This window comes from Nocardioides sp. NPDC057767 (assembly GCF_042798275.1).
Classification (GTDB): Bacteria; Actinomycetota; Actinomycetes; order Propionibacteriales; family Nocardioidaceae; genus Nocardioides.
This window is the reverse complement of record NZ_JBHVKJ010000022.1, coordinates 1-90,332: the sequence shown is the minus strand read 5'-3', so window position 1 is coordinate 90,332 and position 90,332 is coordinate 1. Positions and strand designations below refer to the sequence as shown.

79 protein-coding genes and 1 tRNA gene are annotated in these 90,332 nt (G+C 70.2%); 24 read left to right on the top strand and 56 right to left on the bottom strand.

Annotation, left to right across the window (positions count from 1 at the left end; genetic code table 11):
• From cydD to ACFVDI_RS13500, 3 genes are all read right to left on the bottom strand, one after another.
• Positions 1 to 1,748, bottom strand: a 1,748-nt coding sequence (gene cydD, locus ACFVDI_RS13510; protein ID WP_378905687.1) for a thiol reductant ABC exporter subunit CydD, incomplete at its 3' end; no start/stop codon positions are given.
• 1 nt (position 1,749) lies between these two features.
• Positions 1,750 to 2,751: a cytochrome d ubiquinol oxidase subunit II gene (gene cydB / locus ACFVDI_RS13505; protein WP_378905684.1), complete on the bottom strand. Its 1,002-nt coding sequence runs from the start codon at positions 2,749 to 2,751 to the stop codon at positions 1,750 to 1,752.
• A gap of 10 nt (positions 2,752 to 2,761) precedes the next feature.
• A complete protein-coding gene (locus tag ACFVDI_RS13500; RefSeq protein ID WP_378905681.1) occupies positions 2,762 to 4,231 on the bottom strand; it encodes a cytochrome ubiquinol oxidase subunit I in 1,470 nt (489 codons plus the stop codon).
• 656 nt (positions 4,232 to 4,887) lie between these two features.
• Here ACFVDI_RS13500 and ACFVDI_RS13495 point away from each other — a divergent pair.
• Positions 4,888 to 7,452, top strand: coding sequence for a LuxR C-terminal-related transcriptional regulator (locus ACFVDI_RS13495; protein WP_378905678.1), 2,565 nt, complete (start codon positions 4,888 to 4,890; stop codon positions 7,450 to 7,452).
• Here ACFVDI_RS13495 and ACFVDI_RS13490 read toward each other — a convergent pair.
• Together ACFVDI_RS13490 and ACFVDI_RS13485 are read right to left on the bottom strand one after the other, a co-directional pair.
• Positions 7,413 to 7,769 carry a hypothetical protein gene (locus ACFVDI_RS13490; protein WP_378905675.1) on the bottom strand — a complete coding sequence of 119 codons (357 nt, stop codon included), beginning with the start codon at positions 7,767 to 7,769 and terminating at the stop codon, positions 7,413 to 7,415. The genes ACFVDI_RS13495 and ACFVDI_RS13490 overlap by 40 nt on opposite strands.
• 69 nt (positions 7,770 to 7,838) lie before the next feature.
• On the bottom strand, positions 7,839 to 9,239 hold the full coding sequence (locus ACFVDI_RS13485) for a cystathionine beta-synthase (protein WP_378905672.1): 1,401 nt from the start codon (positions 9,237 to 9,239) through the stop codon (positions 7,839 to 7,841).
• A gap of 86 nt (positions 9,240 to 9,325) precedes the next feature.
• Here ACFVDI_RS13485 and ACFVDI_RS13480 point away from each other — a divergent pair, with 86 nt between their 5' ends.
• Entirely contained in the window at positions 9,326 to 10,345 is a 1,020-nt protein-coding gene (locus tag ACFVDI_RS13480) for an SGNH/GDSL hydrolase family protein (RefSeq protein WP_378905669.1), read from the top strand.
• 224 nt (positions 10,346 to 10,569) lie between these two features.
• Here ACFVDI_RS13480 and ACFVDI_RS13475 read toward each other — a convergent pair whose 3' ends face one another.
• From ACFVDI_RS13475 to ACFVDI_RS13455, 5 genes are all read right to left on the bottom strand, one after another.
• Positions 10,570 to 11,418: a Bax inhibitor-1/YccA family protein gene (locus ACFVDI_RS13475; protein ID WP_328532237.1), complete on the bottom strand. Its 849-nt coding sequence runs from the start codon at positions 11,416 to 11,418 to the stop codon at positions 10,570 to 10,572.
• Positions 11,419 to 11,545: 127 nt separating this feature from the next.
• A tRNA-Leu gene (locus ACFVDI_RS13470) sits at positions 11,546 to 11,620 on the bottom strand.
• Positions 11,621 to 11,638: 18 nt separating this feature from the next.
• Positions 11,639 to 12,199 (bottom strand): peptide deformylase, encoded by a 561-nt coding sequence (def, locus tag ACFVDI_RS13465; RefSeq protein WP_378905665.1) that lies wholly within the window; start codon positions 12,197 to 12,199, stop codon positions 11,639 to 11,641.
• Positions 12,196 to 12,714, bottom strand: a complete 519-nt coding sequence (locus tag ACFVDI_RS13460; protein ID WP_378905662.1) for a glycine cleavage system protein R — start codon at positions 12,712 to 12,714, stop codon at positions 12,196 to 12,198. Before ACFVDI_RS13460 ends, def begins: the two co-directional genes overlap by 4 nt.
• A gap of 117 nt (positions 12,715 to 12,831) precedes the next feature.
• On the bottom strand, positions 12,832 to 13,227 hold the full coding sequence (locus tag ACFVDI_RS13455; protein ID WP_378905659.1) for a winged helix-turn-helix transcriptional regulator: 396 nt from the start codon (positions 13,225 to 13,227) through the stop codon (positions 12,832 to 12,834).
• Positions 13,228 to 13,349: 122 nt separating this feature from the next.
• On the opposite strand from ACFVDI_RS13455, the gene ACFVDI_RS13450 reads away from it, so the two are divergent.
• Positions 13,350 to 13,880 (top strand): SRPBCC domain-containing protein, encoded by a 531-nt coding sequence (locus ACFVDI_RS13450; RefSeq protein ID WP_378905655.1) that lies wholly within the window; start codon positions 13,350 to 13,352, stop codon positions 13,878 to 13,880.
• 194 nt (positions 13,881 to 14,074) lie between these two features.
• Here ACFVDI_RS13450 and ACFVDI_RS13445 read toward each other — a convergent pair whose 3' ends face one another.
• From ACFVDI_RS13445 to ACFVDI_RS13420, 6 genes are all read right to left on the bottom strand, one after another.
• Entirely contained in the window at positions 14,075 to 14,713 is a 639-nt protein-coding gene (locus ACFVDI_RS13445; RefSeq protein ID WP_378905652.1) for a hypothetical protein, read from the bottom strand.
• A 99-nt stretch (positions 14,714 to 14,812) separates the two neighbouring features.
• Positions 14,813 to 15,733, bottom strand: coding sequence for an exopolyphosphatase (locus tag ACFVDI_RS13440; RefSeq protein ID WP_378905649.1), 921 nt, complete (start codon positions 15,731 to 15,733; stop codon positions 14,813 to 14,815).
• Positions 15,734 to 15,737: 4 nt separating this feature from the next.
• On the bottom strand, positions 15,738 to 16,247 hold the full coding sequence (locus ACFVDI_RS13435; protein ID WP_378905646.1) for a DUF501 domain-containing protein: 510 nt from the start codon (positions 16,245 to 16,247) through the stop codon (positions 15,738 to 15,740).
• A 3-nt stretch (positions 16,248 to 16,250) separates the two neighbouring features.
• Positions 16,251 to 16,850 carry a septum formation initiator family protein gene (locus tag ACFVDI_RS13430; protein ID WP_378905643.1) on the bottom strand — a complete coding sequence of 200 codons (600 nt, stop codon included), beginning with the start codon at positions 16,848 to 16,850 and terminating at the stop codon, positions 16,251 to 16,253.
• Positions 16,851 to 17,069: 219 nt separating this feature from the next.
• Positions 17,070 to 18,347 (bottom strand): phosphopyruvate hydratase, encoded by a 1,278-nt coding sequence (gene eno / locus ACFVDI_RS13425; protein WP_378905640.1) that lies wholly within the window; start codon positions 18,345 to 18,347, stop codon positions 17,070 to 17,072.
• A gap of 247 nt (positions 18,348 to 18,594) precedes the next feature.
• Complete coding sequence (locus tag ACFVDI_RS13420) at positions 18,595 to 18,948, bottom strand: winged helix-turn-helix transcriptional regulator (RefSeq protein WP_378905638.1); 354 nt, start codon at positions 18,946 to 18,948, stop codon at positions 18,595 to 18,597.
• A 93-nt stretch (positions 18,949 to 19,041) separates the two neighbouring features.
• On the opposite strand from ACFVDI_RS13420, the gene ACFVDI_RS13415 reads away from it, so the two are divergent.
• Together ACFVDI_RS13415 and ACFVDI_RS13410 are read left to right on the top strand one after the other, a co-directional pair.
• On the top strand, positions 19,042 to 19,665 hold the full coding sequence (locus ACFVDI_RS13415; RefSeq protein ID WP_378905636.1) for a malonic semialdehyde reductase: 624 nt from the start codon (positions 19,042 to 19,044) through the stop codon (positions 19,663 to 19,665).
• Between the two features lie 138 nt (positions 19,666 to 19,803).
• Positions 19,804 to 21,273: an MFS transporter gene (locus tag ACFVDI_RS13410; protein ID WP_378905633.1), complete on the top strand. Its 1,470-nt coding sequence runs from the start codon at positions 19,804 to 19,806 to the stop codon at positions 21,271 to 21,273.
• Between the two features lie 67 nt (positions 21,274 to 21,340).
• Here the strand turns inward: ACFVDI_RS13410 and ACFVDI_RS13405 are convergent, their stop codons facing one another.
• The 7 genes from ACFVDI_RS13405 to mfd all read right to left on the bottom strand — a co-directional run bounded on the left by ACFVDI_RS13405 (position 21,341) and on the right by mfd (position 28,397).
• Positions 21,341 to 21,769 carry a MazG nucleotide pyrophosphohydrolase domain-containing protein gene (locus tag ACFVDI_RS13405; RefSeq protein WP_378905630.1) on the bottom strand — a complete coding sequence of 143 codons (429 nt, stop codon included), beginning with the start codon at positions 21,767 to 21,769 and terminating at the stop codon, positions 21,341 to 21,343.
• Positions 21,766 to 22,347, bottom strand: coding sequence for an NUDIX hydrolase family protein (locus ACFVDI_RS13400; RefSeq protein ID WP_378905627.1), 582 nt, complete (start codon positions 22,345 to 22,347; stop codon positions 21,766 to 21,768). The genes ACFVDI_RS13405 and ACFVDI_RS13400 overlap by 4 nt, the downstream gene beginning before the upstream one ends.
• 60 nt (positions 22,348 to 22,407) lie before the next feature.
• The gene (locus ACFVDI_RS13395; RefSeq protein ID WP_378905624.1) at positions 22,408 to 22,653 is read right to left on the bottom strand and encodes a hypothetical protein; all 246 of its coding nucleotides are present in this window, start codon (positions 22,651 to 22,653) and stop codon (positions 22,408 to 22,410) included.
• A 71-nt stretch (positions 22,654 to 22,724) separates the two neighbouring features.
• Positions 22,725 to 23,765 (bottom strand): alpha/beta fold hydrolase, encoded by a 1,041-nt coding sequence (locus tag ACFVDI_RS13390; RefSeq protein WP_378905621.1) that lies wholly within the window; start codon positions 23,763 to 23,765, stop codon positions 22,725 to 22,727.
• A gap of 29 nt (positions 23,766 to 23,794) precedes the next feature.
• Positions 23,795 to 24,247 (bottom strand): hypothetical protein, encoded by a 453-nt coding sequence (locus ACFVDI_RS13385; protein WP_378905619.1) that lies wholly within the window; start codon positions 24,245 to 24,247, stop codon positions 23,795 to 23,797.
• Entirely contained in the window at positions 24,207 to 24,824 is a 618-nt protein-coding gene (locus tag ACFVDI_RS13380; protein ID WP_378905616.1) for a MarR family transcriptional regulator, read from the bottom strand. The genes ACFVDI_RS13385 and ACFVDI_RS13380 overlap by 41 nt, the downstream gene beginning before the upstream one ends.
• Positions 24,825 to 24,863: 39 nt before the next feature.
• Entirely contained in the window at positions 24,864 to 28,397 is a 3,534-nt protein-coding gene (gene mfd, locus ACFVDI_RS13375; protein WP_378905693.1) for a transcription-repair coupling factor, read from the bottom strand.
• Between the two features lie 189 nt (positions 28,398 to 28,586).
• On the opposite strand from mfd, the gene ACFVDI_RS13370 reads away from it, so the two are divergent.
• Positions 28,587 to 29,597: an aldo/keto reductase gene (locus ACFVDI_RS13370; protein ID WP_378905613.1), complete on the top strand. Its 1,011-nt coding sequence runs from the start codon at positions 28,587 to 28,589 to the stop codon at positions 29,595 to 29,597.
• Here ACFVDI_RS13370 and ACFVDI_RS13365 read toward each other — a convergent pair.
• A complete protein-coding gene (locus tag ACFVDI_RS13365) occupies positions 29,554 to 29,997 on the bottom strand; it encodes a MerR family transcriptional regulator (RefSeq protein WP_378905610.1) in 444 nt (147 codons plus the stop codon). The genes ACFVDI_RS13370 and ACFVDI_RS13365 overlap by 44 nt on opposite strands.
• 220 nt (positions 29,998 to 30,217) lie before the next feature.
• Here ACFVDI_RS13365 and ACFVDI_RS13360 point away from each other — a divergent pair, with 220 nt between their 5' ends.
• A complete protein-coding gene (locus ACFVDI_RS13360; RefSeq protein WP_378905690.1) occupies positions 30,218 to 30,520 on the top strand; it encodes a M15 family metallopeptidase in 303 nt (100 codons plus the stop codon).
• Positions 30,521 to 30,743: 223 nt separating this feature from the next.
• Here the strand turns inward: ACFVDI_RS13360 and ACFVDI_RS13355 are convergent, their stop codons facing one another.
• Both ACFVDI_RS13355 and ACFVDI_RS13350 read right to left on the bottom strand, forming a co-directional pair.
• On the bottom strand, positions 30,744 to 31,526 hold the full coding sequence (locus ACFVDI_RS13355; RefSeq protein ID WP_378905607.1) for a siderophore-interacting protein: 783 nt from the start codon (positions 31,524 to 31,526) through the stop codon (positions 30,744 to 30,746).
• A gap of 47 nt (positions 31,527 to 31,573) precedes the next feature.
• The gene (locus ACFVDI_RS13350; RefSeq protein ID WP_378905604.1) at positions 31,574 to 32,278 is read right to left on the bottom strand and encodes a hypothetical protein; all 705 of its coding nucleotides are present in this window, start codon (positions 32,276 to 32,278) and stop codon (positions 31,574 to 31,576) included.
• Positions 32,279 to 32,552: 274 nt separating this feature from the next.
• Between ACFVDI_RS13350 and ACFVDI_RS13345 the strand changes: the two genes are divergently transcribed.
• Genes ACFVDI_RS13345 through ACFVDI_RS13335 form a run of 3 tightly spaced genes read left to right on the top strand, consistent with a single transcriptional unit; the run spans position 32,553 to position 36,362 of the window.
• On the top strand, positions 32,553 to 33,974 hold the full coding sequence (locus ACFVDI_RS13345; protein ID WP_378905601.1) for a polysaccharide biosynthesis tyrosine autokinase: 1,422 nt from the start codon (positions 32,553 to 32,555) through the stop codon (positions 33,972 to 33,974).
• A 2-nt stretch (positions 33,975 to 33,976) separates the two neighbouring features.
• Positions 33,977 to 35,341, top strand: a complete 1,365-nt coding sequence (locus tag ACFVDI_RS13340) for a hypothetical protein (protein WP_378905598.1) — start codon at positions 33,977 to 33,979, stop codon at positions 35,339 to 35,341.
• On the top strand, positions 35,334 to 36,362 hold the full coding sequence (locus ACFVDI_RS13335; RefSeq protein ID WP_378905595.1) for an acyltransferase family protein: 1,029 nt from the start codon (positions 35,334 to 35,336) through the stop codon (positions 36,360 to 36,362). Before ACFVDI_RS13340 ends, ACFVDI_RS13335 begins: the two co-directional genes overlap by 8 nt.
• Here ACFVDI_RS13335 and ACFVDI_RS13330 read toward each other — a convergent pair.
• The 4 genes from ACFVDI_RS13330 to ACFVDI_RS13315 form a co-directional block, all read right to left on the bottom strand.
• Positions 36,359 to 37,270, bottom strand: coding sequence for a glycosyltransferase family 2 protein (locus tag ACFVDI_RS13330; protein ID WP_378905592.1), 912 nt, complete (start codon positions 37,268 to 37,270; stop codon positions 36,359 to 36,361). The two genes, ACFVDI_RS13335 and ACFVDI_RS13330, sit on opposite strands and share 4 nt — an antisense overlap.
• 10 nt (positions 37,271 to 37,280) lie before the next feature.
• Positions 37,281 to 38,912: a hypothetical protein gene (locus ACFVDI_RS13325; protein ID WP_378905589.1), complete on the bottom strand. Its 1,632-nt coding sequence runs from the start codon at positions 38,910 to 38,912 to the stop codon at positions 37,281 to 37,283.
• Positions 38,913 to 38,934: 22 nt separating this feature from the next.
• Complete coding sequence (locus ACFVDI_RS13320; protein ID WP_378905586.1) at positions 38,935 to 39,561, bottom strand: hypothetical protein; 627 nt, start codon at positions 39,559 to 39,561, stop codon at positions 38,935 to 38,937.
• A 129-nt stretch (positions 39,562 to 39,690) separates the two neighbouring features.
• The gene (locus ACFVDI_RS13315; protein ID WP_378905583.1) at positions 39,691 to 41,985 is read right to left on the bottom strand and encodes a hypothetical protein; all 2,295 of its coding nucleotides are present in this window, start codon (positions 41,983 to 41,985) and stop codon (positions 39,691 to 39,693) included.
• Positions 41,986 to 42,186: 201 nt separating this feature from the next.
• Here ACFVDI_RS13315 and ACFVDI_RS13310 point away from each other — a divergent pair, with 201 nt between their 5' ends.
• Positions 42,187 to 43,317, top strand: a complete 1,131-nt coding sequence (locus tag ACFVDI_RS13310) for a right-handed parallel beta-helix repeat-containing protein (protein WP_378905580.1) — start codon at positions 42,187 to 42,189, stop codon at positions 43,315 to 43,317.
• Here ACFVDI_RS13310 and ACFVDI_RS13305 read toward each other — a convergent pair.
• Positions 43,304 to 44,782 (bottom strand): lipopolysaccharide biosynthesis protein, encoded by a 1,479-nt coding sequence (locus ACFVDI_RS13305; protein ID WP_378905577.1) that lies wholly within the window; start codon positions 44,780 to 44,782, stop codon positions 43,304 to 43,306. The two genes, ACFVDI_RS13310 and ACFVDI_RS13305, sit on opposite strands and share 14 nt — an antisense overlap.
• Before the next feature lie 5 nt (positions 44,783 to 44,787).
• A complete protein-coding gene (locus tag ACFVDI_RS13300) occupies positions 44,788 to 45,909 on the bottom strand; it encodes a glycosyltransferase family 4 protein (protein WP_378905574.1) in 1,122 nt (373 codons plus the stop codon).
• Positions 45,910 to 46,067: 158 nt separating this feature from the next.
• Between ACFVDI_RS13300 and ACFVDI_RS13295 the strand changes: the two genes are divergently transcribed.
• From ACFVDI_RS13295 to ACFVDI_RS13285, 3 genes are all read left to right on the top strand, one after another.
• Positions 46,068 to 46,808 (top strand): CDP-alcohol phosphatidyltransferase family protein, encoded by a 741-nt coding sequence (locus ACFVDI_RS13295; RefSeq protein WP_378905571.1) that lies wholly within the window; start codon positions 46,068 to 46,070, stop codon positions 46,806 to 46,808.
• Entirely contained in the window at positions 46,808 to 48,709 is a 1,902-nt protein-coding gene (locus tag ACFVDI_RS13290; RefSeq protein WP_378905568.1) for a glycosyltransferase, read from the top strand. Before ACFVDI_RS13295 ends, ACFVDI_RS13290 begins: the two co-directional genes overlap by 1 nt.
• 394 nt (positions 48,710 to 49,103) lie before the next feature.
• Positions 49,104 to 50,300 (top strand): MFS transporter, encoded by a 1,197-nt coding sequence (locus ACFVDI_RS13285; protein WP_378905565.1) that lies wholly within the window; start codon positions 49,104 to 49,106, stop codon positions 50,298 to 50,300.
• Between the two features lie 6 nt (positions 50,301 to 50,306).
• On the opposite strand, the gene ACFVDI_RS13280 is transcribed toward ACFVDI_RS13285, so the two are convergent.
• Together ACFVDI_RS13280 and ACFVDI_RS13275 are read right to left on the bottom strand one after the other, a co-directional pair.
• On the bottom strand, positions 50,307 to 51,422 hold the full coding sequence (locus ACFVDI_RS13280; RefSeq protein WP_378905562.1) for a DUF1972 domain-containing protein: 1,116 nt from the start codon (positions 51,420 to 51,422) through the stop codon (positions 50,307 to 50,309).
• A gap of 119 nt (positions 51,423 to 51,541) precedes the next feature.
• Positions 51,542 to 52,855 (bottom strand): glycosyltransferase family 4 protein, encoded by a 1,314-nt coding sequence (locus ACFVDI_RS13275; RefSeq protein ID WP_378905559.1) that lies wholly within the window; start codon positions 52,853 to 52,855, stop codon positions 51,542 to 51,544.
• Between the two features lie 122 nt (positions 52,856 to 52,977).
• Here ACFVDI_RS13275 and ACFVDI_RS13270 point away from each other — a divergent pair, with 122 nt between their 5' ends.
• Positions 52,978 to 54,396, top strand: a complete 1,419-nt coding sequence (locus tag ACFVDI_RS13270; protein ID WP_378905556.1) for an AMP-binding protein — start codon at positions 52,978 to 52,980, stop codon at positions 54,394 to 54,396.
• Between the two features lie 65 nt (positions 54,397 to 54,461).
• Here the strand turns inward: ACFVDI_RS13270 and ACFVDI_RS13265 are convergent, their stop codons facing one another.
• From ACFVDI_RS13265 to ACFVDI_RS13250, 4 genes are read right to left on the bottom strand one after another with little or no spacing between them, the layout of a single operon-like run.
• Positions 54,462 to 54,728 carry an acyl carrier protein gene (locus ACFVDI_RS13265; protein ID WP_378905553.1) on the bottom strand — a complete coding sequence of 89 codons (267 nt, stop codon included), beginning with the start codon at positions 54,726 to 54,728 and terminating at the stop codon, positions 54,462 to 54,464.
• 33 nt (positions 54,729 to 54,761) lie between these two features.
• Positions 54,762 to 55,970, bottom strand: coding sequence for a pyridoxal-dependent decarboxylase, exosortase A system-associated (locus tag ACFVDI_RS13260; RefSeq protein WP_378905550.1), 1,209 nt, complete (start codon positions 55,968 to 55,970; stop codon positions 54,762 to 54,764).
• A 1-nt stretch (position 55,971) separates the two neighbouring features.
• A complete protein-coding gene (locus ACFVDI_RS13255; protein ID WP_378905547.1) occupies positions 55,972 to 56,823 on the bottom strand; it encodes a GNAT family N-acetyltransferase in 852 nt (283 codons plus the stop codon).
• On the bottom strand, positions 56,820 to 57,776 hold the full coding sequence (locus ACFVDI_RS13250) for a glycosyltransferase family 2 protein (protein WP_378905544.1): 957 nt from the start codon (positions 57,774 to 57,776) through the stop codon (positions 56,820 to 56,822). The genes ACFVDI_RS13255 and ACFVDI_RS13250 overlap by 4 nt, the downstream gene beginning before the upstream one ends.
• A 123-nt stretch (positions 57,777 to 57,899) precedes the next feature.
• On the opposite strand from ACFVDI_RS13250, the gene ACFVDI_RS13245 reads away from it, so the two are divergent.
• The gene (locus tag ACFVDI_RS13245; RefSeq protein ID WP_378905541.1) at positions 57,900 to 58,565 is read left to right on the top strand and encodes a polysaccharide deacetylase family protein; all 666 of its coding nucleotides are present in this window, start codon (positions 57,900 to 57,902) and stop codon (positions 58,563 to 58,565) included.
• 3 nt (positions 58,566 to 58,568) lie between these two features.
• Here ACFVDI_RS13245 and ACFVDI_RS13240 read toward each other — a convergent pair whose 3' ends face one another.
• Positions 58,569 to 60,140 (bottom strand): acyl-CoA ligase (AMP-forming), exosortase A system-associated, encoded by a 1,572-nt coding sequence (locus ACFVDI_RS13240; RefSeq protein WP_378905538.1) that lies wholly within the window; start codon positions 60,138 to 60,140, stop codon positions 58,569 to 58,571.
• On the bottom strand, positions 60,137 to 60,802 hold the full coding sequence (locus tag ACFVDI_RS13235; RefSeq protein WP_378905535.1) for a hypothetical protein: 666 nt from the start codon (positions 60,800 to 60,802) through the stop codon (positions 60,137 to 60,139). The genes ACFVDI_RS13240 and ACFVDI_RS13235 overlap by 4 nt, the downstream gene beginning before the upstream one ends.
• 209 nt (positions 60,803 to 61,011) lie before the next feature.
• On the opposite strand from ACFVDI_RS13235, the gene ACFVDI_RS13230 reads away from it, so the two are divergent.
• A complete protein-coding gene (locus ACFVDI_RS13230; protein WP_378905532.1) occupies positions 61,012 to 62,598 on the top strand; it encodes a DUF4082 domain-containing protein in 1,587 nt (528 codons plus the stop codon).
• On the opposite strand, the gene ACFVDI_RS13225 is transcribed toward ACFVDI_RS13230, so the two are convergent.
• Together ACFVDI_RS13225 and ACFVDI_RS13220 are read right to left on the bottom strand one after the other, a co-directional pair.
• On the bottom strand, positions 62,533 to 63,915 hold the full coding sequence (locus ACFVDI_RS13225; RefSeq protein WP_378905529.1) for an O-antigen ligase family protein: 1,383 nt from the start codon (positions 63,913 to 63,915) through the stop codon (positions 62,533 to 62,535). The two genes, ACFVDI_RS13230 and ACFVDI_RS13225, sit on opposite strands and share 66 nt — an antisense overlap.
• 6 nt (positions 63,916 to 63,921) lie before the next feature.
• Entirely contained in the window at positions 63,922 to 64,665 is a 744-nt protein-coding gene (locus ACFVDI_RS13220) for a hypothetical protein (protein ID WP_378905526.1), read from the bottom strand.
• A 219-nt stretch (positions 64,666 to 64,884) separates the two neighbouring features.
• On the opposite strand from ACFVDI_RS13220, the gene ACFVDI_RS13215 reads away from it, so the two are divergent.
• The gene (locus ACFVDI_RS13215; protein WP_378905523.1) at positions 64,885 to 65,595 is read left to right on the top strand and encodes a hypothetical protein; all 711 of its coding nucleotides are present in this window, start codon (positions 64,885 to 64,887) and stop codon (positions 65,593 to 65,595) included.
• Here the strand turns inward: ACFVDI_RS13215 and ACFVDI_RS13210 are convergent.
• The 13 genes from ACFVDI_RS13210 to ACFVDI_RS13150 all read right to left on the bottom strand — a co-directional run bounded on the left by ACFVDI_RS13210 (position 65,579) and on the right by ACFVDI_RS13150 (position 82,762).
• Positions 65,579 to 67,351 (bottom strand): hypothetical protein, encoded by a 1,773-nt coding sequence (locus tag ACFVDI_RS13210; RefSeq protein ID WP_378905520.1) that lies wholly within the window; start codon positions 67,349 to 67,351, stop codon positions 65,579 to 65,581. The genes ACFVDI_RS13215 and ACFVDI_RS13210 overlap by 17 nt on opposite strands.
• 9 nt (positions 67,352 to 67,360) lie before the next feature.
• The gene (locus ACFVDI_RS13205) at positions 67,361 to 68,617 is read right to left on the bottom strand and encodes a glycosyltransferase family 1 protein (RefSeq protein ID WP_378905517.1); all 1,257 of its coding nucleotides are present in this window, start codon (positions 68,615 to 68,617) and stop codon (positions 67,361 to 67,363) included.
• A complete protein-coding gene (locus ACFVDI_RS13200) occupies positions 68,614 to 69,732 on the bottom strand; it encodes a DegT/DnrJ/EryC1/StrS family aminotransferase (protein WP_378905515.1) in 1,119 nt (372 codons plus the stop codon). The genes ACFVDI_RS13205 and ACFVDI_RS13200 overlap by 4 nt, the downstream gene beginning before the upstream one ends.
• Positions 69,729 to 71,195 (bottom strand): oligosaccharide flippase family protein, encoded by a 1,467-nt coding sequence (locus ACFVDI_RS13195; RefSeq protein WP_378905512.1) that lies wholly within the window; start codon positions 71,193 to 71,195, stop codon positions 69,729 to 69,731. Before ACFVDI_RS13195 ends, ACFVDI_RS13200 begins: the two co-directional genes overlap by 4 nt.
• The gene (locus ACFVDI_RS13190; RefSeq protein WP_378905509.1) at positions 71,192 to 72,241 is read right to left on the bottom strand and encodes a glycosyltransferase; all 1,050 of its coding nucleotides are present in this window, start codon (positions 72,239 to 72,241) and stop codon (positions 71,192 to 71,194) included. The genes ACFVDI_RS13195 and ACFVDI_RS13190 overlap by 4 nt, the downstream gene beginning before the upstream one ends.
• Positions 72,241 to 72,867: a NeuD/PglB/VioB family sugar acetyltransferase gene (locus ACFVDI_RS13185; protein WP_378905506.1), complete on the bottom strand. Its 627-nt coding sequence runs from the start codon at positions 72,865 to 72,867 to the stop codon at positions 72,241 to 72,243. Before ACFVDI_RS13185 ends, ACFVDI_RS13190 begins: the two co-directional genes overlap by 1 nt.
• Entirely contained in the window at positions 72,864 to 73,991 is a 1,128-nt protein-coding gene (locus ACFVDI_RS13180; RefSeq protein WP_378905503.1) for a DegT/DnrJ/EryC1/StrS family aminotransferase, read from the bottom strand. The genes ACFVDI_RS13185 and ACFVDI_RS13180 overlap by 4 nt, the downstream gene beginning before the upstream one ends.
• Positions 73,988 to 74,992 (bottom strand): NAD-dependent epimerase/dehydratase family protein, encoded by a 1,005-nt coding sequence (locus tag ACFVDI_RS13175; protein ID WP_378905500.1) that lies wholly within the window; start codon positions 74,990 to 74,992, stop codon positions 73,988 to 73,990. Before ACFVDI_RS13175 ends, ACFVDI_RS13180 begins: the two co-directional genes overlap by 4 nt.
• Positions 74,989 to 76,068, bottom strand: coding sequence for a Gfo/Idh/MocA family protein (locus ACFVDI_RS13170; protein WP_378905497.1), 1,080 nt, complete (start codon positions 76,066 to 76,068; stop codon positions 74,989 to 74,991). Before ACFVDI_RS13170 ends, ACFVDI_RS13175 begins: the two co-directional genes overlap by 4 nt.
• Before the next feature lie 88 nt (positions 76,069 to 76,156).
• On the bottom strand, positions 76,157 to 80,878 hold the full coding sequence (locus tag ACFVDI_RS13165) for a DUF4082 domain-containing protein (protein WP_378905494.1): 4,722 nt from the start codon (positions 80,876 to 80,878) through the stop codon (positions 76,157 to 76,159).
• A 56-nt stretch (positions 80,879 to 80,934) separates the two neighbouring features.
• On the bottom strand, positions 80,935 to 81,780 hold the full coding sequence (locus ACFVDI_RS13160; protein ID WP_378905491.1) for a glycosyltransferase: 846 nt from the start codon (positions 81,778 to 81,780) through the stop codon (positions 80,935 to 80,937).
• A 45-nt stretch (positions 81,781 to 81,825) separates the two neighbouring features.
• The gene (locus ACFVDI_RS13155; protein ID WP_378905488.1) at positions 81,826 to 82,506 is read right to left on the bottom strand and encodes a serine O-acetyltransferase; all 681 of its coding nucleotides are present in this window, start codon (positions 82,504 to 82,506) and stop codon (positions 81,826 to 81,828) included.
• On the bottom strand, positions 82,496 to 82,762 hold the full coding sequence (locus ACFVDI_RS13150) for an acyl carrier protein (RefSeq protein ID WP_378684124.1): 267 nt from the start codon (positions 82,760 to 82,762) through the stop codon (positions 82,496 to 82,498). Before ACFVDI_RS13150 ends, ACFVDI_RS13155 begins: the two co-directional genes overlap by 11 nt.
• Before the next feature lie 212 nt (positions 82,763 to 82,974).
• Between ACFVDI_RS13150 and asnB the strand changes: the two genes are divergently transcribed.
• The 6 genes from asnB (at position 82,975) to ACFVDI_RS13120 (ending at position 88,254) form a co-directional block, all read left to right on the top strand.
• The gene (asnB, locus tag ACFVDI_RS13145) at positions 82,975 to 84,984 is read left to right on the top strand and encodes an asparagine synthase (glutamine-hydrolyzing) (protein WP_378905485.1); all 2,010 of its coding nucleotides are present in this window, start codon (positions 82,975 to 82,977) and stop codon (positions 84,982 to 84,984) included.
• A complete protein-coding gene (gene nadE / locus ACFVDI_RS13140; protein WP_378905482.1) occupies positions 84,981 to 85,988 on the top strand; it encodes an NAD(+) synthase in 1,008 nt (335 codons plus the stop codon). Before asnB ends, nadE begins: the two co-directional genes overlap by 4 nt.
• Before the next feature lie 83 nt (positions 85,989 to 86,071).
• Complete coding sequence (locus tag ACFVDI_RS13135; protein WP_378905479.1) at positions 86,072 to 86,299, top strand: hypothetical protein; 228 nt, start codon at positions 86,072 to 86,074, stop codon at positions 86,297 to 86,299.
• On the top strand, positions 86,292 to 87,230 hold the full coding sequence (locus ACFVDI_RS13130; protein WP_378905476.1) for a hypothetical protein: 939 nt from the start codon (positions 86,292 to 86,294) through the stop codon (positions 87,228 to 87,230). Before ACFVDI_RS13135 ends, ACFVDI_RS13130 begins: the two co-directional genes overlap by 8 nt.
• Positions 87,231 to 87,272: 42 nt before the next feature.
• A complete protein-coding gene (locus tag ACFVDI_RS13125) occupies positions 87,273 to 87,914 on the top strand; it encodes an SRPBCC family protein (RefSeq protein WP_378905473.1) in 642 nt (213 codons plus the stop codon).
• 4 nt (positions 87,915 to 87,918) lie between these two features.
• Positions 87,919 to 88,254, top strand: a complete 336-nt coding sequence (locus tag ACFVDI_RS13120) for an ArsR/SmtB family transcription factor (RefSeq protein ID WP_378905470.1) — start codon at positions 87,919 to 87,921, stop codon at positions 88,252 to 88,254.
• A 568-nt stretch (positions 88,255 to 88,822) separates the two neighbouring features.
• On the opposite strand, the gene ACFVDI_RS13115 is transcribed toward ACFVDI_RS13120, so the two are convergent.
• Positions 88,823 to 90,097 carry a DUF222 domain-containing protein gene (locus ACFVDI_RS13115; RefSeq protein ID WP_378905467.1) on the bottom strand — a complete coding sequence of 425 codons (1,275 nt, stop codon included), beginning with the start codon at positions 90,095 to 90,097 and terminating at the stop codon, positions 88,823 to 88,825.
• Positions 90,098 to 90,332 lie beyond the last annotated feature (235 nt).

Sequence of the window (90,332 nt, the reverse complement as noted above, 5' to 3'; positions counted from 1 at the left end):
GGCCGAACGTCTGGACGCACTGAGGCGTCGCTCTCGTCGGCCGAAGCGTCAACCGTTGCCGTCTCGGCCGACGCGCGCGACGTCTCGGCCGACCGGAGCGACGTCTCGGCCGACGCCGGCGACGCCTCGACAGGGAGGGTGATGACCTGGTCGGCGATGTCGATGAGCGCCTCGCGGTGGGCGACGAGGACGACGGCGCGGTCGCGGGCGAGGTCGGTGACGGTGTCGGCGATGATCCGCTCGGTGTCGGGGTCGAGGTGGGCGGTCGGTTCGTCGAGGAGAACCCAGGGGCGCTCGGAGAGTACGACGCGGGCCAGCGCCAGCCGGGCCCGCTCCCCTGCCGAGAGCGAGCGGCCGTCCTCGGCGAGGTCGGCACCGAGCCCGCCGGGGAGCTCGGCGATCCGGTCGGCGAGCGCGACCCGCTTCAACACCTGCCACAGGTCACCGTCGGTCGCCCCCGGCGACCCGAGGCGCAGGTTGTCCGCGATCGTCCCGCTGACGAACACCGGTCGCTGGGGTAGATAGGCGAACTGCCGTCGCCATGCGTCGCTCTCGGCCGGGGTCTGTCCGTCGAGCTCGACGGCACCTGCGTACGTCTCCTGGAGCCCGGCGACGATCGCCAGCAACGTCGACTTCCCGCAGCCGCTCGGGCCGACGATCGCGGTGATCCCGCGCTCCGGGACCGTCGCGGAGACCGGTGCGAGCGCCGGCCGATCGCGGTCCGGATAGGTCAGTCCCACCCCGTCGAGAGACATGCCGAGACGTCGCTCCCGCGAGCCGAGATGGCAGTCGCTGACGACTCGGTCGACCGCACCGACCTCTCGGGCGGAGAGGTCTGCGGTGGCCTCGAGCGTGGCCGTACCCTCGGCGGCGGCGTGGAACTCGGTGCCGACGCGGCGCAGCGGCCAGTAGGCCTCAGGGGCGAGCAGCAGGACGACGAGCGCCGTCTGCAGATCGACGGAGCCCGCTGCGAGCCGGACACCGATGATGACCGCGACCAGGGCGACCGAGATGGTCGCGACGAGCTCGAGCACCGCCGAGGAGGCGAAGGCGATCTTCAGGGTCTCCAGGGTGCGGCGGCGGTAGCGGTCGGTGATGGTGGCGATGACCCCCGACTGCGCACGAGCTCGACCGAAAGCGACCAGAGTAGGCAGGCCCTTCATCACGTCGAGGAAGTGGCCGGCCAGCGCCGACATCGCCCGCCACTGGCCGGCCGCCTGGTCACGCGTGGCGAGCCCGACGAGCACTCCGAAGATCGGGATCAACGGCAGCGTGAGCCCCACGATGAGGCCGCTGAGCGGGTCGGTCCAGGCGATCACCGCGAGCACCATGACGGGCAGTACGCACGCCAGCACCAGCGCCGGGACGTACCGCGTCAGATACGGCTCCGCGGCCGAGACCCCACGCGTGGCCAGGGCCGACAACGACCCCGAGCGACCCGCCTGCCCACGCAGGATCGCGCCGACCACCCGGCGCCGCAGGTCCGCGCCGACGACACCGGCCGCCCGGGCGCCGGCCACGTCGGAGACCACCCCGACGACCGCGCGCCCGGCGAAGACGGCCACGACCGCCAGTGCCCAGCCGCTCACCGAACCGGTGCCGCGGATCGCGGAGATGAGCAGCCCGGTGACGGCGTACGTCTGGATGATCAGCAGCACCGCCCCCAGCACCCCGGCCGCCACCACGACCGCGAGCGGCCGCCGGGCCACCGTCAGCTGAGCTCGCAGTCGCGGGTCGTTCGGGCGCATCTCAATGAGCGGCGGGGATGTGGTGGATGGAGATCCGCTTGCGGAAGATCCAGTACGTCCAGGCCTGGTAGCCCACCACGATCGGCGTGAACACCGCCGCGACGATCGTCATCAGCTTCAGCGTGTAGGGCGTCGCCGCCGCGTTCGTCGTGGTCAGCGAGTTCGCGACGTCGGTGGTCGAGGGCATCACGTCGGGGAAGAGCCCCACGAAGAGCCCGGCCACGGCCAGCCCGATCGCGAGGAAGGTGCCCGCGAAGGCGAGCCCCTCACGACCGACGTACGCAGCCCCCAGCCCGCCCACGAGCGCGAGCGCCGCCACGACGAAGATCACCGCGGTCGCCAGGTTGCCGGTGAGCGCCTGGGTCCAGACCAGGAACACGACGGCGAGCACGGCCGCGACAACCCCGGTCTTGAGCGCCAGCGCGCGGGCCCGGCCGCGGATCTCGCCGTCGGTCTTCAGCGCGATGAACACCGCACCGTGGGTCACGAACAGCGAGAGCGTGACCAGGCCGCCGAGGAGACCGTAGGGGTTGAGCAGGGTCAGGACGGTGCCGGTGAACTCGAAGTCGGCGTCGATCGGCACCCCGCGCACGATGTTGGCGAACGCCACACCCCACAGGAACGCCGGGACGTACGACCCGAAGATCACCGCGCGGTCCCACCAGCCGGCCCAGGTCACCGAGGGCCGCTGGTGGCGGTACTCGAACGCGACCCCACGCACGATCAGCGCGATCAGGATGAGGAACAGCGGCAGGTAGAAGCCGGAGAACAGCGTCGCGTACCACTCCGGGAACGCCGCGAAGGTCGCTCCACCCGCGGTCAGCAGCCAGACCTCGTTGCCGTCCCAGACCGGACCGATGGTGTTGATCATGACGCGCCGCTCGCGGTCGTCGCGGGCCAGCACCGGAAGCAGCATGCCGACGCCGAAGTCGAAGCCCTCGAGGACGAAGTAGCCGATCCACAGCACGGCGATGAGGCAGAACCAGATTGTCGTGAGTTCCATCGCAGGCTCCTCAGTACGCGAAGTTCATCGGCTCGTCGGCATCCGACTCGGAGCCGCGCAGGGACGGTGAAGGTGGCTCGACGAACGGGTCCGGAGCCTTCTTCACATACTTGATCAGCAGGCCCACCTCGATGACGGCGAGGACCGCGTAGAGCGCCGTGAATCCCAGCAGCGACATCCACACCTCCCACGGCTCGACGCCCGGCGAGACGCCGTTGGCGGTGGTCAGCACCCCGAAGACGACCCACGGCTGGCGTCCCATCTCGGTGAAGATCCAGCCCATCGAGTTGCCCAGCAGCACCATCACCGGCGCGGAGATCGCCAGCGCGGGAAGCACCCGTCCGACGAACCCTGTCGGCGTACGTCCCCGACGAGTCAGCCACAGCACCGCCAGGCCGACGAGACCGCCGACGACACCGAGGCCCATCATCCAGCGGAACGTCCAGTAGGTGACCGGGATGTTGGGGGTGTAGTCACCGGGTGAGTAGTAGGTCGCGCCCGGCGTCGCCCCGTAGGTCTCGCGGTACTTCTCCTGCAGGTCGTAGATGCCCTCGACCTTGCCGTCGAAGGTGCCGGTGCCGAGGAAGGAGAGCACGCACGGCACCTCGAGCGCCCACTTCTCGTGCTTCCCGTCGCGGGTGCCGATGGTGAGGATCGAGAACGGCGCGCAGGAGTCGGAGGTCTCCCACAACGCCTCCGCGGCCGCCATCTTCATCGGCTGCACCTCGGTCATGATCTTGCCCTGGATGTCACCAGAGACCGCGACGCCTACGCCGGAGAAGACCATCACCCAGGCCGCCAGCACCATCCCGCGCCGGTACATCGGGCGCTCGACGTTGTTCTCCCCCGGCCGGCGCATGTAGAGCCAGCCCAGGATGCCGAGCATGAAGGCGGCCGCGGTCAGGTACGCCGCGAGGATGACGTGCGGGAACGTGCCCAGCTGCACCTTGTTGAACATCACCGCCCAGAAGTCGGTGAGTTCGGCGCGGCCGGTGACCTCGTTGAACTTGTAGCCGACCGGGTGCTGCATCCAGGAGTTGGCCGCCAGGATGAACCACGACGACGCGAGCGTGCCGAGGTGGACGATCCACATGCACGCGTTGTGCAGCGCCCGCGGCAGCTTGTCCCAGCCGAAGATCCACAGCCCGAGGAAGGTCGACTCCAGGAAGAAGGCCAGCAGCGCCTCGATCGCCAGCGGGGCCCCGAAGACGTCCCCCACGAAGCGGGAGTAGTCCGACCAGGTCATCCCGAACTGGAACTCCTGCACGATCCCGGTGACCACACCGAGTGCGAAGTTGATCAGGAAGAGCTTCGCGAAGAACTTGGTCAGCCGAAGCCACTCAGGATTCTTCGTACGCAGCCAGATCGTCTCCAGCACGGCGACGAGCATGGTGAGTCCCACCGTGAGCGGGACGAACAGGAAGTGGTAGACGGTCACGATGCCGAACTGCCACCTGGCTAACTCCAGGACGCTGTCCACGTCAGTCACTATGACACTGCCGTCTCACCGGCCACACCACCCCCTCCCCTAGGCATACGTCCCATGTGTCGTGGCTTACGTCCCTTGTGAACTGCTTCACAAGCGACGCCCCAGCGCTGAAGCGCTCCGCGAATTGCGAAGCAATCACAAACAACTCAGCGCCGAAGCGCTCCTCGTCTGGACGCAGCGCAGTGAGGAGCGAAGCGACGAACGGAGCGGAGGAAGACGAGGATCAAGCGAAGGCGCTGCGCGAATTGCGAAGCAATCGCAAACAACCCAGCGCTCGCGGATTGCGAAGCAATCGCAAATAACCCAGCCCGGCCGCCCTGGGCTCGAGGTCACGACCGCGGGGGGATGATCGCGACCTCGAGTCCGGGACGGCCGGGCTCTGTAGGTCTTCGTGCCACCAGGGCCGCAATCAGATGGGGGAGCTGATGCGGCAACCTGGTGGTCACTCAGTGGTGCAGGCCGAGGTGAACCTCAGCCCGTGAGATCACTATCTCATCATCCAGGGCCAGAGGTTGCGGTCGCGGACGGACTGTTTACGTACTGTAAACAGGTAACCTGCGTATCAGTAGACCTAATACGCGGGCGATACAGCGCTCCCACAGAAAATCCGGTATGCATTTGGATGTACCTTGAGGTGGGGGGTGACCATGTCTGATCGCGAAGGTGTCCTCGCGCGGGTGGTCGACGAGGTCGCCGACTACGTCGGTGCAGGCCTGAGCGTGCATCTGGTCGGCCCCCGAGGCTCCGGACGCAGCGAGCTCTGCGGGCTGATCGCCGACCGCCTCGAGGACGACGGCCTGTCCGTCTTCCAGCTCAGTGGCCACCGCGCCTGGCAGAACGAACCGTTCGCGGCACTCCTCGCCGCCGGCATCGGCGGAGCGACACCGCCCGGCCCCCGCAGGACCATCGGCGAGATGACCGCCGCGCTGAGCAAACAGCTCGGCAGCGGCACGGTGATGGTGATCGACGACGCCGACGCGCTCGACACCTACTCGGTCGGCGCCCTGCGCAACGTCCACCGCCAGCGTCGCCTCCTGGCGGTGACGAGCAGCCGCCACCAGCACCCGGTCGCCGAGGACACGCTGATGCTCGGCATCGCCCCTTCGGTGCAGGTGCGCTCCCCCACGCTCGAGGTCAACGAGGTGCACGAAGTGTGCCGGGCGATCCTGGGCGGCCCGGTGGAGGCCGGGTCGCTGGCCCGGATCTCGATGACCACCGGCGGTCTGCTCGGCCTGGTCCGGGCGATCGCCACCGTCGGGCCCCGGGCGGGGGTGCTGGAGCAGCTCGACGGGCTGTGGCGGCTGCCGCGGCGTACGGGCTGGGCACCTGCGCTGGCCTCGGCCGTCGAGCCACTGGTCGCCGGGCTCGACCAGGCTGCCTGGGACGGTGCGACCGCGCTCGCGGTGACAGGGCCGGTGCCGCTCGACGAGGCCGAGAAGCTGCTCGAGCGCCATGTGCTCGACGCGCTCTTCGCCCACGGGCTGGCGCGCCACAGCGAGGACGGACCGGGCAGCGGCGTCGTGGGCCTCTACCCGCCCCTCATCGGCGACTACCTGATCACCGAGGGCTCGGCGTTCGGGCTGGTGATCGCGCGCAACCACCTGGCCGCGGAGCAGCGGCTCCTCGACTACGCCACCCATCGGCCCCGCGGTGCCGACGCCGCCCTCCTCCACCAGCGCTCTCTGCGTCAGATGGCCGACGAGGTCGCCCGCGCACGCCGCTCCTGGACCGAGATGCCCTCGCCCGAGACCGCGCTGCCGCTGCTCGTCGCGCTCCGCAACACGGCCGCGCCTCGTGACCAGATCGACGAGGTCGAGCGGCGCACCCCGCTGACCGACACCCAGGAGTCGGCCTGGATGCTGGCCTGGTTCGCCACCTGGAAGGCGGTCGGGCTCGGTGACCTGCAGGCGGCCAAGGACGTCCTCGACGACGGACTGAAGCGGCTGCCGGCCTTCGCCGCGACGCTCGAGGCCGCCAGCGCCCACCTGCAGTTCCAGACCGAGTACGTCCCCGAGCTCCCGACGGTCGAGCCCGACCCGCGCGACACGACCGGCCCGGAGATGCTCGCCGTGGTGGCCGCCGAGCGCCTCCTCGCCGCCGGGATGGTCGAGCAGGCGCGCAACCTGCTGGAGAGCCAGCAGCCTCAGCACCAGTTCTCCGCTGGACTGCTTGCCTTCCTCACCGGACTGGCCGACGTTCTCGGCGGCGACCTGGACCGCGGCATCGACTTCGCCCGGGAGCAGCTCGAGGAGGCCAACCGGAGTGGGGATGCGATGCTGATCCAGGCCCACGCCTACCTCTGCGTCCTCGGCCTGAGCATCGCGGGTCGGCTGACCGAGGCGAGCCAGGCCGCGTTCCAGAGCCTCTCCTCCTCGAGCGTCGCGGCCTATCGCGACGTCGCCCACACCGGCATCCTGACGCTCGGCGCGGAGATCGCGATGGCGCAGGGCCGCCCGGAGTACGCCCGCAGCCTCGCCTCCCAGATCGGTGGCGCAAAGGTGGCCCTCGGCCCGTGGCCGGGGATGGTGGCCAGCATCATGGCGCCGGCCAGCGGACGGATGCCCAGCCTCAAGGAGCTGTGCGAGCTCGTCGGTCAGCGGCTGGACGCCGGCTACGTCACCGGCGGCATCTTCCTCGCCGTGGAGGCCATCGAACGCGGCGCCAACGAGAACAAGCACATCACCCGGGCCGCCGGCCTCGCCGCAGGCACCGAGAGCCCGCTGCTGCAGGGCATGGGGGCGTACGCAGCCGCCACCGCCGCCGGCGACGTCGACGCACTCCGCGAGGCGATCGTCATCCTGGCCGATGCCGGCGCCCTCGTGTTCGTGACCAGGGCCGCCATCTCACTGGCGATCCTGCAGCGTGAGGCCGGCGACCTCGCCGAGGCCGCCGAGACGCTCGACCTCGCGTGGGAACGCTCCGAGATCTCCGGAAGCCGGGCCGGGCTGTTCCGTCGCGCGGCGGTCCACATCGGGCTCTCCGGACGGGAGAGCGAGGTGCTCCAACTACTGCCCGACGGCCCCACCACGGCCTCGCTCGCCGCAGACCTGGAGATGAGCACCCGCACCGTCGAGACCCACCTGCACAACATCAGCCGCAAGACCGGGGTGTCCGGTCGCGAGGACCTCGCCCGGGTGGCGAACACCTGGCTGCGGCCGGCGCCGAACGGCGACTACTCAGCGGGCGTCAGGCACTTCACCAACGGGTCGTAGAGCGCCTTGCTGGCCTTCTGGTCCGCCTCAGAGAGATCCTCCGGGCTGATCTTCGAGACGTCCTCGGCCTCGACCAGCAGGCGTACCGCCTCATCGGAGAGGTCCGACTCGTAGTAGGTCTTCGCCAAGCACACGGCCTGCTCGTCGGTCACCTGGTCGCCGCTGCTCTGGGTGATCTGGCCCTTGATGTCCGCGACGCTGGGACGATCGCCGCCGCCACCGCTGCCGTCGCCGCCGCCACAGGCGGACAGCGAGAGGAGCGTGGTCAGAATGGCCGCGGCGAAGGCCGACCGGCGCGTGTGGGGGTACGCGATCATGACCACGCATCATGGCGTACGCCACCCTCCCCCGCTAGGGGGGAGGGTATGCGGCGCCTCAGGATCTGGTCAGGCGCTGGTCAGGAAGAAGAGCAGGTCCTGGCGGGTGAGGACACCGACCGGCTTGCCGTCCTCGTGCACCAGCAGCGCGTCGGAGTCACCCAGGGTGTGGGCGGCATCGTGGGCGTCGGCGTTGGAGCCGATCGAGGGCAGCGGCGGCGACATGTGCTCCTCGACGGAGTCGGTGAGCTTGGCCTTGCCGGTGAACAGCGCCTCCAGCAGGGTCCGCTCCGAGACCGAGCCCGCGACCTCGGCGGCCACGATCGGCGGCTCGGCACGGACGACGGGCATCTGCGAGACGCCGTACTCCTGCAGGATGTGCACCGCCTCGGCGATCGTCTCGCCCGGGTGGGTGTGCACCAGGTCGGGCAGCCGGCCGGACTTGCCGCGCAGCACGTCACCGACGGTCTGCTTGGCGTCCTCGCCGGTCGCGAAGCCGTACTGCGCCAGCCACTCGTCGTTGAACACCTTGGTCAGGTAGCCGCGCCCGGAGTCGGGCAGCAGCACGACGATCACGGCGTTCTCGCCCTCCGGCGTGCCGGCCAGCTCCGCGGCGAGCTGCTTGGCGGCGTACGCAGCCATGCCGGCGCTGCCGCCGACGAGCAGCTGCTCCTCGCGGGCGAGCCGGCGGGTGTAGGCGAACGAGTCGGCGTCGGAGACCTCGATGATCCGGTCGGCGATGTCGCGGTCGTAGGTGTCCGGCCAGAAGTCCTCGCCGACGCCCTCGACCAGGTAGGGCCGACCGCTGCCGCCGGAGTAGACGCTGCCCGCGGGGTCGGCGCCGATGATCTGGACGTCCGGGTTCTGCTCCTTGAGGTAGCGGCCGATCCCGGAGATCGTGCCGCCGGTGCCGACACCGGCCACGAAGTGGGTGATCCTGCCTTCGGTCTGGCGCCAGATCTCCGGGCCGGTCTCCTCGTAGTGGGAGCGCGGGTTGTTGGGGTTGGCGTACTGGTTCGGCTTCCAGGCACCGGGCTGCGAGGCGAGCCGGTCGGAGACGTTGTAGTAGGAGTCGGGGTGCTCCGGCGGCACGGCCGTGGGCGCGACGACGACCTCGGCACCGTAGGCCTTCAGCACGTTGCGCTTGTCTTCGCTGACCTTGTCGGGGCAGACGAAGATGCACTTGTAACCGCGTCGCTGGGCGACCATCGCCAGACCGACACCGGTGTTGCCGGAGGTGGGCTCGACGATCGTCCCGCCGGGCTGCAGCTCACCGGAGGCCTCGGCCGCCTCGATCATCCGGGTGGCGATGCGGTCCTTCACCGAACCGCCCGGGTTGAGGTATTCCACCTTGGCCAGAACCAGCGGTCCCTTGCCCGGTTCGGACGCCCCGGCGCCGTCCAACGCACGCTCCAGCCGCACGAGCGGAGTGTTGCCGATAAGGTCGAGAAGCGAGTCCACGTACTCCATGGCCACAGCGTATGTCCACTAGGTGAGATCCCCTATATCCCGATACTGAGTGCCCGGTAATGGGCCGAAGACTTTAGAGTGTCCCCGTGGCGAAGAAGAGTCTGGCACGCAAGACCGCGTACGCCGGCGGGGGTGTTCTGGCCGCGACGGCCGCGTTCGCCGGGGTCCTCGTCGCGGAAGCAGCGCTCGCCGTCCGGGCGACGCATCAGGTCAAGATGCCGGTGGCCCCCTCCCCGACCGGGTGGTACGGAGCACGGCAACCGGGCCGACCGATCAGCATCGCGCTGCTCGGCGACTCGAGCGCCGCGGGCTACGGGATGACCGAGGTCGAGGACACGCCGGGCGCCGTCCTCGCCTCCGGTGTCTCCGAGAAGGCACACCGGCCGGTGCGCCTGCACGACCTCTCCGAGATCGGCGCCAAGTCCTCCGACCTGCACCCGCAGGTCGAGAAGGCGATCGCCGCCGATGCCGACATCGCGGTCATCCTGGTCGGCTCCAACGACGTGATCCGGCGGGTGCGTCCGCGGGTCGCGGTGAGCCACCTCGCCCAGGCCGTCATCCGGCTCCAGGAAGCCGGGGTGCCGGTGCTCGTCGGCACCGTTCCTGACCTCAGCACCGCCACCCCGATCCTGCCGCCGCTGCGGTCGATCATGCGGGCCTGGTCGATCCGTATCGCCGCCGGCCAGATCTTCCACGTCATCCGCGCCGGTGGCCACACCGTGTCGCTGGGTGACGTCCTCGGCCCGGCCTTCAAGGCGACCCCGGCGTTCTGGTTCGGCGCCGACCAGTTCCACCCCTCCGCCGCCGGCTACCACGCCCTCGGCGAGGTTCTGGTGCCGCCGACGCTCACCGTGCTCGGCCTCGTCGGCGACGAGAACGCCATCCTGGAGACCTACAACGGCAAGCACGTGATGCCGCTCGCCGCCGCCTCCCTGCGCGCCGTCATCCGGCCAGGAACCGAGATCGACCCGGCGCCGCGCCCCCGCGGACGCTTCGGCCGCAACTGGGCCCGTGCCCGGTCCTTCGAGAACGAGCACCGCGAGCCCCGCCGCGGCGAGCGCCCCGCCGAGACTCCCCCGCTCGCGGAGATCAACCGGGCTCGTTAGCCCCGCTGGTCGAGCCGCCGGAGCCGCTAGCCGACGGCGTGTCGAGACCAACACTGTTGGCATGCGAAACGAACCGCCCCGCGCCTTCAAGGCACGGGGCGGTTGTCACTTCACGCGACTGGGTCTCGACCCGCTTCGCGGGTTCGCAGGCTCACCCGCTGCGCTCGCTCGACCTGATCGCCGTCGCAGGTCTTCACTCCTTCGTCGTGAAGACCTGCGGGCGATCAGTCCTGCTGGAAGATCGCCAGGAGACGGAGCAGGTTGGTGTAGATCCAGACGAGGCTGACGGTCAGGCCGAAGACGGCGCGCCACGACTCACGCTCAGGAAGCTGGGCACGGATGCCCTGCTCGATCTGGTCGAAGTCGAGGATCAGCATGAAGACACCGAGCGCGAGGCCGGCGATGGCGGTGATCATGCCGAGCGTGCCGAGGCCGAAGAGGCCGAAGCTGGCGCCGAACATGCCGAGCACGAGCTCCATCAGGCTCAGACCCACCATGCCGAACATGGCCGCGATCACGAAGGTGCGGAACTTGTTGCCGACCTTGATGTTGAAGAACTTGTAGGCAGCCAGGGTGCCCGCGAACGCGGCGAAGGTGCCGATCACGGCCTGGACGACGATGCCGCCACCGATCATGGCGTCGAAGACCTTGCTCAGCGCGCCCAGGGCGATGCCCTCGGCAACGGCGAAGGCCAGGACCAGCGCCGGGCTGATCACCCGCTTGAACGAGTTGACCAGGGACAGGATGAAGGCCGCACCGGCACCGAGCGTCGCGGCCATGTAGAGCGGCCCGAGGCTGGCGGTGGAGTTGATGTCGGGGGTCATGACCCACGTCGCGATGGCGGCGAGGAAGACGACGCCGAGCGTGATCGCGCCCTTCTGCACCACCGAGTCGATCGTCATGGGGGCGCCCGTGGTCGGCGCCTGGGGGGCGCCGGTCGACCACTGGCTCGGGTCCTGCCCGTAGCCGGCGTACGGAGCGCCGTTGCCACCGTAGGTCGCGTTGCCGTAGGCGTTCTGCGACGGCTGCCCGAAGCCCTCTGCCCTACGGAACACCGGGTTGTTGCTCTGCATCTGGGGGTCACTCCTCGAAAGCGACGTGAAAGGTGCCGCCACGGTGGCGGCTCCCTACGGCCAGCGTACCGGCCCTGTGTCTCACTCAACGTCCGGGACAACCCTGAGGTTCCAGGAACGCCAAGAGTGCCCCGGGTGGGACTCGAACCCACACTGAAGCGTTTTTAAGACGCCGTCCTCTGACCGATTGGGATACCGGGGCGCTCGGCCGACCTTAGCGTCATAAGTACGTCTGGCGCTGGTGGAGCGCGTGGGCGCCCGCGACGCGGTCGATGAAGAGCAGACCGTTGGTGTGGTCGATCTCGTGCTGCAGGCAGCGGGCCTCGAAGGCATCGGTGACGATCTCGACGGTCTCGCCGGTGACCGGGAGCTGGCCGCGTACCTTCAGCCGGGAGGCGCGCTTCACGTCGCCGGTCAGGTCGGGGACGGACATGCAGCCCTCGCGCGCCTTCTCGTTACGGCTGGCCTCGACGACCTCCGCGTTGCACAGGACGTACGTCCCGTGGTGGGTCCTGGTCTTGACGTGGGTGGAGACGTCGACGCAGAAGACCCGGGCCGAGACCCCGACCTGGTCGGCGGCCAGGCCGACGCAGCCGGGCGAGACCCGCATCGTGGCGATCAGGTCGGCGGCGAGCTGGACGGTCTCGGGGGCCGCGGGGTCGACATCCTTGCCGGGCACGGAGAGGACGTGGGCGGGGGCCCGTACGACGTCGAGCACCTTGCCCTCGACACCCAGCTCCGCCTCGGTCCAGGCCAGCACCCGCTCGTTGATCTCGCTCACAGGTCGTCGGCCTCGATCGGCCGCAGGGTGGCGTCGACGCCGAGCTCCTGGGTGACCCGCTTGATCGACGCCTCCAGCACGGCGACGTCGGCGTCCGCCGGCAGCTCGAGCTCGGCGACGACGACATAGAGGTCGCCGGAGAGACGGGTGGTGAGGTCGGTGATGTTGCCGCCGACGGCAGCGATCTCGGCGGTCACGGTGGAGACGATGCCGGGCCGGTCGCCGCCGTGGACGGAGAGGACGAAGAGCTGTCCGGCACCGGCCGGTGCCTGCTCCTCGGGGAGCTCGTAGACCGTGACCGTCAGCGTGCCGTCGGAGGCGATCGGCTCGAGGTCGGCCTGGATGGCCTCCGTGGTCGCCTCTCCCGCGCACAGCAGCGTCATCGCGAAGTGACCTCGCAGCCGGGTCATCGTCGAGTCCTCGAGGTTGAGTCCGAGTCCGGCGAGACGGGAGGTCGTGTCGGCGATGATCCCCGGGCGGTCGTGTCCCAGGACGGTGATGGCGTGGATGGTCACCGAACCATTGTCACCCGCGGCCCGCCCACGTTGCCCACCGGCCGGGCCCTGCGCGAGCCGACGCCTTCGGCGCGACTGCGATGGCCAGGCTCGCGCGATCTTCGTTCGCGCGGGTCCCTAGCCCAAGGCGTCGTGATGAGTCCGGTTGCGGACGATCTCGTCCTGATGCTGTTTCACCCACCCGACGAGGTGATCGACGGCGGACGCCAGTGAGCGGCCGAGATCGGTGAGTTCGTATTCAACGCGGGGCGGCACCTCCGCGTATGCGGTGCGAGTGGCGAGCCCGTCGCGGGTCAGGGCGCGGAGAGTGTGGCCGAGCATCCGCTGGGAGATGCCGGGCACATTCTCGTGCAGCGCTGTGAAGCGCATCGGCCCACTGTCCAGCGCGGCGACGATGAGCATCGTCCACTTGTCACCGACGCGGGCAAGCACGTCTCGGACCACCAGGATCGTGTCCAGGCAGTCCGGCGCGATCCCTCGCCCAGCCAGCTCGCTGCGAAGTCCAGTGGTCACGATTGCGTCCTTCCGAGTGCGTTGCTGACGTCAAAGTGCGGGTGGTAGCGACGGAAGCATCGCCGTCCACCCCACGTTTCCTACTGACAGTAACCATTGGTGACGCACAAACTGGAGACGCCATGTCAGCCCACCCCTCGACCGACGACAACGCCGGGGCACTGCCCACGCATCCCGCCCTCGACATCCGCTACCACACATTCACTGTCGAGCGCCGCTTCGACGCAGCACCCGCATCGGTGTTCGCAGCGTTCGCGGACGACCAGGCCCGACGGCGCTGGTTCCGGCTGCCCGGTTCGGGGGCGACCTACCGCCACGAGTTCCGCATCGGTGCCGGCGAGGACGCCCACAGCACCTTCACGGTCCCGGATGCCACACCGGAGCGGCTGGCGTACCACTCCCACTACCTCGACATCGTCACCGACCGGCGGCTCGTGTTCGCCTACGTGTCGATCGTGGACGATCTGCCGCGGTGGACGTCACTGGTGACGGTACTCCTCGCCGACGCCGGGGACGGGTGCCAGCTGTCCTGGACCGAGCAGGTGGCGTTCCTGGCTCGCACCGGCGACGGCAGCACCGACCTACCCCACCTTCGCGGCGCTACGACGCTGCGTCTCAACGGACTCGCCGCCACCCTCCACACCGACCACTGACCAGAACCCTGACCCCTGACCCCTGACCCCTGACCCCTGACCCCGCCACGAGGAAACCCCATGACCCGAATCGCCATCATCCTCGGCAGCAGCCGCCCCGGACGCCCGGCCGCGCCCGAAACGGCCCAAATGTCACCCGCGGCCCGCCTTCGGCGGACCGCGGGTGACTCAGATGGACTTCTGCTGGCCGCAGCTCAGCCGCGGAACCACTTGTCCTTCTCCTCCTGGGGAGAGTCGATCGGCTCGGGAGCGAACTCGGGCGCGCCCTCCGAGGGTGGCTTGACCGCGGTGTCGCCACCGCCCAGGTCGTCGTAGGACGCCTGGTCGGGGTCGGCCGGCGGGGGCGGCGGGACCTCGGCGGCGTACGGGTCGGCCGGGGCGATCGGGTCGGTGAGCGGGTCACCGGTGAGCCCGGCCTGCGGGGCCGACGGCGCCGGCGGAACCGGCGGAACCGGCGGAGCCGGCGGGTAGCCGCCGTACTCGCTGCTCGCGGACGAGCCGGTGGTCGGCTCCGGGGTGGAGCCGTTGCGGTGCAGCTTCTCGGAGGCGACCTCGGCCGCCGCCGAGACCTTCTCCTTGGCCTGCTCCGCGTAGGGACCGGCCTTCTCCTTGACGGTGGCCGCGTAGGGCCCCGCCTTCTCCTTCACGACCTCGGCATAAGGAGCAGCCTTCTCCTTCAGGGGCGCCGCCTTCTCCGAGGCGGTCGCAAGGGCCGACTGGACGCGCGGGTCATGGGTGACCTTGTTCGCGCCGGCCTTCAGCTGCTCAGACTTGTTCTTGACCAGCACGCCGACACCAGCGGCAGCGATGGCAAGCAGGATGAGCTTTTTCACTTCTTGACCTTCCGAGAGACAGCTTTGCTTCTGTTTGATGGGTACGCCGGTGAACCCAAACCTAGGCGTCAAACACAAAGATCAAGTCCCCCGACATGCCTAGTCTCTAACGGACCAGGCGATTCCGTCGAGGATGTCGGACTCGGAGACGAGAAGAGTGTCGACACGCGAGCGCCTCAGGATCCGGCTGAGGATCACCCCACCGGCAGCGATCACGTCGGCCCGGCCGGGATGCATCCAGGGCAGCGCGAGTCGCTCGTCGACGGTCATCGCGAGCAGCCGGTCGACGAGTCGGTAGACGTCCTCGGGAGATACCTCGGCATGGTCGGTGGCGGTGCGGTCGTACGCAACCAGCTCGAGCAGTCCCATGGTCAGCTGGATCATGGTGCCGCCGACAGCGACCACGGTGTTGGCATCTGCCGGGTCCACCGGGCAGGCATCGAGGTGGGCGTCGATGTCGCGTACGCAGGCCTCGATCTCCTCCCGCGTGGGCGGATCGGAGCGCAGGTGACGCTCGTGGAGCCGCACCGACCCGATGTCCATACTCATTGCCGCGCTGACGCCCGTCGTGGAGTCGTCGCCGAGGATGAGCTCGGTCGAGCCACCGCCGATGTCGATCACCAGCACCGGCGGTTCGGGGCTGCCGCGCAGGTTGCGGGCCGCACCACCGAAGGAGAGCGCCGCCTCCTCCGCGCCGGTGACTACCTCGGGCGTGACCCCGAGGCGGTCGCGTACGCCGTCGGTGAAGGTGGCCGCGTTGGCGGCGTCGCGGGTGGCCGAGGTGGCCACGAAGCGCACCCTCTCGACACCGTGCTCGCGGATCATCGCGGCGTACTCGTCGATGGCGCCGAAAGCCCGCTCCAGGGCCTCCTCGGCGAGCACACCGGTGCGGTCGACACCCTGGCCCAGACGGACCATGCGGGCCTCGCGTACGTCCTCGGTCAGGCCGTCGGCGGTGACCGTGGCGATCAGCAGCTTGATCGTGTTGGTGCCGCAGTCGATCGCAGCAACCTTCGTCACCGTGTCACTGCTCCTCGTCCTCCAGGTCGAGGTCGACGCAGGGGCCGGACTTCCACCACTCACCGAGGCGCTCGAGCACCTCGTCGCCGAGCGGGTTGACGCCCGGGCCCTGGGCGAGCGCCTGACCGGCGAGGACGTGCAGGCACTTGACCCGATCGGGCATCCCACCTGCGGAGATACCGTGGATCTCGGGCGGGTCACCGAGCTTGTAACGAGCTTCGAGGTAGGCCTCGTGAGCCCTCGCGTAGGCAGCCGCGAGCTCCTCGTCCTCGGCCAGGCGGGCCTCCATGTCCTTCATCACGTGGGTGCCCTCGAGGGTGCCGATCTTCGAGGCGGCACGCGGGCAGGTGAGGTAGAACGTCGTGGGAAACGGCGTGCCGTTGGGCAGCCGCGGCTCGGTGGTCACCACATCGGGCAGCGAGCACGGGCAGCGGTGCCCGACCTCGTGGATCCCCCGTGGCTCGCGTCCCAGCTGTGCCGCGATCGCGGCCACGTCCTTGGGATCGATGGCCATGTCTCAGTCTTTCTTCTGCTTGGGCGGGTCGATCTCCGACTCCGGCCCTTCTCCAGTCTGCTCCGGCGGGTCACCGGCCAGCAGCACGGAACCCCACGCATCGTCCCACCACGCCTTCGGCTGCTCGGCACTGCCCACCGACTTGGGGTCGGTGAGCTCCGGCTCGGTCTGGATGCGCTCGCCGTTCTCGTCGAGGGCGACGTACGCCGTCTCCCCCGGCATCACGAACCCGAACCGCTCCCGGGCCTGCTGCTGGACGTAGGCGGGGTCCTCCCAGCGACGGGTCTGCTCCTCGAGCTGCTTGATGTGCTCCTTGCGCTGGGCGATCTCCGTCTGGAGCGCATTGATGTCGTGGCGCTGCTGCAGGTAGGCGCGCAGCGAGGAGGCGTAGGAGATCACCAGCACGGCGGCGACCACGATGATCATCATCGCCCGGCCGGTCAGCTTCGGCCGACGCAGCCGCTTGCGCAGGGCCTCGATGCCGCTGCCCGCCGGCGGGCGGGCCGGGAGCGGGGCACGCGACCGTCGTCCCGGACCCTGTGGGCCTCGGGATCGTTGAACGCGCTTGCTCTGACTCTGCTGTCCCGGTCCCTGCGTTGCCACGTCGCTCATCCTCCCATCCGAGCCCAACGAGTCGGCGCATCTGTCCCGCCGAGCCGTGCCGAGTCGGCCCGTCTTGACCAAAACCCCGCCGAGTCGGCCCCTCTTGACCAAAACCCCGCCGAGTCGGCCCGTCTTGACCAAAACCCCGCCGAGTCGGCCCGTCAAGACGGGCCGACTCGGCATGAGATCGTGTCAAGATGCGCCGACTCGGCGCACGGGTCAGGCCTGGTAGCGCGGGAAGGCGGAGGCGCCGGCGTAGCGGGCGGCCTCACCGAGCTCGTCCTCGATGCGGAGGAGCTGGTTGTACTTCGCGACGCGCTCGGAGCGGGCCGGGGCACCGGTCTTGATCTGACCGGAGCCGACGGCGACGGCGAGGTCGGCGATGGTGGTGTCCTCGGTCTCGCCGGAGCGGTGGGACATCATCGTCTTGAAGCCGGCCCGGTGGGCCATGTCGACCGCGTCGAGGGTCTCGGTGAGGGTGCCGATCTGGTTGACCTTGACCAGCAGCGCGTTGCCCTGGCCGCCCTCGATGCCTCGGGCGAGGCGCTCGACGTTGGTGACGAACAGGTCGTCGCCGACGAGCTGGGTCTTCTCGCCGATCGCGGAGGTGATCGCCTTCCAGCCGTCCCAGTCCTCCTCGTCGAGGGGGTCCTCGATGGAGACGATCGGGTAGGCGGCGACGAGCTCCTCGTAGTAGGCGGTCATCTCCTCCGCGGTCTTCTTCGCACCCTCGAACAGGTAGGCGCCGTCCTCGTAGAACTCGCTCGCCGCCACGTCCAGGGCCAGCACGACGTCCTTGCCGAGCTCGTAGCCGGCCTTGCCGATCGCTTCGGCGATCAGGTCGAGGGCGGCGCGGTTGGACTCGAGGTTGGGCGCGAAGCCGCCCTCGTCGCCGAGGCCGGTGGCCAGGCCCTTCGCCTTCAGCACGGACTTGAGCGCGTGGTAGACCTCGGCGCCCATGCGCAGCGCCTCGGCGAAGGTCGGCGCGCCGATCGGCGCGATCATGAACTCCTGGATGTCGACGTTGGAGTCCGCGTGGGAGCCACCGTTGAGGATGTTGAGCATCGGGACCGGGAGCACGTGGGCGTTGGGGCCACCGACGTAGCGGAACAGCGAGAGGCCGGCCGAGTCGGCGGCGGCCTTCGCGACGGCGAGCGAGACGCCGAGGATCGCGTTGGCGCCGGCCTTGGCCTTGTTGGGGGTCGCGTCGGCCTCGATCATCGCCTGGTCGATGGCGCGCTGGTCGTCGGCGTCGAAGCCTTCGATCGCCGGGGCGAGGGTCTCCACGACCGCGGTGACGGCGTTCTGCACGCCCTTGCCGCCGTAGCGCTCGCCGCCGTCGCGCAGCTCGACGGCCTCGAAGGCTCCGGTCGAGGCGCCACTGGGCACCTGGGCGCGGGCGAAGGTGCCGTCGTCGAGGACGACCTCAACTTCCACAGTCGGGTTGCCTCGCGAATCGAGGATCTCGCGGGCGCCTACGGCGTCGATCGATGCCACTGAACTACTCCTGGGTCAGGACTGGATTGATGGAGACGGGGGTGATGGCCGTCAGCCTATTACTCGGCCGGATGGGCCTGGCGATTGGAACGTTAACCGGACAGTAGGGGTCTGACCGAGGCTGCCCACCTGGTGTTCACCAGGGAGACGGCCGGTCGAAACGTACGTGACGCCTCGGCGCGGAGTGCCGCCGAGGATCTCCGGTCCGTCACCGTTCGGTGGCGGACCGGCGTCGTTCGTGGACCGGTCAGTCCTCGGAGCAGTCGCCGGCCGGCAGGTGGGTGCCCGCCCACTCGGTGAGTGCGCCGAGGGTCGGCGCGAGCGCGGCACCGGATCCGGTGAGCGCGTAGCGGACCGCGACCGGCGGGCCGGGGTCGACCTCGCGGCCGAGCAGGCCGAGGCCGGCCAGCTCGCTGAGGCGCTCGGAGAGCATCGAGTCGCTGATCCCGGCGACCGCTCGCTTCAGCTCGGCGAAGCCGAGCGGGCCCTGGGTCAGGCTGCCGAGGATCACGCCGTTCCAGCGCTTGCCGAGAAAGTCGAAGGCCCGCACGAGCGCTGCGCTGCACACCTGTGGATCGTGTGCGGGCTTCGTCGCGGGCATGTCACCCAGCGTACAGGAGTTGCCCGAACACGGAGGAACTACTATTTTCGAAGTAACCGGAATATCCCTAGTAACCACGGAGTTCAGAGCAACATGACCGAGACCACTGCACTCGAGACCATTGCCCTCGAGAAGCTGGACACCCGCGGCCGCGAGATCGTCTTCACCGGCGCCCGGACGTCCAACACCTTTGCCGACACGCCCGTCACCGACGACGAGCTCGCCGACATCTGGGAGCTCACCCGCTGGACTCCGACGATGGCCAACACCCAGCCGCTGCGGGTCGTGTTCGTGCGGACGGCCGAGGGCAAGGAGCGTCTCCTCCCGCACATCGCCGAGGGCAACGCCGAGAAGACGAAGGCCGCCCCGGCGACCGCGATCGTCGCCTACGACAACAACTGGCACGAAGAGATCCCCAACGTCTTCCCGATCCGCCCGGAGATGAAGGACTACTTCGAGGCCGACGAGACCGCTCGACACGGAGCGGGCGGCTGGTCCGCCGGCCTGCAAGCCGGCGCCTTCATCCTCGCCGTCCGCGCGGCCGGCCTCGCCGCCGGCCCGATCGCGGGCTATGACACCGCAGGCGTGGACAAGGAGTTCTTCCCCGAGGGCGACTGGACCACGAAGATGATCGTCAACATCGGCCACCCCGGCGAGAACCCCTGGTTCGACCGGCTCCCCCGCGTGGAGACCGAGTCCGCCGTCAAGTGGGCCTGACCCCCTGACCTGGTTCGTACGAAGCGCTCGCCTGCCGTCGCGGCAGGCGAGCGTTTCGGTTTGCGGAGGCTCGAGTGCCGTCCATCGCCAGGGAAATGATTTCCGCGAATACAGTTAGCCAAGCTAAACTTTGCCTCGATGCCGACGACCCACACCAGCCCCCGCCTCACCTTCGCCATCGTCGCCATCGGCGTCTGCTCCTACTCCCTGCTGCAGTCGGTCTCGGTGCCGACGATGCCGCTGATCCAGACCGAGCTGAAGACCGACCAGGCAACCGGGTCCTGGATCCTGACCGCCTTCCTGCTCTCCGCCTCGGTCGCGACCCCGATCATCGGCCGGATGGGCGACTCCTTCGGCAAGCGCAGGATGTACGTGTGGAGTCTGGCCGCGCTGACCGCCGGCGCCCTCCTCGCCGCCGCGGCCCCGAGCATCGAGGTCATGATCGCTGCGCGGGTCCTGCAGGGCCTGGGTGGCGGCACCCTGCCGTTGGCCTTCGCGATCCTGCGTGACGAGCTGCCCAGGGAACGCGTCGCCGGAGCGATCGCGGTCACCTCGTCGCTGCTCTCGATGGGCTTCGCCGCCGGGATCGTGCTGGCGGGCCCGGTCGCCGAGACGCTCGGCTTCCGAGGGCTGTTCCTGCTGCCGGCTCTGGTCGCGGCCGGAGCCGCGGTCGGCACGCTGTGGATGGTGCCCGAGTCGCCGGTGATCACCCGCGAGTCGATCCCGCTGCTCCCCGCCCTCCTCCTCGCCGGCTGGCTGGTCGCGCTCCTCCTCGGCGTCAGCCGGGCGCCCTCGTGGGGCTGGACCGCACCGGCCACCATCGGCCTGCTCGGTGCCGCCGCCGTGCTCCTGACCACCTGGATCCGGGTCGAGTGGACCGTACGTCAGCCGCTGGTCGACCTGCGCCTGATGGGCCGCCGCGGGGTCTGGACCGCCAACCTGGTCGCCCTGCTGATCGGCATCGCGATGTACGCCTCCTTCGGCTTCATCCCGCAGCTGACCCAGACCCCGGAGTCGGCCGGCTACGGCTTCGGCGCGTCGGTCACCGTCGCCGGCTACCTGATGCTTCCGACGGCTGTCACCTCGTTCCTGTGCGGACTGGTCAGCGCCCGGCTCGCCGAGCTCATCGGGATGCGCCGCATCCTGGTCATCGGCGGGCTGCTCACCGCGGTCTCCCTCGCCATGGTCGCCTTCGTCCACGACGAGCCGTGGCAGATGTGTGTCGCCGCCGGGCTCTCCGGCTTCGGCACCGGCCTGGTCTTCGCGAACCTCGCCAACGCGGTCGTGGCCGCGGTGCCACCCGAGCACACCGGCGTGGCCACCGGGATGAACGCCAACATCCGCACCGTCGGCGGCACCATCGGCACCGCCGTCATGACCTCCGTGGTCACCGCCGAGACCCTGCCTTCGGGCTACCCGGTCGAGCAGGGCTACGTCAACGGCTTCGGCTTCCTCACCGTCGTCGCCCTGGGCGCGGCCCTCGCGGCCATGCTCATCCCCCTGGCGCCGCGAAAGGTCGCCCCGGCCAGCCGAAAGGTCACGTACGCAGGCCGAGACGTCGCTCCGGTCGGGCGAGAGGGCACCGAGATGCCCTGTCGGCCGACGTAGGTGACGCCTCGGCCGACGTAGGTGACGCCTCGGCCGACGCGGGTGACGCCTCGGCCGACGTAGGCGCCTACTCGGCGGGGCGGGCGCGCTCGGCGGCCTTGGCCGCCGACCAGAGCTGCTCGACCTCGTCGAGGGTGAAGCGGCGGCCCGACTCGGCCTCGGGACCGAAGACGTGGGGGTTGCGGCGCTTCATCTTCTCGGTGAGGCCGGCGATGACGTCGTCCATCGTGAACTCGCCGGCCTCCTCGGCGATGGCGGCGTGGAAGTAGACCTGGAGCAGCAGGTCACCGAGCTCCTCCTTGAGGTGCTCGGGGTCCTCCTCGGAGATCGCCTCGAGGACCTCGTCGGACTCCTCGCGCAGATACTGCGCCAACGACACGTGGGTCTGCGACGACTTCCACACGCAGCGCTCACGCATCATCCGCATCAGGTCGAGGAACTCGACGAGCCCCTCCCCCGATGCGTACGTCCTGCCCTCGTCATCGGCTGGGCTCAATCCAGCGCTCCGAACGCGCTCAGGCACTGCCGCAGCAGGGCACCGCGACCGCCCTCCATGTCGCCGACGACCTCGTCGGAGGCCGCCTCGGCGGGCGTCATCCAGGACAGCTCCAGAGCGTCCTGGCGGGGCTCGCACTCGCCGGTGACGGGGACGACGTAGACCAGCGAGACCGCGTGCTGGCGAGGGTCCTGGTAGCGCTCTCCGGGCCACGGGAAGTATTCGGCGACGGTCACCGGCACCGTGGTCAGCGGCAGGGTCGGGAAGGCGACCGGGCCGAGGTCCTTCTCCAGGTTGCGCATCAGCGCGTCCCGGATCCGCTCGCCGTGCAGCACCCGGCCCGAGACCAGCGACCGGGTGATCGTCCCGGTCGTGGGCGACCCGCGCAGCAGCAGCCCGACCTCGGTGACCCGGCCGTCGGGATCGACACGAACAGGGACCGCCTCCACGTAGAGGATGGGCACCCGCCCGCGGGTCTCGCCCAGCTCCTCCTCGGAGAGCCATCCCGGCTCGGTGTCCCACTCGTTGCCGAAGGGCTCCTCAGGGAAGGACTGCTCGCCGAACGCCTCCATGGTCATGCGTCGATCCTGCCAGACACAGGCGTACGTCACGGAGCAACAGCGCCGGAGTGTGGACTGTCACCGACGCAGAGCCAGGAAGCTGTCGGCCTTGAAGACCTTCTCGACCATCCACCAGGAGAAGCCGTCGTAGTACGGGCGCGCCTCCGCGCGGCCGAGGATCCGCGGCTCGGTGGCGGCGTGGTCGCGATGGTGCACCACGGCCCAGAACGGGAACAGGCGGCGCCCGGCCAGGGTCCGCACCATCGGGGCGGTCGCCTTCGCCATCCGCCAGGAGTCGTTGCTCGGGGTGATCGTCGTCGTCATGCCTCCACTGTCCCGGGACACGTGGGGTCAACGCTTCCCGGAAGGTGCGCAGCGGAACTGACGGGTTCCCGTCAGTCGGCCCCGTTGCGGATGGCCCAGGCGGTGGCCTCGGCCCGGCTGCGTACGCCGAGCTTGCGGTAGAGGTTGGCCGCGTGCCGCTCGACGGTGTGCTCGGTGATGCCGAGGTCGCGGGCGATGCCGGCGTTCGTACGTCCCGTCGCGATCAGCCGCAGCACCTCCTGCTCGCGCGTGGTCAGTGCCGTCGCCGCACCCGAGCTGGGCGCGGACCCGCGGTGCACCTCGCCGGTCAGGAACCAGCGGCTCACCATCGCGAGGTCGCGGGCGCCGCCCTCGACGAAGAGCGTCGGGGTGCTGCCCTCGAGCTCGACCAGCCGTCCGTCACGGACACCGTCAGCCAGGCTCCGGGACACCTCGACGGGGATCTGGCTCGCGGCCTGGCGGTGGAGCACCAGCGTCGGCGCCACCACTCGCTCGAGCAGGTCGCTGACGTCCAGCCGGGCCGCCTCCGCGAACCAGTCGCGGGCGACCGCAGGGGTCGTCGCGGTGCGGAACGCCTCGGCCACCCGGCCGGCGTTCTCGCCCGATCCCCAGCCGAGCCAGGCGGTCGCGGCGGCGTCGGCGAAGAGGTCCCAGTCCTGCTCGACCAGCGAGAGCAGCGCCTGCGTCTGCGCCGGGCTCATCGCGTCCCGCATCCGTGCCGCTCCACCGAACAGGAGCATCCGGTCGACTCGCTGCGGGTCGGTGGCGGCGTACGCCACGGCGGTCGCGACCGCGTGGTAGTAGCCGAGCAGGTTGACCCGGTCGGCGCCGACCGCCTCGATGACCGCCTCCAGGTCACGCAGGTGTGCCTCGAGCCCGAGGTCGCCGGCCCGGCGGTCGGAGGAGCCGGTCCCGCGCCCGTCGTAGAGCACGAGGGTCAGATCCTGGCTCAGCCGCTCGTAGGCCATCCGCAGCGCCGGCACCCGCCACTGCGCCCTGATGTTGCTGAGCGAGGGCATCCAGATCGTCACCGGCCCGCTCCCCACCACCTGATAGGCGATCGCGATGTCGTCGCTGGTCTGCGCGTAGCGCACCTCTGGCTCGCCGGTCACGCACTCATTCTTCCGGGCCGGTCCACGACTCAGCTCGCGAACCGCTTCACCGCGGCGTCGTAGAGCGTCTGCGCGGCCTCGGCGGCCGCGTCGGCGGCGGCGACGGTGACCGGCTTGCCGAGGTAGTTGTTGGCGTTGCGGTCCAGGCGCATCACGTCGTAGTGGATGGCCGCGTCGCGCGGCGGCGGGGTGTCGAAGATCGCGGCGAGGAACTTGCCCACTTTCACGTGTCCGCCGGCGCCGCCGGTCGTCCTGTAGCCGTAGGCGGCGAGCAGCGCCTCGCCGACGTCGTGGGCCGCCTTGTAGGCGAGGTTGTAGCGGTTCTCGGTGCGGGTGACGTTGGGTACGTCGGCGAGGGCCGACTCCGCGCCGCCGAGGAAGGCACGGGCCTTCTTCTCGTCGGGCCTCACGGCGCGCAGCGCGCCGGAGCGTACGAGTGCGTCAACCGTCTTCTGCTGCGCCGGCGTCAACGGCAGGGGCATCCGGTCCTCCTCCGTGGATCTCGATCACCGGGTTGGCCCGGACCTCCTCGAGGAACCCGGTCTGCTCCTCGGCCTCCTCGGGACTCATGATCGTCGGGTTGACGGTGCGCCCGACGCTGGCGGAGACCTCTCGGCAGACCTCGTAGACCGCGCGTACGTCAGGAGTGCCGATCACCATCAGGTCGATGTCGTTCGGCGGCGGCCCCGGCTCCCCCTTCGCCCTGGCCGCGAACGACCCGAAGATGAAGGCCCGCTCGATCCCGTCGAGCCCCTCGAGGGCCTCCCGGATCAGCACGGCCGGGCCGGTCACGGTCAGCAGGATCTCCCGCGTCGGCGCGAGCAGCGGGCTCTGCTCGTTGCCCCTCACCAGCCGCGTGCGGCCCACACGGCGGTCGACGAGCAGCCCGGCGTCGAGCAGGCGCGCGACCTCCCGGTGGACCGTCGGATAGGGCAACCCGGCCCGCTCGGCGAGGTCGGTCATGCTCATCTCCTCCCCCGGGAGCAGCAGCTCCGAGAGCAGCAGCGCCTGCGCCTCCGACCGGAACAGAGGCGCGAGCACCGGAGCCGGACTTCTCACAAAATGGATAATAACCTCCATTTTGTGGATATGTAAGCCCTAGGTGAGCGGATCGACGATCGCGTCGATGACCACGCGGGCCCAGTCGAGCAGGTCAGGTCCGTCGAGGGGCTTGGCGGGGAACCCGGAGGAGACCGGCCGCGGCACCATGATGGTCTCCAGCTGCGGCTTCACCAGGGACTTCGGGTACATCCGGTTGAGTCGGACGACGCGGGAGTCGGGCAGCGTGACCGGGTGGAAGCGTACGTTCTTGCCGGCCAGGGTGACCTCGGAGACGCCGGCCTGGCGGGCGCGGGCACGGAAGCGGGCGACCTGAAGCAGGGAGGAGACCTCCGTGGGCGGCTTGCCGTAGCGGTCGAGGAGCTCGGCAGCGACCGACTCGACGTCCTCGTCGGAGCGCACCTCGGCGAGACGCTTGTAGATCTCCAGGCGGAGCCGCTCGGAGGGGATGTAGTCGTGCGGAAGATGCGCATCCACCGGGAGCTCGATGCGCACCTCGTTGAGCTCCTCGGCCGCACCGTCGGGGCCGGCCTTGAACTCGGCGACGGCCTCGCCCACCAGGCGTACGTAGAGGTCGAAGCCGACGTCGGCGATGTGGCCGGACTGCTCGCCGCCGAGCAGGTTGCCGGCGCCGCGGATCTCGAGGTCCTTCATCGCGATCGCCATGCCGCCACCGAGGTCGGAGTGCTGCGCGAGGGTGGCCAGACGCTCGTGGGCGGTCTCGGTCAGCGGCTTCTCGCCCGGGTAGAGGAAGTAGGCGTAGGCGCGCTCGCGGGAGCGGCCGACGCGGCCACGCAGCTGGTGGAGCTGGGAGAGGCCGAGGGTGTCGGCGCGCTCGATGATCATCGTGTTGGCGTTGGAGACGTCGAGGCCGGACTCGACCAGCGTGGTGCACACCAGCACGTCGAACTCCTTCTCCCAGAAGTCGACCATCACCTGCTCGAGCTGCTTCTCGTTCATCTGGCCGTGGGCGACCGCGACCCGGGCCTCGGGCACCAGCTCGCGGATCCGGGCGGCCGCCTTCTCGATCGAGTTGACCCGGTTGTGGATGTAGAAGACCTGACCCTCGCGGAGCAGCTCACGCCGCACCGCGGCGACGATCTGGCGGTCCTCGTAGGCCCCGACGTACGTCAGGACCGGGTGTCGCTCCTCGGGGGGCGTGGTGATCGTGGACATCTCCCGGATGCCGGTGATCGACATCTCCAGGGTGCGCGGGATCGGGGTCGCGGACATCGACAGGAAGTCGACGCTCGTGCGGAGGCGTTTCATCGCCTCCTTGTGCTCGACGCCGAAGCGCTGCTCCTCGTCGATGATGATGAGGCCGAGGTCCTTGAAACGTACGTCCTTGTTGAGCAGCCGATGGGTGCCGACGACGATGTCGACGGTGCCGTCGGCCAGGCCCGCCATGACCTCGGCGGCCTCCTTGTCGCTCTGGAACCTCGACAGCCCGCGAAGGTTGACCGGGAAGCCCGACATCCGCTCCACGAAGGTCGACATGTGCTGGGTGACCAGCAGGGTCGTCGGCACCAGGACGGCGACCTGCTTGCCGTCCTGGACCGCCTTGAACGCGGCCCGCACCGCGATCTCGGTCTTGCCGTAGCCGACGTCACCGCAGACCAGCCGGTCCATCGGGGTGGGCCGCATCATGTCGGCCTTCACCTCGTCGATGACGGCGAGCTGGTCGGCGGTCTCCTGGAACGGGAAGGCGTCCTCGAGCTCGCGCTGCCAGGGGTTGTCGGGGCCGTACTGGAACCCCTTGGTGGCCTGCCGGGCGGCGTAGAGCTTGATCAGCTCGGCCGCGATCTCTCTGACCGCCTTGCGGGCTCGCGCCTTGCGCTTCTGCCAGTCGGCACCGCCGAGGCGGTCGAGGCTGGGCTGCTCACCGCCGACGTAGCGGGTCACCTGGTCGAGGGCGTCGGCCGGGACGTAGAGGCGGTCGGGCGGGGCGCCGCGCTTGGAGGCCCCGTATTCGAGGACGAGGTATTCGCGGGTCGCGCCCTGCACCTCGCGCTGCTTCATCTCGATGAACTGGCCGACGCCGTGCTGCTCGTGGACGACGTAGTCGCCGGGCTTGAGCTCGAGCGGGTCGATCTGCTTCTTGCGCCGTGCCGGCATCTTGACCATGTCGCGCGTCGACGACTTCTGGCCGGAGATGTCCTCGCCGGTGAGCACCATCAGCTGGTTGGCCTCGTCGAGGAAGCCGTGGGTGAGGCGGGCGTGGATCACGGTGACGGTCTTGTGGACCGGCTTCGCGGACTCCACATCGGTGGTCGAGCCTGTCGAGACCTCCGCCAGCCGGGCCGGGACGTCACGCTCCCCCAGCGCCTCGACCGTACGCTGCGCCGTGCCGTGCGCGGGCTGGACGACGACCACGCGGTAGCTGTCGTCGCGCCAGCGCTCGATGTCGGCCATCGCCGCCGCGGTGTCGCCGCGGTAGGCCTTCGCGGGCTGCCAGTCGATCTTGCGGACCGGGACCCCGACGACATCGGGGTCGGCGAGGTCGGCGTCTGCGTCGTCGAGGCCGAACGGGCTGACCGACCACCACGGCTTGCCCTGCGCGATGGCGTGGGCGCGTACGTCGGCGAGGTCGCGGTAGGAGGCTGCGGAGAGGTCGATCGGGGCGACTCCCCCGCTGGCCGCGGCGGCCCAGGAAGCACCGAGGAACTCTTCGGCGGTGGCGACCAGGTCGTGGGCGCGGCTGCGGATCCGCTCGGGGTCGAGCAGCAGGACGTGGCTGTCCTCGGGGATCAGGTCGAGCAGTAGCTCCATGTCGTCGACGAGCGCCGGTGCGAGCGACTCCATGCCCTCGACCGCGATCCCGGCGGCGATCTTGTCGGTGAGCTCGATCAGCGTGGGGTGGTCCTCGCCCAGCTTTCGGGCACGGTCGCGGACCTCCGGGGTCAGCAGGAGCTCGCGGCACGGCGGCGCCCAGAGGCGATCAGTGGCCCCGCCGTGCTCTTCGGCGATCGCACGTTGGTCGGCGACCGCGAAGTGGCGGATCGAGTCGACCTCGTCGCCCCAGAACTCGACGCGGACCGGGTGCTCCTCGGTCGGCGGGAACACGTCGACGATGCCACCTCGGACCGCGAACTCGCCGCGCTTCTCGACCAGGTCGACGCGGGAGTAGGCGGCGTCGGCGAGCTTCACGACGACGTCGTCGAGGCTCGCCTCCTGGCCCTTGACCAGCTCCACCGGCTCGAGGTCGCCGAGGCCCTTCACCTGCGGCTGCAGCACGCTGCGGACCGGGGCGACGACCACCTTCAGCGGGCCGTGGGCACCGTCGGCGTCCGGGTGCCGGAGTCGGCGGAGCACCGCGAGCCGGCGCCCGACGGTGTCCGAGCGCGGGGAGAGCCGCTCATGGGGCAGCGTCTCCCAGCTCGGGTAGTAGGCGACCGAGTCGGGCGGGAGCAGGTCGGTCAGGTCATTGACCAGATCCTCGGCCTCACGCGAGGTCGCGGTGACCGCGAGGACGGTGCGCTCCTGGCGTACGAGACCGGTGACCACGAACGGGCGCAGCGCCTCCGGGCCGGTGACGTCGAGCGCCAGCATCCGGCCGCCCTTGGCCTCGGCCATCACCTCACTCAGGGCGGCATCGCGCAGGACGAGATCGGCGAGCGGGGCGAGGATCACGGGTGACTCCAAAGAGATGCGGCATGCACGAGAGCCCCCGGCCGGGAAGAACAGGGGGTGCGGACACCAGTCTAGGAGACGTCCGTAAAGACGTTTGACTTCGAGCGCGCGCGAAGCCGGAGCGTGGACGCCATGCGATACACGACCATCGGATCAGGCGCCGGCTCCCGGCGCGTCAGCAAGCTCGCGCTCGGCGTGATGCGGTTCGGGACGGACACGGACGTCTCGACCTCCTACGACATCCTCGACCGCTTCGTCGAGGCCGGCGGCACCTTCGTCGACACCTCGAACAACTACGCCTACTGGGCCAACGGCACCCAGGGCGGCGAGAGCGAGACCGTGCTCGGTCAGTGGCGCCGCGACCGCGGCGTCGGTGACGAGCTCGTCATCGGCACCAAGGTCGGCGCGCGACCGACGGATGTCGTCGAGCGGGTCGAGAACGGCTGGGAGAACCAGCGCGACCGGCGTTGGGAGGGCTTGGCCCCGGATAACGTACGCGAGCAGGCCGACCGCTCCCGCGAACGCCTCGGCGTCGAGCGGCTCGACCTCTACTACGCGCACGTGCCGGACATGAACGGCGTGCCGCTGGAGGAGTACGCCGCCGGATTCGCCGCTCTGGTGAAGGACGGTGTCATCGGCCAGTTCGGGCTGAGCAACCACTGGTCCTGGCAGGTCGAGCGGGCGCGGGCGGTGAACCCGGAGGCCGCGCGCCCGAGCGTGCTGCAGTATCACCACACCTACCTGCGTCCGCGGACGGACATCCCCGATCCGCGGCTCTCTGTCGACGGCGAGATCGGCGTGGCCGACGCCTCGCTGCTGGCCTACCTGCGGGCGACGCCGGGACTCACGCTGGTGGCGTACACGCCGCTGCTCAGCGGCGCCTACACGAACCCGTCGAAGCCCCTCGACCCCGCCTACGACCACCCCGGGACGACCGCACGGCTCGCGGTGCTCGACCAGGTTGCCGCCGAGACCGGCGCGACCCGCAACCAGGTCGTGCTGGCCTGGATGCTCGGCGACTCGCTGTCGGTCATCCCGCTGGTCGGGGCGTCCTCGGTGGCCCAGCTCGACGAGAGCCTGGCGGCGGTCGACCTGGAGCTCAGCGAGGAGCAGCGGGCTCGGCTCGACGCTGCTGGGCGATGAGCTCCGCGTCGGGGTCACAGCCGCCGACCGTCGCCTCGTAGTAGTCGACCTTGAACTCGATCGCCTCCAGGTGGCGGGCGGTCTCGGCAAGCTGCGCGCGCACCCGATCACGGTGGGCACGCAGCAGGGCCAGCCGGTCGGCCTCGTTGCCCACGCCGGACCGGACCAGCTCGGCGTAGCGTCGGATCTCCCGGATCGGCATCCCGGTCGAGCGCAGCCGGGTGATCAGGGTGATCCAGCCGAGATCGTCCTCGGTGTAGGCGCGGTGGCCCGAGCCGTTGCGGCCGACGCCGAGCATCAGCCCGTCACGCTCGTAGTAGCGCAGCGTGTGAGCGGTCAGGCCGGTCCGCTCGGCCACCTCGGCGATGCTGAGTCCGTTGCTGTGCCCCTGCGACGTCATGACTTCAGTGTCCAGGTTGGAGCGCACTCGAAGTCAAGAGGATTCAGGGCGCCGGAGCCGTGATGCAGACGATGTCGGTGCAGGCGATCGACGGCGCCACCCGCGCCGATCTGTGCGCTCTCGCCACGGTCGTGACGAACGCCTGGACCGCTGCGGGTTGAATGGCGGGTGAGAACCCGGACGTACGCCGCCGCGCTGGCGGTCCTCGCGCTCGCGCTCGCTGCCTGCGGCGTGGCCTCGGAGGTCGACCCCGCGCCCGCGCCGAGCCCGAGGGCGGACGCATCGAGATCGGTGTGCCTACGGCCTGGCGATCGACATCAACACCTTCCAGAACCCGTACGTCAAGGGCGGCCGCGTCATCCCCGAGCTCGCCCGCTGGTATCTGAACGGGTCCCGGAAGGCGCCCGGGATGATCCACGCCGACGACGTGGTCGTCAGGGCCTTCGCCGACATCGGCTGGGAGCGGGGCGGCGACTGGAACTCGCTGAAGGACTACCAGCACTTCTCCGAGAACGGCACCTGAGACCCCGCCGACTCGGCGCAACTGTCCCAAGATCAACGGCCGACTCGGCACGTCTGCCCCGCAATTCAGCGCCGAGTCGGCGCAACTGTCCCAGACCTACGCCGGGACAGACGCGCCGACTCGACCGCTTCCGGCGGGACAGACGCGCCGGGTCGACCGCTTCCGGCGGGGCAGACGCGCCGGGTCGACCGCTTTCGGTGGGGCAGATGCGCCGAGTCGGCGGTCAGACGGACTCGGCTGCGGCGAGCTCGCGCTTCCACTCGCGGAAGGTCTCCTCGGTGCGACCCCGGCGCCAGTAACCGGAGATGGAGAGGTCGGCCTTCGGGACGCCGCGCTCCTCGAGGAGGTAGGGGCGGATGCCGTGCATCGTGACCGCGGCCTCGCCGTGGACGAAGGCGTGGACACGGCCGTCGAGCCACTTCAGACCGCGGAGGGCGGTGACGAGCGGCTGCTCGTGGCCCTCGGCGTCCTCGGCGGCGTGGTGGGCGTGGCCGCCGGTGACGAGCCAGGTCACCTCGACGCCGTCCGGGTGGTCGAGAGGCTGCTCGTGGCCGGTCGCGGGGACGTCGATGACCGCGTAGCCACGCGCGTCGGCCGGCAGGGCGGCCAGCGCCGCACGGATGGCGGGCAGGGCGGTCTCGTCGCCGGCGATCAGGTGCCAGTCGGCCGTGGGGTCGGGCGCGTAGGCCCCGCCGGGTCCGCGCGCCGAGAGGGTGTCGCCGGGCTGGGCCGCAGCGGCCCAGGGGCCGGCATAGCCCTCGGTGCCGTGGACGACGAAGTCGATGTCGAGGGTGCCGTCGGCGACCGAGGGGTTGAGCGCGGTATAGGTGCGCACCACCTCGCCGTGCTCGTGCGGGAAGACCAGCTTCACATAGCGGTCGGTGAACACGCTCGACGAGAAGGCGCCGAGGTCCTCGGAGCGGAAGCTGACCCGGATCATCGTCGGACTCAGCCGCGCGGTGGCGGTGACGACGAGGATGGTCTCTGGCTTCGCGGGACGGTTCATATAGGCAACCCTAACTTCGCCGGAAAAGTGAACGCGGCAAACCGCGGTCAACCCGCCGACCGGGTGGAGTGCACCGATCGCGGCTGGGTCGTCTCGACCGGGGCGGCGGGCGAGGGGATCGCCGGGGCAGGCCGTTGCGGCTTGCTGACCAGCGAGATGCTCGGCTCGAGCACCTTCAGCAGTGTCTCGACGTGACCGCGAGCCTCGGTGACCAGCCGTCGCGCCTCGCGCGGCGACCGCTTCCGCAGGTCGAGGAGGTCGTCGTCGGCCGGACGGCGGACCCGCCGCCGGGCCCGCTGCAGCGGGGCGAGCTGGACCAACGTACGCAACCGGGTGGCCGCATCCGCGTCCGAGCCGGCGGGGCCTCCGAGAGCGGTGCGGCCGAGGAGGTCGCCGAGGGCGGCGATCTCGACGAGCGTGAAGGTGCGCTTGACCGCCGACGGCACGAGGCGCGCGACCTCGCTGCGGTGTGAGCGTTCGGCGGTGATGATCAGGTCGGCGCTCTCGATGTCGTCGACGTCGAGCGGGTAGGCCTGGTGCCGGGCCAGCCGGGTGCCGGCGAGAGCCACCTCTGAGGCGATCATCGGATCCATCTCATAGCCCTCGAGCGCCTCGCTGCCGGCCGAGATCACATTGATGCCGTGGCGCGCGAGCCCGCCGATCTGGCCGACACCCTCACGGAGCATCGCCTCGATCGCCGGCGATCGGCGTACGTTCCCGGTGCAGACGACCAGGATCGTCGCGGTGTCCATGCCTGCCTACCTTCGAGTCGTCTGACGATTCTGGAGCGTGGAACCGCACATCCACGCGGCCAACCCCCGAACGTGACGGACAGACATTACGCAGTCGGCGTACGGCTCCGAGAACCGACGGCGGATCAATCCCCCATTTGGGGGAACGGACGGAACACCCGGCCCTGTCATCCCCCGTTCCGGGTCAGGATGTGCGATGGCCCCGTGGGACCTGCCTGACGGCGGACGAGTCGCGGATGAGCAGCCTGGCAAAGACATCGGACGGAGTGACCTGTTGGACCTGCGCGACTATGTCGCTGCCCTGCGAAAGCGCTGGTACATCGTCGCCGTGCTGGCGATCCTCGGCGCCAGCGCGGCCTTCGCACAGGCGCACGCGAGCCCGCCGCAGTACCGGGCGCAGAGCACCGTCTTCGTCTCGATCGCCCGCGGCGCGACGACCCAGGAGCTGGTCCAGGGCTCGACCTTCATCCAGGACATCGTCCAGTCCTACGCCAAGCTGGCCACGATGCCGGTGGTGCTCGACCAGGTCATCTACGACCTCGACCTCGACACCACACCCAAAGCACTGGCCGAGCAGATCACCGCGGAGAACCCGCTCGACACCGTGATCATCGAGATCGACGCGGTCGCGACCACGAGCACCGGCGCCTCCGACCTCGCCAACTCGGTCGCCGACGAGCTCACCACCACGATCACCAACCTCTCCCCCAGCTCCAACAAGAAGGCCGCGGTCGAGGTGACCGTGGTCGCCCGCGCCGACCCGCCGGAGGAGGCGTTCGCCCCGCGTACGCGGCTGGCCGCTCTGGTCGGTTTCACCGCCGGCTTCGGGCTCGGCGTCGCGATCGCGGTGGTGCGCGCGCTGCTCGACACCCGGGTCAGGACCGCGGCCGAGATCGAGCAGCTCACCGACGTCGGGCTTCTCGGGGCGATCCCCCGGCGCCGGGGTCAGCGGCCCTCGCGCGGCGCGGTGACCGCCATCGACCCCCACAACGTCGCTGCCGAGGCCTACCGGAGGCTGCAGACCAACCTGCAATACCTGGACGCCTCCTCCCCGGTCCGCTCGATGGTCGTGACCTCCTCGATCGGCGGTGAGGGCAAATCCACCACCTCCATCAACCTGGCGCTGGCGATCGCGGAGCAGGGCCAGCGCGTGCTGCTCGTCGACGCCGACATGCGCCGACCGGCGGTCGCCGACTACTGCGGGCTGGAGGGTGCGGCCGGGCTGACCACGGTGCTGATCGGCAAGGCGGAGCTCGACGAGGTCGTCCAGGTCTGGGGCGACGCCAACCTGCACGTGCTCACCATGGGCGAGATCCCGCCCAACCCCGCACAGCTCATCGGCTCGCCGCGGATGGCCGACCTGCTGGAGGAGGCGCGCGCGAGCTACGACGTGGTCATCCTCGACTCCCCGCCGCTGCTCCCGGTCGCCGACGGCGCGATCCTGTCCCGCCTGACCGACGGTGCCCTGGTCGTCGCCAACTGCCGCACCATCCACCGTCCCCAGGTCCTGGAGGCCATCGACAGCCTCGAGAACGTCGACGCACGCTGCCTCGGCATCGTCGCCAACCAGGTCCGCGACACGGCTGCGCACACCTACTACGGACAGCCCGAGCAGGGCTGGCTCGCGCGCCTCCTCTCCGGTTTCGTACGTCCCCGGGAACCGCGCCAGCAGGGCTACCCCGCAGCCGGGAGCTGAGCGTGACCGTCGCGACGGCCGTCCGGGTCCGCCACGGGCAGAGCGCGCGAGCCGAGGCCTCCGGGTGGGAGGTGCTGACCGCGCTGCTGGCCGGGGCCGCGGCGGTCCTGGCCGGGACCAACTACACCCTGGTCAGCGGGCTGACCGTCGGCGGGCTGATCGGCGCGACCCTGGCACCGATCTGGATCCGGGAGGCCCGCCGCTATCGCGGCGTGATCCTGGGTGGCGTACTTCTTCTTGCCTGTCTCGTCTCCACGCTGGCGCTGTCGACGTGGCGCTCGGTGACGCATCCGCCGACCGAGGCCGGGTTGCTGACCGAGCTGCTGCCGGTGATCTCGGCGGTGCTGTGCATAGGTGCGTTGTTGTGGGCGCAGCGGGTGCTGTCGCCGGGGGCCGTGGTGTGCCTCTACGCCGTCGGCTCGTTCTTGACCGTGACGTTGAGGCCACAGTTCGCCGAGGAACCGTGGCGGTTCGGGTTCTCGATCCCGGCGACGATGCTGCTCCTGGGGGCGTGCCAGCTGATCAAGCGGCGGCCCCGGAAACAACTCTTGGCCGAGCTGGTCGTGATCGCGGCGCTCAGCGTGGTCGGCGCGCTGTCCGGGGCCCGGTCGATGAGCGCGTTCCTGCTCATGACCGCGGTGCTGCTGGTGTGGCAGCACCGGCCGAGGACGGCGAAGCGGACCACCTCCGCGCTGCTCTCCCTGGTGCTGGTCGGCGCTCTCGGGCTGGGCATCTACAAGTCGCTCGAGGAGGCCGCCCTGGACGGCTACCTCGGCGCCTCGGCCCAGGAACGCACCATCGAGCAGACCCAGACCGCCGGCTCACTCATCCTCGGCGGCCGGCCCGAGATCGGGGCCACCGTGGCCCTGATGATCCACGAGCCGTTCGGCTACGGCGCCGGCACCATGGCCACGCCGAGCGACATGCAGGCGGCCAAACAGGGCATGTCCCGCCTGGGGTACGACCCCGACAACGGCTACGTCGAGCACTACATGTTCGGCACCCGGATCGAGGTCCACTCGCTCATCGGCGACCTGTGGATCTGGTTCGGACTCGCCGGGCTGGCCCTCGCTGGTTGGCTGCTCTGGCTCGCCACCAGTTATCTGGGCCGCAGCATGGCCCACCGCACCGGCGCCGCCCTCGGCATCTTCCTCGCCCTGCAGCTGGGCTGGAACCTTTTCTTCGGTCCGATCATCAGCTCGCTGCCGCCGCTCGCGCTCGCGCTGGGCGTGTTCCTGCTGCAGCGCAAGGAGGCCGACCCGGCCCCACCCGTGACGACACCGCGGCCGCAGCTTCCCCGGCGTCGGGGCCGTCACGGCCAGCGCGCCCGCCGTCGCTATCTCGCCGGAGGTCCGCAGCGTGCGTGAGGACTGGATCGACTCCGCGCGCGGCCTGGCGATCGTCCTGGTGGTGCTCTTCCATGCCGTGATCAACCTCGACCTGGTCGGCCTCGCCGGGCCGTGGTCGCGGCTGGCCTACACCCTCGACACCTTCCGGATGCCGCTGTTCTTCTTCCTCTCCGGTCTCCTCGCTCCCGCGCTGCTCGCCCGACCGCTGCGGACGGTGCTGCGCACCCGGTGCCTGAACCTGATCTACCTCTACCTGCTGTGGTGTCTCCTGCTCGGCGCCTTCCGCGCCCTCCTGCCACACTCCCCACCGGGTGGGGTCGCCGCGGTCGCCCGGGTGCTGATCGAGCCCAACGTCTACCTGTGGTTCCTCTACACGCTGTGCCTGTTCACCCTCGTGGGCTGGCTGACACGTCGACTCCCCGCCTGGCTCGTCGTCGGCACCGCGCTGATCGTCTCCGCGGTCTTCGCCGCCGGGCTGGTCTCCACCGGCGACCTCCCCTGGGACAAGACGTTCCGCTACTGGTTCTTCTTCGTGCTGGCCTCCCGCGCCGCACCCGCGGTGCGCTCGGTCGTGCCGCGGATGCGGCCGGTCCACGTGGTCGGGCTGGGGGTGGCGTACGTGGTGGTGCTGGGGTTCTTCCTCTACGTCGCCGACGACCGGATCATCTTCGTGCGGCCGATGCTGGGGTTGCTCGCGGTGGCTGCCGGCTGCGGACTCGGGGTGATGATCGCCCGGATCCCGGCTCTCGGCTTCGTCCGCCACCTCGGCACCCGCACGCTCCCGATCTACGTCGTCCACGCCGTCCCGATCACCGCCGCCGCGGCCCTGCTCACCGGGCGGGACATCGACTGGCCGCCGGGAGCCGGGCTGGTCGCCGTGCCCCTGCTGACCCTCGTCGCGATCCTGCTCGCGCTGGCCCTCGACCGGCTGATCACCGGCCGCGTCCGGGGCGTCTTCGACTTCCCGATCCCACGCTGGACGGCCAAGCGCGACCTCGCGATGCCACTGACCCCCGCTGATCCGGCCCGCGAGCGCTAGCGGGCGTACTCGGACACGTGGGAGCCCCAGGCGCCGCGGAGCATGCCGAGGCCCCGGAGGAGGGTGCGGGTGCCGCGGGCGTGGTGGGGCTGCGAGCCGGTCAGGCGGCCCAGGACGAGGCGGGTGAAGCCGCCGAGGACGCGGACGAGGCCGCGAGCGGTGGCCCGCAGCCGCGCGCTCGGGCGGCGCCTCGAGGGAGCGAGGTGGACCTGCACGCGGGAGTCGGAGTTGCCGATGCGAGAGGCGCGGGCGCGTACCCACCCCCGGGTCGCCCGATCCGCGGGCACCAGGTCGTACACCGGGGCCTCGTCGCACCACACGATCCGGCCGCCGCCGGCGGACAGAGTGCGGGTGAAGACTGTGTCGGAGCCACCGGAGAGACCGAAGCCGAGGTCGAAGCGGAGCTCGCCCACCTGAGTCATGTCAAGCAGGAGGTTGTTGGTCGCCGCGGTGGTGACGACGGTGCCGGTCGGGTGCCGTAGGCGCCGGAAGAAGCCACCCGCTTCGATCCATGGGTCCAGGGGCCCGTCGAAATGGGAGACCACCGGCCCGACCACGGCCGCGGCGCAGGTCTCCTCCCAGCACGCGAGCAGGGTCGGCAGCCACTTCTCCGAGGGCTGCTCGTCGTCGTCGATGAAGACCACGACCGCCTCCGGCCCGACCTCTTCCAGCGCCCGATTCCGGGCCGCGGCGATGCCGGGGGTCGGCTCGTGCACATACCGCACACGTACGTCTCCCGCGGCCGCCTCCGCGACCGCGGACGAGGCGCTGGGCTGCTCGTCGTTGTCGACGACGAGCAGCCGCGCGCCAGGCACCAGATCGAGCTGGGCCCGGAGCATGCCGATCGCCTCGGCCAGCCCCTCGGGCCGCCGATAGGTGAGCATGCAGACCCAGACCGGCCTCGTCATCCCAGCACCCTCACTTGATCGTGACCGTGACCCAGTCGGAGCGGGAGATGTTGCCGAGCGGGTCGACGGCCTCGATCTTGTACTTCTGCGACGAGCCACTGGCGCGGCCGGTGTCGGTGAAGGTCATCGCGGTGTGCTTCCAGAACGGGGCGGTGACCTTGACGGTCTTGATCGGCGTGGAGTCGAGCGAGCCGCGGTAGAGCTTGTAGGTGACGGTCGCGTTGTCCTTGTCGGGGTTGCCCGGCCACTTCAGCGTGGCCTTGCCCGCCGACGGCGAGGAGCCGGTCAGCGCCCACTTGGCGCCCTTGAGCGTCGGACCGACCTTGTTCGGCGCGATGTCCTTGACCGCGAACCGCACCAGACCCTGCTGGGCGATGCCATTGACCTTGAGGAACTCACCGCCGTACACCACATAGCTGGCGTTGGCGGTCACGGTCCAGGTCGACTGCTGGGCGCTGGTGTAGGTGCCGTTCGTCCACTTGGGGTACCACTCCAGGAACTCCGGCCGCGGAGTGCCGGGGTGGTCGGGGTAGCCGTATTTGTCGTCGGCGATGTTGGTGCCGCGTACGTCCTGGGTGGTGGCGGTGGCGTGGTACCACGCCCGCGGCTTGGTCTCCGGGAGACCACCGGAGGTGTCACAGCCGTGCTTGTGACTTGCCTGGTAGACGGTCTTGGCGGTCGGCCACACGGCATAGGTGTCGCCGTGGCAGTCCTCGAGCCAGGTCAGCTTGCCGGTGGCCCAGTTGGCCTTGAACGAGCCCTCGATGTTGCCGGCGCCGCCGTAGTTGTAGCCGGAGCCGTAGAAGCTGGTGCCGTCGGACTCGAGCGAGAGGATCGCTGCCTCGCTGCCACCGTTGCGGACCTCGTCGTTGAGCGGCAGCGCCAGCGAGCTGCCCGAGGACACCTCGAGCCGGGCCAGGCCGTAGCCCGGCTTGGAGGAGCCGTTGACGCTGGTGAACGCTCCGCCGATCACGATCTTGGTGCCGTCGGAGGAGACCACGATGTCGTTGACGTTGCCACCGGCGACCTTCGGGTTCATCGGCAGTAGCTGGGTGCCGGTGTCAGTTGGCTTGACCGCGGCCACCTTCGTGCGCGCCGTCTTGTCGGCCGAGGTGAACACGCCGCCGTAGAAGACCGCGCTGGACGTGGCGGCGACCGCGTTGGTGGTCGAGTTGAAGATCGGCCGGAAGCTCGTCACCTTGCCGGTCGCGAGGTCGATCGCGGCGGCCCGGTAGCGGTTGACGCCGTCGACCTGGGTGAAGCCGCCCGCGACGTAGAGCAGCTTCTTGTCGGGCGAGAGCGCCATGTCCTTGACCTGGCCGTTGAACTTCGGCGCGAAGGTGGTGATCAGCTTCCCGGTCGAGAGCCGGTAGGCGAGCATGTTGGACCGCGGCGTCTCGCTGGTGCCGACCGCGGCACCCGCCGGGCGGGCGGAGGTGAAGCTGCCGCCGACGTAGACGATGTCACCGACGACCACCTGCTTCCAGGCGACACCGTCGATCTGCACGGTGGGAAGTACGTCGGCAGCGACCGTCGTGGGGAGGTCGGGATCGATCGGCGCGGTGTCCGCCGAGGCGGAGGTCGTCGCCAGGGTCATGCTCGTTGCCACGAGCACCAGCACAGCCAGGATCGGCTTCATCACATCTCTCATCGTGGGGGGAGGTCTATCGCTGGGGACGGCCCTTGAAGACCACCACGTCGGCGCCGTTGCCCAGATCGAGCTCGACGCGTACGGGGCGGGCTTCCTCGGGGATCTGGAAGACGTAGACGCCCTTGGCCGACTCACCGTCGGCGACCGAGGCCGGGAACGGCACCTCGCCGTCGGAGGCGACGCTCACCGCCGGGGTGCGCTCCGGGCCGTAGTAGGCGTTGACCACGCCGAGCGCCAGGTCGAGCTTCTTCCCGGTCTCGTTCTTCACCTTCACGGTGATCGCCAGCGCCGGGCCGCCGATCTCGCCGGGCAGGCTCGCGGTGGCCTGTACGGAGTCGATCCTGGCCAGCCGCGCGGTGACGCCCGGGGCCGAGGTCGCCTCGGCCTTCAGCCCGACGGTGCGGTTGTTGCCCGACGGCTTCCCCGGCTCGGTCTCCTCGGCCTCGGAGGACGACGCGGACTCCTTCTCCGACGGGCTGGCCGTCGCAGAGGGCGCGGCGGCCACCGTCGAGTCCGACCCGGCGGTGGCCGGGCCGGACGAGTTGCGCACGATGAGCACGACCGCGACGCTCACGAGGACGGCGGCAGCAGCGACGGCTGCCGCGACGTACATCCTCGAACGCGGGACTTGACTGAGCATGGGGGATCTTCCGCGGGCGGGGTCGGACAAAGACATCTGTTCAAAGACGTTGCATTGAAGCCCAAGTCCGACGCCCACGGGGGGATCCACACGATCACTCCCCAAGATCGGGTACGTGCGGAGTGAGCCTTACGGCGCGATCACCTTCATGTCGTCGTAGCTGACCTCCACCGGCGTGGCGCCGATCGTCGAGGACGCGTAGCCGCGCAGCATCACGCCACCCGGGAGCTGGTTGGCCACGGTCGAGTCGGAGAGCTCGTACGTCCATCCCGACGGCTCCGCCGAGCCGGCCGGCCACACCTTGGTGCGCACGGTCGCCGGCGCGGTGCCGGTGACCTGGAGGCGGACCTTCAGCCGGTCGCCGGGGGCGACGCTCAGGCCCGGGACGACATTGGCGCCGACGAGCGGGGTGCCGCTGCGTACGAGGTGGAGGCCGACGGTGCCGTCGGGGTTGAACCGGAGCCGCGAGGCGTAGTGGTCGCTGCCGGAGACGCGGGCGCCGAGGATCGACCAGACGAAGCCGGCGTCGGGGAGCCGGGAGACTCCGACGCTGACGGTCGCGTCGACGTCGCCGGCCGAGACCTCCTGGAGCCGGGACTCGGTGGTGGCGCCGGGAGCGACCGCGTGCCGGCCGCGGCCCTCGGATACCGAGAAGCTGCCGGCGGTGCCGGTGGTGCGGGTCCAGGTGCCACCGGTCTCGGCCGTGCCCCAACCGCTCGTCTCGGCACGCCCGAAGCTGTCCGCGGCGACGACGCCCTCGGCGGGCGGTGCCGGCTCACCGGCGACGTCGACGGTGACCCACTCGGTGGGCGACTGGTTGCCGAAGGCGTCCTCGGCGACGACGCGGTAGCTCTGGGTGGTGCCCGGCGGCGCCGCGGTGTCGAGGTAGCTCTGCGTGGTCTGCTTCCAGAACGCCGCGGTGACGGCCCTCGTGTGGATCGGAGCGTCGGCCGACGCCCGGTAGACCTTGTAGGTCACGGTCGCGTTGTCCCGGTCGGCGTTGCCGGGCCAGGTCAGCCGGACCTGGCCGTCGGCGGGCGAGGTCGCGGTGAGCCCGAAGTCCGCACCGGTCAGGGCCGGACCGACCTTGTTGGGAGCGATGGTCTTGATCGCGAAGCGGACCAGACCCTGCTGGGCGACCCCGTCGACCTTGAGGAACTCGCCACCGTAGACGACGTAGTCGTCGTTGGCGGTCACCGTCCAGGGGGCCTGGTTGGCGCCGGTGAAGGTGCCGGGCGTCCACTTCGGGTACCACTCCAGGAACTCCGGCCGCGGGGTGCCGGGGTGGTCGGGGTAGCCGTAGATGTCGCGGGTGTTGGTGCCGCGTACGGCCTGGGTGACCGCGGTGGAGTGCTGGAAGCTGCGCGGACTGGTCTCCGGGAAGCCGCCGGAGTTGCCGCAGTAGTGCTTGTGGCTGGCCTGGTAGACGGTCGTGGCGGTCGGCCAGATCGAGTAGGTGTCGCCGTGGCAGTCCTCGAGCCAGGTCAGTTGGCCGGTTGCCCAGCTGGCTTTGAAGGAGCCCTCGAGGTTGCCGCCGCTGCCGTAGTGGTAGCCGCTGCCGTAGAAGCTCGTGCCGTCGCTCTCCAGGGCGAGGATGGCGGAGTTGGTGCCACCGTTGCGGACCTCGGAGTTGACCGGCAGCGACATCGAGGCGCCGGTCGCGACCTTGATCCGGGCCAGGCCGTAGCCGGGGCTGGACCAGCCGTTGACCCTCGTGAAGTTGCCGCCGATCACGATGTCGGCGCCGTCGGGCGAGACCGCGATGTCCTGCACGGAGCCGTTGGAGACGGTCGGGTTCATCGACAGCAGGCCGGTGCCGGTGTCGGTGGGGCTGACGGCGGCCACCTTCGTACGCGCGGTGTTGTCGGCCGAGGTGAACACACCGCCGTAGAAGACCGCCGTGGACGTGGCCGCGACCGCGTTGGTGGTCGAGTTGAAGATCGGCCGGAAGCTGGTCAGCGCACCGGTGGCCAGGTTGATCGCAGCACCCCGGTAGCGGTTGACCCCGTTGACCTGGGTGAAGCTGCCGGCGACGTAGAGCAGGGACTTGTCGGGCGAGAGCGCCATGTCCTTGACCTGGCCGTTGAAGCTCGGCGCGAAGCTGTCGATCAGCTCACCGGTGGAGAGCCGGTAGGCCAGCATGTTGGCGCGCGGGGTCTCGTTCGTTCCGGCCGCGGCGCCCGCCGGGCGAGCCGCGGTGAAGCTGCCCCCGACGTAGACGGTGTCACCGACGATCACCTGCTTCCAGGCGACCCCGTCGATCTGCACCGTCGGAAGTACGTCGGCCGAGACCGTCTCCGGCAGCTCGGGGTCGACCGGAGCCGTGTCCGCCGTCGCCCCTCCCGACATGACCAGGCTGCTCACCCCGAGAACAGCTGCGACCGCCCCGGCCGCCAGCAGACGCCACTCGTGAATCCGCGTCATCATCCATCCCTGAACAAGGCGGCTCCCTCGGCCGCGACACGGCAGTGTCGCGGACATCCACAGCCATCTACCCGCCAATCGCCCTCCCCATCCCCTGAATCGGGTATGTGTTGGACCCAGGCGCCCAACCCGCGCAAACTGCGTGGTGCAGACTCCAGCAACGTCAGTAGGCTGCACAGTCCACAGGAAGGCACACGTCTCTTGACTGTCCCGCCCGGTCCGCCCCGGAAAATCCTCCTCGGCCTCTCCGCGGTCGCCACCGTGGTCGCGCTGTCCTCGACCTATGTGCTGACCAGGGGTCAGGCCGAGGACCCCGCGCCGCGTACGGAGCGGAACTACGCCAACCTGCCGCCCGACGACTTCGGCGGACCGGTGACCCTGACGCCGAATCCGTCCGGCTCGGCGTCCCCGTCCGCCTCCTCGACCAGCTCGGTCAAACCCTCGCCCGGCGCGACCCCGACGACGCGGTCCTCGGACCCGGCGAACCGTTCCGGCGGCCGGCCTTCCGGGCAGGAGCCGCGCGAGGGCGAGCCTCTGGGTTCGCCTCCTCCGGGCGCGGGCTCGCCGGGGCCGCGCGACACCGGCGTACCTCCGAAGAAGAAGCTGCGGGTCCACCGCGGCGACCTGGTCGTCAGGACTCCCGGGCAGGTGGTCGACGGCCTCGAGGTGCACGGCCGGATCCGTGTCGAGGCGCCGAACGTGACGATCCGCAACACCTTGGTGATCGTGCCGACCGGCTCGGAGACCGCTGGGATCTCCAACAACAACGGCAACGGCGCGGGGATGCTGGTCAGCAACGTCGAGGTGCGGGCCGAGAACGCCGCCCCGGGCGTCAACGGGGTGGTCGGCCACGACTTCACCCTGGAGGGCTCCGAGATCCACCACGTCACCGACCAGGTGCACATCACCGGCAGCAACGTGATCGTGCGCGACAACTGGTTTCACGACAACTACCACTTCCAGAGCGACCCGTACCAGGACGGCGGCGCCTCCCATGACGACTCGATCCAGATCATCGGCGGCGGCAACATCACCATCGTCGACAACCGCTTCACCGGCGCCTACAACGCCGGTGTGCAGATCACCCAGAGCATCGGCGACGTCAGCGACGTCACGATCCGCGACAACCTGCTCGGCGGCGGTGGCTGCACCGTCAACATCGCCGAGACCCGCCGGGGCCCGATCCGCGGCGTGGAGATCCACGACAACCGGTTCCTCAGCGACCAGCGCGTCGACGGGTGCGCGATCATCCGCCCGTCGTCGACGAAGGTCAGCCACTCCGGCAACGTCTGGGACGACACCGGCCGCCCGGTGACCCTCAGCCGCGGCTGAATCGCCCCCCGAGCGCGCCGCGCACCGTCACCACCAGCGACATCACGTCGCGGCGGACCGGAGGGACAAGAAGGAGAAGCGCGTACGCCGCGGCCCCGGCCACCACGCAGGCCGGCACCGCCACCCCGGGGTGCTGAGCGTGCAGGGCCTGGGCGGTGGCGTAGGCCGCGCCGGCCACGGCGCCCGCGACGAGCAGGATGCGGGCGGCACCGAGGTAGAGCGGGCCGACGCGGAGCCGGGTGCGGCGGGAGAGCCACCACAGCGACAGCGGCCATTCGAGCAGATGGGCGGTGGCGTAGCCGACCGCGACGCCGGTGATCCCGAAGCGTACGCCGATGAGCACGCAGACGACCTTCAGGACCGAGGCGACCAGGGTGTAGTGGCGCAGCTCGGTGGTCAGACCGTGGGCGAGGTAGACCCAGTAGCCGACGTAGGCCAGCGTCTGGAAGAGGCCCGCGCAGGCGAGCAGGGCGAAGACGCCGGCGACGTCCCAGCCGGGGCCGAGGAAGAGGGCGCAGACCGGGGCGGCGGCGCCCGCGAGCAGGCCGAGCCCGGCGCCGAGGCTGTAACCGAGCGCGACCTGGCCGCGCTGCACGAACCGCTGGGTCAGCGCCGGGTTGTCGCGGATCCGGCTCAGGACCGGCAGCGCCACGGTCGTGGTGGGGCCGCGCAGCTGGACCAGCGGGTTCATCAGCAGCTGCCAGGCGCGGTTGTAGGAGCCGAGCTGGTCGGCGCCCAGGCGGGTGCCGATGAGCACGGAGTCGATGTTGCTGGCGGCGTAGTTGATCAGCTGAGTTCCCGCCAGCGACCAGCCGAAACGCAGGAACCCGCCCATCTCGACCCCGCGCCGTGGGCGCCCGGGGAGCCAGCCGGCGAACGCCCCGACGGCGCCCAGCGCGACGGCGCCTTGGACCAGCTGCTGGACGACGAGGGCCCAGTAGCCGGCGCCGTTGGCCGCTGCGTACGCGGCGATCCCGAGGGCAAGCAGCGGCGCCAGCGTGGTCGCGGCGGCGAGCCTGGCGAAGAGCATCCGGCGGGTGAGGTCGGCGCGGTACTGCGCGGCCATGCCGTTGAGGACGAAGATGCCCGCCAGGGCGGCGGTCAGGGATGTCAGTGCCGGCTCGTCGTAGAGGGCCGCGACGAGCGGGGCGGCCGCGACGGCGAGGAGCGCGAGGCCGACGCCGAGGCCGGTGTTGAGCCACCACAGGTTCGTCTGCTGCTCGCGGGTCAGCACCTTGGCCTGGACCGCGGCGGTCGAGAGCCCGAGGTCGCGGAAGATCTCGGCGACCGCGATGACCGCCAGGACCATCGCGACCAGGCCGTAGTCGCGGGGGCTGAGCAGCCGGGACAGCACCGCGACGGAGGCGACCTGGACCAGGATGCGTACGCCTTGACCGCCGAGCACCACCATCCCGCCTCGGGCGGCGCTCCTGCCGAGCCCGCGCCGCTCGGTGTCCTCGCTCACCGCGCTCAACCGAGGACCTCGGTGGCGATCTCGTCGCGGTAGCGCTCGGCGCCGAAGCGCTCCTCAGCATTTTTGCGTCCACTGGACGCCAATTCGGCAGCGAAGGCCGGGTCGGCGGCGAGCCGCCGGATCGCCTCGGCCAGGTCACCGGCGTCGCCGGGGGTCACCAGGAGGCCGGTCTCGCCATCGGTGACGATCTCGGCCAGCCCCTGCACCCGGCTCGCGACCAGCGGCCGCTCGGCGAGCAGGGCCTCGACGGCGACGTTGCCGAAGGGTTCGACCCGGGAGGGCACCAGCACCACGTCGGCCTGGTCGAGCTCGCGGGCGGGCTCGTGGACGTAGCCGAGGAACTCGACGCTGCCCGCGAGGTCGCTGTCCGAGGCACGGACGCGGAGCTCCTGCTCGAACCACTCATAGCCCGCGAACACCGAGCCGCACACCCGCAGCCGCGCGTCGATCCCGCCACGGCGCACCTCGGCGAGCGCCTCCAACGCGACGTCGGTCCCCTTGCGCGGCGAGAGCCGCCCGACCAGCACCAGCCGCAACGGCCCGTTCGGGGTCCGGGTGCGTGGCGACACGACGGACTCCGGCCCCGGCACCCCGTTGTAGACGACGGTCGTACGCCGCGCCAGCACCTTCACCGTGCGCACCAGAACGTCGCGCGATGCCCGCGAGTTGGCCACCACCCGGGTCGCCAGCAGCAGCGGAGCGGTCAGAGCGAGACGTACGGGCTTCGGCTGGTCGTCCTCGGCCTCGTGCACGTGGCAGACCACTGGGACGCGGGCCGCGCGGGCGACGACGATCCACCACGGGATGGTCACGGTGTTGACCAGCAGCCGGCCGGGGCGGACCCGCCGCCACAGCCGCGCCGCGCGCACCCAGAACACCATCAGCGCCGCGGCCAGCCGGACCAGACCGGTCGGGCTGAGGTAGGCCTTGCGGAGCACCGGGAATGTCATCACCTCGACGCTCGCCCCGGCGGCCTGGAGCAGCGGGATCAGGGGTCCACGCTCGGGGACGACCACGGTGATCCGCTGCCCCGCCTGGTGCAGCCCGCGCACCGTCTCGACCAGCTGAAGATCGGAACCGTAGACGTCCGGCGACGGGTGGGCGACCAACAAACGCATGATGAGCAAAGGTAGGCCACTCGAACAGTCCGGGCCGAAGGTCCTGGCAAAGTCCTACCCAGATCTGGGGAGCGAACGGCATGGACGACCTGGGAGGGTCGAGGCTCCTCTAAGGTCCCGATGTCCCTCCCCCACGTGACAGCAAAGCAGGATCGAGCATGGCCGCGACCGGCGCCGAACGCGCCCCCGGCGGGTTCCGTACGCACCTGCAGGCGCTGGGGCAGGCACAGAAGCCTTCGCTCAACACCGCGGCCTACTCGCGGCTCGTGAACCGGCCCGCCGGTCGGGTCGTCGCCGCGGCCGCGCACACAATCGGCGCGACACCCAACCAGGTGACGGCGGTGAGCGCGACGCTCTCGGCCGCCGGGCTGACGGTGCTCGCGCTGGCCGAGCCGCGCTGGTGGACCGGAGTCGTGGTCGCAGGCCTGCTGGCCGCTGGCTACGTGCTCGACTCCTCCGACGGGCAGCTCGCCCGGCTGCGGGGTGGCGGATCGCGCTCCGGCGAGTGGCTCGACCACACCATCGACTGCTTCAAGACGGCCAGCCTGCATCTGGCGGTGCTGGTGTCCTGCTACCGGTTCGGACCGGACGCCGACGGCTGGCTGCTGGTGCCGCTGGGGTTCGAGGTGGTCGGCGTGGTGACGTACTTCGGGCTGATCCTGATGCCGACCCTGCGCCCGACACCCTCCTCGTCGCCGGTGGAGGCCCGTGAGAACCCGCTGCGCAAGTGGGCGCTGCTGCCGATGGACTACGGGGCGCAGTGCTGGATGTTCGTGCTGCTCGGCTTCGGGATGCTCTTCTGGTGGACCTACGCGCTGGTCTTCGCCTGCAACGCCGCCGCGCTGGTCGTCGCGCTGCGCAAGTGGTGGCGTGAGCTGCGGGCGCTGGACGGCATGTGATGAGCGACCTTTCCCGACTTGCCGTGGTCGTGGTCGGCTACGGCGATCCAACCCTGCTCGAGCGGAACACGACCCAGGTCGCCGCGGCGCTCGGTCCCGCGCGGATCGTCGTGGTCGACAACTTCTCGACCGACGCCAACCGGGCAGCGGTCAGGGCGCTCTGCGAGCACGAGGGCTGGACCGGCGTCTTCCCGGGGACCAACACCGGCTTCGGTGCCGGCTGCAACCTGGGCGCCGCAGCCGCGCTGGCCGCGGGCGCCGAGGTGCTGCTCTTCCTCAACCCGGATGCCACGATCGATGCCGAGTCGGTGGTACGTCTCGTGGCCGCCGTCGAGGCCGAGCCGCTGCTGCTCGCCGGACCGACCGTGCTCGGCCCGGACGGGTCGGTCGCCTCTGCGGGGATCGATCTCGACGTGAAGACCGGGGCGATGCGTCCCTGGCGGCGTCGTACCGAGCACCCCGAGGCGGAGACGCTGCCGTGGATCACCGGAGCCTGCTTCGCGGTCACGCGTGAGCTGTGGGAGCGGCTGACCGGCTTCGACGAGCGCTACTTCCTCTATTGGGAGGACGTCGACCTGTGCGCCCGCGTCCGGACGTTCGGGGGCCAGGTCGCGATCGTCGACGGTGCCACCGCGACCCACTCCGGCGGCGGCACCCAGCGCGCCGAGGGCTCCCGCGCCAAGTCGCCCGCCTACTACTACTTCAACATCCGCAACCGCGCCCTCTTCGCGCGGACCTGGCTCAACCAGGAGCAGGAGCGGGCCTGGCGTCGCGGGGCGGTCGGGGCTGCGTACGAGATCCTCATGCGGGGTGGACGTCGTCAGCTCCTGCACCCGGTACGCCCCGTCTCCGCGGTCCTCCAGGGACTGCGCGACGGCCGCCGCGACCGGCCGGTCCGGGTCATGGAATCGGTACGCGAGCTGCGCCCGACGACCAATCCCTACATCGTCCAGCTCGTCGAGACCCTGGGACGCCGTGACGACACCGAGGTCGTGCTGTTCGGCTTCGCCCGGGCCATCGCGGGCCGCTACGACGTCTTCCACGTGCACTGGCCCGAGCTGATGACGACGTCGGCCGGCACACCCCTCCGTCGCCTGGCCCGCCGCCTGCTCACCACCGCGTTCGTCGCCCGGCTGCGGCTGACCCGGACCCCCGTCGTACGCACCTGGCACAACCTCGCTCGCCCCGACGGCCTGACCCGTTGGGACCACCGGCTCCTCGACGCCCTCGAGCGCCGCACCCGGCACGTCATCCGGCTCACCGACCAGACCGCTCCCCCGCTCGACGTACCGACCTCGACGATCGTCCACGCCCACTACCGCGACTGGTTCGAGCCGGTGATCGAGGCGTTGGCCGAGCCCGTCGAAACCGTCGAGAGGCGGGTGCTCTACTTCGGCCTGATCAAGCCCTACAAGGGCGTCGAGCAGCTCCTGGAGGCGGTCACCGACCACCCCGAGGCAGACCTGGACGTACGCCTCGTCGGCTCCCCCTCCGACCCCACCCTCGCCGACCGGGTCCGCGCCGCCGTAGAGGCCGACCCCCGCGTGAGCGCCGAGCTGAGCTACGCCGACGACGCCACCCTGGCCGCCGAGGTCGCCGCCGCCGCCCTGGTCGTGCTGCCCTACAAGGCGATGCACAACTCCGGCGCCCTCCTGCTGGCCCTCTCCCTCGACACCCCCGTCCTCGCCCCCGCCAACGAGGTCAACCGCCGCCTCGCCGAGGAGGTCGGCGAAGGCTGGCTCCACCTCTTCGAAGGCACCCTCACCATCGAGGACCTGGAGCGCGCGTTGAAGGCAGTCGCCGCCAACCCGCCTGGTGACCGCCCCGATCTCTCAGCACGGGAGTGGCCCGAGTCGGCTGCGCTTCATGCTGCGGCGTTCCGGGCGTCGATGTATCCGTGAATTGTCCTTCCGGGCCCGGCGATCACCCAGGTTGTCACATCGGGTCGGCGGCGGGGTTTGGCGCGATTCTCAGTTGGGATCGGGCTGGCGGGCGGCGGCATCACCATTCCCCTCTGATCCGAAGAGTCCCCCACTGCGGTGAAGGTTCCCCACGCTCCGGAGCGTGGGGAACGTTCACCGCAGTGGGGAAATGTCCCCACCAGCAGGGAATCCGCGAGCGTGGAGTCGAGAGAGACTTGCCAGCCGCACGTTGGGCACCGGGACGAACGGCTTCAGCGAGAGCTGAGACCGGTCAGCGGGCGTCAGGACCGACCACCGGAACAAAGCTCGACCACCGGATCGTCACCGGGTTACACCGGCCGCGAAGCAACGGTTCTTTACTAACCTGAAGAACGTGTCTCCTCCCCCAGACCCGAAACGCCCACCGGTCTGGATCTCCATCGCCTCGTTCGTCAGCAGCTTCGACAGATTCGTGGTGAGCCCGATCCTGGTCCTGGTCGCCACGACGTTCGAGGTCTCGGTGGGCCAGGCGGTGGCGATCGCGAGCGGCTACTACCTCGCGTACGGGCTCTGCCAGCCGTTGTGGGGAGCACTCTCGGACAGGTTCGGCAGAGTCCGCCTGATGCGGGGTGCGCTCGTCGGGGCGGGGATCGCCGGGCTGGGATCAGCGCTGGCGCCCGACCTGGTCACGCTGGTCGTGATGCGGGTCGTCGCTGGAGCGTTCTTCGGGGCGATCGTGCCGACGTCACTGACGTACGTCGGCGACACCGTCTCCGCCACCCACCGGCAGCGGGCCCTCTCGGACCTGATGGCGGCGATGGCGGTCGGGACCGCGCTGGCGGCGGCAGCGGCGGGGATCACCGGTCAGCTGGCGGGATGGCGGGTCGTGTTCGCGGTGCCGGCCGTGGTGGCCCTGGTCAGTGCCTGGGGTCTGAGGAGTCTCGCCGAGCCACCACGGGCCACCAACGGCGGCGTCGGAGCCGCGTTCCGGGCAGCGTTGAGCAACCGCTGGGTGCTGGTGGTCGGACTGCTCGTCTTCGTCGAGGGCGGCCTGGTCCTGGGCGTGCTCACCCTCCTCGCCCCCGCCCTGCAGGCCCAGGGCGTCGACGCCGCGCGAGCGGGGCTCGCGGCGGCTGCGTACGGCATCGCGGTCCTGCTCTCCTCGCAGGTCCTCAAGGCGCTCACCCAACGGCTCCCACGGTGGGCCTTGATGGGGATCGGCGGCAGCGCCCTGACGGTCGGGTACGCCGTCGCGACCATGCGCGTCTCGGTGCCCACCATCATCGGCATCGTGATCATGCTCGGCATCACCTGGGCCTTCCTGCACACCTCGCTGCAGACCTGGGCGACCTCGATCGTCCCCGAGGCACGCGGCACGGTCGTGGCCTGCTTCGCCGCCTCGCTCTTCATCGGCAGCTCGATCGCCGCCGTCGTCGCCGGGCCTGCCGCCGACCACGACGAGTGGCACATGCTCTTCACCGTCTGCGCCGCGACCGCCGCCGTCCTCACCGTCGCCTGCGTGCTCGCCTACCGCGCCTACGCCGCGCGCGAGGCCGCACCCCGCGCGGCAGACATCGCCACCGACGTCTAGCGAACCTCAGCGCAGGTGGGCGCGGATGAGCGCCTCGTACTGGTCGGTGATCCGGCTCCAGGTGAACTCGGCCGAGTGCCGCGCACGGGCGGCCGCGGACAGCGACGCGGTGAGCTCGGGCTCGGACAGGACCCGCTCGAGCGCGGTGACGATGCCGGCCTCGTCGGCGAAGTAGAGCGCGGCGCCGTCGGCGACCCAGCGGTTGTAGCGGTTGTCGTGGGCGATCACGGCGTTGCCGCAGCCGAGGGCCTCGACCAGCGACGGGTTGGTGCCGCCGACCTGATGCCCGTGGACGTACGCCACCGAGTGGAAGCGCAGGGCGGAGACGATGTCGGTGTCGTAGATCGCGCCGAGGAAGACGACCTCGTCGCTCGCCGCCCTCAGGACCGCGCGCTGGTAGTCGTCGGCAGCGTCATAGGAACCAAGGACCACCAGCTGACGGCCCCACCGGCGGCTGGAGAAGGCCCGGACGACCTCGAGGATGCTGTTCTCCGGCACCGGCCGGGCGATCAGGGTGAGGTAGGAGCCGGGCTCCAGCCCGTGGTCGAGCACCGGCCACTCAGGTGCATCGACGACAGGCGGCGCACCGTAGGCGATCGTGGTGATCTTCTCGGCCGGCACCCGGGTCGCCAGGTGGCGGGCGATCTCGGGGTGGTCGGCGATGAGATGGTCACCGAGCCAGCAGGCGGCCCGCTCCTGCGTCCACAGGAACGCCTTCTCGGGGCCGGACCAACGGGCCCGCTTCCACTCGATGCCGTCCATGTTGATGATGTTGGGGATGCGGCGGGAGCGCAGCACCGAGTTGAGCGCGCCGGTGTTGTAGCCGAACGTCACGCAGACGCTGCCGTCCTGCGCGGCCTCCCGGGCGGCATGACGCACCGCGCCGACGTCGAACTCGATCGTCCCGCGCGGACCGTCGTGACGGGCCGGCACGTGGACGCGCTCGATGCCCTTCCAGGAGTCGATGCGCAGGTCCGCATGCGGCTCGTCGTCCTGGCAGTAGACGATCACCCGCCAGCCGCGGTCGACCAGGTCGAGTCCGATGTTCTCCACCGCGGTCTCGAACCCGCCATGGGCAGCGGGCACGCCGCGGGTCCCGAGCATCCGCACAATGGGGGTCACGTGGGGTTGACTCCTAGTTCGACTAGGAGCCGATGGCCCCTATTTTCAGCACAAGGAGACATCCCAAGGGATCCGCGCGGGCCTCGGTCCCGAAATCCAGGTCATATACCCCAAATCGGTTACGTCACCGCAGGTCCGCGGGTGAGCACGAACTGTCGCAGTGCGTCCGGGTCGTCCAGATCGACGTAGTCGAACCCCTCGACGCCCTTCGGTGCCTCCCCGATCGCGCACATGGAGTCGTAGACCTGGACGTACGCCGCCGACTGCGGCCCCCAGTCGAGGACCTTCGCCGCCCGCTCCCGTGCGCGCAACGCCAGCTCGACACGAAGCTCGGGATCGTCCAGCAGCGACTCGACCGCATCGGTGAACGCCGCGACGTCGCCGGACGGGACGAAGAGCGCCGCGTCCTCGGCGGAGACCCGCGTCTCGACCAGGTCGAAGGAGACCGAGGGCAGGGCGTACGCCATGTACTCCATCGTCTTGTTCATCGTCGAGACGTCGTTGAGCGGCGTCTTCAGGTCGGGGCACAGGCCGACGGCGGCAGCGCTGAGGTGCTGGGCGATCAGCGCGGAGCCGGCCCGCCCGGTGAACGTGACCACGTCGTCGAGGCCCAGCTCGGTGCAGCGGCGCTTGAGGTCATCGAGGCAGTCTCCGAAGCCCATCAGCACGGCGTCGACATCGGTACGACCGCGCCGGTGGACGAGCTCCTCCATGACCTCCAGCACCGTGTCGACACCGTCCTGGGGACCCATGATCCCGAGGTAGACGAGCGTGTGACGGTCTGCATGGGGCGCCGGGTCGTGGGGCCGCACCGGACGCATCACCGCGGTGTCGGGTCCGCTGCGGACCACGGTCACGTCCGCGGGAGCCATCCCGCCGCGGGTGATCGCGACCTTCCGGTAGGACTCGTTGGTCGAGATGACCTGGTCGGCGGCGGCGTACGTCTGCTTCTCGAGCCAGCGCAGCGCGGCCAGCTGGGCGCGCGCGGGCAGGGAGGTCGGGGTGCCGAACCGGGAGAGGAAGAGCTCGGGGTTGAGGTCGTGCTGGTCGAAGACGAACCGGACGCCGCGGCGCTTCCAGATGCGGGCCAGGAGCCAGTAGGTGTCGGGCGGGTTGCACGCCTGCATGATCGTGAACGGGCGGTCGCGCCAGACCTTGGTGGCCAGCAGCGCCGTGCGGATCCAGCAGTAGACGAACTCGAGCAGGTAGCCGAGCACGCCGCGGGCCTGCGGCGCGGGCTTGTACTTGTAGATGCGTACGCCACCCAGCTGCTGGCGCCCCGTGTCGCCGGGGCCCTTCGGGCAGATCACGCTCACCTCGTAGCCGCGCGCGACCAGCGCCTGGCACTCCAGCCAGACCCGTCGGTCCAGCGGCACGGGGAGGTTCTGGACGATGATCAGCACGTGCGTCCTCGCCACGATCTCTTTGACCATAGGAGCAGCGTTGAGGGTGGCAGGACCGGCTTGTCGGGCATGTACGGCATATCCCCCAATCCGGGGATCGTGAGTCGCGAGGCCCGCACCCCGACGGCTCGCGGCTCCTAGCCTCGCGTTCTGTGAACCCGCTGGCCGAGCGCATCCTCTCCGTACGCACCCGAACTCTGTCGGAGGCCGTGATCGCCGATCGGCGGACCTCGGTCGGTCCGGACGGGCTGGTCGACGCGGCCGAGGAGCTGCGGCTCGCCCTCGTCGCGGCCGCGGGCGTTTCGCGGCCGCTGGTCGCGGTCGCGCTGCCGCTCTCGACCGATGCTGTCGTCGCGCTCGTGGCCGCGATCCTCGGTGACCTCTCGATCTGCTTCGTCGACCCGTCGGCGCCCGAGGAGCACCGCCGCTCGCTCGTCCAGGCGCTCCACCCCGACGTCGTCCTCGACCGGTCGGGGATCCGAGCGGTCGTTTCGTCATCACCGGCGGAACCGCGAACGGCCGGGTACGTCGCGATGTCCTCCGGCTCCACCGGCGGCGGCCCGAAGGGCGTGGTGTCGGCCTGGGCCGGGATCGATGCCTTCGTCCCGCACGGAGCGGCCGCGCTCGACCTGGACGCCTCCTCGGCGTGGGCCGAGGTCTCCCACCTCTCCTACGACCTGGCGATGACCAACCTGCTGGTCGCCCTGGCCGCCGGCTCCTCCCTGCACCTGTCCGGAGCGCTGGGCGACCGGCTCCGGCCGCTCGGCTTCTGCGCCCGCATCGCTGCGACGCACCTGCGGCTGGCTCCCCGGTTCATCGACCTCGCGGCCGCCGAGCGGGTCGACGCCGCCCCGCGGACGCTACGGGTCTGGGGCTCGGGCGGCGACCGGCTCTCCGCCACCGACGCCCAGCGGGTCTTCGACCTCGGGGTCGCGACGGTCGTCAACACGTACGGCACCAGCGAGACGATCGGGTTCGCCAGCGCCGCCCGCTTCGCTGCCGGCGACGAGCTGCCGACGGTCCACGGGGCGCTGGGTATCGGGCGCGGGGCGGTCGGGGCGTGGCGTACGTCGTTGTCGGCCGACGGCGACGACGGGGCGCCCGCCGAGGGGATGCTCGCCATCGAGTCACCCCATCTGCCCGACGGCTACCTCTTCGGCACCCCGAACGGGGAGTACCCGCGCTGGGACAGCCCGGAGCGGGTGCTCACCGGCGACCTCGGCGTCCGCCGCGGCGACGACTTCTTCTGCCTGGGCCGCGCGGGGCGCCGGGTCAAGCGCAGCGCGAGCTTCGTCGACCTGGACGCCCTCGACGCCGAGGTGAAGCAGGCCTTCGGGGTGGCCACCTTCACCGCCGCCACCCCCGCCGGCGACCTGGTCAGCCTCGTCGAGGGCCCGGCCACCCAGCTCGACGACCTCCGTCGTGGTCTCCCGACGGTCCTGCGCCCGGACTCGGTGCCGGACCTACTCGTACCCGTCGCCCAGCTCCCCCGCCTCGGCAACGGCAAGATCGACCAGGCGGCCGCTCAGGCGCTGGCCGAGGGCGGGATGCTCACCGAGTTACCTCGGTGAGCAGTCACTGCCTTCGTGGAACTCCACGAAGGCAGTGACGCCGAACCGAGGTACCTCGGTGAACATCACCCCAGCTGCCCGCGCACGTACTCGGCCAGCGACCCGACCGACTCGAACACGTCGGCGTTGATGTCGTCCTCGTCCATCTCGAAGCCGAAGCGGTCCTCGAGGACGGTGATCAGCTCGACCAGGGCGAGCGAGTCGAGCTCGGGAAGGGAGCCGAACAGCAGCGTGTCCGCGGTGAGCGTGCCAGCGCTGTGGTCGGGGCCGATCACGTCGGTGATCGCCGCGCCGACCTGATCGAGGGTGGCCTCGGTGGTGTCGATGGTCATGGGGACTCCTTCGGGTTCAACGGGTTCAGGGGTTCAGACGAGCACTTCGAGCGGCGCCGGGTGGCTCAGGAAAGCGGTAGGGCTGGCGGTGAGCCCGTACGCCCCGGCCTGATGGACCACGACGAGGTCGCCCACCTCCGCCCGCGGCAGGCTCACCTTGTCGCCGAGCAGGTCCAGCGGCGTGCACAGGCAGCCGACGACCTGCACCGTCTCTTCCTCGGCCTCCTGGGCCGCAGCGACCGAGATCGGATAGTTGCGGCGAATGACCTGGCCGAAGTTGCCGGAGGCGGCGAGCTGGTGGTGCATGCCACCGTCGACGACGAGGAAGGTCTTGCCGCGCGAGATCTTGCGGTCGACGACCCGGGTCACATAGACCCCCGCCTCGCCGACGAGATAGCGGCCGAGCTCGATCACGACCTGCGCGGACGGCAGGGCAGGACGTACGCGGGCGGCGAGCAGCTCCTCGAGCCGCGAGCCGACGAGGCCGAGGTCGAGAGGGCGGTCCTGGGTGTAGTAGGGGATCCCGAAGCCGCCACCGATGTTGAGATAGGTCATCGCCGCGGGAAGGTCGTCGGAGAGCCGCAGCACGAGGTCGACGGTGCGCTCCTGGGCCTCCGCCAGGATCGACGCGTGCAGGTTCTGAGAGCCGGAGAAGACGTGGAACCCGGCCACCTCGACGTCGCGGTCGTGCAGCGTCTTGAGCAGCAGCGGCACGGTCTCGGCGTCGACCCCGAACTGCTGGGCGCCGCCGCCCATCCGCATCCCGGAGCCCTTGACCTCGAAGTCCGGGTTGACCCGCACCGCGACCCGCGGCCGGAGACCGAGCCGCTCGGCGGCCTCGACCAGACGGTCGGCCTCCAGCGGCGACTCGATCTCGACGAGCACGCCCGCCGCCACCGCGGACGACAGCTCGGCGACCGACTTCCCGGGTCCTGCGAAGCTCACAGACCCCGGAGCGATCCCGGTGTCGAGCGCCACCCGCATCTCGGCCCCCGAGGCGACGTCGAGCGCGTCGAGCGTCCGGGCGAGGTGCTGCACCACCGCCGGCATCGGGTTGGCCTTGACCGCATAGCTCAGGTGCACGTCCCCGGGGAGCGCGGATCGCAACGCGGCGACCCGGACGTCGATCGCGGCCCGGTCGTAGGCGAAGAACGGTGTCGACCCGACCCGCTCCGCCAGCAGCCGCACCGGTACGCCTCCGACGTGGTCTCGGCAAGCTCGACCACCGGTCTCAGACGTCATCTCACCACTCCAGACATGTCAGCTCGCTGTACAGGTAGTCGACCCGGGCCGGGTCGAGGGCGTCGCTGCGCAGCATCTTCGGCCGCGACCGCGACAGCCGGTGCGACCCGGCGGGCGCTCCGCCGGCGACCCGGTGCTCGACCAGGGTCGCCGCGATGCCGTGCTGCCTCAGCAGGTGCGCGGCCAGCCGCGGCGCCTGCCGGCGGAGCAGCTCCGGGTTGCTCGCGTAGAGGACCGAGGCGAAGGCCCGCACCCCTTTGCGGGTGTCCTTGCGGGCGACCACGTAGCAGTGCTCGGAGCCGGTGCTCAGCACCACGTGCCGGGCCGCCGCCGCGGCGCGGTGGTCGGCGTAGAGGTCCCGCTCCTCGCCCTGCAGGACCGCGTCCAGCACGTCGGGACGGCTGCTCACCCGCACCCCACGCCGAGGCAGCGCCACCGCGGGCACCAGCGACGTGGTCGTGTCCAGATCCGTGAACTTGAGCTTCCGGTTGAGCGCGACCACGTTGCCCGAGGGCGAGAAGTCGGTGAACTCGTAGCCGGGTTGCTTGAGCAGCGTGGTCAGCAGCCGCAACCCCTGGTGGCGGTGGCTGTCGAGCACGCACCACGCGCCCAGGTTGCAGACCTGGAGCGTCTCGGCACCGACCCTCCGCTCGGAGTAGTAGGCGAGGTAGGCCCCGACCACCCGGTCCTCCTCGGCGAGGAAGAAACCGTGGTTGGGCTGGGGTACGTCCCACGGCACCCGCAGCGCCTGGGTCCACTCCAGCTCCCGCACCCGCGGGTTCAGCTCCTGGTGCAGGAACCCGGAGACGGCCGGAAGGTCCTCGGCCGTGATCGGGGCGAGCACGGCCTTCATGCGCTCGCCACCCACTCGGGCCCACGCGGGGCGCTCATCCGCCGCGGGCTGACCAGGGTGCGTACGGCACGTCGCGAGGTCTGCTTCCCCAGCAGCGCACGGCTGCACTCACGGGCCAGCACCATCAGCCAGTACGCCGCCCCCTGGACCCGTCCCCGACGGACCGTGAAGAGCCGCACCCGGTTGGCGACCAGCAGCGCCCACAGCCCGGGGGAGGTGGTGGACTCACCACCGAGGTGCACGGCGCGGGCGGCAGGGACGTACCGCACCCGGAAACCCCGGTCACGGGCACGCAGGTGGAACTCGGTCTCCTCGGAGTAGAGGAAGAAGGACTCGTCCCAGGGCCCGCACGCCTGCCAGCACTCCGCGCTGATCAGCTGGGTGGAGCCCTCGGCCCAGTCGGTGTCCTGAGCACGCTCGTACTCGGCCGGCGACGCCACGATCTCGCCCGCCCACCGGACCTTGCCGGCGCGGTTGGCGCCCACGACGGCGTCGGCGAAGGCCCTGACCAGGTTCGGCGCACCGCGCATCGACTCGATCAGCCGGCCCTCGGCGTCGACCAGGTGGGGAACGGCGACACCGACCCCGGGCTTCCCACCGGCGGGCAGGGCGAGCTCGCGCGCGAGCGCCACGCCACAGCCGGGCTCGAGGCGTACGTCCGGGTTCAGCACCAGCACCGCGTCGAGGCCCGGGTCCTCGGCGAAGGCGGCTGCGACACCGGCGTTGATCCCGGCGGCGTAGCCACCGTTGCGCCCGGTCTCGACGACGGTCGCCTCGGGCGCGAGCCGACGCGCCACGGCCACGGAGCCGTCGGCCGAGGCGTTGTCGGCGAACACCAACCGCCACCCGAGGCCGACGAGCCCACCCGGCAGGGTGGCGACGAGATCGGCCAGCAGGTGAGCGCTGTTGTAGGTCACCACCACGACGGCGATGCTGCGGATCGGCTGCGACACGGTCACGAGTCTCGGCGGCCGACCCCCCTGCCGGAACCGCCTCACGAGTGCAGATCCCCCGTATGAGGTAGGCCATCGCCCCGGGCGACCGGACACGCCCTCCGGCTCCTTAGCGTGGAGAACATGCCCGCCCACGTGACCAACATCTGCTTCCACGGCATCGGCGAGCCCGAGCGCGAGCTGGAGCCGGGCGAGGACCGCTACTGGATCAGCCAGGACGCCTACGAGGACATCCTCGACGCCGTGGCCGGCCGCCCCGAGGTGCGGATCAGCTTCGACGATGGCAACCACTCCGACGTGGCCCTCGGTCTGCCGGGTCTGCTGACCCGCGGCCTGAGCGCCACCTTCTTCGTCCTGGCCGGGCGGCTGGGGCTGCCGGGGAGCGTCGACCGTCTCGACATCCGCCTCCTGCGGGTGGCGGGCATGCGGATCGGCACCCACGGCATGGACCACGTCAGCTGGCGCGGCCTCGACGCCGCGGGCGTACGCCGCGAGCTGATCGAGGCCCGCGAGCAGATCACCATGGCGGCCGGTGAGGTGGTGGAGGAGGCCGCGCTCCCACTGGGCCGCTACGACCGCACCACGCTGCGTCACCTGCGCCGCCTCGGCTACCAGCACGTCTACACCAGCGACCGGGCCCATGCGGTGGCCGGGGCCTGGTTGCAGCCCAGGTTCAGCATCACCTCGAGCGACGACGGCGCCAGCGTACGCAGCCAGATCCTGAACGGGCAGGGCATCGCCCGGCGGATGGAGCGCCAGGCGGCGGGTCTCGTCAAGAGGCTGCGCTGACCGTCACGACGTGAGCACGGTCCGGATCAGGACACGGTCGAACTTCCCGTTCGGCGAGCGCGGGAGCTCCGGGCGTACGTCGATGGTCGACGGCACCATGTAGGGCGGCATCGCGCGGCGCAGCGCGGTCAGCAGCCGGTCGACCTCGATCTCCGTCTGTCCTGCGGGAGGCGTCACCAGCAGCACGATCCGCTGCCCGAGCCGGTCGTCGGGCAGCCCGAGCGCCACCGCGTCACGGACCAGACCGGTGTCGTAGGTGACCTCCTCGATCTCGGTCGGGCTGACTCGATAGCCGGAGGTCTTGATCATGTCGTCCAGGCGCCCGACGAAGTAGAGGAAACCCTCCTCGTCGGCCACGACCCGGTCGCCGGACCACACGCACAGCTCAGGCGTACGCCACGACGCCTGCTCCCGCGGCAGTGGCCGGAACCGCTCGGCGGTCCGCACGGGATCGCCCCAGTAGCCCTGCGCCACCAATGCGCCGCGATGGACGAGCTCCCCCTCCTCGCCGGGCTCGCAGGGCGTCCCGTCGGGACGTACGACGAGGACCTCGGCGTTCGGGATGGCCTTGCCGATGGAGTCCGGACGCCGGTCGACCTCGGCCGGGTCGAGATAGGTGGATCGGAAGGACTCGGTCAGTCCGTACATCAGGAAGGGCTGTGCCTCCGAGAACAGCTCGCGAAGCCGTTGCAGCGTGGCCCGAGGCATCCGTCCGCCGGTGTTCGCGAAGTAGCGCAGGCCGGCCCTCGCCTCCGGCGGCCACTCGATGCCGGCCAGCTGCAGCCACAGCGGAGGTACGCAGGTCAGCCCGGTCACCCCGTGCTCTGCGCACAGCCGGGGAACCTCGCCCGGCAGCAGATAGTTCATCAGCACCACATGCGCTCCGACCGCGAAGGCGGTCGTGAGCTGGCTGAGGCCGGCATCGAAGCTGAGCGGGAGCACCGAGAGGATGACGTCATCGGGCCCGTTGCCGAGGTAGCTGCTGACGCTGTCGGCACCGACCACGAGGTTGCGGTGGCTCAGCACCACGCCCTTCGGCCTGCCGGTGCTGCCCGAGGTGTAGAGGATCGCGGCCAGATCCTGGTCGATCGTCGCATCGGCAGGCGCGGCGGCCTCGGTCGAGAACACGTCCGGCCAGGCGTGCACCGCGATGTCGAGAGCAACCTCGTCAGGGACCTCGGTGCCCACCAGGACGATGTGCTCGAGAGCCTCGCACCTCTTCAGCTCCTCGCGGAGCAGAAGCAGTCTCTCTCGTGACGTGATGAGCACCTTGACCGAGCAGTCGTCGAGGATGTGGGCGACCTGGCCAGCCTTGAGCAACGGGTTGACCGGCACGAAGACGCCGCCCGCGGCCGTGGCCGCGAAGATCGAGGCGACCGTCTCGGGTCGCTTCTCCAGGAAGATCGCGCAGCGGTCCCCTCGAGCCAGACCGAGGTCGCCGAGCCCGGCGGCGATCGAGCAGGCCGAGGCCCAGACCTCGGCATAGCTCTGCGTGATGCCCTTGTAGGAGAGCGCCGGAGCACCCGGTCGCGCCTCGGCGTGCTCGCGCAGCAGCGAGTGGAGCGCAGTCCTCATCGTGTCCGCACCGCGATCATCGACTTGGTCAGACCGAGGACTCGCTCCCGGAGGATCTCGGAGTCAGGGAAGTAGGAGCGCATCTCCGTCATCCCGACCAGCTCGGTCCACTGCACGTCGGCCATCGCCTCGGCGCGTGAGGCGGGAAGCGTGTGGACCAGCGGCCAGCGCTCGGCGACCCGGGCCCGAAGCGCCACCGGGAGGAACTGCATCCCGGGGAAGAGCCAGTGCGGCTCGATCGGGAAGTACCGGTAGGGCGTCTGGACCCAGTGCCGCGGCGCGGCCTGTCTGATCTGCTCGGCCAGCCTCGACCGCTGGGCATGGCCGCCGACATGCTCGAGCAGGGAGTTGGAGAACACCAGGTCGTACGCCACCGGCGCACCAGCATCCTCCAACGCGCTGCGGGCGTCGCAGGCGTCTCCCGTCACGGGCGTCAGCCAGCCCTCTTCGCCGGCTCCCGGTTCGGTCAGGTTGAGCACGACGACGTGCCCGGGGCGTACCGGCGCCCGCAGCCAGGACTCGGTGGTGCCGCCGACGTCGAGCACCTTCATGTCGGCGATGTCGGGGAAGAGTGTCGTGAACCTCTCCCAGCGCCGCAGCCGGAGCTTGGCACCGAGAGACGCAGGAGAGTCCACCAGTCGGGATCGGAGCTCGAGATTCACCTGGCAATCGTCAACGGCGTAGCGACCAGACGAGCGGCCCAGGGAACCCGGATCCCCCGTATCAGGTAGGCGTGGAGGCACCGCCCCGGAAGATGACCTTCTCGAGAAACCATGGTCGACATACCGATTCTGGACGATGCTCTAGCCGCCCGGATCTGTGCAGGGTCGGTATCGCAACGGCGCTGCCTACACCCGAACGGTGCAACCACATGCAAACCTCGGAAAGTCGAACCTCCGGACCGGCACGCCCGCGCGGCTCTGCCCGGAGACCGCTTCTCCTGATCGGCAGCACCCTGATCACGGTCGCCGCCATCGTCGCCTGGACGATCCGACCGATCTCGCAGGTCCAGGCGGAGCCGGTCAGCCTGCTCCCCGACGACGCGGTCCCCGCGATCGTCACCGGCCCGGATCAGCGTCCGGTCGAGCTGGGTCTGCGGTTCCAGGTGACCGAGCAGGTCGAAGCCGTCGCGGTCCAGTTCTACAAGAGCTCCGCGAACACCGGGCCGCACACCGGCACCCTGTGGTCCGCAGGAGGACGTGCGCTCGCCACGGCTCGGTTCGCCGACGAGCCCCGGCGCGGCCTCCAGGTGGCAGACCTCGACCGCAAGGTCGTCCTCGAACCCGGCCGGGACTACGTCGTCTCCTACACCGCCCCCAAGGGCCGGTACTCCACCGATCAGAACTTCTTCGTCGAGTCCGTCTCCAGAGGACCGATCACTGCCGGGGCCGATGCCGGCGTCTACTCCTACCGGCCGGGCTCTTTCCCCGCCCAAACCTTCGGGGCGAACAGCTACGCCGTGGACATCGTGGTACGCCGCACCGGCTCCGTCCGGTCGTCTCCACCCTCACCGACCCCGTCCTCGACGTACTCGCCCTCGGCCGCTTCGTCCGCGACGAGCCAGGGTCCGACCGCGGAATCGTCCACGCCGGACCCGGCTCCCGCGAGCACCACGTCGCCGCTCTCGAGCCCTCCGCCCCCGAAGGGGACCGCAAGCCCGTCGCTCCCGGCCTCGATACCCGACGGGTTCCCGAACCCGGCGACCACCGGTGTGCCCGCGGGCGTCCGTCTGGCCCCCTACACGGGACCGTGCAACATCACCGTGGCCGGCACCGTGATCGACAGCAAGATCGTGAACTGCACGCTGAACGTACGTGCGGCCGACGTCACGATCCGCAACTCGGTGATCAACGGGACCGTCTACAACGACGAGGCGTCGGAGGGGCTCGGCTTCACGATCGTCGACAGCGAGGTCCGGATCGGCAACCGCGGCGGCACCGGGATCGGCAACGTCGGCTTCACCGCTCTCCGGGTCGAGGTCACCGGAGGCAACCGCTCGATCAACTGCTGGCGCGACTGCACCGTGCGGGACTCCTACGTGCACGGCCAGTTCACGGACGTCAGCGGGGTAGCCCACGAATCCGGGATCCGGATGGGGGCCGGCGGTGTCATCAGACACAACACGATCGCCTGCGACGCACCTGATGTCCCGCCCGACGCTGGCTGCTCGGCAGGCCTGACCGGGTACGGCGACTTCGCCACCGTCGAGGACAACCTCATCGAGCGCAACGTCTTCCTCGTGACGACCGGCGGCACCTGCGCCTATGGCGGCTCGTCGGAGGGCAAGGCATACGGTGATGCGAACCGCATCCGGTTCATCGACAACGTCTTCCAGCGCACCGCGGCGCGGCCCAACTGCGGGTACTGGTTCCCGATCGCGTCCTTCGACTCCTCAGCGCCGGGCAACGTCTGGCGCGGAAACGTGTGGTCGGACGGCGGAGTCGTCGATCCTGGATGACGGCCCCGGATGCCGTACGCGGACGAGCCGATGCAGAGCACCGGCGAGACCGATCACCAGGAAGAAGCAGCCCGACGACTGCGGGAACGCGAACAGGTCGTAGAAGGCCATCGCGGTCGCGCCGGCGAGGACCGCGGCGAGCAGACCCTGGGCAAGCTCACGGTCGAAGTCGGTGGCAGCAGCCTCCCGGGCGGAGCGAGCGGTGAAGGCGGCGACCAGGATGACGGCCAGCAGGGCGGCCATGCCGACCAAACCGGTCTCGATGGTGTGACCCAGGTACTGGTTGTCGAGGATCCAGTACTGCGGCAGGAACGTCCCGGGCCCGCGGCCCAGCCACGGGTCACGCGCGATGAACTGGAAGGCCACGCCGTAGGCGTCGGTTCGGGACGCCACGCTGGCGTCGTCGCCGGCGCCCACGAAGAGCCCGGTGATGACACCGAGCATCCCCGGCACCAGGAGATAGACCAGTCCCGAGATCGCGGCCGCGCACCCGAGCGCGGCCAGCCGCAGACGCCAGCTCCAGCGCAGGGCGAGGACGATGACCGCGACGCCGGTGCACAGAATGGCCGAGCGCGAGATCACCATGAAGATCGCGATCGCCACGACGGCCAGGAGGACTCGGTAGAGCCAGCGTCGCGTGGGCGCGTGCAGCGCGTACACGATCACCAGCGGCAGCACCATCGACAAGATGACGCCGTACTCGATCGGGTGGGTCGAGGTCCCGCTCAGCCGTGGCATGCCACTGCGCTCGTACAGGCCGATCTCGATGCCACGGGCAGAGAGTCCGGGGATGCTGATCCGGTCCACCAGGGGCTGGCGCGTCACGAACTGGGCCAGGCCCAGCGCCGCCACCAGCCCGATCCCGATCACCAACCGGCGGGCCACCGCGTGCAACCTGTCGAGCGACGAGATCCCCTCCGCCGCCACCATGGCCAGCCCGACCATACCGATCGTCCTGAGCAGTCCGCTGTCGGCGGGCGTCAGCTCGTTGCCAGGCATGGGGCCGGACATCGCCAGCACGTAGGAGGCCATCACGGCCAGGAGGAGCCCCAGGACCGCGATGCGTAGCGGCTGAACCCCCAGATCGATCCGATAGACCCGTTGGACGTGGTACCAGACCCACCACAGGAAAGCGCCGATCGCAACGATCGTCGCCGGCGCACCCGCCGTACCCAGCGCCGGTACGACGAGCACCGATCGGATCGAGAGCAGCACGACGATGTAGACGGTCAAGATGGTGGCGGCGTCGAGAGAGCGGCGCACACCTACCGTCGGCTGACCCGGGCTACGCCCTCCGGCGAGCGGGGCCGTCCTCATGGTCTCTCACCTGAGCCGCGCGGCGGACGACTGCTCGTCGCGCGGTACGACCTGGGCGAACCCGTTCCGGGGCGGCGGCCTGACCCAGCCGTCCGAGTCCAGCGGTTCGACGATCCTGGGGCCGGCGCGGTCCTCGCCGATGTCACCTGCATCGTGCGGCTCGCCCTCCTGTTCGCGGCGGCCGCCACGGCTCTTGGAGAGCAGCAGCCCGTCCAGCAGCCCGATGACGAGGAGCCCGCCCACCAGGACGCCCGCGCCGCCGACGATCCCGGCGCGGAGCTGGTCCGTGGTCACCTTCTCCGCGGTCTCGTCGATGGTGAGTTCCTGGATGGTGATGTACTCACGGCGCTTGATCCCGAGATCGGACTGCAGGTCGGTGAGCACCCCCGGCACGGTCTCGAACAGGGCGTTCAGGGCGCCGATGGTCTCCTTCTTGCTGGAGCCGGTCACGTCGACCACGATGATCGGCCCGCTCACCGCCATGTCGGCGTACATCGAATAGTCCACGTCCGGGTGGCTCTTCTCGAGGTCGGCCCGGGCCGTCCTGGACGTCATCGCGCGGATGAGGATGTCACGGGCCGGGTTGAGACCGCCCAGCGAGAGGTACGGGTTGCCCTCGACCCGCTCGCCCGCTCGCGTCGTCCCCTCCGGCGGGAACAGGAGCAGAGTGCCCTGTGCGGTGTAGGACGGCCCCACCCGCCCCATCATCACCACGACGGCCACGACGGTCAGCCCCAACGTGACGATCACGAGATACCAGCGACGCGCCAAGGCCCCCCACACCGCGCTGAGTTCCATGTGTTCCGGTCGCTTTCGCTAGACAGTGGTCGAGGCATCTCTCGTGCCCGGCATCACCATCGTCGGGTTCTGCGGCCTGGTCCGAGGCGCACCCATCTCGGCATACCCAAGACGAGGTAGGAGCACACGGATCGCGGTCGCCCGCCGGTGGTCAGGCTCAGGGTGAGAGCTGTGACAGCCCTCGAACTCGCCGTCCTGCTGCTGCGCAGGTGGTACGTCGTCGCGGTCTGTGCACTGATGACGCTGGGCGGAGCGCTGGTGCTGCTCGACCGGCCGCCGGTCTACTTCACCCAGTTCGAGGTGGTGCTGCTGCCTCCGAACGAGACGGTCAACCCGAACACCCTCCGCGAGGACCCTTATGGGATGGTCCCGATGGCGGGCCTGCTGGTGGAGGAGTACAACCAGGGCCGGCACCCGCTCAACATGAGCACGACGGAGACGACCCTCTACGGCGAGGGACTCGAACAGGGAGAACGGGTCCGGATGCGCAACGTGGGCAACCAGTGGCTCCCGATCTACAGCCACCCCGTGATCGACATTCAGGTCGTGGACGCGGACGCGGGTCGGGTCGAGGATGAGGCGGCCCGGATCGCCCGGGACCTCGACCGCATCCTCGAACGGCGGCAGGACGAGCTGGGTGTCCGTGAGGTTTCGCGGATGTCCACCGAGATGGCACCGGAGGACGTGGTCGTCCAGGAGATCAGCGGCAGCCGGTCGCGTACGGCGGGAGGACTGGCCCTGCTGGGCGGGTCGCTCACCGTGGTCGCGGTCATCTGGCTCGAGCGCCTCTCCCTCGCCCGCGCGGCCCGCCGGGCACAGGCCCGCGAGCACGCCGACCCGGCCGTCCGGAAAGCCGACCGGGACCTCATCTCGCAGCGGTGACGCCGGAGTGACGCACCGTGCCGGAGGCGATGGCGAGGTTGAGCAGGAACGCCACCGTGCCAGGCCCCGGGTCATGCCTGCCCGCCAGGACGTCGTCGAGCCAGCTGGGCTGAACGACCTCGGTCTCCGAGAGGCCGGCGATCGCCTCCGGGTGGGCCCGCCAGTAGGTCACCACCCCGTCGGCCAGGATCTCCCCACCGACGGGTGGCCGACCGTGTCGCCGGACTCGCTGTCCGAGCTTGCGACCGGCCTTGCTCACCGTCGTCGCACCTCGGCGCCAGGAGCTGCGCCATCCGGGCGTGACGTAGGTCGCCGGCGAGGGACGCCCCTCCAGCGGCAGCCTGGCCAGCTCGGCATCGAGCTGGACCTGGAGCCGGGCCAGGAAGCGGGAGGCCGCCTTGTCCGCCGGCGCCAGCGCCCGGACGGTCGCGATCCAGCGATCGTCGAGCATCGGGTTGACGATCCTGCGGCGGGCGCTCACCGGCGACTCGGTCGCTCCTGCCCAGTGCTGCATCCGCTGGCCGAGGTAGAGATCATCCGTCGCCTCGAACCACGAGTGCCCACCCCCGGCGAGGGCGGTCAGGACCTCGGCGTGGGCGACCTCGCGCGCCCGCTCACGGAACGCCGGCCGGAGCGCGGAGGACTCGACGGCCTCGTTGACGAACATCCGCCAGTCGGCGAGGCGCCGCGCCCGTGCCTCTGTCACAGGTCCAGCACCGTTGCGGCCCAGGTAGTAGAACCCGCGGGCCACCTCCCCACCGAGGCCGGAGATCCGCGGGCCCGGCATCGCCCGGGCCTCGGCGAAGTCCAGGGCGGCCCAGGCCAACGGGTCCGCACCGAGCTCGATCGCACCGGCGGCGGCGACACACCGTGCGTACACCTCCTCGGGCTCGAGCGTGTCGAGGCCGTCCACGCTGATGATCTCGTGCCTCATCCCGTAGCGATGCGCCAAGCCGGCGGCGATCCGCACATCAGGAGAGTCGGGCCGCCCGAGGGTCACCACTCTCAGCCCGCGGCGCCGCCGTGGTTCGATCGCCGAGAGGAGCAGCCGTGAGTCCTGGCCACCCGTGAGCTGGAGGATCGCGTCCGGGTGGTCGTCGAGATAGGCGCTCAGGTAGCTGCGGAGCATGCTGCTCATCGAGGCGACCGCCTCGGTGAGGCCGACGCGCTCACCGTCCGGCGCGTCGGTGAAGGCGTCCAGTCGGAGCAGGCCGTCGTGGATCTCGACCAGGTGGCCCGCGGGCACCTTCGCCACCGACTCGAACAGGCTGCGCCCATGCAGCTGCCAGCCCAGCAGGCTCTGCACGGCGAGACCGTCATGGTCCAGCGCTGTCGGCGCCAGCCCCGCAAGCACCCGCGACGAGGTCGAGATCGCCGCCCAGCCATCGCCGGCCCGGTAGTAGAGATGACGGAATCCGAGCGCGTCGGTGGTGGCGGTGACGGAACGCCCGGCGTGCTGGACGGCACCGAAGGTCGGCAGCATCTCCGCGAGCGCCTTCCGGTCCCCGAGGGCGAGCATCCGGGCCACGTCCTCGGGCTCGATCGCCAGGTTCCGTCGCCTCAGCTCGCGTGCGAGGACCAGCGTCCGACCATCGACCAGCGGATCGTCCACCCCCCAGGTCGCCGTCTGCAGGCCGGACCTGGTGCCGTCGCAGGCCGCGTCGGGCGCGACGGCCACGACCGCTGAAGCCAGGGCCGGCGGACACCGGCCGGCGGCCGCGGAGACTGCCGCGAAACCTGGCGGTGAGGAGGTCATGCGAGCACCCTAGGAAGGGCTCGCCCCAGCGCCGGCACCATCAACCGCGCGTACCCAATCCACGGGAGCGCCGCGGGCGGTGCTCTCGATGATCCTGCGGACGTCGTCGCGCGTGTGCGCCCAGTTGTCGGTGCGTACGCTCCCCGCGGCGGCCGCTGCCCGGCCCGGGATGTCGGCCGCCCCGACGGCATCGGACAGAGCATCGGCGATGCCACCAGGGGTCGGGGATGCCCAGCTGACGTGTGGGTTGTCGAGGTCCGCACGGGCATCGGCCGAGGAGTTGACCACCGGCACACAGCCCGCCGCGAGCATCTCCTCGGCGACCAGGGAGATGTTGGTGAACGACATCGCCAGACCGGCGATGCACCGGTTGTAGAGCGCGTTCAGCTCCTCGGGTCTGAGGCGGCCGTGGTGTATCACCGGGATCCCGAGGTCGGGCACGGGCGAACCGTAGACGTGGATGGGCTGCTCAGGGTGCCGCCGGTGGAACTCCGCGAGCGCGAGTGTGCCGAGCAGATAGCCGCGTCGCGCCAGGCCCGGCTTGGCGTAGAAGACGACGCCGGAGCGCTGGCCGTGGTTGTGCAGCGAGTAGACCGTGGTGTCGCACGAGAACGGCACCAGCTCCGAGACGACACCCAGGTCGCGGCGCAGCCGACGGTGCACCATCTCCCCCAACGCGATGTTGGTGAACCCGAACCGGTAGGTGTCAGCGGCCAGCTCGTACTCCGACCCGTGCGGTGAGAAGAGCGGCTCGTAGTCCTGGATGAAGTAGAGCCGGTGCAGTGGCGTCGTCGGCCGGAGGGCGAGCACGTGCGCCGACTCCCACCCGGTGGCCACACAGGCGTCCAGCCCGTCGAAGCCCTCGTCGACCGATCGGATCTCGGCGCGGACCCCCGGCCAGGAATCGCGGATCACCTCGGCCTGCGCGGTCGCCGAGCCGTGGTGCCGGTCGTAGAGCAGCACGACGCAGCGGTGCCCGGCCTGTTCCAGCGCCTCCACCATCCGGAACATCGTGGTGTGACCACCTGAGCCGGCAGCCGGCGGCGTGGTGAGCCAGCCGACCACGAGTGGGCGCCCGGCCGGCACCGGAGCCACCGGACCCAGCTCCAGACGCGTGGAGTCGGCGATGTCTTCGGGCAGCAGGCCGAAGTCGAGAGTGTGTGCGTCGAGCTGGTGATAGGCCCGGCGTACGACGCGGCGGACCACGCCGCGAGGCCCCTCGCGCCGGAGCTTTCCGGCGATCCCGCCGAGCGTGCCACCGCTCATCGGCGCACCGCCTCGCTCAGTGCGTCCGCGACGATCTCCTGCTGTTCTCTGGTGATGCCCGGGAACATCGGCAGCGAGATGATCTCCTGCGCGAGCGCCTCCGCCACCGGGAACGAGCCGGCGCCGTGACCCAGCCAGGAGAAGGCGGGCCACAGGTGCACCGGTGCCGGGTAGTGGATGCCGGCGCCGACCCCGGCCTCCAGGAGCTCTCTCAGCACCCGGTCGCGGTCGGCCACTCGGGCGACGTAGAGATGCCAGACGTGCTGGTTCCCCGGCAGGACGCGCGGCAGGACCACGCCGGGCAGGTCGGCGAGCAGCGTGGCGTACCGCTGCGCGGCCTCGTCGCGCTCGGCGTTCCAGCCCTTGAGGCGCTCGAGCTTGAGGGAGAGGACGGCCGCCTGGACCGAGTCCAGGCGGGAGTTCGTGCCGACGTCGAGGTGCTCGTACTTCGCGATCCCGCCGTGGTTGCGCAGGGCACGGACCCGGTCGGCGATGTCCGCCGACCCGGTGGTCACCGCTCCCGCGTCCCCGTACGCACCGAGGTTCTTGCCCGGGTAGAAGCTCGTCGCGGCGGCGACGCCGAAGGACCCCGCCGGGCGGCCGTCCCGGCTGGCTCCTTGTGACTGGGCAGCGTCCTCGAGGAGGAGTACGTCCTCACCGACCGCCTCGCGGAGCTGCTCGAACGGTGCCACCTGTCCGTACAGGTCCACCCCGATGACCGCTCGCGTGCGGCCGGTGACCCGGCGGGCAACGTCGGCGGGATCGATCAAGAAGTCCTCGTCACAGTCTGCGAGCACCAGGTCGGCTCCGACGATCGCGACCGCCTCGGCCGTGGCGACGAAGGTGTTGGCGGGGACGATCACCTCGTCCCCGGCCCCGATGCCCGCGCCGCGCAGGGCGAGCACGAGCGCGTCGGTGCCGTTGCCGACACCGATGCAGTGCTCGACACCGGCGAACTCGGCGTACTCCTCCTCGAAGCGCCGCACCTGCGGCCCGAGCACGAACGCGCCGCTCTCGCAGATCTCGGCGAACGCGGCCAGCACCTCGGCGTTGACGGCCGCGTTCTGTGGTCGCAGGTCGACGAGGGGCACGCTCGGACGTGAGTTCGCGGTCATGACGGGGTTCCTTCCGGGAGGGAGACCGGCTCGAGCCGGCGAAGCTGGGTGAATCGGGCGCGCCACCACCGCAGCAGCGGCAGCGCGTAGAGGACCAGGACGAGGGCGGCGACACCGAGCAGGGTGAGGAGCCGGTTGGTTCCGAGGCCCTCGAACCAGATGCAGACGATGGCCGCCGGGATGGCGGCGAGGAGGGGGACCACAGCGGGACGGAGCAGGTCGCCGACCTGGACGCCGACCTTTGCGAGCGCTCGCAGATAGAGCGGCACCACGACGACCACGACCACCGCGACATGGGTCCAGCCGGCGCCGGTCAGCCCCCAGCGAGAGACGCCGAAAACCATCGCCGGCACCATCACCAGCACCCAGGCGACCTGCACGGCGAGCACACCTCTGGTATCACCGGCAGCGATGAGGAAGGTGGCCACCAGGTCGAGGAGGACCCGGATCCCACCGAAGACCGCCAGGCCGGTGAGCGCGGCGGCGGCAGGCTCCCAACGCTCGCCGTAGACCAACGTCACCAGCGGGACGGCGGCTGCGGCCAAGCCCAGCGAGAGCAGAGTGGCGACCGTGACCAGAGGTGCGATGCAGAGCACCAGGCCACGGTTGCGGACCTCCGGCGAGGAGGCCTGGGAGAAGGCAGGCAGAGCCACAACCCTGATGGCGGCCCCGAGCGCGCTCATCGGCCAGGAGGAGATGTTGAACGCGAGCACGTAGAGCCCGAGCTGCTCGGGGCCGAGGGTGCGCGACACGATGAGGTTGTCGAGGCTCAGCAGCAGCCAGGAGAGCAGGTTCGCTGCGGCCAGCGGCAGGCAGAAGGCGAGCGACTCGCGGGCTAGAGCAGCGTCGAACCCCAGTCGCGGCACGGTCCGGGTGACGATGAAGAGGCCCACCGCGATGACGCTCTGGCAGGCGATCTGGCCACAGGCGAGCGCCTCGGCACCGACGCCGCCCAGGATCAGGCCGAGGGAGACCGCCACCGAGGCGAGCAGGCCGAGCGCGTTGATGCCGAACAGCGCACCTTGACGATAGGCCCTGGTCAGTCGCGCGGAGGGCACGATCGTGAAGCCGAACACGGCGATGCTCACCGCCATCAGCCTGATCACGCCGACCGACTCCGGGCTGTCGAAGGCGAACGCGATCGGCTCGGCGGCCAGGGCCATCGTCGCGCCGAGGCCGACGCTGACGCCTAGGCCGATGCTCGCCACCGTCGGCGCTCGAGGTTCGATGTCGGGCGCACGGACCAGGTCGGCACCGAGCCCGAGGTCGGCCAGGGTGCTCAGGATCGCCCAGACCGTCAGTGCCACCGCGTAGACGCCGAACTCTGCCGGGGCGACCAACCGGGCGACGAGGATCCCGAACAGCACGCTCCCGACCCGCATCGCGATGGTGCCGCCGAGCCCCCAACCGAGGCCGCGGCTCACTCGCCCGGCCACAGATCCGTCGGTGGTCGTCGCGGTCATGTGCCGTACCTGCGCTCGAACCGCCACCGCAGGTGGTGCCGGACCTTCGCGGTCGCGCGGCTCCACGGCGCCGGGCCGGACACCCGGCCCTCCGTCGCCTCGGCCCAGGCGCGTCTCCAGGCTCGGGAGCTCCGAATGGCAGGGTGCGTCTCGGCGGCGAAGTGGAGGTGGTCGAGGAGCGTCGAGGAGTCACCGTGAGCGACTTCCCGACCGCGACGCAGCGCCTCCTTGGCCAAGGCCCTCATCGCGTACGGCCGCAGGTTCTGGACCTCGGCGACGTCCGGAGCGCGCTCGTCGAAGAGGATGTCGAAGGTGCGTCGCCGCTCGCGCAGGTCGGTGAGCCAGCCTGCGTACTCGGTCAGGTGCATGTTGGCGTCGTGCACGCGGTAGGCCGCCTGGATCGGTCCGTCCACTCGGCCGACGTCCCAGCGCACCGCGGTTCGCAACCACATGTCGAAGTCGCCCGAGTGGGGCAGCCGAGGGTCGTAGCCGTCGGTCTGCTCGAGGGCCTCGCGGCGCATCACCGCCTCGGGGCTGACCAGGAAGCAGCGACCCTGCCGCGCCGCGGTGCCGAGCCAGTCCCTCCCCGACCAGACCGACCAGCTTCGTGTCCTCGTCGGGCCGACCGGGAGGTCGTCGGTGAACGAGCGGGCGTACCCGTAGACCAGGCCGACGCTCGGATGATGCTCCATCAGCGAGACGGCACGGCTGAGCGCGTCGGGCATGAGTACGTCGTCCGCGGAGACCAGCGTGACGTAGTCCCCGCGCACCCGGGAGAGGCCGTCGTTGTAGGTCTGGATGTGCCCGGCGTTCCGCTCGTGGACGACCACGTCGACCCGCGGGTCCGCCGCGGCCAGCGAACGCGCGGCGTCGGCGCTGCCGTCAGGGGACGCGTCGTCGACGATCAGCACGTCGACATCGACGCCCTCCTGGTCGAGGGCGCCCGCAACCGCCTGGGGCAGATAACGCCCGTAGTTGTAGCACGGGATCACGACGCTGACCGACGGGCGCGTGGGCAGCGGTCGCGGACGGTGGAAGCGGCGCATCAGACCGGCACCCGGACCGGGCGGGCGGGAATGCCTGCCCAGGTCTCACCAGGAGGCAGATCCTCGAGCAGCACGGCCCCCATGCCGAGGACGGCCTCGGTGCCGACGGTGAGACGCTGGCGCACGGAGGAGTTCATCCCGAGATAGGCGGCCTCGGCGACGACGACCTCCCCACCCAGGGCGACGCCGGCGCACAGGGTGGCGAAGTCCCCGACGATGTCGTCGTGGGTCAGCACGGCGTTGGGCATCACGACGACGTGCTGACCGACCAGCACGTTGGACGTCAGCCGGACACCGGCGAGCAGGACGCTGCCCGGTCCGACCTCGCACCCCGGGGCGACCGTGGCGTCGGGGTGGATGAGGGTCGCGAACCGCTCCGGGCTCACCCCGTAGTCGAGCAGCCGCCCGACGAGCCGGCGGCGGACGCGGCCCGCCCCGGCGCAGACGATCAGGTCGTCGCCGCTCTCGGAGACCAGCTCGACCGGGCCGATGACCTCGGCCCCGCCGACGACGGTTCCCCATCGCTCACGATCGTCGTCGACCGCGACGATCTGGTCGTAGTCGCCGGCGGCTGCGGCCACCTCTCCGGCCAACCCGCTGGCGGCGACGAGAACGAGCGCGGTCATCGACGTTCCCCCCGGAGAACGTCGATGACCCGCGCCTGCTCCGAGTCCGACATCTGGTGGAAGAGCGGCAGGATGAGCGTGTTGTCGGTGAGGTGCTCGGTCACCGGGAGACTGACGGACGGCGAGGCGTACGCAGGCTGCCGGTGCGCCGCCATGATCCCGCGCCGCGCGGAGATCCCCGCCTCGGCCAGGGCGCTCAGCAGCCCCTCCCGGTCCAGCCCGTACGCAGCACCCGTCTCGATCCAGAACGACTGGAAGTTGCAGGTCCCCCAGGCCGGGTCCGCGACCGCACGCAGCCCCTCGATCTCGGCGACCGCCTTCGCGTAGACCGCGGCGAGCTCACGGCGCCGGGCGACGACCTCGGGCAGCCGGGACAGCTGCACCAGGCCGACCGCGGCCTGCAGGTCGGTCATCCGGAAGTTGAACCCGATCTCGTCGTAGGACTCCGGCGGAGAGACCAGGCTGGCGTGCCGGTCGGCCGCCGAGACGCTCATCGCGTGCTCGCGCAGCTTCCGCGCCCGCACGGCCCAGTCCTCCCGCGACGTGGTCAGCATCCCGCCCTCGCCGGTGGTGAGGATCTTGCGCGGGTGGAAGGACCAGGCCGCGATCTCGGCGCCGGCGCCGACGGGACGGCCGCGGTAGGTCGAACCGGCCCCGCACGCCGCGTCCTCGATCACCACGATGCCGAGCGGGTCGCAGACCTCGCGGATCGCGTCCAGGTCGACCGGCACCCCGCCCTGGTCGACCACGATCACCGCCGTCGTCTGCGGCGTGAGGGCCTCCCGCACGGTCGCTGCGGTGAGGTTCCCGGTCACCGCCGAGACGTCGGCGAAGACCGGCCGCGCACCGACGTAGACCGCGGCGTTGGCGGTCGCGATGAAGGAGAAGGACGGGACGACGACGTCGTCCCCGGGACGTACTCCGGCGACGACCAGCGCGAGATGGAGCGCCGTGGTGCAGCTCGAGGTGGCGACGGCGTGATCGGCCTGCTGAGAGGCGGCGAAGCGGCGCTCGAACTCGGCCACGCGCGGCCCCTGGGCGACCCAGCCCGAGCGGAGCACCTCGGTGACCGCGGCGACCTCCTCCTCGCCCAGCCAGGGCTGCATCACGTTGATGCGGCTCATGCCGAGCCTCCGGACAGCGCGCGCCCGGCCGCGATCTCGGAGCGCAGCGGCCGCCACCACTCCACCAGCTGGCGCAGCCCCTCCTCGAGCCCGATGGTCGGCGCCCAGCCCAGGTCCTCGCGGGCCGCGGAGATCGAGGCGAGCCGCCGGGTGACCCCGTTGACCGCCCGCTCGGGGCCGTGCTCGACCTCCAGCGCCGAGGCGCCCATCACCCGCAGCAGCGCCTCGGCGAGCTCGAGCAGCGAGGTCTCGGTGCCGGAGGCGATGTTGTAGACGCCCTCGGTCACGTCGGAGGCGGCCGCCAGGATGTTGGCGCGGGCGATGTCGGGGACGCAGACGAAGTCCATCGTCTGCCGGCCGTCGCCGAAGATCAGCGGCGGCTTGCCGTCGGCGATCCGCTCCATCCACCGGACCAGCACCTCGGTGTAGGCGCCGTGCACGTCCATCCGTGGCCCGTAGACGTTGAAATAGCGCAGCCCGACGTAGTCGAGCCCGCGCATCGCCCGGAACGACCGCACCAGGCCCTCGTTGTAGGACTTCGCGGCCCCGTAGAGGGTGTCGTTGTTGTGGTGGTGGTGACCCTCGGGCGTGGGGAACTCCTCGGCCAGGCCGAAGACCGAGGCCGAGGACGCGTAGACCAGCTTGGAGACGCCCGCGGAGACCGCGGCCTCCACGACGTTGAAGGTGCCGTCGACCAGCACCTCGTTGGCCAGGCGCGGCTCCTCGGCGCACAGCGTGATCCGGATGGCGGCCTGGTGGAAGACCAGGTCCTTGCCGGCGGTGAGGTCGCCGACCAGGTCGCGGTCGCGGATGTCGCCCTCGACCAGCGTGACCCGCCCGGAGGCGAGCGCGTCGTCGAGGTTGGCCTTGCGGCCGCGGATCAGGCTGTCGAGCACGTCGACGTGACCCACGCCCTCGGCGAGCAGCTGGTCCACGATGGTCGAGCCGATGGTGCCCGCACCCCCGGTGACCAGCACGTTCGCGCCGTTCAATGAACTCATCGGATCAGCTCCAAGGAAGGGGTCTCGGCAGCCACCTCGACGAGGGCACCACGGGCTCGGAGGCTGGTCTGGGCCGCCTCCAGGACGGAGAGGACACGGAGCCCGGCGGCCCCGTCGGTGACCGGCGCACGCTCGCCTCGGATCGCCCCGGCGAACTCGCTGACCATCCGGGAGAGCGCCTCGTACTCGGGCAGCGCCGGCGCCCAGGTGTCACCCAAACGGTAGGAGATCGTCGCGGCGGCGCGGTCGGCCCTGTCGAAGCTGTCCACGCTCTGCTGGACCAGGTCGACGCCGCGGTCGAAGACGCTGAGCCGCTGCTGGGGGTTGAGGTCGTCCCAGACCAACGTACGCCGGCTCCCGCCGATCACCATCTGCCTGATCTTGGTGGGGCTGAGCCAGTTGACGTGGACGTGGGCCATCGCCCCGCCCTCCAGCGGCAGGGTCAGATAGCCGACGCACGCCTTCCCGGCACCCAGCGGGTCGGAGCCCTGAGCGGCGACCCCGGTGGGACGCAGCCCACCTGGCAGGACGAAGTCGAGGATCGAGAGGTCGTGCGGGGCCAGGTCCCAGAAGACGTCGACGTCGGGCTGCACCAGACCGAGGTTGATCCGCACCGAGTCGACGAACAGGATCTCGCCGAGCGAGCCGTCCTCGACCAGCTCGCGGATCTTCTGCACGACCGGCGTGTAGCAGTAGGTGTGGTCGGCCATCAGCACGAGATCGTTGGCCCGCGCGGCCTCGACCATGCTGCGTCCCGACTCCACGTCGTCGGCCAGCGGCTTCTCGACCAGCACGTGCTTCCCGGACCGCAGCGCCCGCTCGACCAGTCCCCGATGCGTCCGGGCCGGGGTGGCGATCGCGACCGCGTCCACGTCCTCTCGCGCGAGCACCTCGTCGAGGTCGGACGTGGCCAGCACGTCGGCGCCGCCCCCGATCACCTCCTGAACCCGCTCGAGGTCCAGGTCGACCACCGCGACCAGAGTCCAGTCCCGTGCGTTCCGGAAGTTGCGGACCAGGTTCGGCCCCCAGTAACCGGCTCCGACCACCGCTACGCCGAGCGGTTCCCCATCTGTCATGTCGACCATGAAATCGGCGCGGGGCGAGGCTCCGAAGAGCCTCGCCCCACCTATCCCCCCATTTAGGGACCGCTCGCCCGGCCCACCGTCACTCCGGGCGGAACCTCACGTCCACGAAGTAGTTCGTGGAGTTCCAGGACCGGTTCGGGAGCCCCCCTCCGACCCCGTACCGATACCGGCCGTTGGCTCCGCCCGGAGCTGTCAGCGGGCCGGCCCGCCAGTCCTGGGTGAGCGCTGCCGGCGTGGATGCGTGACGGCCGTTCGGGGCGTAGTAGGACACCACGTACGTCGCGCCCGGGGTGATCGCGACCGGGGTCGGCAGCGTGGCCGTCTGCCAACCGGTCGCGGTCTCGTTGGTGAAGGTCACCCTGGCGATCCGGGTGCCCGCGGAGTTCCACAGCGATCCGGTGTGGGTGCCGGTGTTGCCGCTCCCCTTGTAGAAGCGGATCGCTGTCACCGAGCCGGCCACCGAGGACTTGAACACGGTGCCGAGCTCGATGGGCAAGATCTCGGACGTCGACGCATTCTGTGGTGTCACGCCGGTGAACAGCGAGACCTCCGCCGGGAGGGCCGTGGTGAACGACCACGTCTGCGTCGGCAGGCTCACCCCCTCGGTCGAGACCACACCCGAGACGCTCACCGACACCGTCGCCCCGGACGGCAGCGCTGCGGACGGGGTGAAGCGCAGCGTACGTCCGTCCCCGCTCAGCGCGGCCGACCCGGCCACGGTGGACCCGTTGGCCGTGACCGACATGTTCCAGCCGTTCGCGACCGCCGAGGAGAACGTGATCGACGGGTTCACCGAGGTCGCCACCCCGGTCGCGCCCGGGCTCGGGTCGCGTGCGGTGACGGTCATCGTCGGGACGTACGGCTCGAAGACCACGTCGACGAAGTAGTTCGTCGCGCCCCAGGTGAAGGTGGGGAAGCCGCCCGCGGCACCGTAGAGATAGCGCCCGTTGTTGGTCGCCGGCGCGGTCAGGTCACCCGAGGTCCAGGCAGTGTTGAAGAACCCACCGGTGGCGGCGTAGTGGCCCTGCGGGGCGAGGTAGGAGACGACATACGTCGTTCCTGCCGTCACCGCGACGGGCTGGTCGAGCGTCGCCTCCTGCCAGCCCGAGGCGGTCTCGCCGACGAACGCGACCGAGGCGAGGCGGGTGCCGTCCGCGGACCACAGCGACCCGACATGGCTGCCGTTGTTTCCGGTTCCCTTGTAGAACCGGATCGCGGTCACCTGGCCGTTGCGTGCGGAGGTGAAGGCGGTGCCCACCTCGACCGGGGAGGCATCGCTCACAGCTTGTTGCTGCGGCACCTGGTCACCGAAGAGCGTCTGGCTCGTGGCCGACTCCGCACGGGTGCGGAACGTCCAGCTCTGCGGGGCCAGCGTGGCGCCCTCGGCGGAGGTCACCCCGGTCAGGCTGACCGTGATATCGGAATCCGACGGAAGCGGGCCGGTGGGGTCGAAGGTGATCTCGTTGCGCGCCTGGTTCAGCGACGACGTCCCCGCGATCGGCCCGCCCGGGCCGGCGACGCTGATCTGGTAGCCATCGTTGATCGCGCCCGAGAAGGCGACCGCGATGTTGGTGCCGCGTGACACCGAGACCGCACCCGGCGCCGGGCTCCGGGAGGTCATCGTCAGAGTCGGTGCACCCTTCTCGAAGACCAGGTCCACCATGTAGCTCGATGCCGAGGAGTTGCCCGGGAACCCTTCGCCGTAGGTGTAGGCCCCGGCGGTCGAGCCGACCGAGATCGGCCCCTTGGAGAGATCCGAGGCGGCGAACGCGTTCGGCGTCGCCGAGTAGGACCCGTTGGTGTGGTACGAGGCGATGTAGTCAACCCCCGCCTGGACCGCGACCGGCTGGGTGAACGTGAGCGTCTGCCAGCCGGTGGTGCTCTCACCGGTGAAGGTGCCCTGGGCCAGCGCCTGTCCACTGCTCGACCACAGCGTGCCGGTGTGCGGCCCGGTGTTGTTCACGGCCTTGTAGAACTTGACGCCCGTCACGGTTCCGGTGACGGTCGGCCGGAACCGCACGCCGAGGGTGAGCGAGGCACGCTCGGAGTCCTCCAGGACCGTCGGCACGTCCTCGTCGTCGTAGATCGAGCACGGGCACACTCCTGGTGTCGCCGGTGGTTTCGCGGTCGTGAACGACCAGGTCTTCCCTCCGGTGAGCGGCGTCCCCTGGGTGTCGGTGGCCGCGAGCGTCACCGTGTGCTTCACGAACCCGGCGAGCGGGTCGGTGGGCGTGAACGTGACGGTCCGGGTGGTGGCGTCGTAGCTCGTCGCCCCTGGCACCGACGCCCCCAAGGCGTCCTTGACCGCGACCTGGACCGAGGAGGACACGACCGGCTTGGAGAAGCGGGCACTGATGGTCGTCGACCGCGGGACCGAGGACGAGTCCGCCAGCGGCCACTGGCTGATCGCGGAGAGCGGCGAGTCGTCCGTCGTCGTGAAGACCACGTCGACGTAGTAGTTGGAGTTCTGGTGGGAGTTGGCCGGGAAGGTGCCGGGGTTGGCGTAGACACCCGCTGGGTCGGCCCCGTAGCCGCCGGCGATCTCGAGCGGGTACGCCTCCTTCCCCTGAGCGGCGAAGGCCCACGGCTGCACGGCGTAGCGCCCGTTGGGAGCGGTGTAGGAGACGATGTACGTCGTACCCGCACTCAGCGCCACCGGGTTGGCGAACAGTGCCTGCTGCCAGCCTCCCGAGGTCTCCCCGGTGAAGGTGACCTGGGCCAGTCGCTCGCCGCTGGTGCTCCAGAGCGAGCCGGTGTGGGTGCCGGTGTTCCCGGAGCCCTTGTAGAAGCGGACGCCGGCTGCGTACCCGTCGGTGAGGGGGCTGAAACGCAGGCCGAGCTCGGCAGCACTGGGATCGTCTGCCGACGGCGTCGCCGGGCTGGTCACGGCCGTCCAGGTGGTCGGGATCGAGGTCTCCCCGAAGATGCTGCACCCACAGGAGACGTTGAACGTTCGCGACGCGACAGGACCGATGTTGGCGCTGTCGTCGACCGCGCGGACCTGGATCGGGGTGTTACCGACACCCGGCTGGATGTACTCGACCGTCCATGCCGAGGTGCCCTTTCCGGGATGCCAGCTGCTGCCGCCGTCGGTGGAGTACTCCACGCCGGCCACGATCCCTCCCCCGGAGTCGGTGGCGGTGCCGGTCAGGGTCACCTTCGCCCCGTTGGCCTGGGCCGATCCTGCCGCGGGCGAGCTGATCGTGACCGACGGCCCTGTGGTATCGGTGGAGGCGGTGGCCTGCTGCAGGCCCGCCATCAGCGTGGTCGGCTGGGCGCCCATGTCGGCGAGCAGGTTGACCTGGGCCTGCTGCATCGCCGGGCTGGTGGGGTTGCTGTCATAGGCACTGTCGTGGGTCGAGTCCAGGCCCCAGGTCCATTGGACGGTGCCGGCTCCGAAGACCAGCGCCCCGCTGCTGGCCCGGTAGAGGGTGATCGAGTGGGTGGTCGTGCCGCTCCCGACGTTGCGACCGAAGTCGGTCATGTACTGCCCATCGACGAACGCGGTCGTCTCCGAGGCCCGGATCAGGCCTGGTGGGCGGAACCCGTTGTCCTGATCCTCGTCGGACTCGTACCCCACCGTGTGCGGCGCGAGCTCGGTGGTGGCCCCGGTCATCTGCCCCAGCCCGGTGCCACGCCACAGCCGTTGCCTGCCCTGTTCGCGGGTGACTGTCAACGGTTTGTCGGTCCAGTTGGACATGAAGATCGTGCCGGTCAGGGCGTTCTCGGGGAGCCCACCGCCCTTGCTCTTCGGCGCGTAGCGCGGGTCCCGCCAGGTGGAGGTGGACTCGTCGGCCGGGTCCGCGGCACCCCAGGCCTCCTTGTAGGTCACCAGGGTGCGGTAGGCGTTCGTCCCGGCCGCGCCCACCTGGGAGGACTCGTACCGAGTACGCCAGTAGACCTCGTTGCCGCTGAGGAACTGCAGGTTCACGCCGGCGTCGCGGGCTGCCTCCACGTTGGCCCGCTGGGCTCCGCTCCAGTACTCGTCGTGGCCGACGGAGAGGAAGGTCTTGTGGTTCTTGAGCAGCTCGCCGCGACGGTCGGTGTCGACCCCGGAGATGTAGCTCACGTCGTACCCGTTGCGCTCCAGGAACCTCACCAGCGGGTACTCGTTGGCGAAGTAGAAGTCCCGCGCCGGGCTGTGCCGGGTCACGAACGGCCGGTTGTAGCTGAGCTTGTAGGCGCGCCCGTTCTGGGCACCGTGGTAGAAGCTGGAGCCCCCGTAGAGGTTGTACGCCTGCCAGGTGGTGTCCGAGGTCTGGAAGACGACGTCGGAGCGGCTCGCGTCGTCGCGGACGATGAAGGTGATGTGGCTCGCCTCGTTGGTGTCGGCGCGGTGCAGCCGCGCGACGTAGACACCCGAGACCGCGTCGGCGGGCACCTGCCAGGTCGCCGAAACCGCCCAGTTGCCGCAGTCGGTCATCTCGGTGGCGGTGTCACGCACGCAGTTGGGCTGGGTCTGAGGCAGGGCGGCGGACGGTGTGACCGATGCGATCCGCCGGGCACCGTCACCTCCGTACCACCCGGTGCGATAGATCGTGATGGTGTACGCCCTGGCGTCGGTGTCGATCTTGAAACTGATCGGGCCGCCCACATTGACGCTGATGTCGGTGGCGAAGCCCTGGATCGAGTCGGCGCCCGCACCGTCGATGTCCCAGACGCTGGGCGGCGAGCCCGGCTTGGAGTTCTCACAGGCGATCTTGTTGCCGCCCGGACCGCAGGGGTCGCCGGCGGCGTAGGCCGTCGTGGTGGTGGCCGTGAGACCGGTGAGGATCAGGACGGCTCCGAGAAGCGTGGCCAAGAGCCTGCGGCTCCCGGATATGGGACGCAACATGTGGGCGTGCCCCCTTCTGGAAGTCAGGCTCGCGAGCTCTCGTCGCGCAGCCAGGTCGTGTAGTCGCCCGCACGAACGGCTCTTCGGGAGAGCCGACGCGCGATGATGGTGATCGTCAGGAAGACCGGGACCCGGAGACCGATCGAAGGCCGACGCAGCCCGAGCCTGATGAGATCCGAGACGGAGGTCGACGCGTGGCGGACCGCGTGCCGATCGGCCTGGTGGTTGCCGGTCGCCACCCGGGTCCGGCGCCGGACCAGGTCGGCGACCGTCCGCGGCGGCTGCACCACCACCGACGCGTCGGGGACGATCCGGCGCTCCTCCGGTGCGAATGCCTCGGAGACCACCAGGTCGTCGTTCATCAGCCTCGTCTGGGCGTCCACCCGCCTCTGTCCCTCCTCGGACAGACAGAACGCGCCACGGCCGAACAGGCCGCTGCATACGTTCGGGAGGTTCTCCCACACCCGGTAGTAGGCCCGCACCGGCCAGGACGAGGCATCCACCGGAACCTCGCGGAGCGGCCCGGCGGCGTGCACCCCCGGCTCCGCGAGCGCACCGACCAGGCGGAGCGCGTCGGGACCGGGAAGGCGTACGTCCGCATCCAGATGGATCCGCGGGAAGACCGAGGTCGCCGCGTTACCCAGCTCGACCGCGAGCGCCTTCGAGGCGGACGCGGTCTCGAGGACACGTACGCCCGGGACCGACCGCGCCACCGCGGCGGTGTCGTCGGTGCAGCCGTTGCAGACCACCACCACGTCGAAGGTGCCTGTCGGGACACCGTCGAGCAGCGCGGCCAGGTTTCCACGCAGTCCAGCCGACTCGTTGTGCGCGGGCACGACGACGCTCGCTGCTGTCGGGGAATGCTCCATGTCCGGGAGCATCGCCGTCCCGAAGAGGTCCACGACCGGCCGGACTCACTCATCACCCAATATCGGTGACGGCGAGTCCGCGGGCTGTCCGGGCAGCACGAAGTTGATCATGTTGCCGTTGTCGTAGTCCTTGGCGATGACCCGGCCGGGGTTGCCGCCGACCAGGCTCCGCGGCGGCACGTCCTTGGACAGCACCGTCCCGGCGGAGATGGTGCAGCCGTCGCCGACCGTGATCGCACCCGAGATCACCGCCCCCGGGCCGATCCAGACGTCGTCGCCGATGGTGGGGACGCCGTGGTCTCCCGCGGCGATCCGCTGGCCGATGGTGACGTTGTGGTGGAGCACGCAGTTGCTGCCGATCAGCGCCGGTCCGATGATGATCCCCGAGCGGTGCATGAGCAGCAGCCCGGGGCCGATGTCGGCGCGCCGGCCGATCTCGGCGTGATGGATCCGCATGTTGTGCCGGTTCCAGAACCAGAAGATGCCCAGAGCGGCGGTCCCGAGCAGCGGGCGCCTCTCGCGAAGCGTGCCCGCCCAGCGCCCGAAGCGGTAGCAGGCCACGCAGCGGAGCTCGTAGTCGGTCAGCCAGAAGCGGGCCTTGGCGGGCAGGGACGGGCGCGGGGTGCCGAGGTTGATCGTGTACATCTTGGCCAGGTCGACGGCGAAGTCACCGTCTTCCCGGCCGGCCTGACCAGGCTTGACCAGCAGGGCGGGCTTACCCAGCAAGGCGGGCCGCCGCCGTCTTCCGGTCCACGTACTCCACCAGGTTGGCGACGCCGTCGAGGTTCGCCGGGACCGTCTCCGCCTCGGTGACGCTGATCTCGAACTCTTCCTCCAGGAACTCGATGAGCTCCAGGATCCCGGTCGAGTCGATCACTCCGGACTCGACCAGCGAGTCCGTGGGCGCCGGCAGCCGCTCCTCGTCACCCAGCAGGAGGCTGTCGAGGATGAACGCCTCGATCGTGCTCTGTACGTCCGCCATCGTCTGTTCTCTCCTCGCTCGCCTACGCAGCGCCGGTCCGGCCGGCCACGTCCTTGCACGCCCACTGTTCTGACAGGCGGCATCGACCGAAGGCGGTCACAAGCGCGAAACATGCCGACATTGGGTGATAAACGCACGGGTGGCGGCCCGCTCTCCTGTCGCCGCCGACGAGCCTTGGCGATCAGACGCGCAGACATCTACCGAGGAGAGCCATGTGCGGAATCTGCGGGGTCCACTCCGCCGGCGAGGCGCCTGACCCCGATCTCGTACGCCGGATGCTCGCTGCCTTGGCCCACCGTGGGCCGGACGGCAGCGGCTACTACCGCGACGAACGGGTCGCGCTCGGCCACACCCGGCTGGCGATCGTGGACACGGTCGGCGGCGTGCAGCCGATGTGCGGCGAGGACGAGCAGGTGTGGGTCACCTTCAACGGCGAGATCTTCAACCACGTCGAGCTCGCCGCGGACCTCCGTTCACGCGGGCACCGCTTCCGCACCCGCAGCGACACCGAGGTGATCGTGCACGCCTGGGAGGAATGGGGGCCAGGCTGCTTCGACAGGTTCAACGGCCAGTGGGCGCTGGCGATCTGGGACCGACGCGCCGGTGACCTGGTGCTGTCGCGCGACCGATTCGGCGTGCGTCCGCTCTACTACACCCATGCTGGGGGAAAGCTGCTGTTCGCCTCGGAGGTGAAGGCGCTCTTCGCGGCTCCGGACGTGTCGCGCGAGCTCGATCCGGCGGGGATCGATCAGGTGCTGACGCTGTGGTCGGCGGTCGCGCCGCAGACGGTCTTCCGAGGCATCGAGCAGGTGCCGCCGGGCAGCTACCTGACCTTTCGGGACGGGGTCGCGACGAGCTGCACTCGCTACTGGGCACCGACCTTTCCGGCCGGCGGGCGGGAGCAGCACACCGATCTGGCCGGCAACGCCGAGGCGCTGCGGGAGCGGCTGGTGGCCGCCACCCGACTGCGGTTCGAGCGCAGCGACGTGCCTGTGGCGGCGTACCTCTCCGGCGGGATCGACTCTGCGGTCACCGCAGGCGCGATCGCCGGCTTCACAGACGTGCCGCTGCACACGTTCTCGCTGCGTTTCGCCGACGACGAGTTCGACGAAGGCAGCTACCAGACCCTGATGGCCAAGCAGCTGGGCACGGTGCACAGGGACGTCGTGGTCAGCGAGCGTGACATCGCCGACGTCTTCCCCGACGTCGTGCGACATGCCGAGAGTCCCCTGCTGCGTACCGGTCCGGCGCCGATGTTCCTGCTCTCCCGCCTGGTGCGGGAGTCGGGGTTCAAGGTGGTGGTGACCGGCGAGGGCAGCGACGAGGTGCTCGGCGGGTACGACATCTTCCGTGAGGGAAGGATCCGCGAGCTCTGGACCCGCGACCCGGCAGCCGCGGAAGCGGCCGTGGAGCAGCTCTACCCGTGGATGAAGCGCTCACCGCACCAGGCTCCGGCGTTCGCCAAGAGCTTCTTCGGCCGCAACATCGTCGCCGGCGACCCGGCGATCTCGCATCGGCCCCGCTGGGACGCGACGGCCGTGCTCCGCTCGATGCTGACCGCTGAGGTGCGTGAGCTCGGCGAGCGGATCCCGGCAGACGAGGTCGTCGCCGCGATGCCCGCGGAGGCGGCCGGCTGGGACCCGCTGTCGCGTGCCCAGTGGCTGGAGATGACGACCTTGCTACCCGGCTACATCCTGGCGTCCCAAGGCGACCGGATGCTGATGGGCAACTCCGTCGAGGGCCGGTTCCCGTTCCTCGACCCGAACGTCGCCGAGCTCGCCTCCCAGGTGCCGGCCGACCACAAGATCCACGGGATGGACGAGAAGCATCTGCTCAAGGTGGCCTTCGCCGACCTGGTGCCCGAGGAGATCCTGCGCCGCCCCAAGCAGCCCTACCGAGCGCCGGACGCAGCTGCCTTCTTCGCCGGCGGCACCCCTGACTGGGTCGTCGACGTCACCTCTGGCCCGGCGTTGGAGGCTGCCGGGATCTTCCGGCCCGTCCTCGTCCAGCGGCTGCTGGAGAAGGCCCGGCGGACCCAGGGCCGCGGCCTCGGCAACACCGACAACATGCGCCTGGTGGCCGTGCTGTCCACGCAGCTGCTGCACAGCGAGCTGCTCACCGGGCCGACTGCCGGACCGGCCACGGCGCCCGAGCCCCTGACCGTCTTCGAACCCACTCTCGAACCCACCGACCTCGAGTCCACCGGAAGGACCTCGGCATGACGACGACCAGCCAGAACGCAGCGTACGGACTGGAGACGCTCCGCTTCGACGAGGAGGCGGAGGCGACCCGGATCGGCGATACGATCCGCCGCTACCTGGTTGCCAACAAACGCAAGGGCATCGTGCTCGGGGTCTCCGGCGGGATCGACTCCAGCGTGGTCGCCGCGCTGGCGGTCAAGGCGCTCGGCAGGGAGCGGGTCTTCGCGCTGCACATGCCCGAGCAGGAGTCGTCCGACGACACGATCGGCTACAGCACCAAGCTGACCGACGCCCTCGGGATCGACTCTGCTCTCGAGGACATCTCCCCCGTCCTGGTCGGTCTCGGCGCCTACCAACGGCGCGACGACGCCATCCGGCGGGTCGTGCCTGCGTACGGGCCGGGGTGGAAGTCGAAGATCGTGCTGCCCAGCGTGGTCGAGTCCGACGCGTTCCGGCTCTTCTCCGTCGTCGTCGAGGACCCGTACGGCACCCAGAGCACCCACCGTCTGACCACCGAGGCCTACCTGGAGATCGTCGCGGCGACGAACTTCAAGCAGCGGGCCCGCAAGGCGCTGGAGTACTTCCACGCCGACCGGCTCAACTACGCCGTCGCCGGCACCCCGAACCGGCTCGAGTACGACCAGGGCTTCTTCGTGAAGCTCGGCGACGGTGCCGCCGACCTGAAGCCGATCGCGCATCTCTACAAGTCGCAGGTCTACGCGATGGCCGCACACCTGGGCGTGCCCGAGGAGATCCAGGCGCGCCCCTCGACCACCGACACCTACTCGCTGGAGCAGTCGCAGGAGGAGTTCTACTTCTCGCTCCCCTACCAGCGGATGGACCTGTGCCTCTACGGCCTCAACAACGGCGTTGCCACCGAAGCCGTCGCCGAGGCCACCGGGCTCACCGTCGAGCAGGTCGAGCGCGTCTACCGCGACATCGAGCAGAAGCGGCGTACGACCGCCTACTTCCACGCGGCTCCGATGCTGGTCGAGAAGGTCGCCGAAATCGCCAGTCCTGGGTAGATCTCCGATGCTGCGGCTCGCCGTGTGCTGACCGGAACAGGCTGAGAGGTGGAGACATGTCCCACCCAGAACCAGGAGGTTCCATGTCTGACACCACACCAGAGCCCGGCGAGATCGCAGACCTGACGCTCGGTCTCTCCGACGCCGACGCCGCATCGATGATCGACGCACCCGTGATCGACATCGACGAGGCCGCCATCGATATCAACACCTTCGACGAGGACATCGAGGACGGCGAGCCGGCGGAGACCGCGGACACCGACACGATGGTCCCTGCCGAGGATCTTCCGGAGGACCTGATCTATGAGTGAGATGCTCAGCCTCAACGGCAAGCCGGTCGACTGGAGCAAGCCCCCGAAGCAGACCGACCTGGTCCTGTGGTCGCGTAAGACCTCGGGCGGCAAGCAGGTCAAGGGGTCGGCCCGGACCATCGCGCACCTGTGCGCGCTCGACGCCGCCGCGCAGAAGAAGTTCGGGACCGGGATCGTCATCATCCAGGCCCCGTTCAACACCACCGTCAAGGCATCTGCCGGCACCCATGACCACGATGCCTGCGCCGATCTGCACATCCCGGGCGTGAACTGGAGGACGCAGGAGAAGTGGCTGCGGGCCAACGGCTACGCGTGCTGGTACCGGTTCCCGCCGAAGTTCGGCCATCACATCCACGGGTTCACCCTGCCGCCGCAGTCCGGGGTGGTCCGGACCGACGACTTCCGTGACCTCGGGGTCACCGTCGGCAAGTTCGTCGACGGCGGCCCGGCGCTCTTCGGCTTCCTGGCCACCAGCTCGCAGATCACCGACTACTACAACCATGCGTTCGGTCTCAGCGGCCAGCACGGCGTCGGCACGGACGACACCTGGCACCCCGCCGACGTCAAGGCCACGATCTTCGACTACGCGGCGTACGCGAGGTCGAGGGCCAAGCCGGTCTGGAAGCCGAAGGAGACCAAGTCCAACCTGGCGATCATCCAGAAGCAGTTCCAGATCGCCGCGGGGCTGCGCAAGGGCAAGCGGATCCGCACCCACGGCGTGGGCTGGATCCAGAACGCGCTCAACGTCAAGGCCGGAGCGAACCTCGTGGTCAACGGCATCGTGGACGACGCCACCCTCGCCGCCTGGAAGAAGTTCGAGCTCAAGACGGGCGGCACCGGTGCGAAGTCGACCCCGGACCCCCGCAGCCTCAAGAAGCTCCAGATCGCCTTCCGGTTCGTCGGACCCGAGGCCCACCTGCCCGTCGGCTGAACAGGTTGAATATCAAGAATCATTGATATAACGTCGGCAGGCATGAGCACACCACCCTTCATTCCTGCCGACCACCTCGGCGCGGTCGACCGCGCGCTGACCACGAAGACCCGCGGCGGCGAGGAGCTGCGCGTGCTCGTCGTCGAGCGCAGTTACGACGCCGACCCCGACGAGGTCTGGGACGCGCTGACCACGAAGGAGCGCATCCCGCGCTGGCTGATGCCGGTCACCGGCGACTTCGAGGTCGGCGGCCGCTACCAGCTCGAGGGCAACGCCGGCGGCGAGATCCTCGCCTGCGACCGCCCGAAGCTGCTCTCGATCACCTGGGACTACGGCGACATGAAGTCGTGGGTCGACGCGACCCTCACCGCCTCCGGAGGCCGTACGCTGCTCCGCCTCGAGCACTCCGCCCCCGTCCCGCCCGAGCAGTGGAAGGAGTTCGGCCCCAGCGCGGTCGGCATCGGCTGGGAGCAGATGCTCCTCGGCCTCGCCCTCCACCTCTCCGCTCCTGACGCCGAGAAGATGGACCCGATGTCCCCCGAGGCACTGCCCGCGATGATCGAGCACACCCAGGGCTCGGCCGCCGCCTGGGTCGAGGCCGACATCGCCTTCGGCACCTCCCCCGACCAGGCCCGCGCCGCCGGCGAACGCTGCGTGGCCGCCTACACCGCGTTCCCGGAGTAGCCGCTTGCACGCCTTCGACGTCCTCGGCGACCCCGTACGCCGCCGCATCCTCGAGCTCCTCGCCGCCGGCGACCTCACCTCCGGAGAGGTCGTCGAGACCATCTCCGCCGAGTTCGGCATCCGTCAGCCCGCAGTCTCCATGCAGCTCAAGGTCCTGCGCGAGCACGGCTTCGCCAACGTACGCCCCGACGGCACCCGCCGCATCTACTCCCTCGACACCGGCCCCATGGCCGAGGTCGACGCCTGGCTCACCCCGTTCCGCCGCTTCTGGACCCAGCACCTCGACGCCCTCGACACCGAGATCCGGCGTGGGCGCCGGGAGGGTTCTGCGGGAAACTGACGCCACTTTGGGATCGGGAAGGCACGCGGACGGGACCGTGACTTCGTTTCAGTGCTCGCCGCCGACCCTTACTTCAATTGTTTCTCGATCACGCACCGCGTCAAGGACGGGCTTCGTCCGCCGGCTTCGCCGGTGGCCTTCGGCCATCCTTGACCCGGCACGCGATCGAGAAAAGATTTCGCCTGTATCGGGTCGGCGGCGAGAGTGTGGCGCAGCGGATTTCAGTTGAGTACGGGCTTGGGGCTGTGGCTGGTCTTGCGCAAGCGGCTCGGCGCCGTCGCTTTGGACTGGGTCGGGTTCGGTGCTGGAAGGTCACGAGTTCCCCCGCTGATTCGGAGAGTCCCCCACCGCGCCGGAGGTTCCCCACCCGCCGGAGCGTGGGGAACCTCCGCCGGAGTGGGGAAATGTCCGCGTCAGCAGGGAAGTGGCCTGTGTGCAGTCGAGGGAGCTCGCCAACGCTCGTAGGGCATCGTGGCCGGCGGCTTCAGCGAGAGCTGAGACCGGTCGGCGTGGGATCGTCAGACCCGGCGGGCGGGACCCGGTGACGTGAATTCCTCGTCCAGCACCCTTAAGGGCGGCGGGTGAATCGGATGGTGCCGTCAGGTAGTCGTTCGTGAATGTAAGCCGGGTTGTGTGCCAGGCGGTGATGGTGCGGGCACAGCAGGGCCCCGTCCTTGAGGTCGGTCTTGCCGCCGGCAGACCACGGGTCGAGGTGGTGGGCATCGCACCATTCCGGTGGCATGTCACAGCCCTCGGCCTGGCAGCACTTCTGCTGCAACCGCAGCGCCTTGCGCTGGATCGGCTGGAACAACCTGCTCGCTCGACCGGCATCGAGAACCTCACCGTCGCCGCCCAGCACCCACGGGATGATGGTCGCGTTGCACGCCAGCTTGCGAGCCTCGGCAGCCGAGATGGTGGTGCCGTTGGTCTCGTCGTAGCCCAGGGTCGCGATCCCGAGGTCTTTGCGGAGCTCGGCGAGGCTGATCACCACGTTGATGGTGGTGGCGTCGCCGCCGTGACGGGGCAGCGATGCGGGGTCGATGGTCTCCAGGAGCCGGGCGAAGCCTTGTCCCATGAGTCGTTCCCACGGCGGCAGCGGGGCACCTTTGTCGAGGAGCTGTTGTTTGCGGGGCTGGGCGTAGGCCTCGACGAGTCGCTTGAACCGCATCCCGACCGAGGTCGGAAGGACACCGTCGAACCCGATGGTGCCGTCGTGGTTGTTCCACACCCGCAGCGCGGTCTTCTGCTGGGCACGCTCCTCCTCAGCCAACAACGCCTTCGCTTCAGCGTCCTCGAACCGGACCGGGTCGATCTCACGCAGGATCCGTCGCCCGACGATCCGCAGTTCGTTGGCGGTCAACCTGGCGGCGTAGTCGACCAGGAGCTTCTCGGCCAGGATCAGGTCCTCGGCACTGGCGACCGGGTCAGCGTCGATCTTGTCCAGCGCTGTCGTGATCACCCGAGCCTTGTCCGGGGACACCACACCCTCAGCAAGCCCGGCCGCGACGCGCTCGTACTTGGCGACACCGGCAGCGAGCTTGATCTGCGACCGGGCGACCGCCGTGTCGATGAGCAGCTCGGTCCGCATCCACCCCGACGCATCCTTCGCACCGGTCTCCTCAGCGATATCACCGGCCGAGGCGAGGACCCGCAGCTTCAACGCAGCCTGCTGGGCCTGGAGCTTCTCCAGCCGCTCGAGGAGGTCCTTCTTCTGCCCGGTCCGCCAATAGACGGGATCGCTGGACAGCAGGTCGCGGAGAAAGGATTCGATAGCACTCAGCGCAGCGTCGATCGCATCGCCGGGGTAGGTTCCCCAGTGGTCGATCTCGCGCCCGAGACTCATCGCTCCCCTCCCTTCAGAGGTGTGCTGTGATGGGTCTGAGTCTACTCCTCAAAGGCCGCCAGATCCACCTATTCCTCCTGATCAGACCGCCTTTTCTAAACGAGCGAACGTTGTCGTTCCTGTGGATGGTAAGTGGCCCGAAGGGCCACCCTCCCACCGCCTCGACACCGACCCAGACAGGCAAGATTCTCGCTGCGCCACACCCGGGCCGCCGCCCCGATAGCCAGCCAAATCT

What these genes read in the sequence shown, in the direction of transcription:
- cydB (WP_378905684.1), bottom strand. Translation starts at nt 2,751, where the DNA reads ATGGAACTCACGACAATCTGGTTCTGCCTCATCGCCGTGCTGTGGATC.
- ACFVDI_RS13495 (WP_378905678.1), top strand. Translation starts at nt 4,888, where the DNA reads ATGTCTGATCGCGAAGGTGTCCTCGCGCGGGTGGTCGACGAGGTCGCC.
- ACFVDI_RS13490 (WP_378905675.1), bottom strand. Translation starts at nt 7,769, where the DNA reads ATGATCGCGTACCCCCACACGCGCCGGTCGGCCTTCGCCGCGGCCATT.
- ACFVDI_RS13485 (WP_378905672.1), bottom strand. Translation starts at nt 9,239, where the DNA reads ATGGAGTACGTGGACTCGCTTCTCGACCTTATCGGCAACACTCCGCTC.
- ACFVDI_RS13475 (WP_328532237.1), bottom strand. Translation starts at nt 11,418, where the DNA reads ATGCAGAGCAACAACCCGGTGTTCCGTAGGGCAGAGGGCTTCGGGCAG.
- ACFVDI_RS13450 (WP_378905655.1), top strand. Translation starts at nt 13,350, where the DNA reads ATGTCAGCCCACCCCTCGACCGACGACAACGCCGGGGCACTGCCCACG.
- ACFVDI_RS13435 (WP_378905646.1), bottom strand. Translation starts at nt 16,247, where the DNA reads ATGGCCATCGATCCCAAGGACGTGGCCGCGATCGCGGCACAGCTGGGA.
- ACFVDI_RS13420 (WP_378905638.1), bottom strand. Translation starts at nt 18,948, where the DNA reads ATGCCCGCGACGAAGCCCGCACACGATCCACAGGTGTGCAGCGCAGCG.
- ACFVDI_RS13415 (WP_378905636.1), top strand. Translation starts at nt 19,042, where the DNA reads ATGACCGAGACCACTGCACTCGAGACCATTGCCCTCGAGAAGCTGGAC.
- ACFVDI_RS13410 (WP_378905633.1), top strand. Translation starts at nt 19,804, where the DNA reads ATGCCGACGACCCACACCAGCCCCCGCCTCACCTTCGCCATCGTCGCC.
- ACFVDI_RS13400 (WP_378905627.1), bottom strand. Translation starts at nt 22,347, where the DNA reads ATGACCATGGAGGCGTTCGGCGAGCAGTCCTTCCCTGAGGAGCCCTTC.
- ACFVDI_RS13395 (WP_378905624.1), bottom strand. Translation starts at nt 22,653, where the DNA reads ATGACGACGACGATCACCCCGAGCAACGACTCCTGGCGGATGGCGAAG.
- ACFVDI_RS13385 (WP_378905619.1), bottom strand. Translation starts at nt 24,247, where the DNA reads ATGCCCCTGCCGTTGACGCCGGCGCAGCAGAAGACGGTTGACGCACTC.
- mfd (WP_378905693.1), bottom strand. Translation starts at nt 28,397, where the DNA reads ATGGCCGAGGCCAAGGGCGGCCGGATGCTGGCGCTCGACGTCACCGGC.
- ACFVDI_RS13370 (WP_378905613.1), top strand. Translation starts at nt 28,587, where the DNA reads ATGCGATACACGACCATCGGATCAGGCGCCGGCTCCCGGCGCGTCAGC.
- ACFVDI_RS13365 (WP_378905610.1), bottom strand. Translation starts at nt 29,997, where the DNA reads ATGACGTCGCAGGGGCACAGCAACGGACTCAGCATCGCCGAGGTGGCC.
- ACFVDI_RS13355 (WP_378905607.1), bottom strand. Translation starts at nt 31,526, where the DNA reads ATGAACCGTCCCGCGAAGCCAGAGACCATCCTCGTCGTCACCGCCACC.
- ACFVDI_RS13350 (WP_378905604.1), bottom strand. Translation starts at nt 32,278, where the DNA reads ATGGACACCGCGACGATCCTGGTCGTCTGCACCGGGAACGTACGCCGA.
- ACFVDI_RS13330 (WP_378905592.1), bottom strand. Translation starts at nt 37,270, where the DNA reads ATGACGAGGCCGGTCTGGGTCTGCATGCTCACCTATCGGCGGCCCGAG.
- ACFVDI_RS13320 (WP_378905586.1), bottom strand. Translation starts at nt 39,561, where the DNA reads ATGCTCAGTCAAGTCCCGCGTTCGAGGATGTACGTCGCGGCAGCCGTC.
- ACFVDI_RS13315 (WP_378905583.1), bottom strand. Translation starts at nt 41,985, where the DNA reads ATGACGCGGATTCACGAGTGGCGTCTGCTGGCGGCCGGGGCGGTCGCA.
- ACFVDI_RS13300 (WP_378905574.1), bottom strand. Translation starts at nt 45,909, where the DNA reads ATGCGTTTGTTGGTCGCCCACCCGTCGCCGGACGTCTACGGTTCCGAT.
- ACFVDI_RS13295 (WP_378905571.1), top strand. Translation starts at nt 46,068, where the DNA reads ATGGCCGCGACCGGCGCCGAACGCGCCCCCGGCGGGTTCCGTACGCAC.
- ACFVDI_RS13290 (WP_378905568.1), top strand. Translation starts at nt 46,808, where the DNA reads ATGAGCGACCTTTCCCGACTTGCCGTGGTCGTGGTCGGCTACGGCGAT.
- ACFVDI_RS13275 (WP_378905559.1), bottom strand. Translation starts at nt 52,855, where the DNA reads ATGGTCAAAGAGATCGTGGCGAGGACGCACGTGCTGATCATCGTCCAG.
- ACFVDI_RS13265 (WP_378905553.1), bottom strand. Translation starts at nt 54,728, where the DNA reads ATGACCATCGACACCACCGAGGCCACCCTCGATCAGGTCGGCGCGGCG.
- ACFVDI_RS13260 (WP_378905550.1), bottom strand. Translation starts at nt 55,970, where the DNA reads ATGACGTCTGAGACCGGTGGTCGAGCTTGCCGAGACCACGTCGGAGGC.
- ACFVDI_RS13255 (WP_378905547.1), bottom strand. Translation starts at nt 56,823, where the DNA reads ATGAAGGCCGTGCTCGCCCCGATCACGGCCGAGGACCTTCCGGCCGTC.
- ACFVDI_RS13245 (WP_378905541.1), top strand. Translation starts at nt 57,900, where the DNA reads ATGCCCGCCCACGTGACCAACATCTGCTTCCACGGCATCGGCGAGCCC.
- ACFVDI_RS13240 (WP_378905538.1), bottom strand. Translation starts at nt 60,140, where the DNA reads ATGAGGACTGCGCTCCACTCGCTGCTGCGCGAGCACGCCGAGGCGCGA.
- ACFVDI_RS13230 (WP_378905532.1), top strand. Translation starts at nt 61,012, where the DNA reads ATGCAAACCTCGGAAAGTCGAACCTCCGGACCGGCACGCCCGCGCGGC.
- ACFVDI_RS13225 (WP_378905529.1), bottom strand. Translation starts at nt 63,915, where the DNA reads ATGAGGACGGCCCCGCTCGCCGGAGGGCGTAGCCCGGGTCAGCCGACG.
- ACFVDI_RS13210 (WP_378905520.1), bottom strand. Translation starts at nt 67,351, where the DNA reads ATGACCTCCTCACCGCCAGGTTTCGCGGCAGTCTCCGCGGCCGCCGGC.
- ACFVDI_RS13205 (WP_378905517.1), bottom strand. Translation starts at nt 68,617, where the DNA reads ATGAGCGGTGGCACGCTCGGCGGGATCGCCGGAAAGCTCCGGCGCGAG.
- ACFVDI_RS13200 (WP_378905515.1), bottom strand. Translation starts at nt 69,732, where the DNA reads ATGACCGCGAACTCACGTCCGAGCGTGCCCCTCGTCGACCTGCGACCA.
- ACFVDI_RS13195 (WP_378905512.1), bottom strand. Translation starts at nt 71,195, where the DNA reads ATGACCGCGACGACCACCGACGGATCTGTGGCCGGGCGAGTGAGCCGC.
- ACFVDI_RS13190 (WP_378905509.1), bottom strand. Translation starts at nt 72,241, where the DNA reads ATGCGCCGCTTCCACCGTCCGCGACCGCTGCCCACGCGCCCGTCGGTC.
- ACFVDI_RS13185 (WP_378905506.1), bottom strand. Translation starts at nt 72,867, where the DNA reads ATGACCGCGCTCGTTCTCGTCGCCGCCAGCGGGTTGGCCGGAGAGGTG.
- ACFVDI_RS13180 (WP_378905503.1), bottom strand. Translation starts at nt 73,991, where the DNA reads ATGAGCCGCATCAACGTGATGCAGCCCTGGCTGGGCGAGGAGGAGGTC.
- ACFVDI_RS13175 (WP_378905500.1), bottom strand. Translation starts at nt 74,992, where the DNA reads ATGAGTTCATTGAACGGCGCGAACGTGCTGGTCACCGGGGGTGCGGGC.
- ACFVDI_RS13170 (WP_378905497.1), bottom strand. Translation starts at nt 76,068, where the DNA reads ATGACAGATGGGGAACCGCTCGGCGTAGCGGTGGTCGGAGCCGGTTAC.
- ACFVDI_RS13160 (WP_378905491.1), bottom strand. Translation starts at nt 81,780, where the DNA reads ATGGAGCATTCCCCGACAGCAGCGAGCGTCGTCGTGCCCGCGCACAAC.
- ACFVDI_RS13150 (WP_378684124.1), bottom strand. Translation starts at nt 82,762, where the DNA reads ATGGCGGACGTACAGAGCACGATCGAGGCGTTCATCCTCGACAGCCTC.
- asnB (WP_378905485.1), top strand. Translation starts at nt 82,975, where the DNA reads ATGTGCGGAATCTGCGGGGTCCACTCCGCCGGCGAGGCGCCTGACCCC.
- nadE (WP_378905482.1), top strand. Translation starts at nt 84,981, where the DNA reads ATGACGACGACCAGCCAGAACGCAGCGTACGGACTGGAGACGCTCCGC.
- ACFVDI_RS13135 (WP_378905479.1), top strand. Translation starts at nt 86,072, where the DNA reads ATGTCTGACACCACACCAGAGCCCGGCGAGATCGCAGACCTGACGCTC.
- ACFVDI_RS13130 (WP_378905476.1), top strand. Translation starts at nt 86,292, where the DNA reads ATGAGTGAGATGCTCAGCCTCAACGGCAAGCCGGTCGACTGGAGCAAG.
- ACFVDI_RS13125 (WP_378905473.1), top strand. Translation starts at nt 87,273, where the DNA reads ATGAGCACACCACCCTTCATTCCTGCCGACCACCTCGGCGCGGTCGAC.
- ACFVDI_RS13115 (WP_378905467.1), bottom strand. Translation starts at nt 90,097, where the DNA reads ATGAGTCTCGGGCGCGAGATCGACCACTGGGGAACCTACCCCGGCGAT.